The organism is Sphingomonas sp. (genome assembly GCF_019746015.1).
Classification (GTDB): domain Bacteria; phylum Pseudomonadota; class Alphaproteobacteria; order Sphingomonadales; family Sphingomonadaceae; genus Sphingomonas.
On the sequence record NZ_JAIESM010000009.1, the window covers coordinates 1 to 112,248 of the forward strand.

The 112,248-nt window shown below is 67.8% G+C and carries 107 protein-coding genes and 1 tRNA gene (1 of these 108 only partly in view); 54 read left to right on the forward strand and 54 right to left on the reverse strand.

Annotated features, from left to right (window positions below; translation table 11 throughout):
* From gspI to lon, 10 genes are all read right to left on the reverse strand, one after another.
* Window positions 1-390, reverse strand: a 390-nt coding sequence (gene gspI, locus K2Y03_RS01600; protein ID WP_294087730.1) for a type II secretion system minor pseudopilin GspI, incomplete at its 3' end; no start/stop codon positions are given.
* On the reverse strand, window positions 383-835 hold the full coding sequence (locus K2Y03_RS01605; RefSeq protein ID WP_294087731.1) for a GspH/FimT family pseudopilin: 453 nt from the start codon (window positions 833-835) through the stop codon (window positions 383-385). The genes gspI and K2Y03_RS01605, both read right to left, overlap by 8 nt.
* A 71-nt stretch (window positions 836-906) precedes the next feature.
* Window positions 907-1,374, reverse strand: coding sequence for a type II secretion system major pseudopilin GspG (gspG, locus tag K2Y03_RS01610; protein ID WP_294087732.1), 468 nt, complete (start codon window positions 1,372-1,374; stop codon window positions 907-909).
* A 9-nt stretch (window positions 1,375-1,383) separates the two neighbouring features.
* Window positions 1,384-2,607, reverse strand: a complete 1,224-nt coding sequence (gspF, locus tag K2Y03_RS01615; protein ID WP_294087733.1) for a type II secretion system inner membrane protein GspF — start codon at window positions 2,605-2,607, stop codon at window positions 1,384-1,386.
* Window positions 2,600-4,093: a type II secretion system ATPase GspE gene (gene gspE, locus K2Y03_RS01620; protein ID WP_294087862.1), complete on the reverse strand. Its 1,494-nt coding sequence runs from the start codon at window positions 4,091-4,093 to the stop codon at window positions 2,600-2,602. Before gspE ends, gspF begins: the two co-directional genes overlap by 8 nt.
* 17 nt (window positions 4,094-4,110) lie before the next feature.
* Window positions 4,111-6,339: a type II secretion system secretin GspD gene (gspD, locus tag K2Y03_RS01625; protein ID WP_294087734.1), complete on the reverse strand. Its 2,229-nt coding sequence runs from the start codon at window positions 6,337-6,339 to the stop codon at window positions 4,111-4,113.
* Entirely contained in the window at window positions 6,336-7,202 is an 867-nt protein-coding gene (locus tag K2Y03_RS01630) for a type II secretion system protein N (protein ID WP_294087735.1), read from the reverse strand. The genes gspD and K2Y03_RS01630 overlap by 4 nt, the downstream gene beginning before the upstream one ends.
* Before the next feature lie 142 nt (window positions 7,203-7,344).
* Window positions 7,345-7,419 (reverse strand) — tRNA-Val (locus K2Y03_RS01635).
* Window positions 7,420-7,528: 109 nt separating this feature from the next.
* Window positions 7,529-7,801, reverse strand: a complete 273-nt coding sequence (locus K2Y03_RS01640) for an HU family DNA-binding protein (protein WP_294087736.1) — start codon at window positions 7,799-7,801, stop codon at window positions 7,529-7,531.
* Between the two features lie 178 nt (window positions 7,802-7,979).
* Window positions 7,980-10,388, reverse strand: coding sequence for an endopeptidase La (gene lon, locus K2Y03_RS01645; protein WP_294087737.1), 2,409 nt, complete (start codon window positions 10,386-10,388; stop codon window positions 7,980-7,982).
* 100 nt (window positions 10,389-10,488) lie between these two features.
* Here lon and K2Y03_RS01650 point away from each other — a divergent pair, with 100 nt between their 5' ends.
* The 8 genes from K2Y03_RS01650 to K2Y03_RS01685 all read left to right on the forward strand — a co-directional run bounded on the left by K2Y03_RS01650 (window position 10,489) and on the right by K2Y03_RS01685 (window position 18,199).
* Complete coding sequence (locus K2Y03_RS01650; protein WP_294087738.1) at window positions 10,489-12,159, forward strand: M1 family metallopeptidase; 1,671 nt, start codon at window positions 10,489-10,491, stop codon at window positions 12,157-12,159.
* 61 nt (window positions 12,160-12,220) lie between these two features.
* Window positions 12,221-12,811 (forward strand): isoprenylcysteine carboxylmethyltransferase family protein, encoded by a 591-nt coding sequence (locus tag K2Y03_RS01655; protein ID WP_294087739.1) that lies wholly within the window; start codon window positions 12,221-12,223, stop codon window positions 12,809-12,811.
* 56 nt (window positions 12,812-12,867) lie between these two features.
* A complete protein-coding gene (locus K2Y03_RS01660; RefSeq protein WP_294087740.1) occupies window positions 12,868-13,503 on the forward strand; it encodes a phosphoribosylanthranilate isomerase in 636 nt (211 codons plus the stop codon).
* Entirely contained in the window at window positions 13,500-14,729 is a 1,230-nt protein-coding gene (trpB, locus tag K2Y03_RS01665; RefSeq protein WP_294087741.1) for a tryptophan synthase subunit beta, read from the forward strand. The genes K2Y03_RS01660 and trpB overlap by 4 nt, the downstream gene beginning before the upstream one ends.
* Window positions 14,726-15,214 carry a hypothetical protein gene (locus K2Y03_RS01670; RefSeq protein ID WP_294087742.1) on the forward strand — a complete coding sequence of 163 codons (489 nt, stop codon included), beginning with the start codon at window positions 14,726-14,728 and terminating at the stop codon, window positions 15,212-15,214. Before trpB ends, K2Y03_RS01670 begins: the two co-directional genes overlap by 4 nt.
* A complete protein-coding gene (gene trpA, locus K2Y03_RS01675) occupies window positions 15,211-15,999 on the forward strand; it encodes a tryptophan synthase subunit alpha (RefSeq protein WP_294087743.1) in 789 nt (262 codons plus the stop codon). Before K2Y03_RS01670 ends, trpA begins: the two co-directional genes overlap by 4 nt.
* A complete protein-coding gene (accD, locus tag K2Y03_RS01680; protein WP_294087744.1) occupies window positions 15,996-16,847 on the forward strand; it encodes an acetyl-CoA carboxylase, carboxyltransferase subunit beta in 852 nt (283 codons plus the stop codon). The genes trpA and accD overlap by 4 nt, the downstream gene beginning before the upstream one ends.
* A gap of 26 nt (window positions 16,848-16,873) precedes the next feature.
* On the forward strand, window positions 16,874-18,199 hold the full coding sequence (locus tag K2Y03_RS01685; RefSeq protein ID WP_294087745.1) for a bifunctional folylpolyglutamate synthase/dihydrofolate synthase: 1,326 nt from the start codon (window positions 16,874-16,876) through the stop codon (window positions 18,197-18,199).
* On the opposite strand, the gene K2Y03_RS01690 is transcribed toward K2Y03_RS01685, so the two are convergent.
* Window positions 18,196-19,500 carry an MFS transporter gene (locus tag K2Y03_RS01690; protein ID WP_294087746.1) on the reverse strand — a complete coding sequence of 435 codons (1,305 nt, stop codon included), beginning with the start codon at window positions 19,498-19,500 and terminating at the stop codon, window positions 18,196-18,198. The genes K2Y03_RS01685 and K2Y03_RS01690 overlap by 4 nt on opposite strands.
* 58 nt (window positions 19,501-19,558) lie before the next feature.
* Between K2Y03_RS01690 and K2Y03_RS01695 the strand changes: the two genes are divergently transcribed.
* A complete protein-coding gene (locus tag K2Y03_RS01695; RefSeq protein WP_294087747.1) occupies window positions 19,559-20,701 on the forward strand; it encodes an aromatic ring-hydroxylating dioxygenase subunit alpha in 1,143 nt (380 codons plus the stop codon).
* On the opposite strand, the gene K2Y03_RS01700 is transcribed toward K2Y03_RS01695, so the two are convergent.
* A complete protein-coding gene (locus tag K2Y03_RS01700) occupies window positions 20,698-21,144 on the reverse strand; it encodes a response regulator (protein ID WP_367114743.1) in 447 nt (148 codons plus the stop codon). The genes K2Y03_RS01695 and K2Y03_RS01700 overlap by 4 nt on opposite strands.
* Window positions 21,145-21,279: 135 nt before the next feature.
* On the opposite strand from K2Y03_RS01700, the gene K2Y03_RS01705 reads away from it, so the two are divergent.
* Window positions 21,280-22,392 (forward strand): pseudouridine synthase, encoded by a 1,113-nt coding sequence (locus tag K2Y03_RS01705; RefSeq protein ID WP_294087748.1) that lies wholly within the window; start codon window positions 21,280-21,282, stop codon window positions 22,390-22,392.
* Window positions 22,392-22,928: a 16S rRNA (guanine(966)-N(2))-methyltransferase RsmD gene (gene rsmD / locus K2Y03_RS01710; RefSeq protein ID WP_294087750.1), complete on the forward strand. Its 537-nt coding sequence runs from the start codon at window positions 22,392-22,394 to the stop codon at window positions 22,926-22,928. Before K2Y03_RS01705 ends, rsmD begins: the two co-directional genes overlap by 1 nt.
* A 5-nt stretch (window positions 22,929-22,933) precedes the next feature.
* Here rsmD and K2Y03_RS01715 read toward each other — a convergent pair whose 3' ends face one another.
* Window positions 22,934-24,577 (reverse strand): inorganic phosphate transporter, encoded by a 1,644-nt coding sequence (locus K2Y03_RS01715; protein ID WP_294087751.1) that lies wholly within the window; start codon window positions 24,575-24,577, stop codon window positions 22,934-22,936.
* Between the two features lie 103 nt (window positions 24,578-24,680).
* On the opposite strand from K2Y03_RS01715, the gene K2Y03_RS01720 reads away from it, so the two are divergent.
* Complete coding sequence (locus tag K2Y03_RS01720) at window positions 24,681-25,853, forward strand: glycosyltransferase (RefSeq protein WP_294087752.1); 1,173 nt, start codon at window positions 24,681-24,683, stop codon at window positions 25,851-25,853.
* A gap of 39 nt (window positions 25,854-25,892) precedes the next feature.
* Window positions 25,893-28,166, forward strand: coding sequence for an ATP-dependent helicase (locus tag K2Y03_RS01725; protein ID WP_294087753.1), 2,274 nt, complete (start codon window positions 25,893-25,895; stop codon window positions 28,164-28,166).
* Here the strand turns inward: K2Y03_RS01725 and K2Y03_RS01730 are convergent.
* A complete protein-coding gene (locus tag K2Y03_RS01730; protein WP_294087754.1) occupies window positions 28,163-28,501 on the reverse strand; it encodes a hypothetical protein in 339 nt (112 codons plus the stop codon). The two genes, K2Y03_RS01725 and K2Y03_RS01730, sit on opposite strands and share 4 nt — an antisense overlap.
* Window positions 28,502-28,595: 94 nt before the next feature.
* Here K2Y03_RS01730 and hpnI point away from each other — a divergent pair, with 94 nt between their 5' ends.
* Both hpnI and hpnK read left to right on the forward strand, forming a co-directional pair.
* Window positions 28,596-29,729, forward strand: coding sequence for a bacteriohopanetetrol glucosamine biosynthesis glycosyltransferase HpnI (gene hpnI / locus K2Y03_RS01735; protein WP_294087755.1), 1,134 nt, complete (start codon window positions 28,596-28,598; stop codon window positions 29,727-29,729).
* Window positions 29,726-30,559 (forward strand): hopanoid biosynthesis-associated protein HpnK, encoded by an 834-nt coding sequence (gene hpnK / locus K2Y03_RS01740; protein ID WP_294087756.1) that lies wholly within the window; start codon window positions 29,726-29,728, stop codon window positions 30,557-30,559. The genes hpnI and hpnK overlap by 4 nt, the downstream gene beginning before the upstream one ends.
* 134 nt (window positions 30,560-30,693) lie before the next feature.
* On the opposite strand, the gene K2Y03_RS01745 is transcribed toward hpnK, so the two are convergent.
* Window positions 30,694-32,391 (reverse strand): DUF885 domain-containing protein, encoded by a 1,698-nt coding sequence (locus K2Y03_RS01745; protein ID WP_294087757.1) that lies wholly within the window; start codon window positions 32,389-32,391, stop codon window positions 30,694-30,696.
* A 112-nt stretch (window positions 32,392-32,503) separates the two neighbouring features.
* Here K2Y03_RS01745 and K2Y03_RS01750 point away from each other — a divergent pair, with 112 nt between their 5' ends.
* Genes K2Y03_RS01750 through K2Y03_RS01760 form a run of 3 tightly spaced genes read left to right on the forward strand, consistent with a single transcriptional unit; the run spans window position 32,504 to window position 36,039 of the window.
* Entirely contained in the window at window positions 32,504-33,766 is a 1,263-nt protein-coding gene (locus K2Y03_RS01750; RefSeq protein WP_294087758.1) for an MFS transporter, read from the forward strand.
* Window positions 33,767-33,771: 5 nt separating this feature from the next.
* Complete coding sequence (gene cysK, locus K2Y03_RS01755; RefSeq protein WP_294087760.1) at window positions 33,772-34,692, forward strand: cysteine synthase A; 921 nt, start codon at window positions 33,772-33,774, stop codon at window positions 34,690-34,692.
* 57 nt (window positions 34,693-34,749) lie between these two features.
* Window positions 34,750-36,039: a cell wall hydrolase gene (locus K2Y03_RS01760; RefSeq protein ID WP_294087761.1), complete on the forward strand. Its 1,290-nt coding sequence runs from the start codon at window positions 34,750-34,752 to the stop codon at window positions 36,037-36,039.
* Between the two features lie 41 nt (window positions 36,040-36,080).
* Here K2Y03_RS01760 and K2Y03_RS01765 read toward each other — a convergent pair whose 3' ends face one another.
* The 4 genes from K2Y03_RS01765 to hisI are packed head-to-tail and all read right to left on the reverse strand — an operon-like array spanning window position 36,081 to window position 39,209.
* Window positions 36,081-37,883, reverse strand: coding sequence for an acyl-CoA dehydrogenase C-terminal domain-containing protein (locus K2Y03_RS01765; protein ID WP_294087762.1), 1,803 nt, complete (start codon window positions 37,881-37,883; stop codon window positions 36,081-36,083).
* Between the two features lie 4 nt (window positions 37,884-37,887).
* Window positions 37,888-38,307, reverse strand: a complete 420-nt coding sequence (locus K2Y03_RS01770) for a MerR family DNA-binding transcriptional regulator (protein ID WP_294087763.1) — start codon at window positions 38,305-38,307, stop codon at window positions 37,888-37,890.
* Window positions 38,308-38,358: 51 nt separating this feature from the next.
* Entirely contained in the window at window positions 38,359-38,859 is a 501-nt protein-coding gene (locus K2Y03_RS01775; RefSeq protein WP_294087764.1) for a hypothetical protein, read from the reverse strand.
* Complete coding sequence (gene hisI, locus K2Y03_RS01780; protein ID WP_294087765.1) at window positions 38,856-39,209, reverse strand: phosphoribosyl-AMP cyclohydrolase; 354 nt, start codon at window positions 39,207-39,209, stop codon at window positions 38,856-38,858. Before hisI ends, K2Y03_RS01775 begins: the two co-directional genes overlap by 4 nt.
* 127 nt (window positions 39,210-39,336) lie before the next feature.
* On the opposite strand from hisI, the gene purF reads away from it, so the two are divergent.
* Entirely contained in the window at window positions 39,337-40,797 is a 1,461-nt protein-coding gene (purF, locus tag K2Y03_RS01785; protein ID WP_294087766.1) for an amidophosphoribosyltransferase, read from the forward strand.
* 24 nt (window positions 40,798-40,821) lie between these two features.
* A complete protein-coding gene (locus tag K2Y03_RS01790; RefSeq protein ID WP_294087767.1) occupies window positions 40,822-41,535 on the forward strand; it encodes an SDR family NAD(P)-dependent oxidoreductase in 714 nt (237 codons plus the stop codon).
* Here K2Y03_RS01790 and K2Y03_RS01795 read toward each other — a convergent pair.
* The 4 genes from K2Y03_RS01795 to K2Y03_RS01810 all read right to left on the reverse strand — a co-directional run bounded on the left by K2Y03_RS01795 (window position 41,532) and on the right by K2Y03_RS01810 (window position 46,833).
* A complete protein-coding gene (locus K2Y03_RS01795) occupies window positions 41,532-42,911 on the reverse strand; it encodes a deoxyribodipyrimidine photo-lyase (protein ID WP_294087768.1) in 1,380 nt (459 codons plus the stop codon). The genes K2Y03_RS01790 and K2Y03_RS01795 overlap by 4 nt on opposite strands.
* Window positions 42,912-42,921: 10 nt before the next feature.
* Complete coding sequence (locus tag K2Y03_RS01800; RefSeq protein WP_294087769.1) at window positions 42,922-43,956, reverse strand: 2-oxoacid:ferredoxin oxidoreductase subunit beta; 1,035 nt, start codon at window positions 43,954-43,956, stop codon at window positions 42,922-42,924.
* A gap of 18 nt (window positions 43,957-43,974) precedes the next feature.
* On the reverse strand, window positions 43,975-45,843 hold the full coding sequence (locus tag K2Y03_RS01805) for a 2-oxoacid:acceptor oxidoreductase subunit alpha (RefSeq protein WP_294087770.1): 1,869 nt from the start codon (window positions 45,841-45,843) through the stop codon (window positions 43,975-43,977).
* Between the two features lie 69 nt (window positions 45,844-45,912).
* The gene (locus K2Y03_RS01810; protein ID WP_294087772.1) at window positions 45,913-46,833 is read right to left on the reverse strand and encodes a histone deacetylase; all 921 of its coding nucleotides are present in this window, start codon (window positions 46,831-46,833) and stop codon (window positions 45,913-45,915) included.
* Between the two features lie 62 nt (window positions 46,834-46,895).
* On the opposite strand from K2Y03_RS01810, the gene K2Y03_RS01815 reads away from it, so the two are divergent.
* On the forward strand, window positions 46,896-47,855 hold the full coding sequence (locus K2Y03_RS01815) for an alpha/beta hydrolase (RefSeq protein ID WP_294087773.1): 960 nt from the start codon (window positions 46,896-46,898) through the stop codon (window positions 47,853-47,855).
* Complete coding sequence (locus tag K2Y03_RS01820; RefSeq protein ID WP_294087774.1) at window positions 47,852-48,331, forward strand: RNA pyrophosphohydrolase; 480 nt, start codon at window positions 47,852-47,854, stop codon at window positions 48,329-48,331. Before K2Y03_RS01815 ends, K2Y03_RS01820 begins: the two co-directional genes overlap by 4 nt.
* A 9-nt stretch (window positions 48,332-48,340) precedes the next feature.
* Here the strand turns inward: K2Y03_RS01820 and K2Y03_RS01825 are convergent, their stop codons facing one another.
* Window positions 48,341-48,814, reverse strand: coding sequence for a DUF2269 domain-containing protein (locus K2Y03_RS01825; protein ID WP_294087775.1), 474 nt, complete (start codon window positions 48,812-48,814; stop codon window positions 48,341-48,343).
* 100 nt (window positions 48,815-48,914) lie between these two features.
* Here K2Y03_RS01825 and K2Y03_RS01830 point away from each other — a divergent pair, with 100 nt between their 5' ends.
* From K2Y03_RS01830 to K2Y03_RS01850, 5 genes are read left to right on the forward strand one after another with little or no spacing between them, the layout of a single operon-like run.
* A complete protein-coding gene (locus K2Y03_RS01830) occupies window positions 48,915-50,120 on the forward strand; it encodes a hydrolase (RefSeq protein ID WP_294087777.1) in 1,206 nt (401 codons plus the stop codon).
* Window positions 50,117-51,136 (forward strand): arginine N-succinyltransferase, encoded by a 1,020-nt coding sequence (locus K2Y03_RS01835; RefSeq protein WP_294087778.1) that lies wholly within the window; start codon window positions 50,117-50,119, stop codon window positions 51,134-51,136. Before K2Y03_RS01830 ends, K2Y03_RS01835 begins: the two co-directional genes overlap by 4 nt.
* Window positions 51,133-52,401 (forward strand): N-succinylarginine dihydrolase, encoded by a 1,269-nt coding sequence (locus tag K2Y03_RS01840; protein ID WP_294087867.1) that lies wholly within the window; start codon window positions 51,133-51,135, stop codon window positions 52,399-52,401. Before K2Y03_RS01835 ends, K2Y03_RS01840 begins: the two co-directional genes overlap by 4 nt.
* 53 nt (window positions 52,402-52,454) lie before the next feature.
* Window positions 52,455-52,658, forward strand: coding sequence for a hypothetical protein (locus K2Y03_RS01845; protein ID WP_294087779.1), 204 nt, complete (start codon window positions 52,455-52,457; stop codon window positions 52,656-52,658).
* A gap of 60 nt (window positions 52,659-52,718) precedes the next feature.
* Window positions 52,719-53,465: a 3'(2'),5'-bisphosphate nucleotidase CysQ gene (locus K2Y03_RS01850; RefSeq protein WP_294087868.1), complete on the forward strand. Its 747-nt coding sequence runs from the start codon at window positions 52,719-52,721 to the stop codon at window positions 53,463-53,465.
* A gap of 144 nt (window positions 53,466-53,609) precedes the next feature.
* Here the strand turns inward: K2Y03_RS01850 and K2Y03_RS01855 are convergent, their stop codons facing one another.
* From K2Y03_RS01855 to recR, 3 genes are read right to left on the reverse strand one after another with little or no spacing between them, the layout of a single operon-like run.
* On the reverse strand, window positions 53,610-54,731 hold the full coding sequence (locus K2Y03_RS01855; protein WP_294087780.1) for a glutathione S-transferase N-terminal domain-containing protein: 1,122 nt from the start codon (window positions 54,729-54,731) through the stop codon (window positions 53,610-53,612).
* 40 nt (window positions 54,732-54,771) lie between these two features.
* The gene (gene def / locus K2Y03_RS01860; protein WP_294087781.1) at window positions 54,772-55,296 is read right to left on the reverse strand and encodes a peptide deformylase; all 525 of its coding nucleotides are present in this window, start codon (window positions 55,294-55,296) and stop codon (window positions 54,772-54,774) included.
* 31 nt (window positions 55,297-55,327) lie between these two features.
* Window positions 55,328-55,921: a recombination mediator RecR gene (recR, locus tag K2Y03_RS01865; protein WP_294087782.1), complete on the reverse strand. Its 594-nt coding sequence runs from the start codon at window positions 55,919-55,921 to the stop codon at window positions 55,328-55,330.
* A gap of 53 nt (window positions 55,922-55,974) precedes the next feature.
* Here recR and fmt point away from each other — a divergent pair, with 53 nt between their 5' ends.
* Entirely contained in the window at window positions 55,975-56,877 is a 903-nt protein-coding gene (gene fmt / locus K2Y03_RS01870; protein WP_294087783.1) for a methionyl-tRNA formyltransferase, read from the forward strand.
* The gene (gene truA / locus K2Y03_RS01875) at window positions 56,874-57,626 is read left to right on the forward strand and encodes a tRNA pseudouridine(38-40) synthase TruA (RefSeq protein ID WP_294087784.1); all 753 of its coding nucleotides are present in this window, start codon (window positions 56,874-56,876) and stop codon (window positions 57,624-57,626) included. Before fmt ends, truA begins: the two co-directional genes overlap by 4 nt.
* 13 nt (window positions 57,627-57,639) lie before the next feature.
* Here truA and K2Y03_RS13135 read toward each other — a convergent pair whose 3' ends face one another.
* From K2Y03_RS13135 to K2Y03_RS01910, 6 genes are all read right to left on the reverse strand, one after another.
* On the reverse strand, window positions 57,640-60,213 hold the full coding sequence (locus tag K2Y03_RS13135) for an NAD(P)H-hydrate epimerase (protein ID WP_367114745.1): 2,574 nt from the start codon (window positions 60,211-60,213) through the stop codon (window positions 57,640-57,642).
* Window positions 60,210-60,608, reverse strand: coding sequence for a hypothetical protein (locus K2Y03_RS01890; RefSeq protein WP_294087785.1), 399 nt, complete (start codon window positions 60,606-60,608; stop codon window positions 60,210-60,212). The genes K2Y03_RS13135 and K2Y03_RS01890 overlap by 4 nt, the downstream gene beginning before the upstream one ends.
* 28 nt (window positions 60,609-60,636) lie before the next feature.
* The gene (locus K2Y03_RS01895; protein WP_294087786.1) at window positions 60,637-61,365 is read right to left on the reverse strand and encodes an N-formylglutamate amidohydrolase; all 729 of its coding nucleotides are present in this window, start codon (window positions 61,363-61,365) and stop codon (window positions 60,637-60,639) included.
* Window positions 61,366-61,541: 176 nt separating this feature from the next.
* Window positions 61,542-62,369 carry a 4-(cytidine 5'-diphospho)-2-C-methyl-D-erythritol kinase gene (locus tag K2Y03_RS01900; RefSeq protein ID WP_294087787.1) on the reverse strand — a complete coding sequence of 276 codons (828 nt, stop codon included), beginning with the start codon at window positions 62,367-62,369 and terminating at the stop codon, window positions 61,542-61,544.
* Complete coding sequence (locus K2Y03_RS01905) at window positions 62,369-63,973, reverse strand: tetratricopeptide repeat protein (RefSeq protein ID WP_294087788.1); 1,605 nt, start codon at window positions 63,971-63,973, stop codon at window positions 62,369-62,371. The genes K2Y03_RS01900 and K2Y03_RS01905 overlap by 1 nt, the downstream gene beginning before the upstream one ends.
* Entirely contained in the window at window positions 63,948-65,606 is a 1,659-nt protein-coding gene (locus K2Y03_RS01910) for an electron transfer flavoprotein-ubiquinone oxidoreductase (protein WP_294087789.1), read from the reverse strand. Before K2Y03_RS01910 ends, K2Y03_RS01905 begins: the two co-directional genes overlap by 26 nt.
* Window positions 65,607-65,727: 121 nt before the next feature.
* On the opposite strand from K2Y03_RS01910, the gene K2Y03_RS01915 reads away from it, so the two are divergent.
* From K2Y03_RS01915 to moaB, 3 genes are read left to right on the forward strand one after another with little or no spacing between them, the layout of a single operon-like run.
* Entirely contained in the window at window positions 65,728-66,471 is a 744-nt protein-coding gene (locus K2Y03_RS01915; RefSeq protein ID WP_294087790.1) for a uracil-DNA glycosylase family protein, read from the forward strand.
* Window positions 66,468-68,234, forward strand: coding sequence for a lytic transglycosylase domain-containing protein (locus tag K2Y03_RS01920; RefSeq protein ID WP_294087791.1), 1,767 nt, complete (start codon window positions 66,468-66,470; stop codon window positions 68,232-68,234). The genes K2Y03_RS01915 and K2Y03_RS01920 overlap by 4 nt, the downstream gene beginning before the upstream one ends.
* Window positions 68,224-68,751: a molybdenum cofactor biosynthesis protein B gene (gene moaB / locus K2Y03_RS01925; protein WP_294087792.1), complete on the forward strand. Its 528-nt coding sequence runs from the start codon at window positions 68,224-68,226 to the stop codon at window positions 68,749-68,751. The genes K2Y03_RS01920 and moaB overlap by 11 nt, the downstream gene beginning before the upstream one ends.
* A gap of 136 nt (window positions 68,752-68,887) precedes the next feature.
* Here moaB and K2Y03_RS01930 read toward each other — a convergent pair whose 3' ends face one another.
* A complete protein-coding gene (locus tag K2Y03_RS01930) occupies window positions 68,888-69,388 on the reverse strand; it encodes a YbjN domain-containing protein (protein ID WP_294087793.1) in 501 nt (166 codons plus the stop codon).
* A 127-nt stretch (window positions 69,389-69,515) separates the two neighbouring features.
* On the opposite strand from K2Y03_RS01930, the gene K2Y03_RS01935 reads away from it, so the two are divergent.
* Together K2Y03_RS01935 and K2Y03_RS01940 are read left to right on the forward strand one after the other, a co-directional pair.
* Window positions 69,516-70,589, forward strand: coding sequence for a PA0069 family radical SAM protein (locus tag K2Y03_RS01935; RefSeq protein ID WP_294087794.1), 1,074 nt, complete (start codon window positions 69,516-69,518; stop codon window positions 70,587-70,589).
* 87 nt (window positions 70,590-70,676) lie between these two features.
* Complete coding sequence (locus K2Y03_RS01940; protein WP_294087795.1) at window positions 70,677-72,017, forward strand: alginate export family protein; 1,341 nt, start codon at window positions 70,677-70,679, stop codon at window positions 72,015-72,017.
* Window positions 72,018-72,224: 207 nt separating this feature from the next.
* Here the strand turns inward: K2Y03_RS01940 and K2Y03_RS01945 are convergent, their stop codons facing one another.
* From K2Y03_RS01945 to K2Y03_RS01980, 8 genes are all read right to left on the reverse strand, one after another.
* Entirely contained in the window at window positions 72,225-73,811 is a 1,587-nt protein-coding gene (locus K2Y03_RS01945) for a long-chain fatty acid--CoA ligase (RefSeq protein WP_294087871.1), read from the reverse strand.
* 45 nt (window positions 73,812-73,856) lie between these two features.
* A complete protein-coding gene (gene dnaE, locus K2Y03_RS01950; protein ID WP_294087796.1) occupies window positions 73,857-77,357 on the reverse strand; it encodes a DNA polymerase III subunit alpha in 3,501 nt (1,166 codons plus the stop codon).
* 18 nt (window positions 77,358-77,375) lie between these two features.
* Window positions 77,376-78,026: a TMEM175 family protein gene (locus K2Y03_RS01955; protein WP_294087797.1), complete on the reverse strand. Its 651-nt coding sequence runs from the start codon at window positions 78,024-78,026 to the stop codon at window positions 77,376-77,378.
* 2 nt (window positions 78,027-78,028) lie between these two features.
* The gene (locus tag K2Y03_RS01960; protein WP_294087798.1) at window positions 78,029-78,508 is read right to left on the reverse strand and encodes a glutathione peroxidase; all 480 of its coding nucleotides are present in this window, start codon (window positions 78,506-78,508) and stop codon (window positions 78,029-78,031) included.
* Between the two features lie 11 nt (window positions 78,509-78,519).
* The gene (locus K2Y03_RS01965; RefSeq protein ID WP_294087799.1) at window positions 78,520-79,119 is read right to left on the reverse strand and encodes a GNAT family protein; all 600 of its coding nucleotides are present in this window, start codon (window positions 79,117-79,119) and stop codon (window positions 78,520-78,522) included.
* Window positions 79,116-79,484: a hypothetical protein gene (locus tag K2Y03_RS01970; RefSeq protein ID WP_294087800.1), complete on the reverse strand. Its 369-nt coding sequence runs from the start codon at window positions 79,482-79,484 to the stop codon at window positions 79,116-79,118. The genes K2Y03_RS01965 and K2Y03_RS01970 overlap by 4 nt, the downstream gene beginning before the upstream one ends.
* A gap of 76 nt (window positions 79,485-79,560) precedes the next feature.
* On the reverse strand, window positions 79,561-80,295 hold the full coding sequence (locus K2Y03_RS01975) for an ABC transporter ATP-binding protein (protein ID WP_294087801.1): 735 nt from the start codon (window positions 80,293-80,295) through the stop codon (window positions 79,561-79,563).
* Entirely contained in the window at window positions 80,288-81,538 is a 1,251-nt protein-coding gene (locus K2Y03_RS01980; protein ID WP_294087802.1) for a lipoprotein-releasing ABC transporter permease subunit, read from the reverse strand. Before K2Y03_RS01980 ends, K2Y03_RS01975 begins: the two co-directional genes overlap by 8 nt.
* 448 nt (window positions 81,539-81,986) lie before the next feature.
* Here K2Y03_RS01980 and K2Y03_RS01985 point away from each other — a divergent pair, with 448 nt between their 5' ends.
* Window positions 81,987-82,439: an Hsp20 family protein gene (locus K2Y03_RS01985; protein WP_294087803.1), complete on the forward strand. Its 453-nt coding sequence runs from the start codon at window positions 81,987-81,989 to the stop codon at window positions 82,437-82,439.
* Window positions 82,440-82,516: 77 nt separating this feature from the next.
* Here K2Y03_RS01985 and K2Y03_RS01990 read toward each other — a convergent pair whose 3' ends face one another.
* The 3 genes from K2Y03_RS01990 to K2Y03_RS02000 all read right to left on the reverse strand — a co-directional run bounded on the left by K2Y03_RS01990 (window position 82,517) and on the right by K2Y03_RS02000 (window position 84,881).
* Window positions 82,517-84,151: a CTP synthase gene (locus K2Y03_RS01990; RefSeq protein WP_294087804.1), complete on the reverse strand. Its 1,635-nt coding sequence runs from the start codon at window positions 84,149-84,151 to the stop codon at window positions 82,517-82,519.
* 89 nt (window positions 84,152-84,240) lie between these two features.
* The gene (secG, locus tag K2Y03_RS01995; protein WP_294087805.1) at window positions 84,241-84,675 is read right to left on the reverse strand and encodes a preprotein translocase subunit SecG; all 435 of its coding nucleotides are present in this window, start codon (window positions 84,673-84,675) and stop codon (window positions 84,241-84,243) included.
* Between the two features lie 77 nt (window positions 84,676-84,752).
* Window positions 84,753-84,881, reverse strand: a complete 129-nt coding sequence (locus K2Y03_RS02000) for a hypothetical protein (RefSeq protein WP_294087806.1) — start codon at window positions 84,879-84,881, stop codon at window positions 84,753-84,755.
* Here K2Y03_RS02000 and K2Y03_RS02005 point away from each other — a divergent pair.
* The 8 genes from K2Y03_RS02005 (at window position 84,874) to eda (ending at window position 92,125) form a co-directional block, all read left to right on the forward strand.
* Window positions 84,874-85,266: a MarR family transcriptional regulator gene (locus K2Y03_RS02005; RefSeq protein ID WP_367114747.1), complete on the forward strand. Its 393-nt coding sequence runs from the start codon at window positions 84,874-84,876 to the stop codon at window positions 85,264-85,266. The two genes, K2Y03_RS02000 and K2Y03_RS02005, sit on opposite strands and share 8 nt — an antisense overlap.
* A 127-nt stretch (window positions 85,267-85,393) precedes the next feature.
* Window positions 85,394-85,585, forward strand: coding sequence for a hypothetical protein (locus K2Y03_RS02010; protein ID WP_294087807.1), 192 nt, complete (start codon window positions 85,394-85,396; stop codon window positions 85,583-85,585).
* Window positions 85,582-86,505 carry an N-acetyl-gamma-glutamyl-phosphate reductase gene (argC, locus tag K2Y03_RS02015; RefSeq protein WP_294087808.1) on the forward strand — a complete coding sequence of 308 codons (924 nt, stop codon included), beginning with the start codon at window positions 85,582-85,584 and terminating at the stop codon, window positions 86,503-86,505. The genes K2Y03_RS02010 and argC overlap by 4 nt, the downstream gene beginning before the upstream one ends.
* A complete protein-coding gene (zwf, locus tag K2Y03_RS02020) occupies window positions 86,502-87,959 on the forward strand; it encodes a glucose-6-phosphate dehydrogenase (protein WP_294087809.1) in 1,458 nt (485 codons plus the stop codon). Before argC ends, zwf begins: the two co-directional genes overlap by 4 nt.
* 72 nt (window positions 87,960-88,031) lie before the next feature.
* Complete coding sequence (gene pgl, locus K2Y03_RS02025; RefSeq protein WP_294087810.1) at window positions 88,032-88,736, forward strand: 6-phosphogluconolactonase; 705 nt, start codon at window positions 88,032-88,034, stop codon at window positions 88,734-88,736.
* Complete coding sequence (gene edd, locus K2Y03_RS02030) at window positions 88,736-90,556, forward strand: phosphogluconate dehydratase (protein ID WP_294087811.1); 1,821 nt, start codon at window positions 88,736-88,738, stop codon at window positions 90,554-90,556. The genes pgl and edd overlap by 1 nt, the downstream gene beginning before the upstream one ends.
* A 4-nt stretch (window positions 90,557-90,560) precedes the next feature.
* Window positions 90,561-91,523, forward strand: a complete 963-nt coding sequence (glk, locus tag K2Y03_RS02035) for a glucokinase (protein WP_294087812.1) — start codon at window positions 90,561-90,563, stop codon at window positions 91,521-91,523.
* Window positions 91,523-92,125, forward strand: coding sequence for a bifunctional 4-hydroxy-2-oxoglutarate aldolase/2-dehydro-3-deoxy-phosphogluconate aldolase (gene eda, locus K2Y03_RS02040; protein ID WP_294087813.1), 603 nt, complete (start codon window positions 91,523-91,525; stop codon window positions 92,123-92,125). The genes glk and eda overlap by 1 nt, the downstream gene beginning before the upstream one ends.
* A gap of 130 nt (window positions 92,126-92,255) precedes the next feature.
* Here the strand turns inward: eda and mltG are convergent, their stop codons facing one another.
* From mltG to fabD, 5 genes are all read right to left on the reverse strand, one after another.
* Complete coding sequence (mltG, locus tag K2Y03_RS02045; RefSeq protein ID WP_294087814.1) at window positions 92,256-93,224, reverse strand: endolytic transglycosylase MltG; 969 nt, start codon at window positions 93,222-93,224, stop codon at window positions 92,256-92,258.
* A 24-nt stretch (window positions 93,225-93,248) separates the two neighbouring features.
* Window positions 93,249-94,508, reverse strand: coding sequence for a beta-ketoacyl-ACP synthase II (gene fabF / locus K2Y03_RS02050; protein ID WP_294087815.1), 1,260 nt, complete (start codon window positions 94,506-94,508; stop codon window positions 93,249-93,251).
* A 122-nt stretch (window positions 94,509-94,630) separates the two neighbouring features.
* Window positions 94,631-94,870, reverse strand: coding sequence for an acyl carrier protein (locus K2Y03_RS02055; RefSeq protein WP_294087816.1), 240 nt, complete (start codon window positions 94,868-94,870; stop codon window positions 94,631-94,633).
* 251 nt (window positions 94,871-95,121) lie between these two features.
* Complete coding sequence (gene fabG / locus K2Y03_RS02060; protein WP_294087817.1) at window positions 95,122-95,859, reverse strand: 3-oxoacyl-[acyl-carrier-protein] reductase; 738 nt, start codon at window positions 95,857-95,859, stop codon at window positions 95,122-95,124.
* Between the two features lie 11 nt (window positions 95,860-95,870).
* Complete coding sequence (fabD, locus tag K2Y03_RS02065; protein ID WP_294087819.1) at window positions 95,871-96,803, reverse strand: ACP S-malonyltransferase; 933 nt, start codon at window positions 96,801-96,803, stop codon at window positions 95,871-95,873.
* A 214-nt stretch (window positions 96,804-97,017) separates the two neighbouring features.
* Between fabD and rpsF the strand changes: the two genes are divergently transcribed.
* The 6 genes from rpsF to K2Y03_RS02095 all read left to right on the forward strand — a co-directional run bounded on the left by rpsF (window position 97,018) and on the right by K2Y03_RS02095 (window position 102,072).
* Window positions 97,018-97,416, forward strand: a complete 399-nt coding sequence (gene rpsF, locus K2Y03_RS02070; RefSeq protein WP_294087821.1) for a 30S ribosomal protein S6 — start codon at window positions 97,018-97,020, stop codon at window positions 97,414-97,416.
* A gap of 14 nt (window positions 97,417-97,430) precedes the next feature.
* On the forward strand, window positions 97,431-97,655 hold the full coding sequence (rpsR, locus tag K2Y03_RS02075; RefSeq protein WP_294087823.1) for a 30S ribosomal protein S18: 225 nt from the start codon (window positions 97,431-97,433) through the stop codon (window positions 97,653-97,655).
* A gap of 12 nt (window positions 97,656-97,667) precedes the next feature.
* A complete protein-coding gene (gene rplI, locus K2Y03_RS02080) occupies window positions 97,668-98,255 on the forward strand; it encodes a 50S ribosomal protein L9 (RefSeq protein WP_294087824.1) in 588 nt (195 codons plus the stop codon).
* 218 nt (window positions 98,256-98,473) lie between these two features.
* Window positions 98,474-98,890, forward strand: a complete 417-nt coding sequence (locus K2Y03_RS02085; protein WP_294087825.1) for a hypothetical protein — start codon at window positions 98,474-98,476, stop codon at window positions 98,888-98,890.
* A gap of 120 nt (window positions 98,891-99,010) precedes the next feature.
* The gene (gene gyrA, locus K2Y03_RS02090) at window positions 99,011-101,743 is read left to right on the forward strand and encodes a DNA gyrase subunit A (protein WP_294087826.1); all 2,733 of its coding nucleotides are present in this window, start codon (window positions 99,011-99,013) and stop codon (window positions 101,741-101,743) included.
* Entirely contained in the window at window positions 101,740-102,072 is a 333-nt protein-coding gene (locus K2Y03_RS02095; RefSeq protein WP_294087828.1) for a DUF952 domain-containing protein, read from the forward strand. Before gyrA ends, K2Y03_RS02095 begins: the two co-directional genes overlap by 4 nt.
* A 149-nt stretch (window positions 102,073-102,221) precedes the next feature.
* On the opposite strand, the gene K2Y03_RS02100 is transcribed toward K2Y03_RS02095, so the two are convergent.
* Complete coding sequence (locus tag K2Y03_RS02100) at window positions 102,222-102,854, reverse strand: lysoplasmalogenase family protein (protein WP_294087830.1); 633 nt, start codon at window positions 102,852-102,854, stop codon at window positions 102,222-102,224.
* A gap of 44 nt (window positions 102,855-102,898) precedes the next feature.
* On the opposite strand from K2Y03_RS02100, the gene K2Y03_RS02105 reads away from it, so the two are divergent.
* Window positions 102,899-105,343 carry a hypothetical protein gene (locus K2Y03_RS02105; RefSeq protein WP_294087831.1) on the forward strand — a complete coding sequence of 815 codons (2,445 nt, stop codon included), beginning with the start codon at window positions 102,899-102,901 and terminating at the stop codon, window positions 105,341-105,343.
* On the forward strand, window positions 105,340-106,647 hold the full coding sequence (gene trmFO / locus K2Y03_RS02110; protein WP_294087832.1) for a methylenetetrahydrofolate--tRNA-(uracil(54)-C(5))-methyltransferase (FADH(2)-oxidizing) TrmFO: 1,308 nt from the start codon (window positions 105,340-105,342) through the stop codon (window positions 106,645-106,647). Before K2Y03_RS02105 ends, trmFO begins: the two co-directional genes overlap by 4 nt.
* A gap of 102 nt (window positions 106,648-106,749) precedes the next feature.
* On the opposite strand, the gene K2Y03_RS02115 is transcribed toward trmFO, so the two are convergent.
* Both K2Y03_RS02115 and K2Y03_RS02120 read right to left on the reverse strand, forming a co-directional pair.
* Window positions 106,750-107,220, reverse strand: coding sequence for an EF-hand domain-containing protein (locus tag K2Y03_RS02115; protein WP_294087834.1), 471 nt, complete (start codon window positions 107,218-107,220; stop codon window positions 106,750-106,752).
* A 57-nt stretch (window positions 107,221-107,277) separates the two neighbouring features.
* Window positions 107,278-107,940 carry a hypothetical protein gene (locus K2Y03_RS02120; RefSeq protein WP_294087835.1) on the reverse strand — a complete coding sequence of 221 codons (663 nt, stop codon included), beginning with the start codon at window positions 107,938-107,940 and terminating at the stop codon, window positions 107,278-107,280.
* A gap of 123 nt (window positions 107,941-108,063) precedes the next feature.
* Between K2Y03_RS02120 and K2Y03_RS02125 the strand changes: the two genes are divergently transcribed.
* From K2Y03_RS02125 to K2Y03_RS02135, 3 genes are read left to right on the forward strand one after another with little or no spacing between them, the layout of a single operon-like run.
* Window positions 108,064-109,719: a TadE/TadG family type IV pilus assembly protein gene (locus K2Y03_RS02125; RefSeq protein ID WP_294087836.1), complete on the forward strand. Its 1,656-nt coding sequence runs from the start codon at window positions 108,064-108,066 to the stop codon at window positions 109,717-109,719.
* Window positions 109,716-110,315, forward strand: a complete 600-nt coding sequence (locus K2Y03_RS02130) for a TadE/TadG family type IV pilus assembly protein (protein ID WP_294087837.1) — start codon at window positions 109,716-109,718, stop codon at window positions 110,313-110,315. The genes K2Y03_RS02125 and K2Y03_RS02130 overlap by 4 nt, the downstream gene beginning before the upstream one ends.
* Window positions 110,306-110,950 (forward strand): pilus assembly protein, encoded by a 645-nt coding sequence (locus K2Y03_RS02135; RefSeq protein ID WP_294087838.1) that lies wholly within the window; start codon window positions 110,306-110,308, stop codon window positions 110,948-110,950. Before K2Y03_RS02130 ends, K2Y03_RS02135 begins: the two co-directional genes overlap by 10 nt.
* A 3-nt stretch (window positions 110,951-110,953) precedes the next feature.
* On the opposite strand, the gene K2Y03_RS02140 is transcribed toward K2Y03_RS02135, so the two are convergent.
* Window positions 110,954-112,248, reverse strand: the 3' portion of a protein-coding gene (locus K2Y03_RS02140) for a pyruvate dehydrogenase complex E1 component subunit beta (RefSeq protein ID WP_294087839.1). The gene runs 73 nt beyond the window's last position; only the last 1,295 of its 1,368 coding nucleotides appear in the window; its start codon lies off the right edge, out of view — the gene reads right to left on this strand; the stop codon is at window positions 110,954-110,956.

A 112,248-nucleotide genomic window follows, 5' to 3' on the forward strand; every position in this document is an offset into this window, starting at 1 on the left:
CGCGGCCCCTTGCGCGGGCGCCCGGGGTGGCACCGCCGGCGGGCGCACCGCGGTCAGCCGGCCGGCGACCGCGCCATCGGCGCCCAGCACCGTCACGTCGATGCGGAACGCGCCCTGGTCACCCAGCGGCTGCACCTGGCGTTTCCAGGCCCAGTTGCGGCCGCCATTGGTCTCCGTGCCGGCAGTTTCGCCGCGCGGCGGCACGCGCACGTCGGTAATGCTGTCAACGACGACATTGTGCGCCACCAGCTGCGCCAGCGCGGTATCGTCGAGCAGGGCGACGGTGCGGATCGCCTGCCCCTCCAGCCGGATCAGCGCGAGCGCGGCCAGGCTGAACACGACCAGCGCGACCATCACTTCCAGCAGGGTGAAGCCCGATGCCCTAGCCATTCACGGTTACCCGTCCGTCGCTGCCGATCGTCACGCGCGTGGTGATCGCATCACGGCGCAGATCGACCACCAGCGGCGCGCTGGCCAGCCCGGTTGAATCGAAGGTCACGCGCGCGCGGCCCGATGCATCGGCGAGCGCCGGCGCGACGCCGCCGGCCCAGCGGGCCTGAACCAGCGGGCGCTGGTCGATCGCTACCCAGCTGCCGCGCTCGCGCCGTTCAAAGCCATAGCCGTCGCGGCTCACCCACAGGCTGATCGAATGTCCCTCGACAATGGCCAGATCGTGCGCGGTGCGGGCGCGGGCGGCGAAACGCTCGGCCTCGTCGATCAGCCGGCCGCGCGGATCGGGCAGCGCCAGCACCACCAGCGCCGACATCAGCGCGATGATGGTGATGACGATCATCAGCTCGATCAGCGTGAAGCCCTGTTGGGCGGAACGCCCCAAGAGCGTGAAGCCCTGTTGGGCGGAACGCCCGGGAAGCGTGAAACCCCGCTGGTGTGGCGCGGCGGCCCGCATCATGGCTTCCGGCTGGCGTCCCAGCTGGTGATGTCGGCATTGTCGCCCTCGCCGCCATCCTGCCCATCGGCACCCTGGCTCCAGATGTCGACATCGCCATGCGCGCCGGGGAAGCGATAGCGATAATCATGCCCCCAGGGGTCCTGCGGCAGTTTCTTGATGTAGCCGCCACGCGGATAGCGCGCCGGGTCTGTGATGCCGGCGGGCGCCACCACCAGCGCACGTAACCCGTCCTGCGCGGCCGGATAGCTGCCCTGCTGCAGCTTGTAGAGGTCGAGCGCCTGTTCGATCGTGCCGATGTCGGCGCGCGCCTTCTGCACCTTGCTCTGCTCGCCCAGCGACAGCACGTTGAAGGCCACGATCGTCGCCAGCAGGCCGATGATCAGGATGACCACCATCAGCTCGACCAGAGTGAAGCCGGCCTCGCGGCGCCGGCGGCGGTGGTTGGCGGGTTCAGGCGGTGACATGGCGTTTCCTCATTGGCCGGCAAGCGTGTTGAGCTGCAGGATGGGCAGCAGAATGGCGAGCACGATCGTTGCCACCACGCCGCCCATCAGCACGATGATCGCGGGTTCCAGCAGCGACAGCGCGGTGGCGGTGAAGCGGTCGAACTCGCGCTCCAGATAGTCGGCGGCGCGCTCCAGCATTTCATCCAGCCGCCCCGCCGCCTCGCCCGATGCGGCAAGATAGGTGAGCAGCGGCGGAAACACCCCCGAACGGCGCATCGCGGCGGACAGGCTGCCACCCTGGCGGATGGCGTCGGTAATCTCGTCGCTGGCCTGGCGCAGGCGGGCATTGTGGATGGTGCCGGTGGTGAGCGCCATCCCCTCCAGCAGCGGCAGCCGGCTGGCCACCATTGTGGACAGCGTGCGCGCCATCCGCGCCGCATGCAGATCGCGCAGCAACCGGCCGATGAACGGGGTGCGCAGCAATATACTGTCAAAGGCCAGCTTGATCGCCGGCTGGCGCAGCGCAAAACGCGCCGCGACGCCCGCCAGCACCAGCGCGATGATCACCGCCCACCAGTAACCGGCAAGAAAGGCGGAAATCGCAATCACCACCCGGGTGAGCAGCGGCAATTGCTGGCCAACGGTATCGAACTGTTCCACCACCTGCGGCACGACGAAGATCATCAGCGCCGCCACCACGCCCATCGCCACCAGCGCGAGCACACTGGGATAGGCCAGCGCCGTCACCAGCTTGGCGCGGATTTCGGCCTGCCGCTCCAGCAGCGTGGACAGCCGTTCCAGGATGGTCGGCAGCGAGCCGGCGCTCTCCCCGGCAGAGACCATCGCGACATAGAGCGGCGGAAAGCTTTTGGGCTCGCGCGCCATGGCTTCGGCCAGCCGCCGCCCTTCCACCACGCCCGATTGCACGCGGCCGACAATCGCCTGCACATGCGGCTGCTCGGTCTGGCGGGTGATGGTGCGCAGGCTTTCCTCCAGCGGGCTGACCTGCGCGAGCGTGGCCAGCTGGCGGGTGAAGAGCGTCAGCTGCTGCCCGCTCATCCGGCCGCGGCCGATGCGGGAGAGCAGCGAGGGCGTGCGCTTTTCCAGCGGCGGCCGGCCCGGCTCCACCCGCACGACGAACAGCCGCCGTGCATCGAGCAGGTCGCGCGCCGCCTGCTGGCTGTCGGCACGGATGGCGCCGCGCTTTTCGCGGCCCTGCGTGTCGATCGCCAGATAGTCGAACTCAGGCATCGGCCATATCGACGCGCGATACGCGCACCGCTTCCTCAGGCGTGGTCAGCCCGGCTTGCACCAGCGCACGTGCGGCGCTGCTCAGGGTCTGGCTGTGGAGGAAGGCGTGGCGGGCAATGGCGGCCTCGTCGGCGCCATCGTTGATCAGCCGGCGGATCGTGTCATCCACCCGCACCGCCTCGAACACGCCGATCCGGCCGCGATAGCCGGTCTGGCCGCACTGGTCGCACCCCTGCGGCTCATAGATGGTGGTGCCGACGTCGATGCCCAGCAGCGCGGCAACCGGCGCAGAGGCGGGCACCGCGCGGCGGCATTCGCGGCACAGCCGGCGCACCAGCCGCTGCGCAATCACCCCGCGCAGGGTGGAGGCGAGCAGGAACGGCTCGATCTTCATGTCACGCAGCCGGGTGATCGCGCCGACCGCGTCGTTGGTGTGGACGGTCGACAGCACCAGATGCCCGGTGAGCGAGGCCTGCACCGCGATCTCCGCCGTCTCGCGGTCGCGGATTTCGCCCACCATCACCACATCGGGATCCTGCCGCAGGATGGCGCGCAGGCCGGCAGCGAAGGTCAGGCCGACCTTGGGGTTGACCTGGGTCTGCCCCACGCCCTCCACCGCATATTCGACCGGGTCTTCCACCGTCAGGATGTTGCGCGTGCCATCGTTCAGCAGCCGGAGCGCGGCATAGAGCGTGGTCGTCTTGCCCGAGCCGGTCGGCCCGGTCACCAGCACGATGCCATTGGGTTCGGAAATCGCCGAACGCAGCATGGTGTTGATCGCCGGGTTCATGCCCAGCGCGTCCAGGTCAATGCCGGCATTGTCCTTGTCGAGAATGCGCAGCACCACGCGCTCGCCCGCCCGGCTCGGCAGGGTGGAGACGCGCACGTCAAGCGCCTTGCCAGCGAGCGACAGGCCCATGCGGCCATCCTGCGGCAAGCGGCGTTCGGCAATGTCCAGCCTGGCCATCACCTTCACCCGGCTGACGATGACCGGGGCGACATGGGCGGGCATTCTGAGCGTCTCGCGCAGCACGCCATCGATGCGCATCCGCACCACCAGCCCCGATTCATAGGGCTCGATATGAATGTCGGACACGCCACTGCGCGCGGCATCGGCGATGATGCCGTTGATCAGCCGGATCGCCGGCGCGTCATCGGCAGTGTCGAGCAGGTCTTCGGCCGTGGGCAGGTTGCCGGCGATCAGGTCCAGCTCGTCGCCCAGCCCCAGCGACCCGGCGGCGGCCGCTGCTGCCTGCCCGTCCATCGCATAATGGTCTGACAGCAGCCGGTCGAACGCCTCCGCCGTCAGCCGCCGCACGGTGAAGCGCTGCTGAAGGTGGCGGCGCAGCTCGATCAGCACTGTCGGGTCGCTGCCGTTCCGGAACGCCACCACGGGTGCGCCGGCATCGTCCTCTTCCACCACCACCCCGAACCGCCGGGCAAAGCCATAGGGCACCGCCGGCAGCCGGGCCGCTTCGTGGAGCATCTCGTGGACACCGGAATTCACTTTGGCGGTGTCTCCTGCTGCTTTGCACCCTGCCCCGCCTGCGGCATCACAGGCAGCGCGATGCGGGGGTCTTCGATGCTGCCCGGCTTGCCCGGCGCCGGCAGTGGCGGCTCCGCGTTCAGATAGTCGCGCACCAGCTGGTCGATGCTGGGTTCGGTGTTGGGATTGTTAAGCCCCTGTTGGACACGGACATAGCCATAGCGCTGCTCGGCCAGCCGCCGCGAATCCTCTGCCGTGCGCAGGATGGTGGGGCGGATGAAGATGATGAGGTTGGTCTTCGTCCGCGTTTTCGCGCGCGAGCGGAACAGCAGGCCCAGACCCGGAATGTCGCCCAGGAACGGCACCCGCTCCAGCGTGCGCCGCTCGTTATCGTCGAGCAGGCCGCCGATCACCGCGATCTGGCCGTCGTCCACGGTCAGCGTCGTTTCCACCTCGCGCTTGTTGAGGATGAGGTCGCTATTGTCCTGAGACACCGGCCCCGCGATCGAGCTGACCTGCTGGCGTAGGAACAGCTTGATGGTGCCCGACGAATTGACCTGCGGCCGCACTTCCAGCTGGATGCCGACATTTTCGCGCTGCACGGTGCGGAAGGCATTGTCGAAATTCTGGCTGAGCGCCTGGCCGGTGGTGATCGGCACTTCCTGACCCACCAGGATGCGCGCCGGCAGATTGTCCAGCGTCACCACATGCGGCGCCTGCAGCAGGTTCGACGTGGTGTCGCTTTTCACCGCGTTGATGATGCCGGCGAACACGCCGTCGCGCCCGATGCGTGTCGCAAAGCCGCCAAAACCGCCCGAGGCGCCCAGAATCTGCCCGATCGCGCTTTGCGCCAGCTGGTCGCTGATCGCGTTGTTGGTCGTGGTGACGGTGGTGTTGCCGTTGACCACGGTGGTGGTGCGGTTGAGCTGGCGCGCGCCCACCGCGCCGGCGATGCTGAGCAGATTGGGCGCCGAATTCTGGAAGGTGGTGGAGGCAATGGGAATGCCCGAGCCGCCCAGCGAGCCAACCAGGAATTGCAGGCCCAGCCGGTTCGCCGTCTGGTCAGAAACTTCGGCGACAATCGCTTCGACCAGCACCTGCTCGCGCCGGGTGTCGAGCTGGCGCACCACTTCGGCCAGCTGGCGCTGCACTTCGGCCGGTGCGGCCACGACGATGGCGTTGGCGCCGACAAAGCGGGTGACGACGGCAGCGGTGCGCCCGCCCTCCGCCACGATGGCCGGCTGGGCATTGGGGTTCGCGCCCCCGCCGCCTCCCTGTTGCCCCGGAAATTGCTGCGCCTGGGGTGGCACGATGTTGCGCGCATTGGCGGCGGAGCCCGAGCCGCCAAAGCTGCTATTGCCCTGCTGCGAAAGCTGCGTCTGCTGCGGCAAAGTGGGCTGCTGGCCGACCAGCTGCTGCAGCACCGGCAGCAATTGCTCGGCATCGGCATTTTGCAGGAACAGCACCTTCACCTCGGTGCCGAGCGAGGCGCGCTTGTCGAGATCGGCGGCAACCTCTGCCAGCCGGGCAACCGTGGCCGCATCACCGCGCAAGGCGACCGCGTTGGAGCTTTGCACCGGCACCACCGACACGCTCTGACCGCTCGCATTGGCGCCGTTATTCTGCACCAGCGCCTGCAGCGCGGTGGCGATTTCGCGCGCGCCGGCATTTTTCAGCGCAACCACCTTGGTGGAGGCGCTGTCGGTATCGATCTGGCGCAGCACTTCGCGGATGCGGCGGACATTGTCGGCAAAGTCGACGATCACGATCGAATTGCCGCCGCGATTGGAGGTCAGCGCGCCCTGCGGGCTGATCAACGCGCGCACCGTTTCGGTCGCGGTGGTCGCATCGATCGCATGCAGCCGCACCACTTCGGTGACCAGGCTGTTGCGGTCCGCACGCGCCACACCGCCCACGCGGCTGGGTTGCGTGGCGGCGCCATCCACCGGCTGGACGCGAAAGGCGCCATTGGCCGTCGGCACCGCGACCAGCCCGTTTGCGCGCAAGGTGGACAGGAACACCTCGAAATATTCAGAGCGTGACAGGGGCCGGTCGGTGACCACCGTCACCTTGCCCTGCACGCGCGCGTCGATGATGAAGGTGCGCCCCGTCACCTTTGCCGCATCGGCAATGAAGGCGCGGATATCGGCGTCGCGCACGTTGAGCGTCGTCTGCGCCGCGATCGGCGCGGCCATCTGGCCCACGCCCGCCAGCCACAAGGCGGCAAGAGGAACCAGCCGCTTCATTGCGCGTCCACGGCAATGACCAGCGGCAGCAGCTCGGCACCGCGTTCCACCGTCAGCGAAATGGCGCCGCCCTTGGCCAGCTGGCCGCTCAGCGCATCGAAATCGCCCGGGCTGCTGACCGGCCGTCCGGCAATCTGTGTCACGATATCCCCCTCTTTCAATCCTACCTGCCGGAACGCCGCACCCGATCCCTGCGGCCGCACCACCAGCCCCGTAACACGCCCATTGTCGATGCGGGGGATGAAACCGATCTCGCTGCGCAGCTTCTGCAGCGTCATCCCGATCCGCCCTGACGCTCCGGGCATCATGCCGCCCGTTGCCGCCCCCGGCGGCGGGGCCGTCGCCACGCCCGGCATCGCCCCCGGCATGCCGGCGGGCGATGCGGCATTGGTGCCGCCGGCGGACTGATCGATGAACAGGTCCTCGTCCGCGCCGTTGCGCGTCAGCGTGACATGGTCGAAGGTAACCGCCTTCAGTACCACGCCGGGCATCACTTCCTCGCCCACGGCATAGCTTTTCTGCACCCCATCCTCGCCCGCGATGATTGCGCCGCCCCGCCCGCTTGCCTCGTTCAGGCGGATGCCGAACAACGTCAGCTTCAGCGCGGTAACCTGTGCCGGGGCCTGCGGCGCCGGGGCCTGCAGGCGGAAGAACGGATCGAAATCCCCCAGCAGCGCCGCCGACGCCGGCGCGCCCGGTGCCGCATTGCCCAACGGCGCCAGCGGCGTGGCCAGCGCCCAGGCCAGCCGCGCCAGCTGCCATGCCAACAGAGCCAGCAGCAGCCATTGCATGGCCGCAACCAGCGCATTGGCGGGAAGCCGGACGGCCACCCCGCGCATCCAGGCTGCAAAACTGTGCAGCATTGCCCCTTGTTCCCCAGGCCCGGGAAAGCGGGCCATGGGCGCGCTGTTACCATCGCGCAGTGGCGATGAGAAGTTGCGTCGGCATGGGCGGAGGCAATAAAAAACCCGGGAGCGCCCGTAAGCGACCCCGGGTTTCTGGTGATGGTGGGCGCGGCAAGGATTGAACTTGCGACCCCTGCGGTGTGAACACAGTGCTCTACCACTGAGCTACGCGCCCGGACCTCGATAATCCGGATGTGCCGGGGGTTGCCCGGCGAACAGAAGCGCCCCTCTAAGCGGGCGGCAAAGGCTTGTCCAGCCCCGGCCGTCCGCTTTGTCGCACAAGATTAGTTGACCGAGTCTTTCAGTCCCTTGCCCGGCTTGAACTTGGGCTGCGACGACGCCTTGATCGGCATCGGCTCACGCGTGCGCGGATTGCGGCCGACCGAAGCCTTGCGCTTGCTCACCGAAAAGGTGCCAAAGCCCACCAGCCGCACCGCATCGCCTTTGGCCAGCGCGGCCGAAATCGCGCCGAACACCGCTTCCACCGCCTTGCCCGCTTCCGCCTTGGTCAGACCAGAAAGATCGGCAACCTCGCCAATCAGCTCCTGCTTGTTCATTCCCCTAATCCCCCGATGATCTGTGCTTTTTGTCGATCCAGCCGCGCGGCGATTGAGTCGCACGGCTGCCGGCCGACAAATAAGGCGGAACGTCCAAAGTCTGTCAAAAGAAATTCATCATTGGCGCGGGACGGCCGGCACATTTAAGTGCCTGAGACGGCGTTGGACGCGGTTCCCCTCAGTGGGGAACCGCGCCCTGCGACGTGATCCCCGGCGGCGGCACCGCGGCCAGTTCGTCCGCCTCGCTCCAGTCGATCGCGACCAGTGGCTGGGTGAGCGCGAGGTTCAATGCCTCGTCCGCATGGCGAATCGGCACGATTTCCAGCCCTTCCAGAATGTTGGCGGGCAGCTCGGCCAGGTCCTTGCGGTTTTCCTCGGGGATCAGCACCGTCTTGATGCCGCCGCGCAGCGCCGCCAGCAGCTTTTCCTTCAGACCCCCGATCGGCAGCACCCGGCCACGCAGCGTGACTTCGCCCGTCATCGCCACGTCGCGCCGCACCGGCACACCGGTCAGCGTCGAGACGATCGAGGTAACGAGGCCGATGCCGGCCGACGGGCCATCCTTCGGCACCGCGCCTTCGGGCAGGTGGATGTGCAGGTCTTTGCGCGCAAAGATGCTGGGCTTGATGCCATAGGCCGGCGCGCGCGCCTTGACGAAGCTGAGCGCGGCCTCGACCGATTCCTTCATCACCTCGCCCAGCTTGCCGGTGGTCTTGATGCCGCCCTTGCCGGCCACGGTCACGCTTTCGATGGTCAGCAATTCGCCACCCACCTCGGTCCAGGCAAGCCCCGTCACGGCGCCGATCTGATGCTCTTCCTCGCTCATGCCGAAGCGGAACTTCTGCACCCCGGCATAATCAGCCAGATTGTCGGGCGTGATGACGACCTGCTCGGCCTTGCCCTCCAGAATGCGGCGCAGCGCCTTGCGGGCGAGCTTGGCAATCTCGCGCTCCAGCGTGCGCACGCCCGCCTCGCGCGTGTAATAGCGGATCAGCGCGCGCAGCCCTTCGTTGGTGAGCGTGAACTCGCCCTCCTTCAGCCCGTGCGCCTCCACCTGCTTGGCGATCAGGTGGCGCTCGGCGATCTCGACCTTCTCATCCTCGGTATAGCCTTCCAGCCGGATGATCTCCATGCGGTCGAGCAAAGGCTGCGGCAGGTTGAGCGTGTTCGCGGTGCACACGAACATCACGTCGGACAGGTCGATATCGATTTCCAGATAATGGTCCTGGAACTTGTTGTTCTGTTCCGGGTCCAGCACTTCGAGCAGGGCAGAGGCCGGATCGCCGCGGAAATCCTGGCCCAGCTTGTCGATCTCGTCGAGCAGGAACAGCGGGTTGGAACTGCCCGCCTTGCGCAGGTTCGACACGATCTTGCCGGGCAGCGAGCCGATATAGGTGCGCCGGTGGCCGCGGATTTCGGCCTCGTCGCGCACGCCGCCCAGCGACTGGCGGACGAATTCGCGCCCCGTCGCCTTGGCGATCGACTTGCCAAGGCTGGTCTTGCCGACGCCCGGCGGGCCGACCAGGCACAGGATCGGGCCTTTCAGCTTGTTGGTGCGCGCCTGCACCGCCAGATATTCGACGATCCGGTCCTTCACCTTTTCCAGCGCATAATGATCCTGGTCCAGGATCGCCTGCGCCGCCGCAATGTCGCGCTTCAGCTTCGATTTCTTGCCCCAGGGCAGGCCCAGCAGCACGTCGAGATAATTGCGCACGACGGTCGCCTCCGCCGACATCGGCGCCATCGTCTTCAGCTTCTTCAGCTCGCTCTGCGCCTTGCCGCGCGCTTCCTTCGACAGTTTCAGCGTGGCGATCTTGTGGGTCAGCTCGGCAACTTCGTCGCCCTCGCCCTCCTCGCCCTCATTGCCCAGCTCGCGCTGGATCGCCTTCAGCTGTTCGTTGAGGTAATATTCGCGCTGGGTCTTCTCCATCTGGCGCTTCACGCGGCTGCGGATCTTCTTTTCCACCTGCAGCACGCCCAGTTCGCCCTCCATGAAGGCAAACACCATTTCCAGCCGCTTCTGGGGATCGCGCTCCATCAGCAGCGCCTGCTTGTCGGCCACCTTCACCTGAATGTTGGCGGCCACCGAATCGGCAAGGCGCGACGGATCGTCGATCTCGGCCAGCTGCACCGTGGTTTCGGCGGGCAGCTTGCGGTTGAGCCGCGCGTAATTTTCGAACTGGTCGACCACCGAGCGCATCAGCCCGGCGGTCTCGCGGTTCTGCTCGGTGGTGTCGTCGCCCGCTTCGGCCTCGATCAGCTCGACCTCGGCGACCAGATGGCCGCGATCATCCTGCATCTGCGCCAGCCGCGCGCGCTGCTTGCCTTCCACCAGCACCCGCACGGTGCCATCGGGCAGCTTCAGCAGCTGGAGCACATGCGCGGTGACGCCGATATCGTACAGGTCCTCGCGGCCGGGATCGTCCTCGGCCGGGTCGAGCTGGGCGACCAGGAAAATCTCCTTGGTCTCGCCCATCGCGGCTTCCAGCGCGGCGACGGACTTGTCGCGGCCGACGAACAACGGCACGATCATGTGCGGAAAAACGACGATGTCGCGCAGCGGCAATACGGGATAAACGGTCTTCATGCGATCTCCGGCGGCGCCGATCCGGCGCGTAACTTTCCATCTATATGGGACGGAAACAGCACGCATCAATCGGCTTTGGCTACTGGCTGCCGCAAGCCTGTTGACAATTGGTGCATCCCCACCGCCCGCACCGCCCAAGGGCCTGCCGCCGCTGACCAAGCAGACCGAGCGTTCGGGCGGACCGGTCGACCCCGACCAGGCCAAGCTGCAGTTCGACCATGCCGACCTGTCGCTGGAAGTGTTTCCGGAGAAACAGGCGATCAGCGGCCGCGCGGTGCTGAGCTTCACCGCGCGCGCGCCGCTCGACCGGCTGGTGCTGGACCTTGACCGCAACCTGCCGGTGCGCGGCGTTGCGATCAACGGCCAGACGCTGAAACCGGGCGCGTGGAGCAATCCCGAAGGGCGGCTGACCATCACCCTGCCGCGCGCGGCCGCCGCCGGCGAGCAGGTGAACGCGCGGATCGACTATGCCGGCACGCCGCATGTCGCGGTCAACCCGCCCTGGGACGACGGCTTTGTATGGACGCGCACCCGCGACGGCAAACCCTGGGTGGCGACGACGGCGGAAGGCTATGGCTGCGACCTGTTCTGGCCGTGCCTGGACTTTCCCAAGGGAGAGCCCCGGCTGGTCGACCTGCGCATCACCGTGCCGCGCGGGCTGGTGGCGCCGGGCAATGGCGTGCTGATCGATACCGAAAAGCTGTCGGGCGGGCGCAGCCGCTGGCACTGGCGGGTGAAACAGCCCAACAGCTATGGCATCGCCATCAATGCGGGGCCGTACCAGCTGATCACCGCGCCGTACCGAAGCCGCTATGGCAATTCGGTGCCGATGCAGCTGTGGCATCTGGCCGGCAACCGCGCCAAGGCCGAGGCACTGTTCGCCGAATTCGCGCCCGCGCTGGACTTCATGGAAAGCGTGATCGGCCCCTATCCCTTTGGCGACGAGAAAGTGGGCGTGGTCGAAGCGCCGCACCTGGGCATGGAGCACCAGACGATCAACGCCTATGGCAATGGCTATGGCAAGTCGATCGACGGGTTCGACCAGATTTTCCAGCACGAGCTGAGCCATGAATGGTTCGGCAACCAGCTGACCGCGGCCGACTGGGACGATTACTGGCTGCACGAGGGGTTCGCCCAGTACATGCAGCCGCTCTATGGCCGCTGGCGCGAGGGCGAGGCGCGCTATGCCGCGATGATGTCTGCCATCCGGGGGCGGATCGAGAACCGCGCGCCGATGGTCTCCGGCCAGAGCCGCACCGAGGAAGAGGTTTACGAGATCAAGAATGGCGGCCCCGGCCCCGACATTTACTACAAGGGCGCCTGGGTGCTGCACACGCTGCGCTGGCTGATCGGCGACGACGCGTTTTTCGAGAGCACGACGCGGCTGGTCTATGGCCGGCCCGATCCGCGCCCGGGCAATTTCCAGCCGCGCTATGCCACGACCGCCGAGTTCCAGCAGATCGTCGCCAGGACGGCGGGGCGCGATCTGGGCTGGTTCTTCGACGCCTATCTGCGCCGCGCCGCGCTGCCCGAGCTGGTGATGACACGGCGCGGCGGGCAGATGACGCTGGAATGGGTCGCCGGCGGCCCCTTCCCCATGCCGGTGGAGGTCGAGCTGGACGGCAAGGTGAACCGCATCGAGATGCCGGGCGGCCGCGCGACGCTGGCCGTGCCCGACGCCGCCCATGTCGTGCTCGACCCCGCCGCGCGCATCCTGCGCCGCTCCGAAGCGGTCGAGCGCTTCCAGGCATGGCAGCGCGACCCCCGCTGAGCCGGGTTGCGCAGACGCTGCATTATCTGTATTACTTCAGTATAACAGCTGGAGCGCAGCCATGATCTCGATGCCGGTCGGATTGCCGGGGCTGCTCGCCTTTGGGCTGGGCCTCGCCCTGTTCCTCATCGCGCTGCTCGCCGCCCGCCAGCGGGCGACCGTGCCGGCGGTCAGCGGCGGCAAGCGCGATGCGCGGTCAATTCCCTGGATCATCCTGCAGGGCGTGGGCATTTTCATCGCCGGCTTCGGCCCGATAAACCGCACGCTCGATTTCTGGTCTGCCCGCGCACTGATCGACGGCGCGGTGGTGTTGCTGCTGATGCTGGCGGCGGTGGCGCTGTTCCACTGGTCGTCGCGCGCGATGGGACGCAACTGGGCGCTGGTTGCCCGCACGCGCGGCGACGGCACGCTTGTCACCACCGGCCCCTTCGCCCTGGTGCGCAACCCCATCTATGTCGCGCTCGCGCTGTTCATGCTGGCCATGGCCATCGCCTATGGCCATTTTTTGCAACTTGTGCTGGCCGTCCCCGTTTACGGTTTTGCCACCTATATGCGGGTGATGAGCGAGGAGCGCGTGCTGCACGCCACGTTCGGCGCCGCCTATGACGCGTATCGCGCGCGGGTGAAGCGCTTCGTGCCGGGGCTGTTCTAGCCAGGCGCTCAACCCCGGCCCTTCCGCTGGCGGCCACGCGCGCCTATGTGGCGGCGATGCCCGTGCAGGTAAAGATTTGCGGCCTGTCGACGCCGGAGACGCTGGATGCGGCGATCGGCGGCGGGGTCGCGCATGTCGGGCTGATGTTCTATCCGCCCTCCCCGCGCCATCTGGAGGTTGCGCAGGCGGCCGCGCTCGCCGCGCGCATTCCGGGCCATGTCGGCCGGGTGGGCGTGTTCGTCGATCCCGATGACGCGCTGGTCGATGCGGCAATTGCCGCCGCCGGGCTCGATACGCTGCAGGTTCACCGCGCCACGCCCGCGCGGCTGGCGGCATTGCGGGCGCGCACGGGCCGGCGGATATGGGCAGCGGTCGCGGTGCGCCAGCGTGCCGATCTGGCGGCGGCGGCGGACCATGCCGGGGCCGCCGACCTGATCCTTTATGATGCCAAGACGCCCGATGGCGCGCTGCCCGGCGGCATGGGGGTGCGGTTCGACTGGGAGCTGCTGCGCGGTTTCCGCTCGCCGCTGCCCTGGGCACTGTCTGGCGGGTTGACGGCTGAAGTGCTGCCGGTGGCGGTCGCCCAGTCGGGCGCGCGGCTGGTCGATGTCTCCTCCGGCGTCGAAACCGCGCCGGGCATCAAGGATGTGGACAAGATCGCCGCATTCCTTAAAGCCGCGCAGCAGTTATGAACGCACCCAATTCCTTCCGGGCACAGCCCGATGAGCGCGGCCATTTCGGCGATTATGGCGGCCGTTATGTCGCCGAAACGCTGATGCCGCTGATCCTGGAGCTGGACCGTGCCTATCGCGCGGCGCAGGCCGACCCGAGCTTTGCCGCCGAGTTCGACGATCTGCTGGAACATTATGTCGGCCGCCCGAGCCCGCTCTATTTCGCCGAGCGGCTGACCGAGGAACTGCGCAAGGGTGCGCCCGAGGGCATGGGCGCGCAAATCTGGTTCAAGCGCGACGAGCTCAATCACACCGGCGCGCACAAGATCAACAATTGCATCGGCCAGATCCTGCTCGCCCGCCGCATGGGCAAGACGCGGATCATCGCGGAGACGGGCGCGGGCCAGCACGGCGTGGCCACCGCCACCGTCTGCGCACGCTTTGGCCTGCCCTGCGTCATCTATATGGGCGCGCGCGATATCGAGCGGCAGCAGCCCAATGTGTTCCGCATGAAGCTGCTCGGCGCCGAAGTCCGCCCGGTGACGAGCGGTGCGGCGACGCTGAAAGACGCGATGAATGAGGGGCTGCGCGACTGGGTCGCGAACGTCCACGATACCTTTTACATCATCGGCACGGCGGCAGGCCCGCACCCTTACCCCGAGCTGGTGCGCGATTTTCAAAGCGTGATCGGGCGCGAGGCGCGCGCGCAGATGCTCGCCCGCACCGGCCGCCTGCCCGATCTGCTGGTGGCGGCAATCGGGGGCGGATCGAACGCGATCGGCCTGTTCCACCCCTTCCTGGACGATGCCGGCGTGAAAATGCTCGGTGTCGAGGCGGCCGGGCACGGGCTCGACAAGCAGCATGCCGCCAGCCTGGCCGGCGGCGCGCCGGGTATTCTGCACGGCAACAAGACCTATCTGCTGCAGGACGAGGACGGCCAGATTACCGAGGCGCATTCGATCTCGGCCGGGCTCGATTATCCCGGCATCGGGCCGGAACATGCGTGGCTGAAGGATATCGGCCGCGTCGATTACACCAGCGCCACCGATGGCGAGGCGCTGGACGCCTTCCAGCTGCTCTGCCGCACCGAAGGGATCATCCCCGCGCTGGAGCCTTCGCATGCCATCGCGGCGGTTGCCAAGATCGCCCCGACGATGCGCGACGACCAGATCATCCTCGCCAACCTGTGCGGGCGCGGTGACAAGGACATCTTCACCGTTGCCGAGGCGTTGGGGACGGCGCTGTGAGCGACTCGTTGAGATTCCGTGTGATTACAGCAGCCGTCGTTGCGGCACTAACCGTTTTCTGTGTCTGGTTTGCAACTCAGCTTCTAAATCTCTCATCAAGTGCGCCGGCTTATAACGTCCTCGCCGCTATTTTTTTAGCTGCAAGCATCTGGACCTTTGTCGTCAACCAAATGAAATTAAAGTTGCCCCGTGAGTATGCTCGCGATGCCCTCAAGAGTCGCACTTTAATCTTAACTTTAGGCTTGTTTTTATCACTCGCTATGATCTGGGCGATTGGTAGATCTGCGGTCGAGTGGGCGATTGAGCCAGATATTTCCGATCTTGGCCCCTGTGGGCGATTCACATTGGATTTATGTGGCACGACAGACTTGAATTCAGAACGAAGAGACTTGGCTATGAAACTAGTTGATCGAATTGCAGCCGCTTCTTTTCTGACAGCTCCGATAAGCCTTGCCGTTCCAAGGGTGCGTAGTTGGTTTCAATGACCCGCCTCGCCACCGCTTTCCCCGCCGACCGGGCTGCACTCGTCACCTTCGTGACGGCGGGCGATGGCCCCACTCCTGCGATCCTCGATGCGCTCGTCGAAGGCGGCGCCGACGTGATCGAACTCGGCATGCCGTTCACCGATCCGATGGCCGATGGCCCCGCCATCCAGGCGGCGAACCTGCGCAGCCTCGCCGCCGGCACGACCACGGCCGACATCCTGGCGATCGCCGCCGGTTTCCGCGCGCGCCACCCCCATGTGCCGCTGGTGCTGATGGGCTATGCCAACCCGATGCTGCGGCGCGGGGGCGACTGGTTCGCGCATACGGCTGCGAAGGCAGGCGTCGATGGCGTGATCTGCGTCGATCTGCCGCCCGAGGAGGATGAACTCGCCCCCGCGCTTGCCGCGCACGGCCTGGCCTTCATCCGCCTCGCCACCCCAACTACCGACGCGGCCCGGCTGCCCGCCGTGCTGAACGGGGCGAGCGGCTTTCTCTATTATGTCTCGGTCGCCGGCATCACCGGGCTGCAACAGGCGGCACAAGCCAGCATCGAGGAGGCGGTTGCCCGGCTGAAAAGCCAGACCGACCTGCCCGTTGCGGTCGGCTTTGGCGTGCGCACGCCCGAACAGGCCGAGGCGATTGCCCGCGTGGCCGATGGCGTGGTGGTCGGCTCCGCCCTGGTCGAGCTGGTCGCCGCGCATGGTGCCGATGCGGCCGAACCCGTGCGCGCCTTCACCGCCGCGCTTGCGCAAGCCGTCCACAACGCGCAAAGGGATGGCGCATGAGCTGGCTGTCGAGCGTCCGCAACGCGCTGTCCCTGGTTTCCAAGCGCGAAACCCCCGACAATCTCTGGCACAAGTGCAAGGGATGCGGGCAGATGGTGTTCACCAAGGAACTGGCCGACAATCTCCATGTCTGCCCGCATTGCCAGCACCATGAGCGGATCGGCCCGAAGGAACGCTTCGCGCAGCTGTTCGATGCCGGATCGATGCAGCAGCTGCCGGCGCCGAAGGTGACCGAGGACCCGCTGAAGTTCCGCGACTCGAAGCGTTATGCCGACCGGCTGCGCGCCGCCCGCGCCGCCACCAATGAAAGCGACGCGCTGGTCAATGCGCGCGGGCTGATCGGCGGTTATCGCGCGGTGGTGGGCGTGCAGGATTTCGCCTTCATGGGCGGATCGATGGGCCTGGCCGTGGGCGAGGCGTTCGTCGCCGGCGTGGAAGCCGCGATTGCCGACAAGGCGCCCTATATCATCTTCACCGCATCGGGCGGCGCGCGCATGCAGGAAGGCATATTGAGCCTGATGCAGATGCCGCGCTCGACCGTGGCGATCCAGATGCTGCACGATGCCGGCCTGCCCTATATCGTGGTGCTGACCGATCCCACCTCGGGCGGGGTGATGGCGGCCTATGCGATGCTGGGCGATGTGCAGATTGCAGAGCCCGGCGCGACGCTGGCCTTTACCGGGCGCCGCGTGATCGAGAACACGATCCGCGAAAAGCTGCCCGACGATTTCCAGACGTCGGAATATCTGCTGGCGCACGGCATGATCGACATGATCACCCCGCGCCGCGAGCTGCCGGAAACGCTGGCAAGGCTGATCGGCTATCTCTGCGCGAAGCAGGCGGCCTAGCGCCGCGCGCCACGCCGCCCCGCACCATGCCGGACCACGCCCGTTCCACCTCGCCCGCGGTGCAGGCCCAGCTTGACCGGCTGTGGGCGCTTTCCCCCGGCGCCGACATTTTGGGGCTGGACCGCATCGAGCGGCTGCTCGCGCGGCTGGGCGACCCGCAGCATCGGCTGCCGCCGGTGTTCCACGTCGCCGGGACCAATGGCAAGGGGTCGACCTGCGCGTTTCTGCGCGCCGCGCTGGAGGCGGCCGGCCACCGCGTGCATGCCTATACCAGCCCGCATCTGGTGCGCTTCAACGAACGCATCCGCATTGCCGGGCAGCTGATCGGCGATGATGCGCTGGCGCCGCTGCTGGCTGAGGTGCTGGACGCCGGCGGCGATATTGGCGCGAGCTTTTTCGAGGTGACGACGGCGGCGGCCTTCCTGGCCTTTGCGCGCAACCCGGCCGATGCCTGCATCATCGAGGTCGGGCTGGGCGGGCGGCTGGACGCGACCAATGTGATCGCGGCACCGCTCGCCACCGGCATCGCGCAGCTGGGCCTCGACCATCAGCAGTTTCTGGGCGACACCGTCGCGGCGATCGCGGCGGAAAAGGCCGGCATCGCCCGCGCAGCGGTGCCGCTGGTGACGATGGATTATCCGCCCGAAATTGTCGCGGTGGTGGCGGGCGTCGCCGCCCGCGCCGGCGGGGCGGTGATGGCGATGGGGCGTGACTGGTCCGTCTCGGCCGATGAGGGCGCGGTGACCTATGCCGATGCGCAAGGGTCGCTCACCCTGCCGCTGCCGCGCCTGCCCGGCGCGCATCAGGCGCAGAATCTGGGGCTGGCGGTGGCGATGCTGCGGCATCAGCAGCCGCTCAATGTGCCGGAGCACGCGCTGGCGGCGGCGGCGCTGGGCGCGACCTGGCCCGCGCGGATGCAGCGGCTGGATCGCGGGCCGCTCCTCGCGCTGCTGCCGGCGGGAAGCGCGCTGTGGCTGGATGGCGGGCATAATCCGGCGGCGGCCGCGGCGATCAGCCTCGCCGCGCGGGCCGAGGCGCGCGAACGGCCGCTTCACCTGGTGCTGGGCATGCTGGCGAACAAGGATGCGCCGGGGCTGCTTGCCGCCTTTGCACCCGTCGCGCGCGCGCTCCACGCGGTGCCGGTGGCCGATCATGCCTGTCACCCGCCCGAGGAACTGGCCGCGGCCGCGCGTCAGGCCGGCGTCGCGGCGGCGGCCCACGCCACCGTCGCCGATGCACTCCGCGCGATCAGCGCCGGCGCCGATCCGGCCGCGCCGCCCGCCGTACTGATTCTGGGCTCGCTCTATCTGGCGGGCGAAGTGCTCGCCGAAAACGGGATGTTGCCGGATTAATCCGGCTTGTCCGGGTCCACGCCCGCAATCCCCATCGAGCGGTCCACCAGCCCGGTTCTGCTCATCCACCAGAACAGCAGCACGCCCGGCAGCGCCGCGACCGTCGTCAGCAGATAGAAATTCACATAGCCCATCGCGTCGATCAGCGCGCCGGCGGTGGTGCCGGTCAGCAGCCGGCCGAAGATGCTCGCCGCCGCCGAGATCAGCGCATATTGCGACGCGGTGAAGCGCACATCGGTGAGCGCGGAGAAATAGGCGACCACGCACACCCCGCCGATGCCGCTGGCGAAATTCTCGAACCCGATCGCGGCGGCCATGCCCAGATTGCTGTGCCCGGCGAGAGCAAGCCCGGCAAAGCTCAGATTGGTGAGCATCATCAGCACCAGCGACAGCAGCACCGACCGCTTCATCCCCAGCCGCGCATAGAGCACGCCGCCGACGAAGATGCCGACCAGAAAGGCCAGAAAACCGATCCACACATCGTAAAAGGCGATCTCGTCATTGGTGAATTTCAGATCGTCGAACAACAGGCGGAAGGTGAGGTTGGCAAGCGTGTCGCCCACCTTGTGGATGAGGATGAAGGCAAGGATCAGCATCGCGCCGGGCCGCTCCAGAAACTGGCGGAGCGGTTCGATCACCGCTGCCCCCACCCCGCGCGGGCCGGTGCGCGCGGCGGGGCGGTGCCGTTCGGGCTCACCCAGCAGCAACCCGGCGACCATCGCCGGCAGCGCGAACACCGCGCACAGCAGATAGGCATTGTGCCACCCGGCCCGCGCCGCGACATAAAGCGCCAGCGCTCCCGCCCCCGCCGAGCCCAGCCGCCAGCCATATTGCGACATGCCCGCACCCACGCCCAGCTGATGTGGCGCGAGCACTTCGATGCGATAGGCGTCGATCACAATGTCAAAGGTGGCGCCCGCGATGCCGACCATGATTGCGGCGATCACAGTGGGCCAGATATCGGCCTTGTCCGGCTGCACCAGTGCCAGGTTGGTGACTGCAGCCATCACCAGCACGCCGGCCACGATCAGCCAGGACAGCCGCTGCCCCATCGCGCCGATCACCGGCAGGCGGACGCCATCGACAACCCACGCCCACAGCCATTTGAGATTGTAGACCAGAAAGGCCAGGCTGAACGCGGTGACGGTTTTCTTGTCGATGCCATCCTGCGCCAGCCGCGTGGTGAGCGTCGCGCCGATCATCGCATAGGGAAAGCCCGACGAAATGCCGAGCGCGAGGGCGGCAAGCGGTGCCTTGTCGAAATAGGGCTTCACCCCTGCCCACAGCCCCTCTTCGCGCAACGCTTGCTCCCTTCACCAATCGGCGCAACACTAGCGGGAAAACGAGAGAGGGAAAGCCATGAACGTCCATGCACCGCAGGGGCTGAAGCCCACCCCCGGCCAGCTGGCGCTGGCGCAGGCGCTGGCGGCGGGGGGAACGCGGGCCACCGCCGGCATCTGCCATGTCGCGGCTGACGCCTATGTGAGCGAGGCGCGCCATGCGGCGGAACAGGCGCGGATCTTTGCCCGCGTGCCGCTGGTCATTGCGCCCTCGGCCCTGCTGCCGGCGGCCAATATGGCAGTGCCGCATGACGGGTTCGGCAAGCCGCTGCTCGTCACCCGCGATGCCGGTGGCACGGCGCATGTGTTCCTGAACGTATGCCGGCACCGGGGAACCCGGCTGGTGGAGGGGACCGAGCCCGTCTGTGCGCGGCGGCTGGTCTGCCCTTATCATGCGTGGAGCTATCGCCTTGATGGCGCGCTCGCCGCGCTGCCCCGGCCGGAGACCTTCCCGGGCCTCGACAAGGGCGATTTCGGCCTGAAGCGCCTGCCCACGGTGGAGGCGGGCGGGCTGATCTGGTTCGCGTTTGACGAGGGCGCCGATTTTGCCGAGCCGCTGGCGCTGGGGGCCGATTTCGACGCCTTTGCGCTCGCCGACCAGCATCTGTTCCGCCGCCGCACCCACCGCGTGCAGGCCAACTGGAAACTCATCATGGACGCGTTTCTGGAGAGCTATCACGTCCAGCGGCTGCATTCGGAGACGATCGGCAAATTCTTCAAGGACGGCGTCACCACCGGCGACTCAATCGGCGTGCATCAGCGCTCTGCCGTGGGGCGCGAGGCCGACCTGATCGCGGCGGCGCAGGGCGACTGGGGCCAGCTGCGCGCGGCGATCACCTATACCTATCAGCTGTTTCCCGGCACGGTGCTGATCGTCAGCCCCGATTACATCAACCTGATGGTGATGATGCCGCAGTCAGCGGGCGAGGTGCTGGTGGAGGATTTCATGCTGATCCCCGCCCCGCCCGAAAGCGACAAGGCACGCGACCATTGGGAACGCAGCTGGGCGCTGCTCGACGGGCGCGTCTTCGCGGCGGAGGATTTCCGCGCTGCCGAACTGGGCCAGCAGGGGTTGAGCGCGGGCGCGATCGACCAGATTACGCTCGGCACGCTGGAAACCGGCATCCGCCGCTTTCACGACATGGTCGAAGCCCGGCTTTAGGGGCAGGCCCCAGGCTCGAACAGGGTCAAGCCGCGCGGCATCCGCTGGGGCCGGTCGCCCTTTGAAACCTGTTCGATGACGCCGATCGCAGCGAGCAGGTCGCGCTGGCGATAGGGCTTGGCCAGCCAGCCATCGGCCACGTCCTGTGCTTCGGGCGGGCATTTGGTCGTCACGAACAATGTGCGCGCCTGCCGCGCCCGGGCCGCGCGTGCCACCTCCAGCCCGGTGCCATCGGCCAGGCAGATATCGGCCACCACCAGATCGATCGTCGCGCCGCTTTCGATGAGCGCGACGGCGCTGGCCGCGGTGTCGGTGGTGGCAACCACGCCATAGCCTTCATGGCTCAGCAGATGTTGCGTATCGAACGCGGTGACCGGCTCATCCTCCACGATCAGCACGCGCTGCAGCACCGGCTTCTTTCTGGCGAACAACATCGAACCCATGGCCTCCCTGCCGGGCATTACCCGCGCCCATCCGCCCAAGATGGGAAGTGATTGTGGCCAATCCAGAGGCAATGTTGGTGATAAATGTGGCAATGAGGCTGGGCACCGCCCCCGGCTTCGCGCTATGCGCACGCGATGGCAGACCCCACGCCTTCCGAAGACGGCCGATCCGGCCAGCGCATTGCCAAGCTGCTCGCCCGCGCCGGCATCGCCTCGCGCCGCGAGATCGAGCGGATGATTGCCGAGGGGCGCGTGGCGCTGAACGGCACCGCGCTCACCACGCCGGCCATGGTGCTGCCCTCGCTCGCCGGGGTGACGGTGGATGGCCAGCCGGTCGCGGCCCCGGCGCCGGCGCGGCTGTTCCTCTATCACAAGCCCAACGGGCTGCTGGTCACCGAGCGTGATCCCAAGGGGCGGCGCACCATTTTCGATGCGCTGCCCGACGATCTGCCCCGGCTGATGCCGGTCGGGCGGCTCGACCTCAATACCGAGGGGCTGCTGCTGCTCACCACCGATGGCGAGCTCAAGCGCCAGCTGGAGCTGCCGGCAACCGGCGTCGAGCGGGCTTATCGCGCGCGCGCCTATGGCCAGGTCAGCCAGGCCCAGCTTGAGGAACTGATCGAGGGGGTGGAGATCGAGGGCGTGCGCTATGGCTCGATCAACGCCAATCTCGAACGGCGCACCGGTGCGAATGTGTGGATCGAGATGATCCTGACCGAGGGCAAGAACCGCGAAGTACGCCGCGTGCTGGAGCATCTGGGCCTGCGCGTCTCGCGGCTGATCCGCACGCGCTATGGCCCGTTCCTGCTCGGCGATCTGGCGCCGGGAGAGATCGGCGAGGTGCGCCAGCATGACGTGATCGGCTTTCGCCGCGATCCGCGCCGCCCCGCCGCCGAACCGCCAGCACTGAAACCCGCCGGCCGCCAGAGCCGCCGCGCCGCCCCCCGGCCGCTGGGCGAGGCGCCGGTCGCGCCGGAACCCAAGCGCGCGCCGCCCAAGCCGCGCGCCCGAACCGATGAAACGCCGTCGGCGGGCACGGCGAAGCCCCGGGTGCGGCTGTCACCCCGCCCCGCCAATGGCGATGCCCCCGCGTCAAAGCGCGCGCCCGCGAAACCCGGCCGGCCGACCCGCCATGCCCGCCCGGCCGATGGCGACGCGCCCGCAAAGCTCGGCCGCGCACAGCGCCCCGCCAGCAATCGTCGCCGTCGCCCGGGCGATGCGCGACCGTCGCGTCCGCGGGGCAAGTAATGCGGGTGATTGCCGGCACCTGGCGCGGGCGCCCGCTCGCCGCGCCCAAGGGCGATACCACCCGCCCCACCGCTGATCGCACGCGCGAGGCGCTGTTCTCCATGCTCACCAGCCGCCTTGGCAGTTTTGAGGGGCTGGCGGTGGGCGATTTCTTCGCCGGTTCAGGCGCGCTCGGGATCGAGGCGCTGTCGCGGGGCGCGGCATCCTGCCTGTTCGTCGAGCAGGACCGGGCCGCCCTCGATACGCTGCGTGCCAATCTCACGCGGCTGGGCGCGACGGGCGATGTGCGCGGCGTCTCGGTCATGGCGCTCGGCCCGGCGCCGGCACCGCTCGACCTGATCCTGATGGACCCGCCCTATCGTTCCGGCGCGGGTGCCGTCGCGCTCGACAAGCTGGCGCGGCTGGGCTGGGTGAGCGCGGGCAGCTGGATCAGCATCGAGACCGCCGCCGATGAAGAGGTTCAGGTTGCCGGCTTCACCGCCGACGCCACCCGCACCCATGGCAAGGCGCGGCTCACCCTGCTGCGCGCGGGCTGAGCGGCTCAGGCGGTGCCGATGGCGCGCGCCACCGTCAGGAACAGCCAGTAAAGCCCGCCCGACAGCGCAATCGTCGCCGGCAGGGTCATCACCCAGGCCAGCACCATGTTGCGGATGGTGCGCGCCTGCAGCCCGGCGCCATTGGCCACCGAGGCGCCGGCCACGCCGCTCGACAGGATATGCGTGGTCGACACCGGCAGGCCGAAACGCTCGGCCAGCGTAATCGTCATCGCCGTCACCAGCTCGGCCACCGCGCCCATGCCATAGGTAAGGTGCGACTTGCCGATGCGCTCGCCCACCGTCACCACGATGCGCTTCCACCCCACCATGGTGCCCAGCCCCAGCGCGATCGCGACCGCCACCTTCACCCACATCGGGATATAGCGGGTCGCCCCTTCCAGGCCGTGCTGATAATCGGTGATCGCGGTCTTTTCCGTCTCGGTGAACTTCGCGTTGGGCGCCTTCAGCGCCAGCTTTGACGCATCAAGCGCCAGATACATATCGGTGCGCACGCTCTGTATGGTGCCGGGCGACAGCTTCGCCATCGTGCCGGCGGTGCGCAGCGCGCGCGCGGTTTCGCGCGACACCGTGGCAAGTGCTGCCTGAATTTCAGCACCTTCCGCCGATTTGGTCTTCAACGCGCTAGCCAGCTGGTCGCGCGCGCTGGCCAGCGGCAGGCGGACATCGCCACCATGCGCGGCAAAGGCGCCGGCAGCCGCTTCCGCCTGCGCCACCAGCTTGGGCGTCTGCGCATCGTCCAGCGTGCGGTTGAGCGCATAGGCGGTCGGCGCGCAGCCAATCAGGATCAGCATGATCAGCCCCATGCCCTTCTGCCCGTCATTGCTGCCATGGGTGAAGGAAACGGCGGTGCAGGTGAAGATCAGCAGCGCGCGGATGCCGGTGGGCGGCGGCGCCTCCCCTTCCGGCGCGCGATAGAGCGCGGGATTGCGCAGCAGCGCGCGCATCGCCAGCAGCAGCAGGATCGCGCCGAAAAAGCCGATCATCGGGCTGACCAGCAGCGCCGACAGCACCTTTTGCGCCTGGCTCCAGTCCACGCCACTGGTGCCGCTGGTGCCGCCGGCGATGATCTGGTTGGCGAAACCCACGCCCAGGATGGAGCCGATCAGTGCATGGCTCGACGAATTGGGGAGGCCGACATACCAGGTCGCGACGTTCCACAGCACTGCCGCCAGCAGCAGCGCAAAGATCATGGCGAACCCGGCATTGCTGCCCACGTTCAGGATCAGCTCGACCGGCAGCAGCGTGATGATCGAATAGGCCACCGCCCCGCTGGAGAACATAACCCCCAGGAAATTGAACAGGCCCGACCAGAATACTGCCAGCGGCGCCGGCATTGCATGGGTGTAGATGACCGTCGCCACCGCATTGGCGGTGTCGTGAAAGCCGTTCACGAATTCAAAGCCCAAGGCGATGAGCAGCGCGACGACCAGAAACGCGATCACCGCGCCGCCCATCTGCTCACCCACCGACTGCGTATCGCCCAGCACCGAGAGCAGCGCATAGGCAAAGCCGCCCACCAGAGTGCCCAGGAAAAGCCAGCGGGCGAGGCCGGGCACGGGGCGGTCAAGCTGCGGCCCGCGGGGCGGCGGCGCGGCTGCCTTTGCCGCTGCTGTCGAACTGAAAGACATGAACCCCCCGTTGCGACGCCGATATGTCAACGCCGTTACAGTCGGCGCACCTTCTGGCACGCAGGGCGGGTTGCGGGCAAGCGGCGCTTCACAGCCGGCGCGCTTGCGCTATGAAGCGCGCGTGTCCGGCGCCCCTCCCCCACCGCTCAAGGTGCTTACGTTCCTGAACAGCTTTCACCCCGGCGGGGTGGAGCGGGTGGCTTTGCGCATGAATGCGCAGTGGCGGGCGATGGGCATTTCAGCGCCGGTCTATATCGGCCGCGACGAGGGCAGCGCGCGCGATGCGGCCGCGGGCGCCGATGTGCGCATCATCCCCGGCGATCCGTCCGCGGCGCGCGCGCAGGGCATCCGCTGGATGGTGCGGCACCTGCCCGGCATCGTGCGGGCGGAGGCCCCCGACATCCTGTTCTGCGCCGGCAACACTTATACGGCGGTGGCAGCGGCGGTGAAGCTGGCGCTGGGCCGCGCCTGCCCGCCGGTGCTGGTGAAGATCAGCAACGATCTGGAACGGCGCGACATGGGGCCGTTGCTGCGGCTTGGCTATCACCGCTGGGTGGCGCTGCAGGGGCAGCTGCTCGACCATTTCATCGCAATGGCGCCGGCGATGGTGCCCGAGATGGAGGCACGGCTGGGCGTGCCCGCCGCGCGGATCAGCGTGGTGAACGATCCGGTGCTGCGCGCGGAAGAACTCGCCGCGCTGGCCACGCTGCGGCAGCGGGCGCCGCACCACGCCGGCGGCCGACGCTTCCTGGCGATCGGCCGGCTTGCCCCGCAGAAGAATTTTCCGCTGCTGCTCGAGGCTTTTGCGAAAATGGCGGCAGCGGAAGACCGGCTGAAGCTGCTCGGCGACGGGCCGGAGCGCGACATGCTGCAGGCGCGGGCCGCCGCGCTGGGCATTGCCGACCGGCTGTCGATGCCGGGTCATGTCGGCGATCTGAAGCCATGGCTCGCCGATGCCGACATCTTCGTCATGTCCTCCGATTATGAGGGCGTGCCGGCCGTGGTGATCGAGGCGATTGCCGCGCAGCTGGCGATGGTCGTCACCGATTGCAGCGTGTCGATGCGCGACCTGCTGGGCCAGGGGCGGTTCGGCGCGCTCGTGCCGGTGCGCGATGCGGCGGCGCTGGCGGCGGCTATGGGGGCGGCACCGCGCGGCCAGCCCGATCCCGCCGCCGCCACCGACCATGCCCGGCAGTTCACGCTGGAGGCAGGCGCCGATGCCTATCTGGCGGTGATGCGACAGCTGGTCGCCGCCCGCGCCGCCCGTGCGCGATAGGGCATTGCCCGGCGCGGCGCTGTTCCCTAGGTGTTCACCATGACTGCCGCCCCGCCCGCCCCGGCCGATGCGCCCTATCTCGCCAGGCTGAACCCCGAGCAGCGCGACGCGGTGCTGACCACCGACGGCCCGGTGCTGGTGCTGGCGGGGGCCGGCACGGGCAAGACCGCCGCGCTCACTGCCCGGCTGGCCCATCTGATCTACACCCGCAAGGCATGGCCAAGCGAGATCCTGGCGGTCACCTTCACCAACAAGGCCGCGCGCGAGATGCGCGAACGCGTCGGCCGGCTGGTGGGCGATGCGGTGGAGGGCATGCCGTGGCTGGGCACCTTTCACGCGATCGGCGCCAAGATGCTGCGCCGCCATGCCGAGCTGGTCGGGCTGCAGAGCAATTTCACCATCCTGGACACCGACGACCAGCTGCGCGTGCTGAAGCAGCTGATCATCGCGGCCGAGATTGACGAGAAACGCTGGCCCGCGCGCCAGCTGGCCGGGCTGATCGACGGGTGGAAGAACAAGGGCCTGTCCCCCGCCGATCTGGACGCGGGCGATGCCGAGGCCTTCGCCAATGGTCGCGGGCAACAGCTTTATGCCGATTATCAGGCGCGCCTGCTCGCGCTGAACGCCTGCGACTTTGGCGACCTGCTGCTGCACATGCTCGTCATCCTGCGGCGCGACCGCGACGTGCAGGCGCAGTATCAGGACCGGTTCCGCTACATCATGGTGGACGAGTATCAGGACACCAACACCGTCCAGTATCTCTGGCTGCGGCTGCTCGCCCAGTCGCGCCGCAACATCTGCTGCGTGGGTGATGACGACCAGTCCATCTATTCATGGCGCGGCGCGCAGGTAGAAAACATCCTGAAATTCGAGCGCGATTTTCCCGGCGCCAAGATCATCCGCCTGGAACAGAATTACCGCTCCACCCCGCATATTCTGGCCGCCGCGTCTGGCGTGATTGCGCATAATGCCGGCCGGCTGGGCAAGACGCTTTGGACGGCCGAGGGCAGCGGCGAAAAGCTGCGCGTGATCGGCGTGTGGGATGGCCCCGAAGAGGCGCGCCGCGTGGGTGAGGAGATCGAGGCGGCACAGCGATCAGGCGAGTCGCTCGACGACATCGCCATTCTCGTGCGCGCGCAGCACCAGACCCGCGAGTTCGAGGATCGCTTCATCGCAATCGGCCTCAACTACCGGATCACCGGCGGCATGCGCTTTTACGAGCGCGCCGAAATCCGCGACGCGCTCGCCTATCTGCGCATCGTGCATCAGAGCGCGGACGATCTGGCGTTCGAACGCATCGTCAACACCCCCAAGCGCGGGCTGGGCGACAAGGCGCTGGCGAAAATCCACCAGCTTGCCCGCGCGACCGGCATGCCGCTGACGGTCGCCGCCGCGCGCATTCTGGACAGCGACGAGCTGACCCCGCAGGCGCGACGGTCGCTGGGCAATTTCGTGGGCGATCTGGCGCGATGGCGAGCAATGGCGAGCGATATCGGCCATGTCGACCTCGCCCGCCAGATCCTGGACGAATCGGGCTATACCGCGATGCTGCAGGCGGAAAAATCGGTCGAGGCGGCCGGGCGGCTGGAGAATCTGAGCGAATTGCTTCGCGCGATGGAGGAATATGAAACGCTGGGCGCGTTCCTGGAGCATGTGTCGCTGGTGATGGACAATGACGCGGCACTGGGCGAGCCCAAGGTGACGATCATGACGATCCACGCGGCCAAGGGGCTGGAGTTCGGCACCGTGTTTCTGGCCGGGTGGGAGGAAGGCGTGTTCCCCTCGCAACGCGCGCTGGACGAGGGCGGCACGGCGAGCCTGGAGGAGGAACGCCGGCTGGCCTATGTTGCCATCACCCGCGCGCGGCGCCGCGCGGTGATCCTGCACGCGGCCAACCGCCGCATCTATGGCCAGTGGACATCGAGCATCCCCAGCCGCTTCGTCGGCGAGCTGCCCGCCGAGCATATCGATACCGAGACCACGATGATGGGCGGCGAGAGCCTGTGGCGCGCCAACTGGTCGGTCCATGCCGATCCCTTTGCCGACCGCGCACGCGGCGAGACGCGCGGGCCGGGCTGGCAGCGGGCCAGCACCAGCTTCGTGCGCGAACCACCGCGCATCCTGGAGGCGCGCGCGCTCGCAGTCAGCATCGGCAACAAGGGGCGCAGCGACCTGTCGGTCGGCATGCGCGTGTTCCACCAGAAATTCGGCTATGGCCTGATCGCCGAGATCGAGGGCAACAAGCTGGAGATCGATTTCGAGCAGGCCGGCCGCAAGCGCGTGATGGACAGTTTCGTGTCGCTGGCCGGTTAGGTGCGGTCCACCGCCAGCAAGGTGGTGCCCTGATAGCGTTCGGCCGCGGGGTCGAAACCCTCAACCGGATAAAAGGGCCGCTCGATCCGGGTGATCGCGCCGAGGCCCGACAGGCGATAGGTGCCGATCTTCAGCTCGCGCGGCGGCTTGCCGTCCCGGTCCAGCGCGACCGCGTCCAGGTGCAGCTCGTCATGGCGGGTGTAGAGGATGTGCGGCGCCATCGTCACCACGCCCCGGTTATAGGTCGCGGTGATGCAATGGCGCTTAACGATCGCCTCAAGGATGATCGGCACCGGGCCGGTGGGCACGCTGCTATTGGGGTCGTTGTCGCTCACAGGCCTTCATTAGCGTTGCGCCGCAGCGCGGCAAAGAGGGGGCATGCCCCTGCCCCGCTTTGACAGGAACGGCAAGCGCCGATAGCTGGACGGCGTGATTTGGGTCGGCATTTTTGCAAGCGCGCTGGCGCTGTTGGGCGCATGCCTGGTGCTGCTGGCGGCAGTGGCGGTGTGGCGCTTTGGGCGCAGCCTGTCGGAGCCGGTGGCAGCGCCGGCCGAAGCGGTGACGCTGCTGAAGCCGCTGCACGGCGACGAGCCGCGCCTGGTCGACAATCTGGCCACCTTCCTCGACCAGCAATGGGCAGCGCCCATCCAGCTGGTGGCAGGGGTGCAGCGCGCGGACGACCCCGCCATCGCCGCCGTCGCCAAATTGAAACAGGCGCGCCCCGATGCGGCGATCACGCTGGTTTCGAACGCCGCGCGGCACGGCGCCAATGCCAAGATCGGCAATCTGGTGAATATGAGTGTCGCCATCCGCCACCGGCTGGTGGTGCTGAGCGACAGCGACATGGTCGCGCCGCCGGATTATCTAACGCGCGTGGTGGCGGCGCTGGCCCGGCCGGGGGTGGGCGCGGTAAGCTGTACCTATGCCGGGCGCGGCGATGCCGGTTTCTGGTCGCGATTCGGCGCGGCGGGGCTCAGCTATCATTTCCTGCCCAGCGTGTTGCTGAGCGTCATGCTGGGTGCGGGCGATGCGTGCATGGGCTCGACCATCGCGATGCGGCGCGAGACGCTGGACCGGATCGGCGGGTTCGACCGGTTCGCCGACATTCTGGCCGATGATTATGCGATCGGCGCGGCCTTGCGCGAGGCGGGGATGACGATCGCGGTCGCGCCCGTCATCGTCACCCATGGCTCGATGGAGGCGAGCTTTGGCGAGCTGTGGCGGCACGAGCTGCGCTGGCTGGCGACGGTGCGCGACCTGAAACCGGCCGGTCATCTGGGCGCCACCCTGCTCCACCCGCTGCCGATGGCGCTGGTGGCGGCGGCGCTGGCGCCCGCGCCACTCGGCATCGGCGCGCTGGTTGCGGTGCTGGGCGCACGGCTGGCGAACGCGATGCTGGTCGACCGGGTCGTTGGCCGCTCGACCGCGCCGCTCTGGCTGCTGCCGGCGCGCGACCTGATGAGCTTTGCGGTGCATGTGACCAGCTTCTTCGTCCGCCGGGTGGACTGGCGCGGCGAGCGGCTGGCGATGCGTGAGGCCGGCCGGATCGAGGCGCAGGCGTGAAGCAGCTGATCGTCACCTCCGACGATTTCGGCGCGGCGTGGGAAGTCAACGAAGCCGTCGAGCGCGCGCACCGCGACGGCATCCTGACCTGTGCCAGCCTGATGGTGACGGGGGCGGCCGCCGTCGATGCCGTGGACCGTGCCCGCCGCCTGCCCGGCCTGGGCGTGGGGCTGCACCTGGTGCTGGTGGAGGGGCGCCCCGCGCTGCCGCCCGAGCGCGTGCCCGATCTGGTGACGGCGGACGGGCTGTTCCGCACCGACATGGCGAAAAGCGGCGCCGCGATGTTCTTCCTGCCGCATGTCCGCCGCCAGCTGCGCGCCGAGATTACCGCCCAGTTCGAGGCGTTCGCCCAGACCGGGCTGCCGCTGGACCATGTCAACGCGCACAAGCATTTCCACCTGCACCCGACCATTGCCGGCATGGTGATCAAGATCGGCCGGCATTTCGGGCTGAAGGCGATGCGCGCGCCGGTGGAACCGGTGGGCGTGCTGGCCCGGGTCGAACCGAGCCGGCACGACGCGGTGATGCGGCTGGCCGATGGCTGGGCGCGGCTGCTGCGCCGGCGCTTGCGGCGGCATGGCATCACCGTGCCCGATCAGGTGTTCGGCCTGACCTGGAGCGGCGCGATGACGGCCGAACGCCTGCGCGCGCTGATCCCCGCGCTGCCCGATGGCGTGACCGAAATCTATGCCCACCCGGCGATGACCGATGATCACCCGGGCCATTACCCCGGCTATCGCTATGCGGCCGAATTTGCCGCACTTGTCGATACCGGCGTGATCGCGGCTGCTCGGTCAGCCGCGCCCCTGGTGCGCTTCGCGGATCTCTAAACGCTGCCCTGAAAACCCTTGATCCCCGTTCGTGTCGAGCGAAGTCGAGACACGCATGTAAGGCGATAACGCGCCTCATCGCGTCCCTCGACTGGGCTCGGGACGAACGGGTTGAATCGGGACGCCCGCCCCGCTCACCCGAACGGCTTGGGCGTGGCCTCCTTCATCATTGCCTGGCGCACCAGCGGCACCGGCGGGCCGCCAAAGCCCAGGAAGCTGTCGTGAAACGATTTCCACGCCTTGTCCCCGCCGCGCGTCGCCGTCCAGTCTTGCCGCAGCTTCAGGATCATCAGCTTGCCGAGCGTGTAGTTGAGATAGCCGGGATCATAGGTGCCGCGCGCCGCCTGTTGCTTGGCGGTGCCTTCGTCCTGGAAGCATTGCTCACGGAACAGCTTTTCCATGTCGGCCTGGGTGCCGCCCATGCCGTGCAGGCGGATGGCGGAGATGAAGCGGCAGTCCCGCAGCAGGGCGTTGCTCAGCTGGCCGATATGCGTTTCCGGGTCGCCGTCGTTCAGCCCGGCGTCCCACATCATCTGCTCGGTATAATGCGCCCAGCCTTCGGCATAGGCATAGCCGACGAACAGCCGCCCCACGATCGACTTCACCCGGTTGGCGTGCAGGAACTGCAGGAAATGCCCGGGGAACACTTCGTGGACCGAGGTGAACAGCAGGTCGAGCTTGCCCGGAATGAAGCCCAGCTGCACCGGCTTTGGCCAGCTGGGGTCGGGCGGCGAGATGTAATAGACCGACGGAATGCCCTTATCGAACGGCCCGGGCGGATCGATATAGGCCGAATTCTGCCGGTTATAGGGCGGGCTTTCCTCCACCAGCGCCTGTTCGGTGCCGGGGATGGTGACCAGATCCTTGCGCTCGATGAACGCGCGCAGCATCGGCAGCTGGCGCCGCGCCTCCGCCACCGGGCCGCCCTCGGGCTTGTTCGCGTTCATCTTGGCGATGCATTCGGGCACGGTCTTGCCGGGTGCGAACTGGCCGCACGCGGCGCGCAGCTGGTCCTGATTTTTCTTCAGGTCCGCCTCGCCCAGCTTCAGCAGCTCGGGCAGGGGCATGTCGACCGCCTCGGTCGCGGCGAGCATCCGCTGGAAACGCTCGGCGCCCAGCGCGAAATCCTGCGTCGCGGTCGGCCACTGGCTTTCGATCCAGGCGGCAATGTCCGCCATTGCCTTGGCCGCATCGCCCGACACCTGCTTGAACTCGGCCTGGAGCGCAGCATCTTTCACATCGGCAAAGGCCTCGCGCGCGCCGCCGGCGTAGAATTCGGCAAAGCCCTTGAACGCATTGACGCCGTAAGTGACGAAGCTGGCCGGCAGCGGCGTCTTCAGATTGGCGCGGATATTCGCGGCGGCCGCCGGCACATTCTTGAAAAAAGCGATCATCGCCTTCATCCGCACCGCCTTGTCGGCATAGGGGCGCGCGATATAGACATTGGGGTCAAGCCCCGAGACATAATAGGCCGGGTTGCGGTGCGGCTGATCGGCATCCGTCAGCCAGAACAGCCGCCCTTCGGCGACCTTCACCAGATAGTCGCGCTCGAACGCGTCGTCGGCCGACAGCGTGGACTTGTCGAACTTGCGCGCCGCGGCGATCGTCTCGCGCAGGAAATCGGCCTGGCGCTTCAGCCCGGCCTCGCTCCAGTCCGGCATCTTGCCGTCAAATTCATGCTTGCCCTGATAGACGGCATAGGCCGGGTCGAGCGCGAACAGCTTGTCGATGAAGCCGTCGCGAAAGCCGGACCAGCTGGCCTGCGGCGCCGATCCACCGCCGCCGCACGCCGCCAGCGCCAGCAGCAGCGCGGCCGATATCCCCATGCGCATTCAGTCTCTCCCCGTCCTTGTTGGCACCATCACTAGCGCTGCGGGGCGGTCAAGAAAAGCTTGGCGCGACGGCGCTTGCCCCGGCCCCCATCCGCCGCCTAGAGCAGGCGCGATGAACGAGCAGCATCCTCTGCGCATCCATAATTACCGCGCCTATTGGATTGCCCGGTTCACCACCACGATTGCGGTCACCTCGCTCACGCTGGTGCTGGGCTGGCAGGTTTATGGCCTGGCGCGGCAGAGCATGGAAATCCATGACGCCGCCTTTCTGCTCGGCATGATCGGCGCGGTGCAGTTTTTGCCGCTGTTCGTGCTGACGCCCATTGTCGGCCTGGTCGCCGACAGTTTCGACCGCCGCTGGATCGCGCGGGGGACGACAACCCTGCTGATGGTGACGGCCGCCTTTCTCGCCTGGCTGAGCATGGCCGGCGCGATGAGCCTGACGGCGCTGTTCGGCGCGGCCATCGTGCTGGGGGTGACGCGGGCCTTTGCCGGCCCAGCCTATTCCGCGCTCGCCCCCAATCTGGTGCCGCGCGAAAGCCTGCCCACCGCAATCGCGCTCAGTTCGATCGCGTGGCAGGTCGGCACGATTGCGGGGCCGAGCCTCGGTGGCGCGCTGCTCGTGGTCAGCGCGCAGACCGCCTATGGCACGGCGGCCGCGCTGATGGCCGTGGCGCTGGTCGCGGTGTTCCTGATCGGGGCGGTGCCGCAGCCCCCTGCACAGGCAGACCGGCGGCCGCTCGCCCGCATTGCCGATGGCTTTGCCTATGTGCGCGGCAACCGGCTGGTGCTGGCAACGATCACGCTTGATCTGTTCGCGGTGCTGCTGGCGGGCGCGACGGCGCTGCTGCCGGTTTATGCGCGCGACATCCTGCATGTGGGGCCGACCGGTCTCGGGCTGCTGTCTTCGGGCATGGGCATCGGCGCGGCGGCAATGGCGCTGCTCTTCTCGGTAAGGCCGCTGCGCCATGATGTCGGCAACAAGATGCTGCTCTCGGTCATCATCTTCGGCGCGGCGATCCTGTGCTTCGGCCTGTCGCGCTCGCTGTGGCTGAGCGTTGGCGCGCTCATCGTGGCGGGGGCGGCGGATATGGTTTCGGTCTATATCCGCCAGTCGCTCATTCAGCTGCACACGCCGGACGCGATGCGCGGCCGTGTGGGCGCGGTGTCGCAGCTCACCATTTCGGCGTCGAACGAGCTGGGCGAGTTCGAGTCGGGCATTGCCGCCTGGCTGCTCGGCCCGGTGGGCGCGGTGGTGGCGGGTGGCGTCGCCGCGATTGCGATCACGCTGGCTTGGGCGCGCCTCTTTCCCGAGCTCAGGCTTGCAAAGACGTTCGATCCCCCCGAAAACCCCCAGACCCAGCCAGCGGAGTAGCCAGCATGAAGGCCCGGACCATCCTAGACACCATCGGCAACACCCCGCACATCCGCCTGCAGCGGCTGTTCGGCGACGCGGAAGTGTGGATCAAGTCCGAGCGCAGCAATCCCGGCGGCTCGATCAAGGACCGGATCGCGCTGTCGATGATCGAGGCGGCGGAGGCGAGCGGCGCGCTGCAACCCGGCGGCACCATCATCGAGCCGACCAGCGGCAATACCGGCGTCGGCCTGGCCATGGTGGCGGCCGTGAAGGGCTATAAGCTGGTGCTGGTGATGCCGGAGAGCATGTCGGTCGAGCGGCGCCGGCTGATGCTGGCCTATGGCGCGCGCTTCGACCTGACACCGCGCGAAAAGGGCATGAAGGGCGCGATCGAACGCGCGGTGCAGCTGGTCGCGCAGACGCCGGGCGCGTGGATGCCGCAGCAGTTCGAAAATCCTGCGAACATCGCTGTGCATGTGCGTACGACCGCTCAGGAAATTCTGGCGGACTTCGCCGATGCGCCGGTCGATGTAGTGGTCACCGGTGTCGGCACCGGCGGCCACATTACCGGCACGGCACAGGAGCTGAAACGGCATTGGCCTGCGCTCAAAGTCTATGCAGTGGAGCCCGAACTTTCGCCGGTGATTTCCGGCGGGCAGCCGGCGCCACACCCCATTCAGGGCATCGGCGCGGGCTTCATTCCCGCCAATCTGCACATGGACGTGATCGACGGCGTGATTCCCGTCGATGCGGGCCAGGCCAAGGAGATGGCCCGCCGCGCCGCGCGCGAAGAGGGCATGCTGGTGGGGATCAGCTCGGGCGCGACGCTGGCCGCAATCGCCGCCAAGCTTCCCGATCTGGCGTCGGGCAGCCGCGTGCTGGGCTTCAACTATGACACGGGCGAGCGCTATCTTTCGGTGCCCGACTTCCTGCCTGAGGCCTGAGGCGGGGCGTTTCCCCGGTCGCTTTGGCGCGTGAAATCGGTTAAGGGCCGCCGTCCCATGCTGATGTCCGCCTCTTCACCGCCGCCCCCCGAACCGGCCGCGCGACCGCCGCGCACGCTGGGCATGGTGCTGGCCGGCTGCGCGCTGGCAGCGGTCGCGGTGCCGGCGGCGCTGGTGACGATGGTGAAGCCAGTGCCGCAGAAAGCAGCTCCCGGCGCTGCCAATCGCCCCGCCGGCCAGCCCGACGCGCCGCCCAAGGTGGAACCCCTCACCTATCGCGCGCTCAGCCCCAATGATGCGGTGGCGTTCAACGCGAAAATCCCCTTCTCCACCGCGCCCAACCCGCCGGCGCGCCCCTTCCTGGGGCCGGAGCAGGGCGATTCGCTGGCCCGCGCGGTTGACTGCATGGCGGCGGCCGTCCTCTACGAAGCGGGTGACGATACCGTCGGGCAGCGGGCGGTGGCGCAGGTCGTCATCAACCGTGTGCGCCACCCCGCCTTCCCCAAATCGATCTGCGGCGTGGTGTTCGAAGGGGCGGAACGGCCCACCGGCTGCCAGTTCACCTTCACCTGCGATGGCGCGCTGCTGCGCCACCGGTTCAGCGATGCGGCATGGGCGCGCGCGCGGCTGGTGGCGGTGGCAGCACTTTCTGGCGCGGTGTTCAAGCCGGTCGGCCACGCCACGCATTATCACACCAACTGGGTGGTCCCCTACTGGAGCGGCACGCTCGACAAGATCACCGCGGTCGGCACGCATCTGTTCTTCCGCTGGAGCGGCTGGTGGGGCACGCCGCCCGCCTTCACCCGCCAGGTGAGCCGCGACGAGCCGGTGATTGCACAGCTTGCCGCGCTCTCACCCGCGCATCAGGCGCTGCCGGGCAGCGACCCCGCGCTTGCCGGCCTGCCGCTGCTGCCCGGCAACCAGCGCACCCCGGCGCCGCTTGCCGACCATCCGGACAATTTCATCGTCTCGCTCGGCAAGGATTACCCGGCCGAGGCGCTGCCGGCGCTGGCCATGGCCAGCTGCGGCGAGCGGGCCTATTGCAAGTTCATGAGCTGGGCCGACGGCAAACCCGCGCCCGACGGCCTGCCGCTTACCACCAGCGAGATTGGCCGGATGGCGTTCAGCTATCTGCGCGACAAGTCACGCGGGTTTGAGAAAGCCCTGTGGAACTGCCAATTCTATCAGCGGCCAGATCCGGGTCAGTGCATGAAGCTGCAGTTGCTGGCCGAACCGGTGACCGGGCTGATGGCCAAGCGACCCGAGCTGATCGGGCCGAAGCCCGAGCTGCTGGCCCCCAAGCCCGAACTGGTGCAGCCCGCCACCCCGGCCGCGCCGCACCCCTGAAGCAAAGGGGCGGCAGGACCAGCCCGCCACCCCGCTGAACCTCAGGCCGCCTCGAACATGCGCGGTTCGAGCGCCATCACCGCATCGCCGCCGCTTTCGATCTTGCGGCGCAGCGTCATCGTTTCGGGCAGGATGCGCTCGGCGAAATAGCGCGCAGTGGCGAGCTTCGCGTTCAGATAGTCGGCATCGCCCTCACCCGCAGCGAGCAGCGCATGGGCGGCGGTCTTCATCCGCAGCCACATCAGCCCCAGTGCGACCACACCCATCATGTGCATATAGGGGTGCGCGCCGGCGCCGACATGGTTGGGGTTCTGGAAGCCCTTCTGCATGAACCAGATCGTCGCCGCCTGCAGGTCGGCCAGTGCCGCCTCCAGCGCGGCGGCGAAATCGGCGGTGGCGGTATCGGCCTTGGCCGCTGCGATTTCCTCGCCCACGATCCGGAACAGCGTCTGCACCGCGCGGCCGCCATTCTGGGCGAGCTTGCGGCCGACCAGGTCCATCGCCTGAACGCCGTTGGTGCCTTCATAGATCATGGCGATGCGGGCATCGCGGACATATTGCTCCATGCCCCATTCGGCGATGTAGCCATGGCCGCCATAGACCTGCTGCGCGTTGGTGGCGATGTCATAGCCCTTGTCGGTGCCATAGCCCTTGATGACCGGGGTGAGCAGGCCGATCAGGTCGTCGGCGAGCTGGCGCTCCTCCTCGCTCGGCGCGAAATGGGTCAGGTCAACCTGCAGCGCGCCCCACAGGCACAGTGCGCGCAGCCCCTCGATCACGGCCTTCGCGTCCATCAGCATGCGGCGGACATCGGGGTGAACGAACAGCGAGTCGGCCTTTTCGCCCGGCTCGGCCGCGCCGGTCAGCGCGCGGCCCTGGCGGCGGTCCTGCGCATATTGCACGGCGTTCTGGAACGCGGTCTCTGCCACGCCCAGCCCCTGCAGCCCCACGCCCAGCCGCGCGGCATTCATCATGATGAACATCGCGGCCAGGCCCTTCATCTCCTCGCCGACCAGCCAGCCGGTCGCGCCGTCATAATTCATCACGCAGGTCGAATTGCCGTGAATGCCCATCTTGTGCTCGATCGAGCCGCACGACAGCGTGTTGCGCGCGCCCAGCGAGCCGTCGTCGTTGACCAGGAACTTGGGCACCACGAACAGCGAGATGCCCTTGGTCGAATCCGGTGCACCGGGCGTCTTTGCCAATACCAGATGGATGATGTTGTCGGTCAGGTCATGCTCGCCCGAGGAAATGAAGATCTTGGTGCCGGTGATCGACCAGCTGCCATCGGCATTGGGTTCGGCCTTGGTCTTGATCAGGCCCAGATCGGTGCCGCATTGCGGCTCGGTCAGGTTCATGGTGCCGCCCCATTCACCCGACACCATCTTGGGCACGTACTTCGCCTTCTGCTCGGCGCTGCCCTTCACCAGCAGCGCGGCAATCGCGCCATGGGTCAGCCCGGGATACATGGCAAAGGCCATGTTGGCCGAGATCATATACTCCTCGAACGCGGTGGAGACGACGTGCGGCATCGCCTGGCCGCCAAATTCCTCCGGCGCGGCGAGCGTCGACCAGCCGGATTCGACAAAGGCCTTGTACGCCTCCTTGAAGCCCTTGGGCGTGGTGACGCTGCCATCGGCGTGGCGCGTGCACCCTTCCTGATCGCCCGACTGGTTGATCGGGAACAGCACCTCGGCAACGAATTTGCCGCCTTCTTCCAGAATGGCGGTCACCACGTCCGGGGTCGCGTTCTGGAAGCCGGGCAGATTGGCGAAACGATCAAGCCCGACGACATGATCGAGCACGAAGCGCGTATCGCGGACCGGGGGCGTATATTTCGGCATGGGATCAATCCTTTGTCGGTTCGATGTAGGCGATGAAATCAGTCAGTTCGGCGATTGCTGCATCAATATCACGCTTCTGGCTTTCGAGCAGCGCGATCCTGTCCTGGCAGCGGGCAATGGTGGCGGAGCGTTGCGTGGCGCGGCCGTCGCCCAGGTCGTAAAGGTCGAGCAGCTCGCGGATCTCGGCCAGGCTGAAGCCCACCCGCTTGCCGCGCAGAATCCAGGCCAGCCGCGCGCGATCCCGGTGCGAATAGATGCGCACGGTGCCGCGCCGCTCCGGCGCGATCAGCCCTTCATCCTCGTAAAAGCGCAGCGCCCGGGCGGTAACGCCAAACTCCGCGCACAGGTCTGAAATCGAAAAAGCCTCACGCTCTGGGCATGGCGCGATCGGCGCATGGGCGGCGATGGCAGGCAGGGCGGGCATGGCCGCGCGATAGCTTACGTTTACGTTAGCGTCAAGCCGTGGGAGGCTCAATTACCCCGCCTGACAGAGCAGTTTACCTTTTGCATCGCGCAGCGACGCCGCCTCCGCCGCCGTATCGCTCTGCCGTTCGACATCGAGCGCGGCAATTGAGGCGCGGCGACTGCACAGCCGCTGGCAGGCATCCGGCACCTGCCCCGGAAAGACGATGCGGTCGCCCTCGAACCGGGCATCGACCGCGCAGCCCGGCGCTTCGTCAAAGCTGAAGCGCAGGGTTTCGCCCGAGCGGGTGAGCTTTGCCTGCCCGCTGCACGACTGGTTGTCGCCATAATCGATGGTGACACCGGCCGACCAAGCGGTGGCACTGGGCACGATGCACAGCTGGTCCGTGCCGCGGGAATAAAGTCCGGTAATGTCCACGCTTTTGGGATCGGCGATGACGCCGGCGGCAATCGCCGCGCTTTCCAGATCGTCGGTCGCGCGGCCGTTGTTGCTCTGCGTGCCCTGCCCCGAACAGCCGGCGAGCAGCACCAGCGCGAAGACGGCCGCCCTCAAACCCGCACCAGCTCGCCGTTTTCGATCCGGCGGTAGAAACAGCTTGCCGCGCCGGTGTGGCAGGCGGGGCCGGCCGGATCGCAGATCAGCCACAGCGCATCCTGATCGCAATCGACGCGGATTTCGGCGACGCGCAGCACATGGCCGGATGTCTCGCCCTTCTTCCACAAGCGCGCCCGGCTGCGCGACCAGAACACCGCCTCGCCCTGTCTCAGAGTCTCGGCCAGCGCCTCGGCATTCATGTGCGCGACCATCAGCAGCCTGCCGTCGCGATCGGTGGCAACGGCCGTTACCAGCCCGCTCGCGTCATAGCGGGGATCAAGGTCAAGGCCGGTTTCGCGCGGGTCCATGGCGCCCTTCTAGTCCGCCCGCAGGCTTTGCGCCAAGCCGCCACCCGAATTTGATGACAAACAGGCGACAAAGCCCCCGGCACCCCCTATATGCCCGGCCGACACAGGCGAACCCGGGCGGGAATCGATGCTGACGACCAATCCATTTGACGACGACAAGCTGCGCGAGGAGTGCGGCATTTTCGGCGTCTCCGGCGGGGATGAGGATGCCGCCGCGCTGGTGGCGCTGGGCCTGCACGCGCTCCAGCACCGCGGGCAGGAAGCGGCCGGCATCACCAGCTGGGATGGGCGGGAATTCCACACCCACCGCGCGATGGGCCATGTCGCCGGCAATTTCGACCGCGACGACGTGATCCGTGCGCTGCCCGGTGCGGCCGCCTGTGGCCATGTCCGCTATTCCACCACTGGCGAGACGGCGCTGCGCAATGTGCAGCCGCTTTATGCAGAGCTTGCCTCGGGCGGCTTTGCGATTGCGCATAATGGCAATATTTCCAATGCGATGCGGCTGCGGCGTGAACTGGTGCGGCGGGGCTCCATCTTCCAGTCGACCAGCGACACTGAAACCATCATCCATCTGGTCGCGACCAGCAATTACCGCACCTTGCTGGACAAGTTCATCGACGCGCTGAAGCAGGTCGAGGGCGCCTATTCGCTGATCGTGATGACGCCGGAAGGGATGATTGCCTGCCGCGATCCGCTCGGCATCCGCCCGCTGGTGATGGGGCGGCTGGCCGGCGCGATCATCTTCGCGTCGGAAACGGTGGCGCTCGACGTGGTCGGCGCCGACTTCGTCCGCGCGATTGAGCCGGGCGAGCTGGTGATCGTGCAGGGGCAGGAGCTGCGCTCGATCCATCCCTTTGCCCCGCAACGGGCGCGCCCCTGTATCTTCGAGCATGTCTATTTCTCGCGCCCCGATTCGATTGTCGACGGGTCGAGCGTCTATTCGGTGCGCAAAGCAATCGGTGCGCAGCTGGCGGTCGAAGCGCCGGTCGAGGCCGATCTGGTCATTCCCGTGCCCGATTCGGGCGTGCCGGCAGCCATCGGCTATGCCCAGCAATCGGGCATTCCGTTCGAACTGGGCATCATCCGCTCGCACTATATCGGCCGCACTTTCATCCAGCCGGGTGACAAGGTGCGCCATCTGGGCGTGAAGCTGAAGCACAATGCCAACCGCGCGCTGATCGCGGGCAAGCGCGTGGTGCTGATCGACGATTCGATCGTGCGCGGCACCACCTCGCTCAAGATCGTGACGATGATGCGCGAGGCGGGCGCCGCCGCCGTCCATATGCGCATTGCCAGCCCGCCGACGCGGCACAGCTGCTTCTATGGTGTCGATACGCCCGAGCGCGCGAAACTGCTCGCCGCCAAGCTCGACGTCGACGGCATGACCGACTTCATCCATGCCGACAGCCTGGCCTTCATTTCGATCGACGGGCTTTACAAGGCACTGGGCGAGCATGGCCGCAATGCCGGGGCACCCAGCCATTGCGACGCCTGCTTCACCGGCGACTATCCCACCCGCCTGACCGACCAGGACGAGGCGGAAACGGTTGACCAATTCGCCCTGCTCGCCGAACGCGTGACCTGAACCTTTCCAAGCGAGATATCTGACGTGACTGACAAAGCTTTGGCCGGCCGCCTTGCGCTGGTGACGGGGGCAAGCCGGGGAATCGGCGCGGAAACGGCCAAGGCGCTGGCCCGTGCCGGCGCCCATGTCGTGCTGACCGCGCGCACCGCCGGCGGGCTGGAAGAGGTGGAGGACGCGATCTTCGCCGAGGGTGGCGCGGCCACCATCGCGCCCGTCGATTTCAACGAGCCCGAGGCCGCGGCACGGCTGGCAACTGCACTTGCCAGCCGATGGGACAAGCTCGATATTCTGGTGCTGAACGCGGCGACTTTGGGCACGCTGGGCGCAGTGCCCGCCATCGACCCCAAGGAACTGGCGCGAGTGCTGACTCTGAACGTCAGCGCGCAGGCGGCGCTCATCGCGGCGTTCGACCCGATGCTGCGCCGCGCCGCCGCCGCCCGGGTGATCGGCCTCACCTCCAGCGTCGCGCGCAGCCCGCGTGCCTATTGGGGCGAATATGGCGCGTCAAAGGCCGCGTTCGAGGTGCTGCTGGCCGCCTATGGCCAGGAAATGGTGAACATCTCCAAGGTCCGCACCGCCATCATCGACCCCGGCGCCACCCGCACCAAGATGCGCGCGCGCGCCTATCCGGGTGAAGACCCCGCCTCGGTCAAGCCGCCCGAAGTCGTCGGCGCGCGCATCGCCCAGCTGCTGATCGAAGATTTCGAACCCGGCCATTTCGAGCGCGTCGAGGGTTAATCCCGCGCCGGCTGGATCGTGGCGAGCGCCGCCAGCGCCCGTGCCCGCGCGGCGCGATGCTCGATCAGCGGCGCCGGATAGTTACGCGGGCGCAGGCCGAAGCTTTCGGGGTCGTGGATCGCCGGCTGTGGCAGGTCGGCCAGTTCGGGCACCCAGCGGCGGATATAGCCGGCGGCATCGAATTTTTCGGACTGGCTGAGCGGCGCCATGATCCGCACGAACATGTTCGAATCAACGCCCGTGCCCGCCACCCATTGCCAGTTGACCGCGTTCGACGCGTAATCGGCATCGACCAGCGTATCCCAGAACCAGCTTTCACCCTGGCGCCAGTCGATCAGCAGATGCTTGATGAGAAAGCTCGCCGCGATCATCCGCACGCGGTTGTGCATCCACCCCGTCGCCCAGAGCTGTCGCATGCCGGCATCGACGATCGGATAGCCGGTTTCGCCCCGCTGCCAGGCCTTCAGATCGGCCTCGGCCGCAGCCCCCTCACGCCAGGGAAAGGCGTCGAACGCCGGCCGGGCGTTGCGCGCACCATAATCGGGGAATTGCAGGATGATATTCTGGGCATAATCGCGCCAGCCAAGCTCGCCCAGGAATTTGGCCACGCTGCCGCCCGCCGCCATCACCTGATGCCAGATGGTGGCCGGCGACACCTCGCCGAAATGGAGATGCGGGGACAGGAACGAGGTTGCATCGACCGAGGGATTGTTGCGCCCCTCGCCATAGCCTGCTGCCAGCGCGGCGAACGCATGCAGCCGGTCGCGCGCGCCGCCCTCGCCCGGCCGCCACATCGCCGCCATGCCGCCTGACCAGTCGGGCGCGCTCGGCCGCAGCTGCCAGCTGTCGAGCGGTTCGCTCTCGGGCCAGCGCGCGGGCGGCGGCAGCTGCTCGGGCGCCGCGCGGGGCCGGGCGGGCGGCATGCTGGCCAGCACCGCCCGCCAGAAGGGGGTGTAGATCTTGTACGGGCCGCCGCTGCCGCTGGTGATCGATCCCGGCGGGGCCAGATAATTGCCGTCATGGCAGACCAGGTCGAGCGCCTTTGCCACCGCCTTGTCGGCATTGCGCCACCATGGTTCGTAATGGCGGATGGCATGCACCCGGCGCGCGCCAAGCTCTGCAGCAAGCGCGGGGAGGACGACGTCGCACCGCCCCCGCCGCAGGATGAGGCGCGACCCCAGCGCGCGCAACGACGCATCAAGCGACGCCAGGCTGTGGTGCAGCCACCAGCGTGAGGCCGCGCCCATGCGGCGGTGCCGGGGCGTTTCATCGTCCAGGATATAGACCGGCACCACCTGCCCCTCGGCGGCCGCCGCGAGCAGTGCCGCCTGATCGCTGACCCGAAGGTCGCGACGGAACCAGACGATGCTGGTCATCGCCCGCGCGTCAGCCGTCGCGTGGCTGGTCCACCGTCCAGGTTTCGCCTTTGGCGACCAGCTTTTGCAGATCGGGCTTCTTGCCTTCGGCTGCGCTGCGGTTCTGGGCGATCACCGCTTCCTCGAAAGTCGGGCGGGGATCGTCGTACAAAATGCCCAGCGCCATCGGGAAGTCGCCAAAGGGCAGCTCGACCAGCATGTGCGCCACCGTGCGGTTGGTGACGTCATGCACGATGACGCCCGCCGCCTGCCAGTCCCCATCGGTCACATCGACGACGACCGGGGTCAGCGTGTTGTGATCGATGGCAATGCCCTTGGTACCACCGGCGAACAGCATCGGCTTGCCATGTTCCAGCCACAGCTGGTGGCCGGGTGCCTGATCCTTGGCGGTGAAAGCTGAGAAAACTTCGTCATTATAGACGATACAATTCTGGAAAATCTCCACAAAGGCTGCGCCCTTGTGCGCATAGGCGGCCTTCAGCACGGTCGGCAGGTTCTTGTGCACATCGATGCCGCGCGCGACGAACCGCGCGCCGGAGCCGAGCGCAAAGGCGCAGGGCTTGGCCGGCCGGTCGACCGAGCCATAGGGAGTCGAGGGGCTCTTCGTCCCCTCCCGGCTGGTGGGCGAATATTGCCCCTTGGTCAGGCCATAAATCTCGTTGTTGAACAGCAGGATCTGGCAGTTCAGGTTACGCCGGAGCAGGTGCATCGTGTGGTTGCCGCCGATTGACAGCGCATCGCCATCGCCGGTGATGATCCACACATCGAGTTCGGGATTGGCGAGCTTCACCCCCGTCGCCACCGCCGGCGCGCGGCCGTGGATGGTGTGGAAGCCATAGGTTTCCATATAATAAGGGAAGCGCGACGAGCAGCCGATGCCGCTGACGAACACGGTGTTTTCCGGCCGCGCGCCAATCTCGGGCATGGTGCGCTGCACTGCCTTCAGAATCGCATAGTCGCCGCAGCCGGGGCACCAGCGGACTTCCTGATCGGATTCCCAGTCCTTTATCGTCGTGGTCCGCGCGATGGGGGTCATGTCGTTCATGATTGTCTTCCTTGACGATCAGGCGAGCGCCGCGTCGATCGCGGCTTCGATTTCGGCAATGCGGAACGGCTGGCCGCTCACCTTGTTGAGCGGCTTGGCGTCGACCAGAAACTGGTCGCGCAGCACCGTCTTCAGCTGGCCGGTGTTCATTTCCGGCACGATGATCTTGTCATAGCGCTTGAGCAGGTCGCCCAGATTGGCGGGCATCGGCCAGATGTGGCGCAGATGGATATGCGCGACATCCTGCCCGCGCCGGCGCGCGCGGCGCACCGCCTGGTGGATGGGGCCGAAGGTCGATCCCCAGCCGACAATCGCCAGCTTGCCGCTGTCCTCGCCCAGCTCGACCTGCTGGTCGGGCACGCGCACGCCCAGCACCTTGCTCTGGCGCAGGTCGGTCATCGCCTGGTGATTGGCGGGCGAATAATCGATGTTGCCGGTGTCGACCGCCTTTTCGATGCCGCCGATGCGGTGGAGCAGCCCCGGCGTGCCCGGCTTCACCCAGGGTCGGGCGAGCTTTTCATCGCGGCCATAGGGTTTGAACCCGCCCTCGGGCGCGTGGTCCATGAACTCCACCGGGAAGGGGGCGTAGGCCGACATGTCGGGCACGCGCCACGGCTCGGCCGCATTGGCGATATAGCCGTCGGTCAGCAGGATGACCGGCGTCATATATTCCGTCGCGATCCGCACCGCCTCGATCGCGCAGTCGAACGCGTCGGCGGGGCTGCGCGCGGCGATCACCGGCATCGGCGCGTCGCCGTTGCGGCCATAGACCGCCTGATACAGGTCGGACTGTTCGGTCTTGGTGGGCAGGCCGGTTGACGGGCCGCCGCGCTGTGAATTGACGATGACCAGCGGCAGCTCGGTCATGATTGCCAGGCCCATCGCTTCGCCCTTCAGCGCGATGCCGGGGCCCGAGGACGACGTGACGCCCAGCTGCCCGGCGTAGGAAGCACCGATCGCGGCGCAGATCGCGGCAATCTCATCCTCGGCCTGGAAGGTGGTGACGCGATATTCCTTCAGCCGCGACAGATGGTGGAGGATGGCCGACGCCGGCGTGATCGGATAGCCGCCGAAGAACATGTCGAGCCCGGCGAGCTGCGCACCCGCGACCAGCCCCAGCGACACCGCCTCCGCACCCGTTACCGTGCGATAGAGCCCGGCTTCCGCCGGCGCCGGCGCGAGGTGATATTGCTTCATCGGGCCGGCGAGTTCGGCCGTCTCGCCATAGGCATGGCCGGCATTCAGCGCGGCAATGTTCGCATCGGCCAGCACCGGCTTCTTGGCGAATTTTTCCTTCAGCCAGTTGACCAGCGGCGCGCGATCACGGTCGAACATCCACAGCGCCAGCCCCAGCGTCCACATGTTCTTGCAGCGCAGCGCTTCCTTGTTGCCCAGGCCAAAGGGCTTCACCGCGTCGAGCGTCAGCTGCGAGATGTTGAGCGTCATCAGCTGCCAGTCGGCCAGGCTGCCGTCGGTCAGCGGGTTGGCGGCATATTTCGCCTTGGCCAGGTTGCGCTCGGTAAACTCGCCTTCATCGGCAATGATCAGGCCGCCGGCACGCAGCTGATCGACATTCACCTTCAGCGCCGCCGGGTTCATCGCCACCAGTACATCGGGCTGGTCGCCGGCGGTGTCGATCTCGGTCGAACCGAAATTGATCTGGAAGGCGGACACGCCGAACAGCGTGCCCTGCGGCGCGCGGATCTCGGCCGGAAAGTCCGGGAAGGTCGCCAGATCATTGCCCGACAGCGCCGTGGAAAGCGTGAACTGCCCCCCGGTCAGCTGCATCCCGTCGCCCGAATCCCCGGCAAAGCGCACCACCACCGAATCCGATGGCGGGGTTGCGGGCGTTTCGGGGGGAAGAAGATCGTGGGTGGCGGTTGCCATTGTCATGTTCCTGCAAACTTTGTCGCGCGCCCCTCTAGAGCGGGATTGCGGCGGCCCCAAGGTAGAAAATCATCGATCCACGTAAAGTGGCGATTTTGCGTAGGCCGTGCCCAGCGTCAAAATGGTCGCGGCATGGCGGTGTGCGACGGCCATCGCATCGTCGCCATAGCCGCCGCCCAGCGTCGCCGCGAGCGCGATGCCGCTTCCTTGCGCCAGCGCCGCCACGAATCGATCCCGCGCCGCCAGCCCTTCCAGGGACAGGTTCAGCCGGCCGAGCCTGTCATCCGCATGCGGATCGACGCCGGCCTGATACAGGATGAGATCGGGCGCCATTTCCGCCACCAGTGGCGGCAGTGTCTCGGCAAGGGCAGCGAGATAATCGTCATCCCCCACCCCGTCGGGCAGCGCGACATCGCGGGTCGAGCGCGCCTTGCGCACCGGGAAGTTCCGCTCGGCATGGATCGAATAGGTGGCAATATCTGCCCGGCCGGCGGTCAGCGCCGCACTCCCGTCACCCTGATGCACGTCGCAATCGACGATCAGCACGCGCTGCGCCGCGCCCTCCTCGACGAGACGCACGGCCGCGATGGCGAGATCGTTGAACACGCAGAAGCCGGCGCCGCTGTCGTGCAGGGCATGGTGGCTGCCGCCCGCGCAATTGGCGGCAAAGCCCCGCTCCAGCGCGATGAGTGCGGCGTGATGCGTCCCGCCGGCGACACGGGCAGCGCGGCGGGCAATGGCCGGGGTGACCGCAAAGCCGATCCGCCGTTCCTTCTCGCGCGGCACCTGCGCGGACAACACTTCGGCAACATAGCCGGGGTCGTGCACTGCCTCCAGCCAGTGGCGCGGCATCGGCTCGGGCGCGACCCAGTCGATCGCGGCACCGGTGCCGAGCAGCAGGTCACGCACCAGCGCATTCTTGTTCCACTGATAGCCCGACCGTGCGGGGGCCGGGGCGACATAATCGGGGTGATGGACGACCGCGAACATCGCCATTAGGTACTGCGCCAGACCGCGCGCTCCAAGCCGTGCCGGAACCAGGAGAGAAGATCGTGACCGACGCCACCCCTTACGTCCGCCCGGACGTTGCGCAGTTTCTGGCCTTTCTCAACGGCATGCCCGGCCCGCGCACGCACGAGCTGGAACCGGCAGCGGCGCGCGGCACCTACACGGCAATGAAGGACATTGCCGATCCGCCGGTGGGCGAGCTTGCCGTGATCAAGGATCTGGCCATTCCGGGGCCAGCGGGCACCATCCCTGCCCGGCTGTTCGATGCGCGGGCAGAGCGCGCGGCCGGGCCGGCGATGGTGTTCTTCCATGGCGGCGGCTTCGTGATCGGCGACCTGGACACGCATGCAAGCTTCTGCGCAGAGGCCGCGCGCATGCTCGACCTGCCGGTGATCGCGGTCGATTACCGGCTGGCGCCCGAAAATCCCTGGCCCGCCGCGCCCGATGATTGCGAGGCGGCGGCGCGCTGGGTCGCGGGCAGCCCGGAAGCGCTGGGGCGGCAGGTGACGGGTGTCGTCACCTGTGGCGACAGTGCGGGCGGCGCGCTGTGCATCATCACCACCATGGCGCTGCGTGATCAGCCGGCGGCAGTGCCGGTGCTGGCGCAGTTCCCGATCTATCCGGTGGTCGATGTCTCTGCCAACTATGCCTCTTATCAGGCATTTGGCGACGGCTTCCTGCTGACCAAGCCGACCATGACCTGGTTCGATGGCCATTATCGCCCGGACATGACGCACTGGCGCGGTGCGGCGCTGACCGGGGCGCACCATTGCATGCCGCCCACGCTGGTGATGACGGCGGGGCTCGACCCGCTGCGCGATCAGGGCCGCGCCTATGCCGCCGCACTGATCGCCGAAGGCGTGCCGACCGCGTATCGCGAGGCCGTGGGCAACATCCACGGCCTGATCACGCTGCGCAAGGCGATCCCCTCGGCACAGAATGACGTCGATCAGGCGCTTGCGGCGTTGAAGCTGATCCTCGCAGAGGCGCAGGCCCGGCGATGAGCGCCGACGCCCTGCCTTATCGCCCGTGCGTGGGCATATTGGTGATGAACAACGCAGGCGACGTGTTTGTCGGCCAGCGGATGGACCAGGCGGTGGAGGCATGGCAGCCACCCCAAGGCGGGATCGATCCCGGCGAGGAACCGCTGGCGGCGGCACTGCGCGAACTGGGTGAGGAGACAGGCATCGCGCCCGACAAGGTCACGCTGATCGCCGCGACGGGGCATGAACTCCATTACGACCTGCCGCCCGAGCTTGCCGGCCGGGTGTGGCAGGGCAAGTGGCGCGGCCAGCGCCAGCGCTGGTTCCTGTTCCGCTTTCTGGGGGCTGATGCCGATGTGAACATCGCGACCGAGCATCAGGAATTTCGCGCCTGGCAATGGGTGCCGGCGCGCCAGATTGCCGAGTTGGCCGTCGACTTCAAGAAACAGCTCTATCGTGACGTGCTGGCGGCGTTTGACGATCACCTGCCGCGATAAAGCGCGCCCTCAATAGGGCTTGGCGATCATCAGCCACACCGCCGCCACCAAAGGCGCTGTGCCGATCAGGCCCCAGATGATCCAGGTGCGGCTGTCGCGGCGATAGCGATCGGGTATCTCGCCGCCATCGGCAAAGCCGCGCGCATCGCGCGCCTGGCGGATCTGCACCGGCACCAGGATCGCCAGCCAGATCATGCCGCCCGCCACGAACATCACCTGCCCCCAGATCAGCCAGGCCGGCTCGAACGGGTTGATCTCCGCCAGCCACGCCATCCAGTAACCGCCGGCAATGGTCAGGATCACGCCCCAGAAGGTCAGGCTCCAGTCGGTGATCGTCACCAGCCGCTGCGAAAAGGCGACGATGCGCGCGTCGCCGGTGCGGTCTGCAAAGAATTTCCAGATGGCGGTCGCGGTGATGTTGCCCATCAGCATCACCACCCCGGTGATGTGCACGAACTTCGCGATCGCATAGACGGTGTCCACGCGCGCCAGTTGAGCCGATTGTGCCGGCCAATGCAATCGGGCGCCGGCATTGGGAGGGGGGTGGAGCCGCGCCCGCGAACCGGCTAGGGCCTGCATTGTCATGGCCTTGACCGCATCCGAATCCGCCCTGATCGACCAAGCGCGCGCCGCACCCATGCTGGAGCGTGTTGAACGCTGGGCGGCGGTGAATTCCGGCACGCGCAACCTGGCCGGGGTGAAGGCGATGGCCGCACTGCTGGCCGATGCTTTCGCCGCCCTGCCCGGCACGGTCGAACTGGTGCCGCCGGCGCCAGTTGACGCGGTAAGCGCCGACGGCACCACCGCCGCGCTCGACCATGGCGACCATCTGCTCGTCACCGTGCGGCCGACAGCGCCCGTCCAGCTGCTGTTGACCGGGCATATGGACACGGTGTTCCCGGCCGATCATCCCTTCCAGCAGACCCGCTGGCTGGAGGATGGCGTGCTGAACGGCCCCGGCGTTGCCGACATGAAGGGCGGCATCGCGCTGATGCTGGCCGCGCTGCAGGCGGTGGAAGCAAGCCCGGTCGCCCACGGCATCGGCTATCAGGTGCTGATCAATTCGGATGAGGAAACCGGCTCGCTTTCCTCGGCCGCGCTGATCGCGGCGGCGGCAAAGGGCAAGGCAGCGGCGCTCACCTATGAACCCGCCTTGCCCGATGGCACGCTGGCCGGCGCGCGTGGCGGCACCGGCAATTTCTCGATCATCGTGAACGGCCGCAGCGCGCATGCCGGGCGCAACCCCGAAGAGGGCCGCAACGCGCTGGTCGCCGCTGCTGATCTCGCCGTGCGGCTGGCGGCGGCGAAGGCGCCGGGGCTGTCGGTGAACCCGGCGCGGATCGAGGGCGGCGGGCCGAACAATGTGGTGCCGGAGCTTGCCATATTGCGCGTCAATTTCCGCCCGCGCGGGCCGGAACAGGTGGCACTGGCGCAGGCCGCGCTTGACGAGGCGATTGCGGCGGTCGTGCGGCTGCATGACGTCAGCATCCATTGCCATGGCGGCTTCAACCGCCCGCCCAAGCCCATCGATCCCGGCGCCGAGCGGCTGTTCCAGCTGGTGCGCGCGGCGGGCAGCGATCTGGGCCTTGGCATTGCCTGGCGCGATACCGGCGGGGTGTGCGACGGCAACAACATCGCCGCCTGTGGCGTGCCCGTGGTCGACACCATGGGCGCGCGCGGCGGCGCCATCCATTCCGCCGACGAGTTCCTGATCGTGGAAAGCCTGGCCGAACGTGCGGCACTGTCCGCCCTCACCATTTCCCGCATTGCCCAGAAAGGTGGTTTGTGAGCTTTCGCATCCGCGCCGCGACGCACGACGATCTGCGCCATCTCTATGAAATGGCCAAGCTGACCGGCGGCGGCTTCACCAACCTGCCGCCGGACCGGGCAGCTTTGCGCGCCAAGCTTGATCGCAGCGAGAAGGCGTTCACCACCCAGACCGCCGGCGCCAAGGCCGATGAGCTGTTCGTGCTGATCCTGGAAAACGCAGCAACGGGCGAGGTGCGCGGCACCTGCCAGATCTTCACCCATGTCGGCCAGAGCCACCCTTTCTACAGCTATCGCATCGGCACCATCACCCAGCACAGCACCCAGCTGAACCGCACTTTCCGCGCCGAGCTGCTGACGCTGACCACCGATCTTGAGGGGTGCAGCGAGGTGGGCGGGCTGTTCCTCCACCCCGGCGAGCGCGCCGGTGGGCTGGGCATGCTGCTAGCGCGCAGCCGCTATCTGTTCATCGCGCGCAACCGCACCCGCTTTGCCGACCGCATCCTGGCCGAGCTGCGCGGGGTGATCGACGAGGCGGGCGGTTCTCCCTTCTGGGACGGGCTGGCCGGCCGCTTCTTCGGCATGAACTTTCAGGATGCCGACCAGTTCAACGCCACCCATGGCCACCAGTTCATTGCCGACCTGTTCCCCAAGCACCCGATCTACATCGCCATGCTGTCCGAAGGGGCGCGCTCGGTGATCGGCATTCCCCACCCCTCGGGCCGCGCGGCGATGCGGATGCTGGAGAGCGAAGGCTTTGCGCATGAGCAGTATATCGACATTTTCGACGGCGGCCCGACGATGACCGCGCGCACCGACCAGGTCCGCTCGATCCGCGATGCGGTGGTGGCGCCGGTGGTGGCGGTGGAAAGCGGCGACGGTGGCGAGGCGCTGGTCGCAGCCGGCACGCTCGCCGATTTCCGCTGCGGCTATGGCCGGGTGCGCGCGGTGCCGGGGGGCGTCGCGCTGGACCCGGCGACCGCCGCCCTGCTCAACGTCGCCCCCGGCGACGCCGTCATCCATGTGGGCCGCGCCTGATGCTGACCGAGATCAATTTCGACGGGCTGATCGGCCCCAGCCATAATTATGCGGGGATGAGCCCGGGCAATCTGGCCTCCACCCGCAACGCCGGCAACACCGCCCATCCCCGCGCCGCCGCGCTGCAGGGCATTGCCAAGATGCGCGCCAATCTGGCGCTGGGGCTGGCGCAGGGCATCCTGCTGCCCCATGCCCGGCCGGACCACCCCTGGCTGGCCTCCCTCGCCACCGACTATGCCAGCGCGCCGCCGCATCTTCAGGCGCAGGCGATCTCGGCCTCCGCGATGTGGGCCGCGAATGCCGCGACCGTCTCTCCGGCGCCGGACACGGCGGACGGCAAATGCCATCTGAGCGTCGCCAATCTCGTCACCATGCCGCACCGCAGCCATGAGGCGCCCCAGACGCTGGCCCAGCTGAAACTGGCCTTTGCCGACCCGGCATTTGCCGTGCATCCCCCCGTTCCCGCCCCGTTCGGAGACGAGGGCGCGGCAAACCATATGCGGCTTGCCGAGCATCATGGGGCAGTTGGACTAGAGCTATTCGTTTACACCCAAAACGGTCTTCGATACCCGGCCAGGCAGCACCGGACGGCGTCGGAGGCGATTGCACGCCGTCATAAGTTGTCGCCGGATAACGTTGTTTTTATTGAGCAATTGCCGGAAGCGATTGCGGCGGGGGCGTTCCACAATGACGTGGTGGCCGTCGCGAACGAGACGGTGCTGTTCACCCACCAGCGCGCCTTTGTCGACCAGAACCGCGTTTACGAGACCATTCGCGCCAAATTCCCCGCGCTTCAGGTCGTCGAAGTGCCCGATGACGCGGTCAGCCTGGACGATGCGGTCAAAAGCTATCTGTTCAACGCGCAGCTCGTCACTCTGCCCGCCGGTGGCATGGCACTGATCCTGCCGCAGGAGGCTGAGGATCATCCGCGCGTGTGGCCATGGCTGCAGGAAATGGTCGCCGGCAACGGCCCGATCCGCCATCTGGAAGTGGTGAATGTGCGCGAATCGATGGCGAATGGCGGCGGCCCCGCCTGCCTCAGGCTGCGCGTGGTGGCAGACCCGGCCACGGTCGATCCGCGCTTTCTGGTCGATGCGGCAAAGCTCGATGCGCTCGCCGCGCTGGTCGAGGCGCATTGGCCAGAGGCGATCCGGCCCGAGGATCTGGGCGACGCCCAGCTGATCCGCCGGATCGAGGCGGCGCACGCCGCGCTGCTCGACCTGCTCGACCTGTCGGATTCATTGACAGTTAACCATAGCCGTTAAAGCGAAACCCACGCAAATCCGCCATTGGCCCGGTGCTTGCTTAACTTTCTGGCATGTTCACGCGCATTGCCCGACTGTTCACCATCAAGTCGAAGTTCGAGGCCTTTCTGGTCATCTATGGCCTCAGCCTGGGCGCGGTGGAGCGCGGCATCCACTATCTGTCGCAATATCCCGGCGTTGGCGGCTGGCTGTTGTTCGCGGTCTGCCCGATCGCGGTGGTGATGGCCGGCGGGCGCCTGCTCGACACGGTGGAGTGAGCGCGGCGGACCTCGCTTTCGCCGTGATTTTATGACAGTTTGCCGCTCGTGCTGATCGATATGCTTCAGGCCGATGCCGTGCTGGCCCGCACGATTGCGCAGGAGGCCGCCGCGCTGCTGCGCGATCTGCACCAGGGGTGCGACGGTGGGCATGATGGCAAGGCGCTGGGCCGCCGGGCCGATGCCGAGGCCAATGCGCTGATCCTGGCGCGGCTCCACGCCGCGCGGCCGGGCGATTTCATCCTGTCGGAGGAATCGACCGACGACCCGGCACGCTGCGGTGCGGAGCGGGTGTGGATTGTCGATCCGCTGGACGGCACCAGCGGCTTCTGCCGCGCCTCGGCCGATTATGCGGTGCATATCGGGCTCGCCGTGGCGGGCGTGCCGCGCGCGGGCGCAGTTGCACTGCCGGCAACGGGCCAGGTTTTTTCCAGCGACGCGCCGCCCGCGCTGCCCCCGCCGCATGGCGGCCGGCCGCGTATCGTGGTGAGCGACAGCCGCCCGCCGCGCGTGGCGGAACTGGTCGCCGCCGCACTGGATGCCGAATTGCTGCCGATGGGATCAGCGGGCGTTAAGGCAATGGCGGTGCTGCTGGGCAAGGCCGACATCTATCTGCACGCCGGCGGCCAATATGAGTGGGACAATTGCGCCCCGGCCGCGGTCGCGCTGTCGGCGGGTCTGCACGCCTCCCGCATCGATGGGCGGGCGCTGGTTTACAACTGCGCCGATCCGCTGCTGCCCGATCTGCTGATCTGCCGCGCGGAATGGGCGGCGGCCGTGCTGCGCGCGGTGGCGGTGGCGGGCTGAGCGCTGCTCAGAGCCGTTCTTGATCTGATTTGAACACCGTTCGTGTCGAGTGAAGTCGAGACACGTGACCCGGGCGCCGCGCACGCCATCACGTCCCTCGACTTCGCTCGGGACAAACGAATTCGGGGTTGAGGACGGCAAAAGCTAGGAGGCAGGCCCCCACACTTCCAGATTGTTCACCCGCTCCACCCGGCGCGGCAGCGTGAGCGTGGCGAGCGCGCCCAGCCCGGCCTGATCCAGCACCGCCTGCGCCGCCGGCGTCAGCGCCGCCTGCAACCGCTGGAGCAGCCAGAAGCGATAGGGCATCACCAAGGTTTCGATCTGGTGGCCGCGCCACGCGAACGCCGCCTTGCCAATGGCGCGCGCGCCGGGATTGGGCAGGCCGTTGGTGCCCGGCTCCAGCCCAGGATGCTCGGCCAGCCACCGCGCGGCGAAATCGACATGCGCGGCAAGCTCGGGCAGAAAATCCTCCGCCACAAAGGCGAGCAAGGCGGCGAGCGTGTCGGGCACGGCATCACCCGCGATCAGTGTCTCGTCCGGATAGCCGCCCAGCTGCGCCTGGGGGGACTGCATCCGCTCCACCCAGCGCCAGACGTGGAAGGCGCGGCGCTTCATCTCGGCGGCGGGATATGGATCGCGCCCCAGATGCGGATAGAGCGGGCCGATCAGCGCATAATCGCCCAGCGTCGGCCGCCCGCCCAGCAGATAGGGGTAATGCGCCAGATGCGCGTCAAGCCGGGCGAGGAAGTCGTGATAGCTCGCCTGGATCGCCGGCGCGGTCTCAGCCGACACGCCGAAGCCGTCGCGCGCCTTGCGCATGCGGCCGCTGGCATTGGCGAACACCGCATCGCCCGCCTCTGCCGGCGCGCCGGGGAACAGCCCGCCCAGAAAATCGGCGCGCAGAAAGGCAAGATTTTCCGCATCATAATCCCAGCGATAATGCATCGCCGGGCGCAGCAGCCCCTCTCCCCCAAACAGTTCGAACACATGCGCAATCGCGCGGTGCACCGGGGTTTCGGGATAGGCGGAGCGCCGCGCGGCGCCGCTCGCCTCGACATGGTCGATGATCGCCACGCCATCCTGCACCAGCGTGCCGTCGCTCAGCTGCAGCACCGGAATGATCCAGCGCCCCACCGCCTGGGTGACCGACGGCCAGGCCGGATCGGCGGGGATCGTCTCCTCGAAATCATAATGTTGTTTCAGGAGATAGCTGCGCGCCCGGGCGGTGTAGAGCGAGCCGGGCATGCCGAAGAGTTTGGCGGTCATGCGCGCACCCTGCCCCGCCGCCGGGGCGGTGCGCAAGCGCTCAGGCAGCGGCCTTGCGCGCCTTGGCCAGTTTTTTCAGCACCATCTCGCGCTTCAGCCGCGACAGATGGTCGATGAAGATGATGCCCTCCAGATGGTCCATCTCATGCTGAAGGCAGGTGGCGAGCAGCCCGGTCAGCTCCTCGTCATGCGCCACGCCGTCCTCGTCCAGCCAGCGCGCGCGGCAGCTGGCGGGGCGTTCGACATCGGCAAACTGGTCGGGCACCGACAGGCAGCCTTCGGTATAGACGGACTGTTCCGGCGCCTTTTCAACGATTTCGGGGTTGATGAACACGCGCGGGGCACGCACCGGCTTGCCGTCTTCCCCCTCTTCCTGAAGGTCGATCACCAGCACGCGCTGCGGCACGCCGATCTGGATGGCGGCAAGGCCGATGCCGCGCGCGGCATACATCGAATCGAACATGTCGGTGATCAGCGCGCGCGTCTCGTCGGTCACGTCCGCGACCGGCGTGGAAATGGTGCGCAGGCGCGGATCGGGAATCTCGATGATCGGAAGCACGGCCATGACGCTCAGCTAGGATCGGTTGCCGCGAACGTCAAGCGACCGGGCGGCGCGCGCGCAGCGCCTGGGCGAGCGTGCCTTCGTCCAGATAGTCCAGCTCGCCCCCCACCGGCAGGCCGTGCGCCAGCTGGGTGACGCGCACCGGAAAGCGGGCGATGCGGTCGGCGATGTAGTGCGCCGTCGTCTGCCCCTCCAAGGTGGCGTTCATCGCCAGCACCACCTCGTCCACGCCGCCCGCCTCGATCCGGCGGACGAGCGCGTCGATCGACAGATCCTCGGGCCGCACGCCGTCCAGCGCCGACAGCCGCCCGCCCAGCACATGGAAGCGCCCGGGGAACAGCCGGGTGCGATCCAGCGCCCACAGGTCCGCCACTTCCTCCACCACGCACAGCGCGCGCGTGTCCCGCCGGGGGTCTGCGCACACGCCGCACGGGTCGCCGGTGTCGACATTGCCGCAGATCGAACAATGCGTCAGCCGGTCGGCCACCGCCGCAAGGGCGGCCAGCAGCGGCTCCAGCGCCGTCTCGCGTTTTTTCAGCAGATGCAGCACCGCGCGCCGCGCCGAACGCGGCCCCAGCCCCGGCAACCGGGCCAGTGCTTGGGTGAGGGCTTCGATCTCCGGCGACATCGCCACGACATAAGGGCTTGCGCCCGCCCCTGCCAAGCGCTTGAGAGCAGGCGATGCGCATTGTCTTCATGGGAACGCCCGATTTCGCGGTGCCGGTGCTCGCCGCACTTGCCGAGGCGGGGCACGAGATCATCGCCTGCTATTCGCAGCCGGCGCGACCGGCGGGGCGCGGCAAGGCGCTGCAACCCACCCCGGTCGCGCGCGCGGCCGAGCAGCTGGGCGTTGCCGTGCACACCCCGCTCACGCTGCGCGACGCGGCGGAACAGGCGCGGTTCGCGGCACTTGGCGCCGATGTCGCGGTGGTGGCGGCCTATGGCCTCATCCTGCCGCGCGCGGTGCTGGCGGCGCCCCGGCTGGCCTGCATGAACGTCCACGCCTCGCTGCTGCCGCGCTGGCGTGGCGCGGCGCCCGTGCAGCGCGCGATCCTGGCCGGCGATGATGAGACCGGCGTGTGCATCATGCAGATGGAAGCCGGGCTCGACACCGGGCCGGTGCGGCTGGCGGTGCGCACCGGGGTCGCCGGCAAGACCGCCGGCGCGCTGATGGCGGAGCTGGGGGCAATGGGCGCCGCGGCGATGGTGCGGGTGCTGGCCGATGTCGACGCCCATCCGGCGGTCGCGCAGCCCGACCAGGGCATCACCTATGCCGCCAAGATCGACAAGGCAGAGGCGCGGATCGACTGGCACCAGGGCGCCGACGCGATCGAGCGGCAGGTGCGCGCCTTCAACCCCGCGCCGGGCGCGTGGTTTTCGGTCGGCGAAGAGCGGGTGAAACTGCTCGCGGCAGACGTGGTGCCGGGGGGCGGCGCGCCGGGCACCGTGCTCGACGACGCGCTCACCATCGCCACCGGCGCCGGCGCGATCCGGCCGATCCTGGTGCAGCGCGCCGGCCGGGCGGCGATGACCCCGGCCGAGCTGCTGCGCGGCTTTGCCCTGCCGCCGGGCACGCGGCTGTGACCCGCTTTGCGCTGACGGTCGAATATGATGGCCGCCCGTTCATGGGGTGGCAGCGCCAGCCGCATGGCCCCAGCGTTCAGGAAGCGATCGAGAACGCGATTGCCCGCATCGCGCATGAAGTGGCGACCGTCCATGCCGCCGGGCGCACCGATGCCGGGGTGCATGCGCTGGCGATGCGCGCGCATGTCGATCTGGCGCGGCCGATCACGCCGTTTCGCCTGATGGAGGGGTTGAACGCGCTGCTGCGCCCGGCGCCGGTTGCCATTCTGGCGTGCGTCGTGGTGCCGGATGACTGGCACGCGCGGTTCAGCTGCCTGGGGCGGCGCTATGAATATCGCATCGTCAACCGCCGCGCGCCGCTGACCTTTGAGCGGGGTCTGGCCTGGCGGGTGCCGGTGCCGCTCGACGTGGCGGCGATGGCGGAAGCGGCACGGCGGCTGGCCGGCCGGCACGACTTCACCACCTTCCGCTCCGCGCATTGCCAGGCGGAAAGCCCGGTGCGCACGCTCGACCGGCTGGAGGTGGTGCGCGAGGGCGAGGTGGTGCGCATCCATGCCGCTGCGCGCTCCTTCCTCCACCATCAGGTGCGCTCGATGACCGGGTGCCTGGCGCTGGTCGGCCAGGGCAAATGGACGCCGGACGACATCGCCGCCGCGCTTGCCGCGCGCGACCGGGCGGCACTCGGCCTCAACGCCCCGCCCGATGGCCTGTTCTTCGTCGGCGCCGACTATCCCGACGCTGAAAAATAGGGACTGTCCCCATTTATCGGCGCACGAGGCGCGCGGCGAGTTCGACATGGGTGGACCAGCGGAACTGGCCGACCGGCTGCACCCAGTCGAGCGCATAGCCGTTTTCGCAAAGTATCTTCACATCGCGCGCAAAGCTGCTGGGATTACACGAAACATAGGCAATCACCGGCACCGATGACTGCGCCAGCGTCGCTGCCTGTTCGCGCGCGCCGGCGCGGGGCGGATCGAGCAGCACGGCGGCGAACCGGTCCAGCTCCTCGCGCTGAAGCGGACGACGATAGAGATCCCGATGCTCCGCCACCACCGGCCGCTGCGCCCGCCCGGCCGCCGCCTTCAGCGCCAGCACCGCATCGCGCGCCGCCTCCGCCGCATAGACGCGCGTGCCAAGCGACAGCGCAAAGGTGCCCAGCCCCGCAAACAGATCGGCAACCACGCCCTTTGCCGCCAGCACCTCGCCCAGCGCCTCCTGCGCAGCCGCAAGCAGCGCCGCCTCCCCCTCCAGCGTCGGCTGCAGGAACGCGTCGTGCGGCAGCGGCACGGCAACGCCACCCAGCGTGATGGTCGCCCCGACCGGCTCCCACCGCACCTCCGGCCCCAGCCCGGTGTCGAGCGACAGCCGGGCAAGGCCGTGCGCCCCGGCAAAGTCGGTCAGCGCCTGGGTGCTGGCCAGATCGTCGGCGCTGACACCGTGGAGCAGCAGGTCGATGCCCTGATCGGCGCGCGTCATCACCACGTCCGCCCGGCGGCGCGGCGGCAGCAAGGTGCCGAGCAGGCGGCGGAGCGGCGCGATGAGGGCGGCGAGATCGGGCGCCAGCACCGGGCATTGCTTCAGGTCGACGAGGCGGTGGCTGCCACGCTCGCTATATCCCAACACGACGCCGCCGCGCCGCTCGGCATGGAGCCGCGCGCGCCGCCGGCTGGCGGGTGGGGAGAGAATCGCCGGCCGCACGGTGGCAGTCAGCCCCTGCGCCGCCAGCGCGCCCAGCACCCGGTCGCGCACGAAATCAGCATAGGCCGCGTCGTTCAGGTGCTGAAGGTCACAGCCGCCGCAGCCGGGGAAATGGCGGCACGGCGGCGCCTGGTGCGCGGGGCCGGGCACGATGCTGCCATCGGCCAGCACCCGGTCGCCCGGCGCGGCGAGCGGGACATGGCGGCCATCCGCCGTCACGCCCTCGCCCCGCGCGGCGACGCGGACAATCTCTGCCCCCTCCCCGCTCATGCGGCCCCCCCGCGCGGCCGACAGCGCGCGCGCCAGATCGTCGGCAATGAACGCCGCGCCCAGCCGCCGCGCCGCCTGATTGTGGAGCCAGACGCCGGCCGCCGCCGCTGCGACCGGATCGACCGCCGCCGCCAGTTGCGCGGCGATCGCGCCGGCCAGCACGTCTCCGGTGCCGGCAGTGGAGAGCCAGGGCGAACCGGCGCCGACGCGCACCGCGCCACCCGGCGCCGCGATCACCGTGTCGGCGCCCTTGAACACGATGGTGGCGCGGGCGGCAGCAGCGGCGTGGCGCGCGGCGTCGATCTTGCTGCCGGCAGGCGTGCCGAACAGCGCGGCGAACTCGCCGGCATGCGGGGTCAGCACCACCGGCGCGGTGCGCGCGGCAAGCTCGGCCGGCGTGACCAGATGGAGCGCGTCGCCATCGATCAGCAGCGGGTGCGCCGTGGCAAGTGCCGCCGCCAGCCGGGCGCGCGCCGCTTCGTCAAGGCCCAGCCCCGGCCCCACCACCAGCGCGCCGATACGGGGGTCGGCCAGTGCGTCCTCAGCCCAAGCGCGCCGGACGAGTGCCGCCGGCCCCGCGCCGCTGCCCCCCAGCAGCAGCGCATAGCCCGCGCCCGCCCGCAGCGCCGCCTCCGCCGCCAGCGTCGCGGCGCCCGGCATCGCGCCGGCAATCACCGCCACCATGCCGCGCGCATATTTGTGCGCCGCAGGTCCCGGCGCGGCGAGCGCTGGCGGGGCGAGCACCGCAGCATCACTGTCCGCCGCAATGCCGATATCGACCACGCGCACTGCGCCGCACGCTTCTGCGCCCGGCTGGAGCAGATGCGCGGGCTTCAGCGCCCCCAGCGCCAGCGTCAGGTCGAACATCGGCACGGGCGACAGCAGCGCCCCGTCATCGCTCGCCACGCCGCTGGGCAGGTCGACCGCGATGCGATAGCGCGCCGCCGCCGCCAGCATCGCCAGCGGTGTGCTGAGCGCCGTGTCGAGCGGGCGGGCAAGGCCGGTGCCGAACAGCGCATCGACCAGCACCGGCGCGGCCGCTGCGGTGGCGATGGGCTCCACCGGCCCGGTCCAGCCGGCGCGGGCGGCGCGGGCAGCGTCGCTCACCGGGTCGGCGCTTGCTGCCACGCGCACATCGCGCCCCGCCGCCGCCAGCAACTGCGCGGCGACATAGCCATCGCCGCCATTATTGCCCGGGCCGCACAGGATCAGCACCGGCGCCGTCGTCAGCCGCTGCACCCAGGCGGCAATGCCGGCGCCGGCGCGCGCCATCAGGCCGCTCACGCTGGTGCCGGCCGCGATGGCCCGGTCCTCGGCGGCGCGCATCGCCGCCGCCGTCAGCAGCGGCAGCCCATCGAGTGACGTCATGAAGCCGGCTTGGCAGCCTTTACCGTTGCCGGCAAGCGATAGCGGTCACCGCCCAGCGCGACCTCGATCTGGTCCTGGCCGACGATAGTGACCTTGGCCGGTTCGGCGCCGTCGGCGGCAATCACGCCGCGCCCGTCGCTGGTCACCAGCAGCCGGTGAAAGCCGCCATCGGGGTGGCTGATGGTCAGCAACAGGCCCTGTTTCGCGCTGATCCGGTCGAGCGTGCACACCCGCGCGAAACTGGCCGAACCGGCGCGGGCGCACAGGATGCGCCCCTCGTCATCGGCGGCGGCGCCCTGCTGTGCCTCGGCCTTGGCGAGCGAGCCTGACGGCGCATCGGCCGTGCCACAGGCGGCAAGCAGCAGGATCGGCACGATCGGGAACAGATGTCGCATGGAGGAGACATACGCTGCCCGCACCCCCTCACGCCAGTTGCGTAACCATATTTTCCAGCAGCTTGGCCAGGATTTCGGCCCAGCGTGAGACAGCGGCCGGGCTGGCAATCTCGTTGTTGCGCAGCTCGACCGAGAAGCTGGCAATGCCGTTGCCCTCACCATGCCGGTTGAGCGTCGCGTTCAGGAGGCGGCCGGAATAGGGCTGATTGTCACCCGTCTCGAAACCGGCGGCGCGCAGCCCGTCAATCGCCAGCCGCGCCGCGCGCACATCGCGGTTGTAGAGGATGCCGACCGGCCAGGGGCGCGGATCGCCGCCCGTCTCCAGCGCGGGGGTGAAGCTGTGGATGGCGACCAGCAGCCGGGGCCGGTGCCGCGCGATCGCCGCTGCCACCCCGGCATGATAGGGGGCATGGAACGCCGCGATGCGCGCCAGCCGGTCGGCCCCCGCATTGCCGGGAATGGCATGGCCGTCGCTGGCGAGCGGGATCAGGCCGGGATGGTCCGCCTGCCGGTGCAAGTCGATCACCAGGCGGGAGACCTGCCCCAGCACCGCCGGCGCGCCCAGCCGCGCGGCCAGCGCCTCGGTCAGCGCGGCGGCGCCCAGATCAACCGCGATATGCCTGTCGAGCAGCGCGGGCGCGATGCCCAGGTCGATGCCCGCCGGCACGCTGTTCACCGCATGGTCGCAGATCAGCAGCACCGGGCCCTGCCCGGCGATCAGCCTTGGCCCGATGGGGCCGGCGAAGGGCGGTGACACGGCCACCGCCCTTTACGCCTTGATGATGCCCGGGGTGCGGGGACCACCAACGGACGGGCCGCGCGAGGCGACGGATCCGCTCGACAACCGGCTACGCAAGACCGATGCCAGACCCCTAAATAGCTGATTCGGAGCGGCAAGGCGCGGGGCAATTCCCGGCGCGGGACGGCAAACTGTCACGCCAGTGCCGATTCGAGACACCACCAGCCCGGCTGCGCCGCCCGGATGCTGGCGGCGCCCGCCCGGCGCGCGGCAACGCTGTCGAACAGCGCGAAACAGGTGGCGCCGGAGCCCGACATCCGCGCCAGCACCACCCCGGGCAGCGCGGCAAGGGCGGCCAGCACATCGTCGATGCCGGGCGCCAGCGCGCGCGCGGGCGGCTCCAGATCGTTGCGCCCGGCCCGGGCGGCGGCGAGCGCGTCGCCCTGCGCCAGCGGCCCGCGATCCACCCCGTCCCAAGCCTTGAACACCGCCGCCGTCGATACCGCGACGCCCGGATTGACCAGCAGCACCGGCACGGCCGTAACACCCGCAATCGGCACCAGCTGCTCGCCCTTGCCGGTGCCGATCGCGGTGCGGCCGAGCAGGCAGGCGGGCACATCCGCGCCCAGCCTCTCGGCAATCGCAAACAGGCGCGGGTCGTCCACCGCCACCCCGCTCAGCCGGGCAAGCGCGCGCAGCGTCGCCGCTGCGTCGGCCGATCCGCCGCCAATGCCGCTCGCCACCGGCAGATGCTTGTCGAGCGTGATCGCCCAGCCCTGCCCGGTGGCGAATACCGCCTCGAACGCGTCGCGCGCGCGGGTGACGAGATTGTCATCGCCCGCCAGCAGCGCGGCGAACGGCCCGGTCATCGCAAAGCCGTTGGCAGGGGCGGGCGCCACCGAAACGCGGTCGCCATCCTCCAGAAACGCGAACAGCGTTTCCAGATCGTGATAGCCATCGGCGCGGCGGCGGCGGACGTGCAGCGCCAGGTTGATCTTGGCCGGGGCGGTTTCGGTCAGCATCAGTTGGCGCCCGGGCCGCCGTCCAGCTTGGCGGCGATCCGGGTGGAATCGCGGCCCTCGGCCACGATGGCGGCCGCCTGCCATGCATAGCGCGCCTCGAACCGGCGGCCGAGCGACCAGTAGACATCGCCCAGATGCTCGTTGATGATCGCATTGTCGGGCGAAGCCATTGCCGCGCGTTCCATCAGCGGCAGCGCGCGCGCCGCGTCCCCACCCAGAAAATAGGCCCAGGCCAGCGAATCGAGGATCGAGGGGCTGTCCGGCTTCAGTGCCACCGCGCGTTCCAGCATCGCCCGCGCCGCGCGCATGTCGCCGCCATGTTCCAGCCGGGCATAGCCCAGATAGTTGAGCGCAATCGGCTGATCGGGCGCCAGTTCCACCGCGCGTTCGAGCAGCGGCTCCGCCTCGCGCCAGCGCCCGGCGCGTTCCAGCGCGCCGCCCTGTTGCAGATAAAGCGCCCAGCTCGCCGCGCGGCCGGCGCGGGTGATTGCCCGGGCATAGGCATCGGCCGCCTCGCCCTCGCGCCCGGCCTTGGCGAGCAGATCGCCCAGCCGCTGCGCATCCTCGGCATCGCCCTGTGCCCCGCCGGCGGCGGCCATGGCAATCGCCAGTGCCTCGTCCAGCCGCCCGGCATCGTCGAGCAGGTCGATCCGCCGCGCGCGTGCCTCGGCCGCATAGGGGCCGTCACCTGCCACCCGGTCGAGCGCGGCGAGCGCCGGCGCGAACGCCCCTTGCGCGCCCAGCGTCTGCGCCAGCAGCAGCCGCGCGGGATCGTTGCCCGGCTCCACCATCAGCGCGGCGCGCGCCACCACCACGCCCAGCGGCCCGGCGCGTGCCGCCTCCAGATCCTCCGCCAGCCGCGCCATCAACCGTGCGAGGCCAAAGGACAGGCCCAGCTTTGCCGGCGCTGCGTCCGAGCCGGCCCCGGCAACATCGCTGCCGACCAGTTCATCGGCCGCCGTACGCTTGCCCTGCGCCACCAGCAGCCGCGCCGCCGCCAGGCGCAGGTCGAACCCCTGCCCCCCCGGCGATTGCGCGCGCAGCACGGCGAGCCCCGCCTCGCTGCGCCCGCGCGCGATGTCGATCAGTGCCGCCGCCTCCAGCGCATAGCGGCGGCCAAGGCCATCGCCCGGCGTCTTCATCAGCGCGGCCGAGGCACCTTCGGGATCACTCTCATAGGTAATCCACGCACGCAGCGGCGCGACTAGAAAGCCCAGCGGCCCGGCGGTCATCCGGGTGAGCGCCGCCTGCGCCGCCACCCGGTCACCCCGGCGCGCCGCGGCAGCCAGCGCGATCAGGGCAGTGTCGGCCGGCGCGACGCCTGCCTTTTCCAGCACTGCTGCGGCCCGCAGCGCCAGTGTCTCGTCCCCCGCTTCCAGCGCGGCGCGATAGGCGCGAATGGCGATCACGGCGCTGTCCGGCTGGCTGGCGAGCGCCTGTGCATAGCCGGCCGCCGCCGCCGCATCCGCCCCGTCCGCATCGGCGGCGCGCGCGCGGACATAGGCGGCCAGATCGCGCGGTCCATCGGCCAGCGCCGGCGTCGCCAGCGTGGTTGCGATCAGCGCGAGCGCGAGGTGGCTACATGTTCGGGTAATTGGGGCCACCGCCACCCTCCGGCACCACCCAGTTGATGTTCTGCGTCGGGTCTTTGATGTCGCACGTCTTGCAGTGGACGCAGTTCTGCGCGTTGATAACGAAGCGCGGCTCGCCGGTGTCCTGCCCGACAATCTCGTACACGCCGGCCGGGCAGTAACGCTGCGCCGGCTCATCGAACATCGGCAGGTCATAGGAGACCGGGATCGCCGGGTCCTTCAGCTGCAGATGAACCGGCTGGTCCTCCTCATGATTGGTGTTGGAGAGGAAGACGGACGACAGCCGGTCGAAGGTCAGCACGCCATCGGGCTTGGGATAATCCGGCTTCTTGACCAGATCCTGCCGCCACAGCCCTTCATGGTCTGGGTGGTGGTGCATGGTGAAGGGCAGGCGCACGCCCAGATATTCCAGCCACATGTTGACGCCGGCCAGTGCGGTGCCCAGGAAATCGCCGAAGCGCTTCACCAGCGGCACGACGTTGCGCACCAGCCGCAGCTCCTTTTCCACCCAGCTGTTCTGATAGGCGGTCACATAATCGTGCAGCTCGTCGCCGGCGCGCTGTGCGGCGATGGCATCGACGGCGGCCTCGGCGGCCATCATCGCGCTCTTCATCGCGGTGTGGGTGCCCTTGATGCGCGGCACGTTCAGGAAGCCGGCCGAACAGCCGATAAGCGCGCCGCCCGGGAACACCAGCCTGGGCACCGATTGCCAGCCGCCATCGTTGATCGCGCGCGCGCCATAGGAGACGCGCTTGCCGCCCTTCAGGATGGCGGCAATGGCCGGGTGCGTCTTCCACCGCTGCATTTCCTGAAACGGTGAGACATGCGGATTGGTGTAGTTGAGCCAGGTGACGAAGCCGAGCGCGACCTGGCCATTGGCCTGGTGATAGAGAAAGCCGCCGCCGTTCGACCCGGTTTCGCTGAGCGGCCAGCCCTGGGTGTGGATCACCCGCCCCGGCGCGTGCAGCGCGGGGTCGATATCCCACAGTTCCTTGATCCCGATTCCATAGACTTGGGGGTCGCTGTTCGCGCGCAGATTGAACTTTGCCGCCAGCTGCTTGGTCAGGTGGCCACGCGCCCCTTCGGCAAAGAAGGTGTATTTGGCGTGCAGTTCGAGGCCCGGCTGATAATCGCCCTTGCGCGTGCCGTCGCGCGCCACGCCCATGTCGCCGGTGGCAACGCCGCGAACGCCGCCGGCATCGTCATACAGGATTTCGGCTGCCGCAAAGCCGGGGAAGATTTCCACGCCCAGGTTTTCCGCCTCGCCCGCCAGCCACCGGCACAGGCTGCCCAGGCTGCCGGTATAGGTGCCGTGGTTGTTCATGAACGGCGGCAACAGGATGTGCGGCATCTCGATCTTCGAACGCGCGCCCAGCACCCAGTGCTGATTGTCGTTCACCGGCACTTCCGCCAGCGGGCAGCCGCGCGTCCGCCAGTCGGGGATCAGCTCGTCCAGCGCCTTGGGGTCGATGACCGCGCCCGACAGGATGTGCGCGCCGACTTCGGAACCTTTCTCGATGACGCACACCGACAGGTCGAGTTCCTTTTCGGCGGCCGCCTGTTTCAGCCGGATCGCCGCACTCAGCCCCGCCGGGCCCGCCCCCACGATCACCACGTCATAGGGCATCGACTCGCGTTCGCTCATCACTCTCTCCGCCATCACTTTTTCGGCTGTCCCGCCACTCGTCGCGCCGGGACCACTGACTGTCCGCTTGGGCGTGCCCAATTATTGACCCGGCCGTCAACCTCGGACTCTAGTCTGACCGATGGGGCTTGAACAGAAAATCGATCCGGCGCTGGCCGCCAGCATGCTCGACTGGTGGCGGCTGGCCGGCGTCGACACGCTGGTGGACGAGGGGCCGCGCAACTGGCTGGAGGCGCCGGCGGCCCCGGTTCGCACCCCGGCGGCGCGGGTGCAGACCACCCCCGCCGCCCCGGCCGCGCTACCCGAAATGCTGCCGGACACGCTCGATGCCTTCATCGCCTGGCGGCTGGGCGACGCAGCGCCAGAGGCCGGCTGGCCCGGCGCGCGCGTGGCGCCGCTGGGGATGGCGGGGGCCGCGCTGATGGTCGTCATCGACTGCCCCGAGCGTGACGATGCCGAGCAGCTGCTGGGCGGCGCGGCGGGCCAGCTGTTCGACCGGATGATGGCGGCAATCGGCCGCACCCGCGCCGATCTGTATCTCGCCAGCATGGCGGCGGTGGCGCCGGCGTCAGGGCGGATGCCCGCGTCCGCCGACCCGCGCTTTGCCACGCTGCTGCGCCACCATGTCGCGCTGGTCGCCCCGCGCCGGCTGCTGGTGATGGGCAATGCGGCGAGCCGTGCCCTGCTGGGGATGGACGCCCTTCAGGCGCGCGGGACTTTACGCGCCATTAACCATATCGGCGGAGAAATGACGGTGGCCCCGCAGGCAGTTGTGACCTTTTCGCCGCGCTTCCTGCTGGAGCGGCCCGCCGCCAAGGCGGAGGCGTGGAAGGACCTGCAATTGCTGAACGGAGGCTGGGCATGAAGGCATTGCTGGCAATCGCGGCAGTCGCCGGCCTGGTGCCCGCCGCCGCCCTCGCCCGCGATGGCGAGGCCCGCAGCACCAGCGCCGCCGCCCAGCGCGAGGCATCCGCCGGCATCCTGACCACTGACCAGCGCACCGCCTATGCCGGCATCTTCGCCAGCATCCGCGCAGGCAAATGGGTGGAAGCGCGGCTGCAGCTGGCCAGCATGGAGCGCGGGCCGCTGCACAGCGTGGCGCTGGCCGAGATTCTGGCCGGCAAGGGCTCGCCGCGCGCCACCGCCGAAGACCTGGCCAAATTGCTCGCCGATGCGCCGGAGCTGCCCCAGGCCGAACAGATTGCCCGGCTGGCCCGCGCGCGCGGCGCCGAGACTGTGCCCGAGCTGCCCTATGTCCGCGCGCTTTCCTGGCAGCGCGGCGCGCCCGTGCGCCGCCGCGCGCAGGCGGTGCGCAGCGACGTGATCGCCGCCGACCTCGCCGCCAGGATGCAGCCGCTGGTGAAGGAAGACCGCGCCGCCGAAGCACAGGCGCTGCTGGAGGCGACGCCCGGCCTCTCGCCTGAGGCGACCACCGAATGGCAGAGCCGTGTCGCCTGGATCTATTATCTGACCGGCGACCTCGCCAATGCGCGCGCGATGGCGGCAAAGGCCGTGGCCGGCAGCGGCGACTGGGCAGTGCAGGGCGAATGGATCACCGGGCTCGCCGCATGGCGCGCGCATGATTATGCCGAGTCGGAGGCCGCCTTTTCGCGCGCCGCCGCCCGCACCGGCGATGTCGAGCTGCGTTCGGCCGCGCTCTTCTGGGGGGCGCGGGCCGACATGGCCGGCGGCAAGCCCGAACGTGTCGAGACCAAGCTGAAAAGCGCGGCGCAATATGACGAAACTTTCTATGGCCTGCTCGCGCGCCAGTCGCTGGGGCTGGTGGCGTCGGCAGAGACTGCGCGCGGTGCCGCCGCCGACTGGTCGCTGCTGACAAAGCGCGCCAATATCCGCGCCGCCGCCGCGCTCATCGAAATCGGCGAGGAAAAGCTGGCCGACGATCTGATCCGCCATCAGGCACGGATCGGCGATGTCGCCGAATTTCCCGCGCTTGTCCGGCTGGCGGGCGCGCTGGACCGGCCGGCGCTGCAATTCTGGCTGGCGCACAATGCCCCGGCCGGTGCCCAGGCGCCCACCGATGGCCGCTATCCCCTGCCCAGCTGGACGCCCGATGGCGGCTGGCGCGTCGACAAGGCGCTGGTCTTTGCCCATGCGCTGCAGGAATCGTCGTTTCGCGTCGATGTGGTTAGCCCGGCCGGCGCCTATGGCCTGATGCAGCTGCGCCCGGCGGCAGCGGCAGACATTGCCCGCGGGCGCGGCATCCGCACCGATCGCGCCGCGCTCACCCGGCCGCAGACCAATATCGAGATCGGCCAGAGCTATCTGGAGCTGCTGCGTGACCGGCCCGAGACTGGCGGCCTGCTGCCCAAGGTGATTGCCGCCTATAATGCCGGGCCGACGCCGGTGGAGGCATGGAACGCGCAGGTGCACGACGGTGGCGACCCGCTGCTCTATATCGAGAGCATCCCCTATTGGGAAACGCGCGGCTATGTGGTGACGGTGCTGCGCAATTACTGGATTTATGAGCGCGCAAGCGGCCGCACCGCCTCCCCCAGCCGTGCCGCGCTCGCGCAGGGGCTGTGGCCGCGTTTTCCGGGCATGGGCGGCGCCGCGGCCGTGCGGATGACCGACAGCAAGCGCCCGGTCGAGACCGCCAGTGCCGATTGACCCGGCGCTGACCTTCATTCCCGTCCGCATTGCCGTGCTCACCGTGTCGGACACGCGCGGGCCGGCGGACGACCGTTCCGGCGACACGCTGGTCGCGCGGCTGACCGAGGCGGGGCACCAGCTGGCCGACCGCGCGATCGAGAAGGATGACGTCGCCGCCATCACCCGGCGCCTCACCGGCTGGATCGACGACCCGGCCATCGACTGCGTCATCTCCACCGGTGGCACCGGCGTTACCGGGCGCGACGTGACGCCCGAAGCGCTGGAACAGGTCGCCGAAAAGATGATTCCCGGCTTTGGCGAGCTGTTCCGCTGGCTGAGCTATCAGAGCATCGGCACTTCGACGGTCCAGTCCCGCGCCTGTGCGGGTGTGGCGCGCGGCACCTATCTGTTCGCGCTACCCGGCTCGACCGGCGCGGTGAAGGACGGGTGGGACGGCATTCTGCGCGACCAGCTCGACAGCCGCCACCGCCCCTGCAACTTCGTCGAGCTGATGCCGCGCCTGACCGAGCGGTAAAGCCGGACCCGCCGCCTCAAAATCCGTTCGTCCCGAGCGCAGTCGAGGGACGCCGTGGCGCGCGCTGCGCCAGCACCCCGTGTCTCGACGGGCTCGACACGAACGGTGTTTTTTGGGCCCACCGGCCGCCCGAGCGCTATTTCTTGGCGCCGCCGGTCTTCGCCGCGTTGCGCTTTTCTTCCAGGAACTTGTTCAGTTCGGCATCCATCGCCGCATACCAGTCGATCACGTCGGCGAAATTTTCCTTGGTCAGCTTGCCCGCCACGCTGAAATCCAGCCACTCGACGAGATTGCCTTGCTTGTCGAGCGAAACCCGCAGGAAACGTCGATTATGATTCCATTCGTTGGCCAGTGCGGGGGTGAACAGCGGCTCCGCCTTCCACCAACTGGTAAACTGCAACGCAACGCACTTGCCCGCTTCGCAGTTGTCCAAATTAACCGAGAAACCCTGGCCATTCACAGCGCTATCAATGTATTTTTCACCGTTCGGATAAGTCTTTATCTCGGCCTTGTAGCCCGCATCGCGCAACGCGGCAGCCACCAATTCGGCATTAGAAAGGTCGAGCAGAACTGGATCTGCAGCATCGGCGCGCATCGGCGCACATAGGCTTGCAAACATCAGTGCAATAGCGATCATTACTCTCAACATTGGCACCCCCCGACAATTGGTTCCTAAAAACGATAGCCTGTTAACCAGCACAGATTGATTCGCCCAGCCCCGTATTGCTGTTTTTTGTTGTCCAAAGCCTGCTATGCTGTCCGGCATGGCACAACGCCCCCGGCCCGTGCGCGGCGCGACCGAGAACCCGCTCAGCAGCCGCTTCAACCTGCCCGCACGCGCGGCCGATGGCGACTGGCTCGACGCGCGCGAGGCGGTGGACGGCGCCCCGCCCCGCCTGCGCACCAGCGTGACGGTGGAGCATCCGCGCACCATCATCACCCGCAACCAGTCGCCGGACATTCCGTTCGACCGCTCGATCAATCCCTATCGCGGCTGCGAACATGGCTGCATCTATTGTTTCGCGCGGCCCAGCCATGCGTTCCACGACCTGTCGCCGGGGCTGGATTTTGAATCGAAGCTGTTCGCGAAGCCCGATGCCGCCACGCTGCTGCGCGCTGAGCTTGGCAAGCGCGGCTATGCCTGCGCCCCGATTGCGCTGGGCACCAATACCGACCCCTATCAGCCGATCGAGCGCGACTGGCGGATTACGCGCGCGGTGCTGGAGGTGCTGGCCGCCTGCCGCCACCCCTTCACCATCACCACCAAATCCGACCGGGTGCTGCGTGATCTGGACCTGATCGCACCGATGGCGGCGGACGGCCTGGCGGCGGTTGCGCTGTCCATCACCACGCTCGACGCGAAAACTGCGATGACGCTGGAGCCGCGCGCGCCGACGCCGCAGCGTCGGTTGGCGGCGGTGCGCGCGCTTGCCGAGGCGGGCGTGCCAACCTATGTCTCCATCGCGCCCGTCATCCCGGCGATCACCGACCATGAGCTGGAGGCGATCCTGTCGGCGGCGGCCGGGGCGGGAGCGCGCGGCGCCTTCTACCTGCCGGTGCGGCTGCCTTGGGAGGTGGCGCCGCTGTTCAAGGCGTGGCTGGCCGAGCATTTTCCTGATCGCGCGGGCAAGGTGATGGCGATCATCCAGTCGCTGCGCGACGGGCGGGACAATGACCCCGACTTCTTCAGCCGGATGCGCGGTAGCGGCGCCTGGGCCGGGCTGCTGCGCACGCGCTTTGGCATTGCCTGCCGCAAGCTGGGGCTGGGCAATGCGCGGATTACGCTTCGAACCGATCTGTTCCGCCCGCCCGCCGGGCCGCAGGGCGAGCTGTTCTGAACAGCTGCAACAAAAAAGTCACAAATTACGGCCACATGGCGCTCGTAGGCAGCGGCACCATGCGGCGCGCCAGCGGGGGCCGGGATCATGCGGGCGCTGATCATCATTGCCGCCCTGGCCTGGTCCGCGCCGGCACTGGGCCAGATGGCCCCGGCGCCACCCGAAAAATTCGATCTGTCGCTCGCCATCCGCCTGCGCCACGAATCGATCACCGGCCAGACGCGCGCCAACCTCCCGGCGAGCGAGGAATCGACGCAGACGCGCGCGCTGCTGCTCGCCACCTATCGCACCCGGCATTTCACCATCGGCGCCGAGCTGATCGACAGCCGCGCCTTTGCCGTGCCCACGCCCACCGCGATCAGCACCAACGAAGTCAATGCGCTGGAGCCGCTGCAGGCCTGGGTCGCCTATGATTTTGGCGCGAAGGGCAAATGGCACGGCCGGGTCAGCCTGGGCCGGATGACGCTCGACTTCGCCTCGCGCCGGCTGCTGGCGCGTGACGATTATCGCAACACGCTCACCAGCCATACCGGCATCAAGCTCGACCTGATCGCCCCGTTCGATCTGGAAGGCACCTTTTTCTACGTGCTGCCCAACCACCGCCTGCCGGAGGACCCGGCCGGCATCCGCGCCAACCGCATCGTGTTCGACGAACAGGGGTTCGAAACGCGGATGTGGGGCGGGCGGCTGTTCCGCCACCGCCTGCTGGGGCGCACCGGCGCGGAAGCGACATTCCTGCGCTTTGAAGAGCGCGACAGCCCCATCCAGATCACCCGCGACCGGCATCTGTCGAACATCGAGTTGCGGCTGGTCGCGCCGCCCGCCGCCGGCATGGTCGATTTCGAAACCGAGGTCATCCGCCAGACCGGCAGCATTGCCCCCAGCTTCGCGCCGACGCCCGCGCGGCTGCCGGTGGAATCGTGGTTCGTCCATGGCCGGGTGGGTTACAGCTTCGCGGGCCGCTGGCACGGCCGCGTGTCGGTGGAGGCGGATTATGCCAGCGGCAACCGTGCCGGCAGCGCAAGCTATGGCCGCTTCGATTCGCTGTTCGGCCAGCGGCGCGGCGACTTCGCGCCGGCAGGGTTGATGAGTGCGATACTCCGCTCCAACCTGATCGACATCGGCCCCCGCATCGAGCTGCAGCCGGCCAAGTGGCTGGACGGCTTTGTCGAGATCAAGAAGATGTGGCTCGCCTCCGCGACGGACGGTTTTGCCTCAAGCGGCGTGGTCGATGCGACCGGCGCCTCGGGCCGCGATGCGGGTTGGATGGTGGATGGCCGGGTGCGGCTGTGGCTGGTGCCCAAGAACCTGCGGCTCGACGTTGAAGGCACGTGGATCGCCAAGGGGCGGTTCCTGCGCACCGCCCCCAACCGCACGAGCGACGCCGATACCGGCTTCCTCTCGCTCAACCTCAACCTGTTTCTGTAGCCGGACGGCTCTTTGCCCCCGTTCGTCCTGAGCGCAGTCGTGGGATTCGGAATTGAACGGGCTAGGTTCTATCGTGGTTCGGGATCAAACCGATCCGTCGCCCCGGCCTTGAGCCGGGGCCAGGCTGCCTTGCGACAACCAAGGAAGAAGCCAAGCCCCGGCTCGGGGGCCGGGGCGACGGAAATCCTATTCCGGCCGCAACCAGCCCTAAGCCGCTGTCGCCAGGCGATAATCCCGATATTGCTCGCGCAGTTCGGTCTTCAATATCTTGCCCGTCGCGGTGTGGGGCAGCGCATCGACGAACAGGATTTCGTCGGGCAGCCACCATTTGGCGACATGCTGGGCGAGATGCGCGGTGATCTCGGCCGGGGTCGGCTCGGCGCCCGGCTTCTTCACCACCAGCAGCAGCGGCCGCTCATCCCATTTGGGGTGATAGACGCCGATTGCCGCCGCCTCGGCAACGCCCGCGCAGCCGACGGCGGCATTTTCCAGCTCGACCGAGGAAATCCACTCGCCGCCCGATTTGATCACATCCTTGGCGCGGTCGGTGATCTGCATCGTGCCATCGGGGTGGATGACGGCGACGTCGCCGGTATCGAACCAGCCATCGGCGTCGATCCCATCCGCCGCCGCCTTGAAATAGCGCTTCACCACCCACGGCCCGCGAATCTGCAGCCGGCCGGACGAGGTGCCGTCGCGCGGCTGCTCGGCGCCGTCATCGGTGACCACGCGCAGCTCGACGCCGAACGGGATCTGCCCCTGCTTGGTCACCCGGTCGAGCTTTTGTTCCAGCGACATCTCGTCCCAGTCCGGCGGCGGCGAGCCGGCGGTGCCGATGGGCGAGGTTTCGGTCATCCCCCACAGATGCTTCACCTCCACGCCCATGCCCATGATCCGCTCGATCATCGCGCGCGGTGCCGCCGAGCCGCCGATGGTGACCAGCTTCAGGTGGCGCGGCGGCTCCCCGCCGGCATCCATATATTGGAACATGCCGAGCCACACCGTCGGCACACCGGCTGAATGGGTGACGCGTTCCTGGTTCATCAGCCGGCACAGCACGGCCGGATCGTTGACCTGGGCATAGACCATTTTCGAACCCGCCATCGGCGCCGCGAACGGCAGGCCCCAGGCCGCGGCATGGAACATCGGCACGATCGGCAGGCAGCTGGCCCGGCTCGACAGTTCGAACACCATGGGCGAGACTTCGCACATCGCGTGGATCACCGTGGAGCGATGCTCGTACAGCACGCCCTTCGGGTTGCCGGTGGTGCCGCTGGTATAGCACAGCATGCACGGCGCCCGCTCCGGCCCTTCGGCCCAGCGATAATTGCCGTCCTGCGCCGCGATCAGCGCGTCGAAGCTGCCATCGTCGAAGCAGACATAATGCTCGATCGTCGTCCATTGCGACTTGAGCCGGTCGATGATCGGCTGGAACAGCTTGTCATAGAACAGCACCCGGTCCTCGGCGTGATTGGCGATATAGACCAGCTGCTCGTCGAACAGGCGCGGGTTGATGGTGTGGATCACCCCGCCCATGCCGATGGCGCCATACCAGGCGATCAGGTGGTGGCCATGGTTCATGGCGAGCGTGGCGATGCGGTCGCCGGGCTTCATCCCCAGTTTTTCCAGCGCCTGGGCCAGCCGGCGGGCGTCGCGGGCAATGCCGGCCCAGTTGGTGCGCGTTTCGCGGCCATCGGCCCAGTGCGTCACCACCTCGCGCGCGGCATGTTCACGCTCGGCATGGTCGAGCAGCCTTGGCACCCGAAGTTCGAAATCCTGCATCCCGCCCAGCATCGTCATCCTCTCCAATAAATGGCGCCGGGCGTTCTGCCCTGGCGATTATTGCGCGAGTGCCAGGCGGCCCGCCGGGGCGGGCGCCAGCACCACATCGCGCACAGCTTGCAATTTCTCAATGCGCCCCGCAAGCTCTGCGTCGAGCAGGAAATCGCGGCCCAGCACCAGCGTCGCCGTGCCGCCGGGAATGGCGGCGGCCAGCCGCACCTCGCCCCGCCCGCCGCGCGCCTGCGCCAGCAGCGATGCCGCCGCCGCCACGCCCTCTGCCGCGTCGATGGTGATGTCGAGCAGCATGCGCGTCTCGCTTGCCATCCCGTCGAACGGCTGCAGCCGCTTCACCGTCACCCGGGGCGCCTCGTCATCATTGCGCCGGTCTAGTTCCACCGTCGCCAGGCCGCAGCCACCGGTGCGCGCGGCCTCCTCCAGCGTGGCGGCGGTGCCATCGTCGAAGCAGGTGGCGGCGAACTGCCCGCTCGGGTCCGACAGCGTCGCCATCAGATAGCGCCGCCCCTTGGCCGAGGTGCGCCAGCGCGCTTCGCCCACCAGCACCGCCATCGTCGTGGTCGCCCGCCCCTCGGGCGGAATGTGGATTTCGCCCAGCCGCGCAAACAGCGTGGCGCCGCCGGTGAACATCTTGAACCGGTCCACCGGGTGCGCGGAAAAATAGAAGCCGAACGCTTCCTTTTCCTGCTCCATCCGGTCGGCCATGGTCCAGCGCGCCGACAGCGGCAGCTTGATCGTCTCGCCCGCCACTTCGGCGCTGCCGAACAGCCCCCCCTGCCCGCTCTGGCGCTGGTCCTGCACGCGGCCTGCCACCGCCAGCAGCGTTTCCGCCACCGCGAACACGCCTGCCCGGTTGGGCTCGATGGCGTCAAACGCGCCGGCGGCGGCCAGCGTTTCCAGCTGCCGCTTGTTGAGCAGGCGCGGATCGACCCGGGTCGCCAGCGCGTCGAGCGAGGCAAAGGCGCCGCCGCTCTCCCGCTCGGCGACCAGCCGCTCCATTGCCCCCTCGCCCACCGATTTGAGCGCGGCGAGCGCATAGCGCACCGCCAGCCCGTCATCGGTCACCTCGACCGTGAATTCGGCCGCAGAGCGGTTGATGTCCGGCGGCAGGATGGCCACGCCCAGCCGGCGCATGTCATCGACGAACACGGCGAGCTTGTCGGTCAGCGCCATGTCGAAACACATTGAAGCGGCAAAGAATTCATGCGGGTAATGCGCCTTCAGCCACGCCGTCTGATAGGCGAGCAGGGCATAGGCGGCGGCGTGCGACTTGTTGAAGCCATAGCCGGCGAACTTGTCGATCAAGTCGAACAGCTCGTTGGCCTTGGGCGCCGGAATGCCGTTCACGTCGGCACAGCCCTTCACGAAAATCGCGCGCTGGGCGTCCATCTCCGCCTTGATCTTCTTGCCCATCGCGCGTCGCAGCATGTCGGCGCCGCCCAGGCTGTAGCCAGCGAGCACCTGCGCGGCCTGCATCACCTGTTCCTGATAGACGAAAATGCCATAGGTTTCGGCGAGGATGGGTTCCAGCAGCGGGTGCGGATAGTCGATCGGCTCGGTGCCGTTCTTGCGGCGGCCAAAGCTCGGGATATTGTCCATCGGCCCCGGGCGGTAGAGCGAGACGAGCGCGATGATGTCGCCGAAGTTCGACGGCCGCACGGCAGAGAGCGTGCGCCGCATCCCTTCGGATTCGAGCTGGAACACCCCCACCGTGTCCCCACGCTGGAGCAGGCGGTAAACCTCCTCGTCATCCCAGCCGAGCGCATCGAGATCGACCGCAATGCCGCGCGCGGCGAGCATGTCGACCGCCTTTTTAAGCACCGACAGCGTCTTCAGCCCCAGAAAGTCGAACTTAACCAGCCCCGCCCCTTCGACATATTTCATGTCGAACTGGGTGACCGGCATGTCCGACCGCGGATCGCGGTAGAGCGGAATGAGCTGGGCGAGCGGCCGGTCGCCGATCACCACGCCGGCGGCATGGGTGGAGCTGTGGCGCGGCAACCCTTCCAGCTGGCGGGCGAGATCGAGCAGGTGGCGCACGCCGGGATCGGCGCGATATTCGGCCGCCAGCTCGCTCACCCCGTTCAGCGCGCGTTCCAGCGTCCACGGGTCGGTCGGGTGGTTGGGCACCAGCTTGGCCAGCCGGTCGACCTGGCCATAGCTCATCTGCAGCACGCGGCCGGTATCCTTCAGCACCGCGCGCGCCTTCAGCCGGCCGAAGGTGATGATCTGGGCAACATGGTCGGCGCCATATTTGCCCTGCACATAGCGGATCACTTCCTCGCGCCGGGTTTCGCAGAAGTCGATGTCGAAGTCGGGCATCGACACGCGCTCGGGGTTCAAAAACCGCTCGAACAGCAGCCCCAGCTTCATCGGGTCGAGATCGGTGATGGTCAGCGCCCAGGCAACGACCGATCCCGCCCCGGAACCGCGCCCCGGCCCCACCGGAATATCCTGTTCCTTTGCCCATTGGATGAAATCGGCAACGATCAGGAAATAGCCGGGAAAGCCCATCGAGATGATGACGTCCAGCTCATAGTCCAGCCGGGTGCGATAGGGCGCGCTCCAGTCCTCCTCACCGGCCGCCACGGGCCAGTCGCGCCCTTCGAGCACGGCGATGCGGGCCAGGCGCTTTTCCAGCCCGTCGCGCGCGCGGTCACGCAGCAGGGCGGCCTCCCCCTCCCGGTCGCCGGCAAGGCTGGGCAGAATGGGCTTGCGCGCCGGCGCTGCCACCGCACAGCGCTGCGCGATGACCAGGCTGTTGTCGATCGCCTCGGGCAGATCGGCGAACAGCGCGCGCATCGTCTCGGCGGGCTTGATCCACGCATCGGGCGAAGTGCGCGGCCGCTCGTCGCTTTCGATATAGGTCGCGTGCGCGATGCACAGCATGGCGTCATGCGCAGCACTGAAATCCTGCTCGGCAAAGCAGCTCGGGTTGGTGGCGACCAGCGGCAGGCCGCGATCATAGGCAAGATCGATGAGCGCGGCTTCGGCGCGGGTCTCGACCGGATCGTTCCGCCGCGCGAGTTCGACATAGAGCCGGTCGGGGAACAGGCGCTCCAGCGCCTCGACATAACGCAGCGCCCGCTCCGGCTGATCCTCCGCCAGCAGCCGGGCGATGCCGCCCTCGCCCCCGGCGGTGAGCGCAATCAGGCCGTCGCAGCGGCCGGCAAGCGCCGACAGCGGCACATGCGGCGCCTGCTCCGCCGGGCGATCAAGATGCGCGGCGGAGACCAGATGGCACAGGTTCAGATAGCCGCGCTCATCCTGGGCATAGAGCGCCAGCCAGTCGATGACCGCCGCCCCCTCCGGTTGATCGGGCCGCGCGACCGCCAGCATCGTGCCGATGATCGGCTGCACCCCGGCCCCGCGCGCCGCATCCGAATAGGCCATCGCGCCATAAAGCCCGTTGCGATCGGTGATTGCGGCCGCCGGAAAGCCCAGCGCCTGCGCCTGCTTGGCAATCGCCTTGGGCTCGATTGCTCCGTCGAGCATCGTGAACGACGAAAAGATGCGAAGGGGCACGAAACCGGAATGGGGCATGGCGCCACTATGGGCACCTCAACCGATTCGGGAAAGCCAGCGGGGCAGCACGACCCGCGCAAAAACCACGAAGGGCAAGGCGACCGCCAGAATGAACGGCCCCACATTTTCGATGGGAATGACGGTCGCCGGCGCGAGGATAAGCGGCATGGAGGCGGCGGCCACCACGCGACGGATGCGAAACCGCCGATCGACATCGTCGCGCATGATCCCCGGCCGGAACGCGGCATAGCTCCACATCGCCCAGTTCAGCAGTCCGACGCCGCACATCAGCAGCACATAGGCCTGAAACGGCGCACGCGTGCCGCCCGGTGCATAGAAGATGTGCACCACCGCCGGTATGAGCGCGATCAGGCAGAGCAGCGCCAGCGTAAACATCGTCAGCACCTGATCGACCCGACGCACGCGGGCGAACAGATCGCGGTGCTGCAGCCAGAACGCCGCCGACAATGCGAAGCTGATGACATAAGCAATGATCTGACGGCCACCATCAGCCAGCAATGCGCCCAGCGACGCAGCACCGAAGGGGAGCTTCACCTCGATCGCCGCCAGCGTCGTGGCAATGGCGAACACCCCGTCGGATAGCATCAGCAGCCGGTCATAGGCATGGCGCTCAAGATGCGCCTGAAGGGGTTCCGCGCTGCTCAGCGATTCAGGCTCGCCGGCCATCGTCAGAGCAGCGCCTCTATGTCCGCCTCAATCGTGGCGGGCGTCGTCTGCGGGCCATAGCGGCGGATCGTCTTGCCGTCGCGCCCGACCAGGAATTTGGTGAAGTTCCACTTGATGCCGCGCGTTCCCATCAGCCCGGGCGCGTCGTTCTTCAGCCGCTCGAACAGCGGGTCGGCACCGGCGCCGTTGACGTCGATCTTCGCAAACAGCGGGAAGGTCACGTCGTAAGTGACTGTGCAGAAATTGGCGATTTCCGCCGCATCCCCCGGCTCCTGCGCGCCGAACTGGTTGCAGGGGAAGGCCAGCACCGCAAAGCCGCGATCCTTGAACTTGCGGTACAGCGCCTCAAGCCCTTCATATTGCGGGGTGAAGCCGCATTTGGAGGCGGTGTTGACGATCAGCAGCACCTGACCCGCATAGGCGGACAGATCAACGGGCTGGCCGCCGCTGCCCTTGACCGTGAAATCGGTGATCGCCGCCATCCTTGTCCCCCTCAATCATATCGCGCGAGCAGGTGGCGCAGATTCTGCTGCACTCCCGGCCATTCGCTGGCGATGATCGAATAAACCACCATGTCGCGCACCCGTCCATCGGGCATGATCTGGTGGCTGCGCAGCACCCCGTCGCGCTTGGCGCCCAGCCGCTCGATCGCGGCCTGGCTGCGGCGGTTGAACCAGTCGGTGCGCAGCTGCACGACGTTGCAGCCCATCACCTCGAACGCATGCGCCAGCAGCAGCAGCTTGGCCTCGGTGTTGATGCCGCTGCGCTGGACCGAGCGGGCATAGAAAGTGCCGCCGATCTCCAGCCGCTTGTGCGGCGCGCTCATCCGCATCAGCCGGGTGCAGCCGACAATCTCGCCCGCCGGGGTTTCGACCGTAAACGGCATGGCGCGGCCATAATCACGCTCCTTCAGCATCGCCGCAACCGCCGCCGGCGGATCGGCAAAGGTGGCGACATTGGCAAAGAACAGCGCGGTCAGCCCACCATCGGCGGCCGCGCGCCCCAGCGCCGGCGCATCCTCCACCCGCAGCGGGCGCAGCGTGACATGACGCCCGGTAAGCGTCGGCGTTTCGGTCCAGCAATCCTTAATCATAATGGTACCGATCCGATAAACTGCGCCAGCCGCTGGGCTTCCCTTGCGGTGAGGTCGGTTGGCAAGGCAATTTCGACAGCAAAGTCGGGCCGCAGGAAAAAGCGATGCTTAGTAACTGTCTGACTATCTTCCACAACCATCTCGCTCGGCTGTTCCCAAACCGTTCCGATTTGTGCAGGCCCATCGCTTGCGCGCCCGCCGGCCCGGCGCTCATCCTCAATCAGCACGTTGCGGACGTGCTGGTAACGTCGCTCTAAAAACCTGGCGATTTCTGCCCGGCTGGCACCAGCCTGATGCAGGGCTCTGATCTTGTCTGAAATGGTGAGCTTGCCACTGACGATCTGCTCCATTTTCTCGCGTTCCATGTTGAGTCTCCTTGTCGCGACGCGAATCATTTCCCGCCGCCAGCAACGATATGCAACATGACTGACTAACTGTCAACTAGGTTGTTTCTAGCCTCCCGTCGTGCAGCCGCACCACCCGGTCCATCCGGGCGGCCAGCCGCTCGTTATGCGTCGCGATCAGCGCGGCGCTGCCCTGTTCACGCACCAGCCGGAGCAGCTCGGCCAGCACGATGTCCGCCGTGCCCTCGTCCAGATTGCCGGTCGGCTCGTCGGCCAGCACCAGCGCCGGCCGGTTGGCGAGCGCGCGGGCCACGGCCACGCGCTGCTGCTCGCCGCCGGAAAGCTGGCTGGGCCGGTGGGTCAGCCGGTGCCCCAGCCCCAGCGAGCCGAGCAGGCTGCGCGCCCGCTCGCGCGCGGCGCCCTCGTCGCTGCCATGGATCAGCTGCGGCAGGATGACATTTTCCTCCGCGCTGAAATCGGGGAGCAGATGGTGGAACTGATAGACAAAGCCCAGCCGGTCGCGGCGCATCATCGTGCGGCCATGGCTGTCGAGCTGTGCCGCCTCCACCCCGGCAATGCGGATGGACCCGCCAAAGCCGCCCTCCAGCAGCCCGACTGCCTGCAGCAGCGTCGACTTGCCCGAGCCTGACGGTCCGAGCAGCCCGACAATCTCGCCTGGCGCAATGGCCAGGTCGACCCCGCGCAGCACCTCGATCGTCACGTCGCCCTGGGTGAAGCTGCGCGTCAGCCCCGTCGTCCCCAGCACCGGCGCCACGCCGTCGGACCCGGCAGCGGCGGGGCGGCCGTGCACCGCTTCGTTTGCCTCACTCATAGCGCAGCACCTGCACCGGATCGGTATTGGCCGCCTTGAACGCGGGGTAGAGCGTGGCGAGGAAGCTGAACAGCAGCGCCATCACCGCAATCGCCACCACTTCCACCGGATTGGGCTTGGACGGCAGCTCGGTCAGGAAGCGGATCTGCGGGTCCCACAGATTCTGGCCGGTCACCAGCTGGATGAAGTTCACCACATCCTGCCGGAAGAACAGGAACACGAAGCCCAGCGCCAGCCCCGCCACCATGCCCAGCGCGCCGATGGTGGTGCCCACCGTCATGAACACGCGCATCAGGCCGCCACGCGTGGCGCCCATCGTGCGCAGGATGGCGATGTCGCGCGTCTTTGCCCGCACCAGCATGATCAGCGAGGACAGGATGTTGAACACCGCCACGATGATGATGATCGACAGCACGGTGAACATCGCCACCCGCTCCACCTCCAGCGCCTGGAACAGCTGGGCGTTGAGCTGGCGCCAGTCACGCAGCACCGCGCGGCTGCCCAGCTTGCCGGCGAGCGGCGCCAGGATCGAGTCGACCCGGTCGGGATTGGTCGTCTCCAGCTCGATCACGCCCACCGTGTCGCCCATCATCAGCAGCGTCTGCGCATCTTCCAGCGGCATCAGCACGAAGGCCTTGTCATAATCATAGACCCCCACCTCGAACACCGCGCCCACTGTGTAGGAAACGATGCGCGGCACCGTACCGAAGGGGGTCACCTGGCCCTGCGGGCTGATCAGCGCGATGCTGGTGCCCACCTGCGCGCCCAGCGCCTCCGCCAGGCGCGAGCCGATGGCGATGCGGTTGCTGCCCGGCGTGATGCTTTCGAGCGAGCCGGACAGCACCCCCTGGCGGATGGTGGGGTTGCCGCGCAGATCGGCCTGGCGCAGCCCGCGCACCAGCACTGCCTCCACCCGGCCGCTGGCGCTGGACATCAGCGGTTGCTCGATCAGCGGCGTGGCGGAGGTTACGCCCGGCGTGCGCTGCGCCTCGGCCATCAGCGCGCGCCAGTCGGGCAGCTGGCCATTATAGCCCTGGATCAGCGCATGGCCGTTGACGCCCACGATCTTGTCGAACAATTCGGCGCGAAAGCCGTTCATCACGCTCATCACGATGACCAGCGCCGCCACCCCCAGCATCACCGCGGCCAGGCTGATGCCGGCGACCAGGAAGATGAACGCCTCGCCCTTGCCGGGAAGCAGATAGCGGCGCGCGATCATCCGCTCATAGCGCGACAGGAACATGGCGGACTCCGCGAACAGGGCAACCGGGTGGGGCTTGCCCCGCGTCCTAAGGCGCCCCGGCGCGACTGGCAACCAAGGGTGATTGTTGCCGGTGTGCAACATGGCTGCAGCAATCGTCGGCACAAGCGCGCTTAGGCGATGACAAAGCGCCGCGCCCGACCTAGCGTCCACTTCACTGAACAAAGGCAATTGGCCTGGTTCGGGGAGGTTGGCTCTGGCGAGAGGGACTAGCCGGGCCGATCGAAATGGGGGCTGACGAGCGTTCGTCACGCAGGCACCCGGGCTGGAAACGGTCCGGGCGTTTGCCGTTTTCCGCGCCCCTACCCCGGTCTTGAACTTTCATCGGCCGAACCCAGATTCCACCCCGTCACGGCGCCAATCGGGCCGCGACGCCGGGCCGCGCATCATGGCGGGCCCTGCAGAACCATTGCTCTTTTGGAGGATGAAAATGCGTGGAGTTGACCTGACCCCCTATCGCCGTTCGGCGATCGGCTTCGACCGGCTGTTCGACATGCTGGAAGCCAGCGCCCGCCAGGCGCAGACCGAGAATTACCCGCCCTTCAACCTCGAACGGCTGAGCGAGAATCACTACCGCATCACCATTGCGGTGGCCGGTTTCTCGAGCGCCGAGATCGAGATTACCGCGCAGCAGAACCTGCTCCTGGTGAAGGGCAAGAAGGAAGATGCCGCCCCCACCGGTGCCTTCCTGCACCTGGGCATTGCCGCGCGCAGCTTCGAGCGGCGCTTCGAGCTGGCCGATTTCGTCCGCGTCGAGGAGGCCCGGCTGGCCGACGGCCTGCTGACCATCGACCTGATCCGCGAAGTGCCCGAGGCGATGAAGCCCAAGACGGTGGAGATCAAGACCGGCGCACCGGCGGTGGTGGAAACCCAGCCGGCGTAAACATCACCCGCCAGAAACGCGAAGCGCCCGGGTTTGTCGCCCGGGCGCTTATCGCTCGTCGGGGCGTTCGGTGCCCCCTAAACCAACCGGCTCTGCCGCACCGCCGCTTCGATGAAGCTCTTGAACAAGGGATGCGGGTCGAACGGCTTCGACTTCAGCTCGGGGTGATATTGGACGCCCACGAACCAGGGATGGTCCGGCCGCTCGACGATTTCGGGCAGCATCCCGTCGGGCGACATGCCGGCGAAGACCAGCCCGCCCTGCTCCAGCCGGTCACGATAGCCGGTGTTCACTTCCCAGCGGTGGCGGTGGCGTTCGCTGATCTCGGTCGCGCCATAGATTGACGAGACGACGCTGTTGCCATCGAGCCGGGCCGGATAGGCGCCCAGCCGCATCGTGCCGCCCAGATCGCCGCCCGCCTCGCGCTTTTCCACGCCTTCGGGCGTCATCCATTCGGTGATGATGCCCACCACCGGCTCCTCGGTCGGGCCGAATTCGGTGGAGGAGGCCTGGGCGATGCCGCTCAGGTTGCGTGCTCCTTCGATGCACGCCATCTGCATGCCGAAGCAGATGCCGAAAAAGGGCACGCGCCGTTCGCGGGCGAAGCGGATGCTGGCGATCTTGCCTTCCGCGCCGCGCTCACCGAACGCGCCGGGCACCAGAATGGCGTGCATCGGCTCCAGCTTTGCCGCGATGTCGCTGTGCGGCCCCTCGAACAGTTCGGCGTCGATCCACTGAATGTCCACCTTCACCCGGTTGGCGATGCCGCCATGAACCAGTGCCTCGTTCAGCGACTTATAGGCGTCGGGCAGGCCCACATATTTGCCGACCACGCCGATGGTGACGGTGCCTTCGGGATTTTCCAGCCGCTCGACGATATCGCGCCAGCGCGACAGGTCCGGCTCTTCGCGCGCATCCAGCCCGAAGGCGTTGAGCACGGCATGGTCCAGCCCCTCGGCATGATATTGCAGCGGCACCGCATAGATGGAGGGCGCATCGAGCGCGGGAATCACCGCATCCTTGGGCACGTTGCAAAACTGGGCGATCTTGGCGCGCTCACCCTCGGGCAGCGGGCGTTCGGCGCGGCACACGAGCACATCGGGCTGCACGCCGAGCGAGGCCAGCTCGCGCACGCTGTGCTGCGTCGGCTTGGTCTTCAGCTCGCCGGCGGCGGCGATGAACGGCACCAGCGTGACATGGATGCTGATCGAGCCGCCACGCCCCAGATCGTTGCGCAGCTGGCGGATCGCCTCGATGAAAGGCAGCGATTCGATGTCGCCCACCGTGCCGCCGATTTCGCACAGCACGAAATCCAGATCGTCGGTATCGGCGCGCGCGAACGCCTTGATCGCGTCGGTCACGTGCGGGATGACCTGCACGGTCGCGCCCAGATAATCGCCGCGCCGTTCCCGCTCGATGATCGTCTTGTAGATGCGGCCCGAGGTCACATTGTCCGACTGGCGGCTGGCAACCCCGGTGAAGCGTTCATAATGGCCAAGATCGAGGTCGGTCTCGGCGCCGTCGTCGGTCACATAGACTTCGCCATGCTGATAGGGCGACATCGTGCCGGGATCGACGTTCAGATAGGGGTCGAACTTGCGGATGCGCACGCGATAGCCGCGCGCCTGCAGCAATGCCGCCAGGCTTGCCGCCATAAGACCCTTGCCGAGCGAGGAAACCACGCCGCCGGTGATGAAGATGAACCGCGCCATGGGAGAAAACGCCTAGCGGTGAACGCGGCGCCGGGGCAAGCGCCCGACTCAACCGCGCCCTGGAAAAATTTTCGGGCTGAGGAAGGGCGTCAGCGCTCGAGCGGGACCGAGCCATTGGCCGGCGGCGGCGGTGCCTTGGCGGCCGCCGCGCCATTGGCGGCCTCGGCAGCCAGCTGCGCGGCCGATTTCTGCGTGCCGAAATTGGCCGCCGGTGCGCCACCCAGCGCGCCCGCGCCACCGCGCGGCGCGGCGGGCGCGCTGCGCTGGGCCGCGGTCGGCACCTGCACCCGCGAGGCGTTGCGCGTCGCCGCCAGCACCGCCAGCAGGATCGACAGGCCGATGAACAGCACCGCCAGGATCGACGTCGTGCGGGTGAGGAAGTCGGCCGCGCCGCGTGCAGACATCAGCCCCGTCGGGCTGCCGCCCATGCCCAGGCCGCCCCCTTCGGACCGCTGCATCAGGATCACCCCGACCATAGCCGCGGCGACCAGCGCCTGAACAACGAGCAAAAACGTAAAGATCATGCAGCCTGACTTCAGATTGGAGGAGCCACCTTGGCGGCGGCGTGTGGAGGCGCACATAGGCGAGCCGCCCGCGCTGATCAACCGGCCGCTTCATCCGGCCGAATAGGATCGGAAGCGAAATAATTTTCGGCAGCCATGCAACCTTTGCCGCGCGCCCGCGTTTGGCCGATGGTTGTGTCAGTAAAAAGATTGGTCGCGATGAACATCGTCCAGGTACCTTTCCGCCCCGATTGGCAACCGCTTGGCGGCGCGTTGCTCAACTGGAAAACCTCGCTGATCGACTATGTGCGATCGGGCGAGCCGGACCTTACCAACCGGCAGATGGCGCTGCTGATGATCGTCTATCTGGAACCGGGGCCGCACACGGTGCGCGGCCTGGCCAAGGCGCTCAACGTTTCCAAGCCGGTGATCACACGCGCCTTGAACAGGCTTGCCGGCCTCGGCTATCTGCGTCGTCAACTTGACGAACGCGACCGCCGCAACATCCATGTTGTGCGGACCGCCGAAGGGGCAGCTTTTCTTGAAGATTTCGGGCAATTCATCGGCGACTCCTACGCCGGCACACCAGCATCCAAACGGACCGGCGCGTAGCTTTTTCCTGACCGGTCCGTCGCGGCCGCTTGACCCGAAAACCAACGCGGTACGCCGCGATCTGGCCGATGTCCGCCTCGCCGAATACGTATTCGCCCCGCATTATGCCGCACCGCTGCCTATGGTGGTGGCACGGGCCACGCCGCTGAAGGCAGGGCCGGCGGACAATGCGGAGATCGTGGCCATGCTGGCGCCCGGCGACATCATCGAAGTGCTGGACCTGGCGCACGGCCAGGCCTGGGGCAAGGCGCCGGGCCACGGCCTTGCCGGCTATGCCGCGCGCGCAGACCTTGAACCGGTCGTGCCGGAACGGCCGTGATCCACCTGTTCATCGACGGTGCCGCCGGCACTACCGGCCTTGAGATTCGCGAACGCCTCGCCGGCCGCGCCGACATTGCCCAGATCATGCTCGACGATGCCGAACGGCGCGATCCCGCCCGGCGCGCAGCCGCACTGAACGATGCCGACATCGCCATTCTGTGCCTGCCCGACGATGCCGCGCGCGAGGCGGTGGCGATGGTCGCCGGCGGCACCACGCGCATCATCGACGCCTCCACCGCCCACCGCGTCGCCCCGGGCTGGGCGTATGGCATGGCCGAGCTCGATCCCGGCCAGACGGCAGCAATCGCGGCGGCGCGCCATGTCAGCAACCCGGGCTGCTATCCGACCGGCTTTCTGGCGCTGGTACGCCCGCTGGTGGTGGCCGGGCTGGTGCCGGCCGACTGGCCGCTCAGCGTCAACGCCGTCTCGGGCTATTCGGGCGGCGGCAAGGCAATGATCGCCGATTTCGAAAGCGGCACCGAGGCCACCGCGCTGCGCGGCTATGCCACCAGCCTGGCGCACAAGCATGTGCCCGAGATGCAGCACCATGGCGGCCTCGCCCATCCGCCAATCTTCGCGCCGGCGGTTGCGCGCACCTATCGCGGCATGGTCGTCGAAGTGCCGCTGCCGCTCCACGCCCTGCCCGGCCGGCCGGCGCTGAGCGCGATCCGGGATGCGCTGGCGAACGCCTATCGCGACAGCCGCCTGATCACCGTCGCGCCGGAGGAGGATCTGATCCGGATCGAGGAAAATGCCGGCACCGACCGGCTGACGCTGCGCGTGTGCGGCAATGCGACAGCGGGTCAGGCGCGGCTGATCGCCACGCTCGACAATCTGGGCAAGGGGGCAGCGGGCGCGGCGGTGCAGAACCTCAACATCATGGCCGGGCTCGATCCGGTGGCGGGCCTCAGGCTTTGAGCGCGGCCGCCAAGCTGCTGCTGTTCGGCGCCACCGGCGATCTGGCGCAGCGCATGCTGCTGCCGTCGCTTTACGGCCTGCACGCCGACGGCCTGTTGCCGCCGACGCTGGCCATCACCGGCACCGCGCGATCCGAGCATGACGATGCCAGCTATCGCAGCTTTGCCGGCGACGCGCTGAGCACCTTCCTGACCGATGATCGCCGGAGTGACGGGCAGATCGCCCGCTTTCTCGACCGGCTCGCCTACCAGCCGCTCGACGCGAGCCGGCCCGACGGGTTCGGCCCGCTGGCGCAGAAAGTGGGCGGTTGCGAAGAGGGGCTTGCCATCTTCCTGTCGACCGCGCCGTCGCTGTTCCGGCCGACCATCCAGGGGCTAAGCGCGGCGGGGCTTGCCTGTGCCGATGTACGCATCGGGCTGGAAAAGCCGCTGGGCACCGACCTTGCCAGCAGCCGCGAGATCAACGACGCTGTGGCGGAGGTTTTCCCCGAGGAGCGCACCTTCCGCATCGACCATTATCTGGGCAAGGAAACGGTGCAGAACATCCTCGCGCTGCGCTTCGGCAATGCGCTGTTCGAGCCGGTGTGGAGCGCGCGCGGGATCGACCATGTCCAGATCACCGTCGCCGAGACCGTGGGGCTGGAAGGGCGCGCGGGCTATTATGACGGCTCGGGCGCGTTGCGTGACATGGTGCAGAACCACATGCTCCAGCTGCTCGCGCTGATCGCGATGGAGCCCCCTGCCCGCTTTGACGGCACCGCCATCCGCGATGAAAAGGTGAAGGTGCTGCGCTCGCTGCGCCCGATGTCGATTGCCGAGGTGCCGCATCTGACCGTGACCGGCCAATATGGCGCGGGCGCCGTGAACGGCGCGATCGTGAAGGGCTATGCCGAGGAACTGGGCGCGGCCTCTGCCACCGAAACCTTCGTCGCCATCAAGGCGCATGTCGACAATTGGCGCTGGCAGGGCGTGCCCTTCTACCTGCGCACCGGCAAGCGGCTGCCCCAGCGGCATTCCGAAATCGTCATCCAGTTCAAGCCGGTGCCGCATTCGATCTTTGCGGCGCGCGGCGGCCGGCTGGAGCCGAACCGGCTGGTCATCCGGCTTCAGCCGCAGGAGCATGTCCGCCTGCTGGTGATGGCCAAGGAGCCGGGGCTGGACCGCGAGGGCGTGCGCCTGCGCGAAGTGCCGCTCGACCTGTCGCTCGACACCGAATTTGCCGGCACCCGTCGGCGCATTGCCTATGAACGGCTGCTGCTCGACCTGATCGAGGGCGACCCGACGCTGTTCGTCCGCCGCGACGAGGTGGAGGCGCAGTGGCAGTGGATCGACGCGATCCGCGCCGGCTGGGCCGCGAACGGCATGGCGCCGCGCCCCTATGCGGCGGGCAGCTGGGGGCCGTCGGCCGCGATTGCGCTCACCGAGCGCGACGGGGTTACGTGGCGCGACGAATAGCCATTGGCCGCTGACCAAGGCATGAAGGCAGCGCCGGATCGGCACGGACAAAAAAGGAAAGCGGGTGCGCAGATGACCGAGATCGAATGGTGGGATTACGACACCCGGGACGAAATGGCCAAAGCGGTGGCGGGCGATGCCGCCTTCATCATCGAATCGGCAATCGACGCGCGCGGTGCCGCCGTCATCGCGCTGCCCGGCGGCAAAACGCCGCTGCCCATCTATGACAAGCTGGCCCAGGCCAAGCTCGACTGGAAGCGGGTGACCATCCTGCCCACCGACGACCGGCTGGTGCCGATGGGCGATGCGCTGTCCAACGTCACCACCATTGCCAAGACCTTCATGGCCAAGGGGGCGCGCGTGCTGCCCATCACCAGCGAAGCCGCCACCGATTATAAGGCTGCCGGCCGCGCTGCCGATGCCCGGCTGCAGGATGTGCACTGGCCGCTCGACCTGTGCGTTCTGGGCGTGGGCGAGGATGGCCATACCGCCTCCATTTTCCCCGGCCCCGATTATGACGAGGCCGTGGCCGGCCCGCGCCAGCGCCGCGCGGTGGGCGTGATGCCCGAGCCGCTGCCGCCCGAAGCACCGGTGGCGCGCGTTACGCTCACGGCCCACGCCATTGGCGCCAGCCGCGCGCTGATGCTGGCGGTGACCGGCGACGCCAAGCGCGCGGTGATCGAGGCGGCTATCAAGCAAGGTCCCGCCAGCCCCTATCCCATCGGGCGGGTGCTCGCCGATGTCGAGCTGCCCGTCGACATCCACTGGAGTGCCTGATGCGTCTTGACGCCACCATTGCCGCCGTCACCGACCGGGTGATCGAACGATCGCGCCCCACCCGCCAGGCCTATCTGGCGCTGATCGAGCGTGAACGCGACCAGGGCATCGGCCGCCCCCGGCTGGGCTGTGCCAATCTCGCCCATGGCTATGCCGGCACCGAGGAAGACCGCGACACGATGCGCGCGGGCGGCGCGATGAACATCGGCATCGTGACCGCCTATAACGACATGCTGTCGGCGCACGCGCCCTATTACCGATACCCCGAACAGCTGAAGGTCTTCGCGCGCGAGGCCGGCGCCACCGCGCAGGTGGCGGGCGGCGTGCCGGCGATGTGCGACGGCGTGACCCAGGGCTTTGCCGGCATGGAACTGTCGCTGTTCAGCCGCGACACCATCGCGCTGTCCACTGCCGTCGCGCTTAGCCACGCCATGTTCGAAGGGGCGGTGCTGCTGGGCATTTGCGACAAGATCGTGCCGGGCATGCTGATGGGCGCGCTGCGCTTTGGCCATCTGCCGACCATCCTGATCCCCGGCGGGCCCATGCCCTCCGGCCTGCCCAACCGCGAAAAGGCCAAGGTGCGCGAGGCCTTTGCCGAGGGGCGCGCGAGCAAGGACGAGCTGCTCGACGCCGAAATCGCGGCCTATCATTCCAAGGGCACCTGCACCTTTTACGGCACCGCCAACAGCAACCAGATGATGATGGAGTTCATGGGGCTCCATGTGCCCGGCGCCGCGTTCGTCAATCCCGGCACCAAGCTGCGGCAGGAATTGACGCGCGCGGCGATCCACCGGGTGGCGCAGATCGGCTGGGCGGGGCAGGATTATCGCCCGCTGGGGCGCTGCGTGGACGAAAAAGCCATCGTCAACGCTGCGATCGGCCTGCTCGCCACCGGCGGCTCGACCAACCATCTCATCCATCTGCCGGCGATTGCGATGGCGGCCGGCATCCGCATCGACTGGGACGATTTCGACCGGCTGTCGCGCGCGGTGCCGCTGCTGGCGCGGGTCTATCCCAATGGCGCGGCGGACGTGAACCAGTTCGAAGCGGCAGGCGGCCTGGGCTTCGTGATCCGCGAGCTGCTGGGCGCGGGGCTGCTCCACCGCGACCTGCTGACCGTAAGCGGCGACGATCTGTCCGCCTATGCGCAGAAACCCGTGCTGGCCGACGACCGGCTGGCCTGGGCAGACCCCGGCGCCAGCGGCGACGAGACGATCGTGCGCCCGGCCGGCAACCCCTTCTCGCCCGAGGGAGGCTTCCGCATCCTGACCGGCAATCTGGGCCGCGCCTGCATCAAGGTCTCCGCCGTCGAGCGCGACCGCTGGGTGATCGAGGCGCCGGCGCGCGTGTTCGAAGATCAGGCGCAGGTGCAGGCCGCGTTCAAGGCCGGCGAGCTGGACCGTGACGTGGTCGTCGTCGTCCGCTTTCAGGGGCCGCGCGCCAACGGCATGCCCGAACTGCACAAGCTCACCCCGCCGCTTGGCGTGCTGCAGAACCGGGGGCACCGGGTGGCACTGGTGACGGACGGGCGCATGTCCGGCGCGTCGGGCAAGGTACCGTGCGCAATCCATGCCAGCCCGGAGGCACTGGGCGGCGGGCCGCTCGCGCGGCTGCGCGATGGCGATGTGGTGCGCGTCGATGCGGAGAGCGGCGTGCTCGAAGCGCTGGTCGATTCCGCCGACTGGGCCGCGCGCACGCCCGTAGAGGCGCCCGCCTCCCCCGATGGCTGCGGGCGCGAGCTGTTCGCGCTGTTCCGCCAACATGCGAACGAGGCGGAGCTGGGCGGATCGCCGCTGCTCGCCACGATGCCGGGGCTCTGAGCCGGTGCGGCTGGTCGCGGTTGATATCGGCGGCACCCATGCCCGCTTTGCGCTCGCCGAAGTGGCAGACGGGCGGGTCGCGTCGCTGGGCGACCCGCTGACGCTGAAGACCGCCGATTTCGCCAGCCTGCAGACCGCGTGGGAAGCCTTTGCCGCCAGCGCCGGCCCGCTGCCCCGCGCCGCCGCGATCGCCATTGCCTCCCCCGTGGGTGGCGAGCTGATCAAGCTCACCAACAATCCCTGGATCATCCGCCCCGCGCTGATCGGCGAGCGTCTGCATGTCGACCGGCACGTGCTGATCAACGATTTCGGCGCGGTCGCCCATGCCGCCGCGCAGCTCGACGCGGGTGATTTCATCCATCTGGCCGGCCCCGATGCGCCGCTGCCGGCGCGCGGCAGCATCACCGTGTGCGGCCCCGGTACCGGGCTTGGCGTCGCGCAGATCCTGCGCACCGGCCATGGCTATCACGTGATCGAGACCGAGGGCGGCCATGTCGACTTCGCCCCGCTCGACACGGTGGAGGATGCGCTGCTCAAGCGGCTGCGCACCGCCTATACCCGTGTCTCGGCCGAGCGCATCTGCTCCGGCCCCGGCATCATCGCCATCTATGAAAGCCTGGCCGCGATCGAGGGGCGCGCGGTGCCAAGGCTGGACGACAAGGCGATCTGGGCAATGGCGCTGGAGGGGAGCGACAGCCTGGCGCTCGCCGCGCTCGACCGCTTCTGCCTCAGCCTCGGCGCGGTGGCGGGCGATCTGGCGCTGGCGCAGGGGGCCAAGGGCGTGGTGGTCGCCGGCGGGCTGGGCCTGCGCCTGAAGGACCATCTGACACGGTCGGGCTTTGCCGAGCGGTTTGCCGCCAAGGGGCGCTTCCGCGCGCTGATGGAGGCGATACCGGTCAAGCTCATCACTCACCCGCAGCCCGGCCTGTTCGGCGCCGCGGCCGCCTTTGCCCAGGAGCATGGCTGATGTCGATCGAGGCGATCATGCGCGCCGCCCCCGTCATTCCCGTGCTGGTGATCGAGGATGCCGGCGCCGCCGGCCCGCTCGCCCGGGTGCTGGTCGACGCGGGGCTGACCGTGCTCGAAGTCACGCTGCGCACGCCCGCCGCGCTCGACGCGATTGCCGAGATGAAGCGCGTGCCCGGCGCGATTGTCGGCGCGGGCACGGTGGTGAACCATGACCAGTTCGACGCGGCAATGGCAGCCGGCGCCGAGTTCATCGTCTCCCCCGGGCTGACCGAACGGCTGGCAGAGCCGATCATCGCCAGCGGCGTGCCCTTTCTGCCCGGCGTCGCCACGGCGGGAGACATTATGCGCGGGCTCGACCTTGGCCTGACCCATTTCAAATTCTTCCCCGCCGAAGCCACCGGCGGGCTGAAGTCGCTGAAGGCGCTCGCCGCCCCCTTCTTCCAGGCCAAGTTTTGTCCGACCGGCGGCATCACCGCCGCCACCGCGCCGGAGTGGCTGGCGTTCGATCCCGTGCTCTGCGTGGGCGGCAGCTGGATGACCGCCGGCTCCACCGACGAGGTGCGCGACAAGGCCCGGGCAGCGGCAGCCTTCGCGCGATAGGGCTGCGCCCCTCCTCCTCCCCTTCAGGGGAGGAGGTCGGGAGGTGGGGCCTCGATGCAAGGCTCTGCGTCGTTGGAGAGGCCCCACCCCAACCCCTCCCCTGAAGGGGAGGGGCTAGGGAAGCCCCAGCCTACATCTCGCCGCGGGCGCGGCGGAGCGCATACCATTTCTGCACATTGGCATTGTGCTGATCGAGCGTGTCGGCGAACACGTGGCCGCCGGTGCCGTCTGCCACGAAATAGAGCGCGTTGGACTGTTCGGGGTCGAGCACCGCGTCGATGCTGGCGCGGCCCGGGTTGCAGATCGGGCCCGCCGGCAGCCCGGTCATCGCATAGGTGTTGTAGCCGTTCTTCGCGTGCAATTCAGAGCGCAGGATGCGCCGCCCGAGCGGCCTGCCCCGGGTGATGGGGTAAATGGTCGTGGGGTCCGCCTGCAGCATCATGCTGCGTTTCAGCCGGTTGGAATAAACCGCCGCCACCAGCCGCCGCTCGCTGGGCTTGCCGGTTTCCTTCTCCACGATGGAGGCCAGGATCAGTGCCTCGCGCGGGCTGCTCACCGCGATGCCCGGCTTGCGCGCCTCCCAGGCGCGGGCAAGGTAGAGCAGCATGGCGTTCTGCATCCGGTCCAGCACCTGCTGCCGGGTGTCGCCGCGCTGGAAGCTATAGCTGTCGGGCAGCACCGTGCCCTCCACCGGCACGGCGACCGGGCCGGTCAGTTCCTTGGCCGCCATCAGCCGGTCCCGCACCAGCACAGAGGGCAGGCCTTCGGGGATGGTGACGAAGCGTTGCAGCGTCTTGCCGCCCTGCAGCAGCTTCAGGATGTCGGCCGCGCTGAGGCGCGCCGGGATGCGATATTCGCCCGCCTTCACCGGCGCCGACGCGCCGAACAGCCGCGCAAACAGCTTGAAGCGCGCGGCCGAGCGGATCGCGCCCGCCTTTTCCAGCCGCTCCGCCGTCTGCGCGAGCGAGGCGCCCTCGGCCACCTGAAAGCTGGTGTTGCGATTGAGCGGCCCGCGCCCGCCCCAGTCCTGGAACGCAAGCATCGCCGCCCCCAGCACCGCCAGCAGCGCGATCAGGCCGAAACATCCCAGTCTGCGCATCGCACTCCCCGCCGGTTGCAGGCGTTAAACCGCGACCATCACCAGGCTGGCATTTGTACCACCAAAGCCGAAGGAATTGTTAAGCACCGCCTTAACCTTACGCTGCTTGGCCTGGTGAGGCACCAGATCGACGCCCACGCAGTTTTCGCTGGGGTTGTCGAGGTTCAACGTCGGCGGCACCACCTGATCGCGCATCGCCAGAATGCAGAAGATGCTTTCCACCGCGCCCGCGCCGCCCAGCAGATGGCCGATCGCGGATTTGGTGGAGCTCATCGACAGCGTGCCGATGGCATTGCCGAACAGCCGGCGCACCGCGCCCAGCTCCAGCTCGTCACCCAGCGGGGTGGAGGTGCCGTGCGCGTTGATATAGTCGATGTCGCCCAGGCTGAGGCCCGATTTGCGCACCGCCATTTCCATCGAGCGATAGGCGCCTGACCCTTCCGGGTGCGGCGCGGTGACGTGATAGGCATCGCCCGACAGGCCATAGCCCACCACTTCGGCATAGATTTTCGCGCCGCGCCGCTTGGCCCGCTCATATTCTTCCAGCACGACGACACCCGCGCCCTCGCCCATCACAAAGCCGTCGCGGTCGCGGTCATAGGGGCGGCTGGCGCGTTCGGGGCTGTCGTTGAAGCCGGTCGACAGCGCGCGCGCCTGGGCGAAGCCGGCAATGCCGATCGGGCAGATCGCCCCTTCCGCGCCGCCCGCCAGCATGACATCGGCATCGTCCATCGCGATCATCCGCGCCGCGTCGCCGATCGAATGCGCGCCGGTCGAGCACGCCGTCACCACCGCATGGTTCGGCCCCATCAGGCCATATTTGATCGACACCTGGCCGGAGATGAGGTTGATCAGCCGGCCATGCACGAAATGCGGCGACACGCGGCGCGGCCCCTTGTGCTCGAGCACCAGCGACTCGCTTTCGATGCCGGGCAGGCCGCCAATGCCGGAACCGATCGAACAGCCCGCGCGCAGCCGTTCAGCCTCGCTCATTCCGGTCAGCCCGGCATCCTCCAGCGCCTGGCCGGCGGCATCGATGCCATAGACGATGAACGGATCGACCTGCCGCTGCACCTTGTGGTCCACGCGCTTGCCGGCATCGAAACCCCAGTCATGCTCCTTGGGCTTCACCTCGCACGCGATGCGGCAGGCATAATCGGTGGCATCGAAGCGGGTGATGGTGCCGGCGCCCGAGCGCGCGGCGATCAGGTTCGCCCAGCAGGTCTCCACATCGGCGCCCAGTGGCGTGACAAGCCCCAGTCCGGTGACGACAACGCGACGCATGGCCCAAACTCTCCTAAAAAACGCAGCGGCTCCCCGCCCCGGTTTCGGGGGGCGGGAAGCCGCTTTCATCGTCATCGGCTCCTGAAAGGAGCCATGGCGCCGGGGGCGAACCCCAAACTGGCTTACGCGCCCTGATGCTCGTCGATATAGGTGATCGCATCCTTCACGGTGCTGATCTTCTCGGCGGCATCATCGGGGATTTCGACGCCGAATTCTTCCTCGAACGCCATGACCAGCTCGACGATGTCGAGGCTGTCCGCGCCCAGATCATCAATGAAGCTCGCATCCTCGGTCACCTTCTCGGCTTCGACGCCCAGGTGCTCGACGACGATCTTTTTCACGCGATCGGCGGTCTCGCTCATGCTTTTCCATCCCTCTTCGGTTACGGGGTTCCTGTTCCCTTTCGCACCTAGAACGGCCTTACCGTGCTGGCAAGGGGGCGCGCGCCGGCAGTCCGGTTAGAGTCTGATCCGAAATTCGCGAAAGCGCGAATTTCGAGGCGGCACCGGCCCGCTCCCCCGCCCGGCCGCCCACAAGCGTACCCTGAATGGGCGGCCGGGCGGGGGAGCGGGCCGGTGCCGATCTATCCGAAACCGAGTTTCGGATCAGACACTTACAGCATCGCCATGCCGCCGTTCACGTGCAGCGTCTGCCCGGTGACATAGCCGGCCTCGCGGCTGGCGAGATAGACGACGGCGGCGGCAACGTCGCTCCCCTCGCCCAGCGCGCCGGCGGGAATGCGGCCGAGCAGTGCCGCCTTCTGCGCCTCGGGCAGCACATCGGTCATTGCCGAGCGGATAAAGCCCGGCGCCACGCAGTTGACGGTGATGCCGCGCGAGCCCAGCTCCTGCGCCAGCGCCTTCGACATCGCCGTCAGCCCGCCCTTCGACGCGGCATAATTGGCCTGGCCGGGATTGCCCGTTGCCCCCACGACCGAGGTGATCGAGATGATCCGGCCGAAGCGGGCCTTCATCATCGGCTTGGCGGCCGCGCGGGCCAGGCGGAACGCGGCCTCCAGGTTGATGCGGATCACCTGGTCCCATTCCTCGTCCTTCATCCGCATCACCAGATTGTCGCGGGTGACGCCGGCATTGTTGACGAGGGTGTCGAGCTTGCCGAGCGACTCGACCGCGCGCGGCACCAGCGCGTCGACCGCGGCGGCATCGCCCAGATCGCAAGCCAGGGTGACATGGTCGCCGCCCAGTTCGGCAGCAAAGGCGGCCAGCTTTTCCGCATTGGAGCCCGACAGCGCCAGCCGGCAGCCGCGCGCCGCCAGCCCCTTTGCAATCGCCGAGCCGATGCCGCCCGAAGCGCCGGTCACCAGCGCGGTCATGCCGTTCAGATCAAACATCATTCCCTCCGTTACAGCGCCTTGGCGAACGCTTCGATCTCGGCCATCGATACCAGGCTCAGCGGCTCGGCATCGACGGTGCGCTTCACCATCGGCGCCAGCACCTTGGCGCCCAGTTCGACGAATTGCTGAACGCCCGCCTCGGCCATCGCCAGCACCGATTCGCGCCAGCGGACCATGCCCGTCACCTGCTCGACCAGCCGGGCGCGAATCTCGCCCGGGTCGGTGACCGGGGCGGCCAGCACATTGGCATAGACCGGCACCACCGGCGGCAGCACCGTTGCCTTGGCAAGCGCATCGGCCATTGCCTCGGCCGCCGGCTGCATCAGCGCGCAGTGGAACGGCGCCGACACCGGCAGCAGCATGCCCTTCTTCGCGCCGAAATCGCGGGCCATCGCCACCGCGCGCTCGATCGCGCCACGATGGCCCGAAAGCACCACCTGCCCGGTCGCATTGTCATTGGCGATGGCGCACACCTCGCCGTCGGCGGCCGCATCGGCAATTGCCTGCGCCTGTTCCAGCGTCGCGCCGAGCAGCGCCGCCATCGCACCGACGCCCACCGGCACGGCCGACTGCATCGCCTGCCCGCGCAGCTTCAGCAGCCGCGCGGTGGTGGCCAGGTCCAGCGCACCCGCCGCGCACAAGGCGGCATATTCGCCCAGCGAGTGCCCTGCGACAAAGGCGGCATGATCGGACAGGCGCACGCCGCCCTCGCGCTCCAGCACGCGCAGCGTGGCCACGGCATTGGCCATGATCGCCGGCTGCGCGTTCTCGGTCAGCGTCAGCGCGTCGTCCGGCCCGTCCGCCATCAGCCGGGTCAGGTTCTGGCCGATCGCGTCGTCAACTTCCTGAAACACCTCGCGCGCCACCGCGCTGGCGCCGGCGAGCGCCACGCCCATGCCGACCGACTGGCTTCCCTGGCCGGGAAAAACGAACGCGCGCATCACACTCTCCATGAACTTACTGACGCCAGTTTTGTGTGGGCGGCCGTAGAAACGGCGGCCCGGCTTGGCAAGCGCTCTTGCTTTTCGCGCCGTTTCGCGTATCTGGCCCGCTTCGCCCGGGGGCAACCGCCGGGTGAATACTGCATGGACGACAGCCGGAGGGGCCTTCGCATGGGGCGAAAGGTCAGCGATCGGCCAAGATGAAGGACAAGACATGGCCCTGTACGAGCATGTGTTCCTTGCGCGCCAGGATCTGGCACAGGCGCAGGTGGACGCACTGGCCGAAATGGCCACCAAGATCGTTGAGGACAATGCGGGCAAGGTCGTGAAGACCGAGACCTGGGGCCTGCGCAGCCTGGCCTACAAGATCGCCAAGAACCGCAAGGCGCATTACGTGATGCTCGAGCTGGATGCGCCCGCCGGCGTGGTCGCCGAGCTGGAGCGCCAGGTCCAGATCAACGAAGACATCATCCGCTACATGACCGTGAAGGTCGATGCGCTCGAAGCCGGCCCGTCGGTGATGATGCGCAAGGGCGAGCGCGATGGCCGCCGCCGCGACCGCGAAGGTGGCGACCGCCCGCGCCGCGACCGCGACGGCTTTGACGGCGAATAAGGAGGATATCACCCATGGCACGCCCCTTTTTCCGCCGCCGCAAGAGCTGCCCCTTCTCCGCGAAGGACGCGCCGCGCATCGATTACAAGGACGTCCGTCTGCTCCAGGGCTTCGTGTCGGAGCGCGGCAAGATCGTCCCCTCGCGCATCACCTCGGTGAGCGCCAAGCGTCAGCGCGAACTCGCCCAGGCGATCAAGCGCGCCCGTCATCTGGGCCTTCTGCCCTATATCGTTAAGTAAGGAGCTGCTGAGATGGATGTGATCCTGCTGGAGCGCGTCGAGAAACTCGGCGGCATTGGCGATGTGGTGAAGGTGAAGGACGGGTTCGCCCGCAACTTCCTGCTCCCCCGCAAGAAGGCACTGCGCGCGAACGAGGCCAATCGTCGCGTGTTCGAGGCCAATCGTGAGCGGATCGTGGCCGAAAACGCCGCCCGCCGCGCCGACGCCGAGAAGGACGCCAAGGCGATCGAGGGCACCACGCTGACGCTCATCCGCCAGTCGTCGAACACCGGCCAGCTGTACGGCTCGGTCGCGGTGCGCGACCTGGTCGAGGCGTTCGAGGCGCTGGGCCAGAAGGTCGGCAAGGCACAGATCGTGCTCGACCGCCCGATCAAGACCATCGGCCTGCACGACGTGAAGGTGGCGCTCCACCCCGAAGTGCCGGTGATGATCAAGGTCAACGTCGCCCGCTCGCCGGAAGAGGCCGAAATGCAGGCCGCCGGCGTCGACGTGATGGCGGCCGTGTTCGAGGAAGGCCGCGACCAGACCGGCTTCACCGAAGACCGCGATCCCAATCTGGAGCCCGGCGAAATCGTCGCGGAAACCCCGGCCGAGGGCTGATCGCCCTACGCGCCGAACAGATTGCGAAGAAAGGGGCCGCCCGGCACATGCCGGCGCGGCTCTTTTCTTGTGCGCCATGCGCCGGAAATGCGTTCAGCGCCTTCAAAAAACTTAACAAAACGTAACCGCGCAGCCATTGCGCTGCACAGGTGGCAGGCGCAGCATAGGCTGGCGGCGCTGCATCCCGCCGCGCAGATGCATTTGCGAAAGGGAATGTGATGGCACGAATGATGATCGCATCGATGCTGGCCGGCGCGGCCGCACTCGCGCTGACTACCCCGGCAGCGGCGCAGACGACAACGGCCGCCAAGCCGGCCGCCGCAACCGGCGCCGCAAAACCGGCCAAGGCGGCAAAACCGGCCGCTGCAAAACCGGAAAGCCCGGCCAAGCCGGCAGCGGCGGCGAAGCCTGCGGCCGCGCCCAAACCGGTCTCGGCGGGGCCGGTGGTGCCAGCGGCGACCAAACCCGCCCCCAAGCCGGCGGCCAAACCCGCTGCAAAACCGGCGGCTGCCAAACCCGCGCCCGGCACCGTGAACGGCAACAAGGTGACCACCACCACCAAGACCGGCAAGACCGTGACCTATGACTGCGCCAAGGCCGGCAACCAGACCAAGACCGCCTGCAAGGGTCGCTGAAAAGGGCCGCTGAAATTTGATCACCCGGACATGCCGCCCCGTGCCAAACGGGGTGGCATCGCCGCGCTCTATCGGCTAGGAAAAGTCACCTTTCCGTCACAAAGCCTTTGAGAGCGCCCCTTGACCGACGAGACACTGCTCGCCGACCCTTCAGACATTACCCCGATCTCGATCGTCGACGAGATGCGATCGAGCTATCTGAGCTATGCGATGAGCGTCATCGTCGCGCGCGCGCTGCCCGATGTGCGCGACGGGTTGAAGCCGGTGCACCGCCGCATTTTGTGGAGCTGCCACGAATCCGGCTATGTCCACAACAAGCCCTATCGCAAATGCGCGCGCATCACCGGCGACACGATGGGCAAATACCATCCGCACGGCAACCAGGCGATCTATGACGCGCTGGCGCGGCTGGCGCAGGACTGGTCGATGCGGCTGCCACTGATCGACGGCCAGGGCAATTTCGGCTCGATGGACCCCGATCCGCCGGCGGCCGAACGCTATACCGAGGCGCGGCTGGCCAAGGTCGCGGGTGCCCTGCTCACCGATATCGAGAAGGACACGGTCGACTTCCAGCCCAATTATGACGGGTCGGAACATGAGCCGACAGTGCTGCCGGCGCGCTTCCCCAATCTGCTGGTCAATGGCGCGGGCGGCATTGCGGTCGGCATGGCGACCAACATTCCGCCGCACAATCTGGGCGAGGTGATCGACGCGTGCCTCGCCTGGATCGACGGGGCGATGGCGGGTGATGCCCCGCTGTCGGACGAGGCGCTGATGCAGATCGTTCCGGGGCCGGACTTTCCCACGGGCGCGATCATTCTGGGCCGCGCCGGCTGCCGCGCCGCCTATCAGACCGGGCGCGGCTCGATCATCGTGCGCTCCCGCCATGTGATCGAGGAAGCGCGCGGCGAGAAGCGCGCGATCATCCTCACCGAAATTCCCTTCCAGCAGGGCAAGAACGCGCTGGTCGAGAAAATCGCGGAGGCCGTGAAGGACAAACGCATCGAGGGCGTCAGCGACATTCGCGACGAATCGAACCGCGAAGGCGTGCGCATCGTCATCGAGCTGAAGCGCGACGCGACGCCCGAGGTGGTGCTCAACCAGCTGTGGCGCCACACGCCCGCGCAGTCCAGCTTCCCCGCCAACATGCTGGCGATCCGGGGCGGCCGGCCCGAACTGCTGACGCTGCGCGACATCATCGACGCGTTCGTGAAGTTCCGCGAGGAAGTGATCACCCGCCGCTCCAAGTTCGAGCTGGCCAAGGCCCGCGAGCGCGCCCACATCCTGCTCGGGCTCGTCATCGCGGTCACCAATCTGGACGAGGTGGTGCGCATCATCCGCGGCTCGGCCAGCCCGGCGGAGGCGCGCGCGGCGCTGATTGCCCGCGACTGGCCGATCGGCGAGATCCTGCCCTATATCCGCCTCGTTGAGGCGGTGGACACCGAAGTCCATGGCGAGAGCTATCGCCTGTCCGAAGAGCAGGTGCGCGCCATTCTCGACCTGCGCCTGCACCGGCTGACCGCGCTGGGGCGCGACGAGATCGGCGACGAGCTGAAGACGCTGGCCGCCTCCATCGCGGAACTGCTGGCGATCCTGGCCGACCGCGCCAAGCTCTATGCGGTGATGCGCGAGGAACTGGTCGAGGTGCGCGAGGGCTTTGCCTCGCCGCGCCGCACCGAAATCGCCGCCGCTGCCGAGGGGATCGAGGACGAGGACCTGATCGAGCGCGAGGCGATGGTCGTGACGGTCACGCTGCAGGGCTATATCAAGCGCACCAGCCTGGACGCGTTCCGTGCCCAGAAGCGCGGCGGCAAGGGCCGCGCCGGCATGGCGACCAAGGATGAGGATGCGGTGACCAACCTGTTCGTCACCAGCACCCACACGCCGGTTCTGTTCTTCTCCACCCACGGCAAGGTCTATCGCCTGAAAGTGTGGCGCCTGCCGGAAGGTGGCCCGGCCACGCGCGGGCGGCCGATGGTGAACCTGTTGCCGCTGGCCGACGGCGAGACGATTTCCACCGTGCTGCCGCTGCCCGAGGATGAGGGCGAATGGGGCGGGCTGCACGTGATGTTTGCAACCGCCCGGGGCAGCGTGCGCCGCAACAGCATGGACGCGTTCACTAACGTGCCCGGCAACGGCAAGATCGCCATGAAGTTCGAGGGTGAGGATGAGGGCGACCGGCTGATCGGCGTGGCGTTGCTCGATGCCGGCGACGATGTGCTGCTCGCCACCCGCCAGGGCAAGGCGATCCGCTTCCCCGCCGACGATGTGCGCGAGTTCCAGAGCCGCGCGTCGACCGGCGTGCGCGGTATTTCGCTGAAAGATGGCGACGAGGTGATCTCGCTCTCCACCCTCCACCGCGTCGGCGTGCGCGATCAGGAGGAGCGCGAGGATTATCTGCGCCACGCCGCGTGGAAGGGCGCCGATCCCGACGGCCAGCGCCAGCCGCGCGTGATGGACGAGGCGCGCTTTGCCGAGCTGGCGGCAAAGGAGCAGTTCGTGCTGACCGTGTGCGCCAATGGCTATGGCAAGCTGTCCTCGGCCTATGATTATCGCCGCACCGGGCGCGGTGGCCAGGGCATCACCAATATCGACAATATCGCCCGCAACGGCGCGGTGGTGGCGAGCTTCCCGGCCACGCGCGAGGACCAGCTGATGCTGGTGACCGACCAGGCCAAGATGATCCGCATGCCGCTCGCCTCGCTGCGCGTCATCGGGCGCGGATCGGCGGGCGTGCGGCTGTTCGATGTCGATGCCGACGAGCATGTCGTCTCCGCTGCCCGGATCGAGGAACAGGATGAGGGCGACGGCGCGGATGAGGGCACGGGCGAAGAGGGCACGGCGGAGGCATGATCGCCTATAAGGTGCTGACCGCCGATCAATGGGCGGCGTTTGCGGCGGCGGGTGAATTTGCCGGCGCGCCCATCGACCTGGCCGATGGCTATGTTCACCTCTCCACCGCCGAGCAGCTGACCGAGACGGTGGACAAGCATTTCGCCGGGCAGACCGGGCTGTGGGTCGCCGCCATCGACCTTTCCCTGCTGGGGGAGGCGGTGAAGTGGGAGCCGTCGCGCGGCGGCGCGCTGTTCCCGCACGTCTATGCCGTGCTGCCGATGGACGCGGTCGCGGCCGCCATGCCGCTCGACCGCGATGCCGCCGGGCAGGTGGTGCTGCCGGGTTAGCGCCGAACGCCGATCCTCCCCGTTCACGGGGAGGGGGACCATTTGCGGCACGCAAATGGTGGAGGGGGTGGCGATGCCGCGCGGTAGCGCCCCATGCCCCTGCCCCCTCCGTCGCGCTGCGCGCGCCACCTCCCCATGAATGGGGAGGATCAGCGGGCCAGATACCGCACCGCGCCCCAGGCAATCATCGCCTGCCCGCCGAAATAGAGCGGCCACACCAGCAGGCCCGGAATCGCCGAGCCGCTCAGCACGCCCAGCCGCGCGAACAGCAGCAGGTCGCTCGCCACGAACGCCACCGCGCCCAGCCCCACCCAGTAACGCGGGAAGGCGCTGGCCCAGGCGGTGGCCGCCATCGTCCCCAGCCCGGCGGCATAAAGCGCAATGCCCCAGGAGAGCAGCCCCGCCGGCGCCAGCGCCCAGCCGGAAAAGGCCACCGCCGGCACCATCAGCCACACCAGCACGCGCTGGCTGGGGGTTAGGGTTGGTCGCGGATAGCGCAGATAAAGCGCCGCCGCCGCGACATGCCCGGCCAGGAACGCCAGCGCCCCCGGCACCAGCCCGGCCGCCTCGATCAGCACATCGCCCAGCGCGCCCAGCGCCAGCACCGCCGCCAGCCACCAGCCATGCGCACCGCGCGCACGGGCCGCCGCCCAAAGCGCGAGCAGGCCCACCCCCGCCCCCTTCCACACGGTAAGCAGCGGCCCCGCCGGCATCACCCGGTCCGCCACGAAATAGCTGGCGCCCGCCAGCAGCGCCGCCATCAGGATCAACCCACGCGCCATGCGCCCCATGCCTTCCCCCCACGCTGTCAAACCAGTTGCCGGCAATGGGCGATCCCGCCATGGGTAGCAAGCAAGACGCAGCGGGAGTGATTGTTGCAGTGAGCCTATTCGCAACGCTCAAACAGGCGCGCACCGAAGAAGATGTTAAAGACGCCTATATCAAGGCGCTGGGCCTGAAATCCTATTTCAAGGGGCTGGTCGATATCCAGACCGAGGAAATCTGGTTCGAGGCCAAGGATGCGCCGACACCGTCTATCGTCATGTTCGGGCAATTGCTCGTCTATGTCCGCGCGGCGCGGAAGCGCGGCGAGCCGATCCCCGCCTTCCTTGCCGTCATCGACCGGGAAAAGGCGGCGATCATGCCGACCGAAAAAGCGCTGGCGCTGCTCGACGACAAGACGATTGTCTGGCCGAAGTCCGGATCACAGGCGGGCAAAGAACTAGCCGCCCAGATCGCGCCTTATGTGCAGGCGCATATCGTTGAATATGCAATCGCGCACGACGAAACCGCGTTCATCAAGGCGGTGAAGGACGCGATCCGCGAACGCCGGATCATCCGGACGCCAATCACCCCCGACAATCTGCGGCAGGTGTTCGACCGCTGGGTCGATATGGTCGGCAGCGAATTGGGGACGGTCAACCCCGCCGATTATGCCGTGCTGTTCTTCGCCGACATCATGCACGACGGTCAGCACGAGGCGATGAACAACCTGCCCGCACGGCTGCTGATGACCGCGGCAGGCCCGACCTTCCTGCTCAACGGGCAGGTATATGAACTGGCGAGCAAGCGCGGTTACGACAATTTCTGGGCGATCTATCACCGCCCGCCCGAACAGCAGCACCGCCATTATCTGCTCGAACGGCGCGACAGCCTGCTCCCGGTCGATGAACAGAAGTTCAAGGGCGCTTATTACACGCCGCTCCATATCGTCGACAAAGCCTATGACCAGCTGCGCGCCACGCTGGGGGAGAATTGGCAGGACCGCTATCTGGTGTGGGACATGTGCGCGGGCGTCGGCAATCTGGAGGCCAAGCACAGCAATCTGCGCAACGTTTTCATGTCTACGCTCGACCAGGCTGACGTGACGATCATGAAGTCGAACCCGGCCTTCGCCGGGGCGGAGATTTTTCAGTACGACTATCTCAACGACGACATCACCGATTTCGGCGAGATCGATTACAGCCTGTCGAACAAGGTGCCGATGGCGCTTCGGCAGGCGATAGCCGATGCGCGCGAGGGGAAGAAGGGCGCGAAGCCGATTCTGGTGCTGATCAATCCGCCTTATGCGGAGAGTGGGTCGGGGATTAACAAGGGTGACGAGAACAAAATCGGCGTTGAGAAAACACGCATTAACAATGTTATGCGCGAGATGAATCTCGGCTACGCGAGCAAGGAGTTGTTCGTGCAGTTTCTGATTCGGATTCGTCAGGAGTTACCTAACGCGACGCTGGCGATGTTCAGCACTCTCAAATATGTGAACGCGCCAAATTTCGAGCCGTTTCGCGGAATTTGGCAGGCGAAGTATCTCGACGGGTTCGTGGTGCACAGTCGCGTGTTTGATGGCCTGAAAGGCGATTTTCCCATCGGTTTCTTGATTTGGGATCAAGACCAGGGTCAGCCGCTTGGCGACATTGATACTATCGCGCTCAATCGGAGTGGCGAGGCCGTCAGCCAGAAGTCGTTCCTTGTCCGCAATGCCGACGCCTTCTTGAACGCTTGGATTACGGCGCCAGTTGCGCGCGGCGCATTCACAATTCCTCTTGCCAATGCGCTCACACCGTCTGGCAACCCTCGAATGAAGCGCTCCTGCGCTGGTAGCGTCGGCTATCTCTTTGCAGGAAATAACGACCTCCAGAATGCGTCGACGGGTACCTGTCTTACCTCATCAATCTACACCGGGCGCAACGGTGGTGGTTCGTGGCTAAACGAAGACAACCTCTGGCAAGCCGCCATCGTCTTCAGCGTCCGTCGCCTGATCAAACCGACCTGGCTCAACGATCGCGACCAGTTCCTGCAACCTTCGCAACCACTGACAGACGAGTTCAAATCCGACTGCCTTGTCTGGATGCTGTTCAACGGCAGCAATCTGACCGCCGGGGCCGATGGCCTCCACTGGAACGACCGCGACTGGTCGCTCACCAACCACTTCGTCCCCTTCACGGAAGGCCAGGTCGGCGCGAAGGGACGGTTCGAGAGCGACTTCATGGTCCGCTACATGAAGGGCATGGCCTTCTCGCCCGAAGCACAGGCAGTGCTCGATGAAGGCCGCAAGCTGTGGACGCGCTTCCACGCCACCCAATTCCCGCGCAAGATCAGGGACGAATACAAGCTCGGTCGCCCAGACGCTGGCTGGTACCAAATCCGCCGCGCGCTGGAAGCCTATGGCGACACCGAACTGACCGATTTTGACCCATTTAAAGCTGCTTACGCGGCGCTGACGGAAAAGCTGCGGCCCATGGTTTTCCAACTTGGTTTCCTACCCCAATGACACCACAAATCCACATCATCGGCGGCGGGCTGGCGGGGTCGGAGGCGGCGTGGCAACTCGCCGAATCCGGTATCCACGTAACGCTCCACGAAATGCGCGGCGGCGGGCATTCAACGCCGGCGCACCAGGGCGCCGACCTCGCCGAACTGGTCTGCTCGAACAGCTTCCGCTCGGATGATGCTGAGAGCAATGCCGTCGGCCTGCTCCACGCCGAAATGCGCGCGCTCGGCTCGCTCATCATGCGCGAGGGCGATGTCCACCGCGTGCCCGCCGGCTCGGCGCTGGCGGTCGACCGCGACGGGTTTTCGGCCGGGGTGACGGCGGCGCTCAGCGCCCACCCCAATATCACCATCGTGCGCGAGCGGGTGGACGTGCTGCCCGCCGGCCCCGCCATCATCGCCACCGGCCCGCTGACCGCGCCGGCGCTCGCCGACAGCATTGCCGAGGCGACCGGCGCCGACGCGCTCGCCTTTTTCGACGCGATTGCCCCCATCGTCCATTTCGACACCATCGACATGGAGGTGGCCTGGTTCCAGTCCCGCTGGGGCAAGGGCGGCGGGCGCGACTATATCAACTGCCCGCTGACGAAGGACCAGTATCTGGCCTTTCACGCCGGCCTGATGGCGGGCGAAAAGACCGAGTTCAAAGAATGGGAGAATGTGCCCTATTTCGACGGCTGCATGCCGATCGAGGTGATGGCCGAACGCGGCGTCGACACGCTGCGCTATGGCCCGATGAAGGGCGTGGGGCTGGACGATCCGAAAACCGGGCGCTGGCCCTATGCCGTCGTCCAGCTGCGGCAGGACAATGCCAGCGGCACCCTGTGGAACATGGTCGGCTTTCAGACCAAGCTGAAACATGCCGAGCAGGTGCGGCTGTTCCGCACCATTCCCGGGCTGGAGCGCGCCGAGTTCGCGCGGCTGGGCGGGCTGCACCGCAACACCTTCATTAAATCGCCCGCCCTGCTCGATGCAACGCTGCGGCTGAAGGCGCGGCCGAATTTGCGCTTTGCCGGGCAGATCACGGGGTGCGAGGGCTATGTGGAAAGTGCCGCGATCGGCCTGCTCGCCGGGCGGTTCGCCGCGGCCGAGCTGCTTGGGCGCACGCTGGCGCCGCCGCCGCCCGAAACCGCGCTGGGCGCGCTGCTCGGCCACATCACCGGCGGCGCCGAGGTTGAAACCTATCAGCCGATGAACGTGAATTTCGGCCTTTTCCCGCCGATCACCGTGAAGAGCAAAAAGGCCGACCGCAAGCTGCTCTACACCGCCCGGGCGCGCGAAGCGCTGCAGGGGTGGATGGGATGATGGTGACGGCACCAGCCCGCTCCCCCACCCCGCCTCCCAACGGCAGTATTCTATGGGAGGCGGGGTGGGGGAGCGGGCTGGTGCCGCCTCAGCAAAAAATCCCTAATTTTCTTCGCCATCACCCGCGCGCGGTGGCGGGCAGGCGCAGCGGGGCGTGGCGCGCCGCTTGGGCGCGGTGGTGGCGAATTCCGCCGGGGTCAGCGAGCCGTCGCGGTTGGCATCCGCCCCGTCAAAGCGCTTGGTCGTGCGCACCACCCATTCGTCGAAGCTCAGCACCCCGTCGCCATTGGTATCGAGCTTGGCAAAGGCCTTGCGGCGGGGGGTGAGCAGCTCGGCGCGGGTGATGCGGCCATCCTCATCCTTGTCATAGCGGCCGAAGCGGCGCTGCTCGCGGGTTTTGGGGTCAGCCTCGGGCACGGTGTCGGGCAGCGGCTCCTGCGCGGCGGGCGCACCCGGTGCGGGCGCCGCCGCCAGCAGCGCGGGCCGCTCATTCTGCGCGCGGCTGGTGAACCACAATGTGCCCATCGCCGCCAACAGCAACGCCGCCACTGCCCCCGCCAGGTAACGCCACATCCGCGATTCTCCACCCGCTCGGCGCCAGCCTAGCAGCGCGGCGAAAGTCGTGGAAGATCAACGACCCGTCAGCTTATAGAGCAGCATCCGCGCGATCCGCCGCGGGGCGCCGCGCGCCTCGTCCGGCCGGGCCAGATCGCGCGCGGCAAGCGCTGCCACCATTCCCAGCGCCCGCAGCCGGCGCGGCCAGCGCGGGCGCAGCGCCCCGCCCAGCAGGGGCGCAGCCAGCGCCGCCGCGCGCGCCGCCTCACTCCCTGTGCTGTGCCGGGCCAGATCGGCGAGCGCCCAGCCCTGCCCCGCCGCCGCCAGCGGCACCGTGCCCCCGCCCAGCGCCGCGCCCGCCAGCGTGAACAGCCGCCCGCGCCCCTCGGCATAGGCCAGCATCCCGCCCTCGCTCAGCGGATCGGGGTTGAGCAGCACGTCCCACCCGTCGATCATCGTGGCGAGCGCGGCGCCGCTCACCCCGCGCGGCAACAGCTCGGCCGCGATCAGCGCCAGCAGCGGCTGATCGGGCGCCGGGGTACGGTCCAGCCGCTCCAGCGCCTCGAACCACCAGGTCAGCCGCAGCTCGCGCAGATTGGGGTCGCGGCCGGCCTGAACGCTTGCCGCCAGCGCATCGTCCAGCGCCCACAGCGCCGCCAGCGCGCCCCGGTCCCGCGCGGCTGCATAAGCGAGCGACAGCATACGCTCGGGGTCGCGCGGTTCGACCGGCCCGCTCATGCCCGCACGTCCGCTGCCGATAAGGCCAGCGTTAACCATGAGTGATTACGTGATCGCAATGGCTCGCAGCGCAAGAGCAGGACCAAAGGCTTTTTACGGTTGAAGGGCACCAGAGGCGGCATGATGGCTGGAAACGATCAGCGCAAGCCCCTGCTCAGCAGGTTGGCAGCGGATATTCGCGGCAATACGCTTGCCATCATGGCGGCCGCGATGGTGCCGCTGGCCGGGCTGGTCGGCGGCGGCATCGACATGAGCCGCATGTACATGACCAAGACGCGCCTTCAGCATGCCTGCGACGCGGGTGCGCTGGCCGGGCGCCGCGCGATGGGCGGCGGCACCTGGAGCCAGAACAACAATTATGCGGGCACCATCGCCAATCAGTTCTTCGACGGCAATTTTCCCAACGGCTCCTATGGCACGACCGGGCTGACGCGCAGCTTCAGCGAGCGCACCGGCACCGTCTCGGGCACGGCATCGGCCACCGTGCCGATGACGCTGATGCGCGTGCTGGGGCAGACGACGCAGACCATCACGGTCGTCTGCGGCAGCCAGATGCGCCTGCCCAACACCGACGTGATGTTCGTGCTCGATACCACCGGGTCGATGGGGCAGACGCCCTCGGGCGACAGCCAGACCAAGATGGCAAGCCTCAAGGTTGCGGTGAAGTGCTTCTACGAAATCCTCGCGCGCCAGAACACGAACGCCAACTGTGCCGTGACCACGCCCGGCGGCGGGCTGGGCAGCCAGGTGCAGGTGCGCTTCGGCTTTGTCCCTTATGCTACCAACGTCAATGTCGGCCGACTGCTGCAGAATGGCTGGATGGCGGACAGCTGGAATTACCAAACGCGCGTCGCCAACCGCAGCAACGGGAATTTTGTCAACTGGACCTATCGTCAGGCCCCGATCAACGTCAGCGGGCTGAAGGCCGGCGGCAGCAACTGGAACAACAGCATCACGGCGCCAACGGGCAGTACCGGCACCAACGCCACCATCACCTGGGACGGCTGCATCGAAGAGCGACAGACCGTGCGGACCACGGATTTTGATCCGCTGCCCGCCGGCGCCAAGGACTTGGACATCGACACATTGCCCAATGCCGCGGATGCGACGACCCAATGGGGCCCGGTGCTGCCGGGGCTGATCTACACGCGCTGGTCCGGCTGCTGCTACACCACGGCGAACGTCACCACGACATCGAACCTCGCCAACTACAGCTATTATGCGTGCCCAGAACCGGCGCGAAAGCTGCAGTCATGGCCCGTGGTCAGCGACTTCGAAGCCTATGTCGATTCGCTTCAGCCCGAAGGCAATACTTATCACGACATCGGGCTGTTGTGGGGCGCACGACTGATGTCGGCAACGGGCCTGTTCGCTTCTGAAAACGCCCTCACGCCATCTGGTGGCGAAATCGAACGGCACATGCTGTTCATGACCGACGGCGACCCCTGCACTGATCCGTTCAACTATACCGCCTATGGCGTGAACTGGTACGATCGGCGCCAGACCGACGCCAACAGCGAGCCGACGGGCGGTTGCACCAGCACGGGCACCATGACCGAGCAGGTCAACCTGCGCACCGAGGCGCTGTGCACGGCCATCAAAAACAAGAACATCACCCTGTGGGTGATCACCTTTGGCAGCCTGGATTCGACCACGGTGACGCGGATGACCAACTGCGCATCGCCGGGCCGCTATTACAATGCCAGCAACGCGGCTACGCTGCAGACGGCCTTTGCCTCCATCGCCAGCCAGATTTCGCAGCTTCGGGTGACGCTATGACGCGAACGCTCGTCGACAACGAACGCGGGGCGACCATCGTCGAATTCGGCTTTGTCGCGCCGGTGTTCATGCTGGCGCTGGTCGGCATCTTCGATGTCAGCCATTCGCTCTACCTGCGCGCGGTGCTGCAGGGCATCGTGCAGAAGGTCGGCCGCGATTCAGGTCTGGAAACCAACACCACCCAGACGGCGCGCGACACGCTGGACGCACGGGTGCGCGCGCAGATCATTCCGCTGGCCAATAACGCCACCGTTGACATCACCCGCCGCTTCTATCGCACCTTCACCGATGCAGCGAATGCCCGGCCGGAACCATGGACCGACACCAACAGCAATGGCCGTTGCGACAACGGCGAGTCCTATACCGACAATAACAGCAACTCGATGTGGGATGCCGATGGCAGCGATGGCGGCCAGGGCGGTGCGAAGGACAAGGCGGTCTATACCGTGACGGTCACCTACCGCCCGGTCTTTCCGCTGTGGCGCTTTATGGGCTGGTCCAACTCCACCCAGGTGTCGGCAACCACCATCCTCGCCAACCAGCCTTATGGCGACCAGGCGGTCTATGCCACCCCAAGGGTACGTCAATGCACCTGATCCAGTATCCTGCCCGGCTGTTCCGCCGCCTGTTGGCCGCGCGCGATGGCGTGGCGATGGTGGAGCTTGCCTTCTCGCTGCCGATCCTGATGCTGATGGCGCTGACCGGGTCAGAGCTTTGCAACTTCATCACCGTGCGGATGCGGATCAGCCAGCTTGCACTCCATCTGGCAGACAATTCGTCGCGCATCGGCAGCGGCGATCTGCTTGCTGCCAAGCAGATTACCGAAACCGACATCAACGACCTGTTGACGGGCGCCGGCCTGCAGGCGGGCGGGCTCGACCTGTACAATCGCGGCCGCGTGGTCGTCTCCAGCGTCGAGCGCAACGACAGCGGCAACGGCAATGTCTACAAGATCGGCTGGCGGCGGTGCCGCGGCACGGGCACCTACACCTCTCAATACAACAACGGCGTGGTCAGCAACAACGGCGTCGGCAAATCAGGCAACGAAGTGATCGCCCTGCCTGACAATCCGGCGATGTATATCGAAGTCTATTACCGGTACCGCCCGCTGGTTGGCACATCGTTCGCGCCGCAGATCGACATCGTCGAAACCGCATCGATGGTGGTGCGCGACCGGCGAGACCTGACGCGCATCTACAACCCGGACAATGTGACCGCTTCCAGCTGCTGACGTTCAGCCGCGATAGCAGACCTTCTTCACCGCCGCGATGACGCGGGCGGCGTCGATCAGCGCCAGCTTTTCAAGGTTGGCGGCATAGGGCAGCGGCACATCCTCGTCCGTCACGCGCAGGACGGGGGCGTCGAGATCGTCGAACCCCTCCTCCATCGCAATCGCCATCAATTCGCTGGCGATCGAACAGGTCGGCCAGCCTTCCTCCACCACCACCATGCGGTTGGTGCGGGCAAGGCTGGCGAGCACGGTCTGCTTGTCGAGCGGGCGCAGCGTGCGCAGGTCGATCACCTCGGCATCGATCCCCTCGCCCGCCAGCGCCTCGGCCGCTTCCAGCGCGATGCCGACGCCGATCGAATAGCTGACCACCGTCACGTCGCGCCCCGGCCGCACGATCCGCGCCTTGCCGATGGGCAGCACATGGTCGTCGAGCTTGGGCACATCGAAGCTGCGGCCATAGAGCAGCTCATTCTCCAGGAACACGACCGGGTCCTCGCTGCGGATTGCGGCCTTCATCAGCCCCTTGGCATCGGCCGCGTCATAGGGCGCGATCACGATCAGGCCGGGGACGCTCGCATACCATGGCCCGTAATTCTGGCTGTGCTGCGCGGCCACGCGGCTCGCCGCGCCATTGGGGCCGCGGAACACGATGGGGCAGCGCATCTGCCCGCCCGACATGTAATTGGTCTTGGCCGCCGAATTGACGATATGGTCGATCGCCTGCATCGCGAAGTTGAAGGTCATGAACTCGACGATGGGGCGAAGGCCACCCATCGCCGCGCCCGTGCCGACGCCGGCAAAGCCATATTCGGTGATCGGCGTGTCGATCACGCGCCTGTCGCCGAATTCGTCGAGCAGGCCCTGCGTCACCTTGTACGCGCCCTGATATTGCGCGACTTCCTCACCCATCACGAACACGCGGGGGTCGCGGCGCATTTCCTCGGCCATCGCATCACGCAGCGCCTCGCGGACGGTGGTGCGCACCATTTCGGTGCCGGTGGGAATGGCGGGATCGGCAGCGGCAGTCGCGGGGCGCGGCGCGACCGGCGCAGGCTGCGGGGCGGGTGCAGGCGCCGGGGCTGGCGCGGTGGCAGCGGGAGCGGGAGCCGGCGCCGGCGCGGCCGCCTCGCCATCCCCGGCCATCCGCGCGATAACCGTGCCGACCTTCACATTGTCGGTCCCTTCCGCGACCAGGATTTCGGCAATCACGCCTTCGTCGACCGCCTCAAACTCCATCGTCGCCTTGTCGGTTTCGATCTCGGCGAGGATATCGCCCGACTTCACGCTGTCGCCCGCCT

What these genes read in the sequence shown, in the direction of transcription:
- hisI (WP_294087765.1), bottom strand. Translation starts at nt 39,209, where the DNA reads ATGGACCCGCGCGAAACCGGCCTTGACCTTGATCCCCGCTATGACGCG.
- K2Y03_RS01985 (WP_294087803.1), top strand. Translation starts at nt 81,987, where the DNA reads ATGCGTGGAGTTGACCTGACCCCCTATCGCCGTTCGGCGATCGGCTTC.
- gspD (WP_294087734.1), bottom strand. Translation starts at nt 6,339, where the DNA reads ATGAAGCGGCTGGTTCCTCTTGCCGCCTTGTGGCTGGCGGGCGTGGGC.
- recR (WP_294087782.1), bottom strand. Translation starts at nt 55,921, where the DNA reads ATGTCGCCGGAGATCGAAGCCCTCACCCAAGCACTGGCCCGGTTGCCG.
- K2Y03_RS01855 (WP_294087780.1), bottom strand. Translation starts at nt 54,731, where the DNA reads ATGACCGCCAAACTCTTCGGCATGCCCGGCTCGCTCTACACCGCCCGG.
- K2Y03_RS01945 (WP_294087871.1), bottom strand. Translation starts at nt 73,811, where the DNA reads ATGCTGGGCGGGATGCAGGATTTCGAACTTCGGGTGCCAAGGCTGCTC.
- purF (WP_294087766.1), top strand. Translation starts at nt 39,337, where the DNA reads ATGCTGACGACCAATCCATTTGACGACGACAAGCTGCGCGAGGAGTGC.
- K2Y03_RS01850 (WP_294087868.1), top strand. Translation starts at nt 52,719, where the DNA reads ATGCTTCAGGCCGATGCCGTGCTGGCCCGCACGATTGCGCAGGAGGCC.
- lon (WP_294087737.1), bottom strand. Translation starts at nt 10,388, where the DNA reads ATGAAGACCGTTTATCCCGTATTGCCGCTGCGCGACATCGTCGTTTTT.
- K2Y03_RS01810 (WP_294087772.1), bottom strand. Translation starts at nt 46,833, where the DNA reads ATGTTCGCGGTCGTCCATCACCCCGATTATGTCGCCCCGGCCCCCGCA.
- K2Y03_RS02130 (WP_294087837.1), top strand. Translation starts at nt 109,716, where the DNA reads ATGACGCGAACGCTCGTCGACAACGAACGCGGGGCGACCATCGTCGAA.
- K2Y03_RS01915 (WP_294087790.1), top strand. Translation starts at nt 65,728, where the DNA reads ATGGGGCTTGAACAGAAAATCGATCCGGCGCTGGCCGCCAGCATGCTC.
- fmt (WP_294087783.1), top strand. Translation starts at nt 55,975, where the DNA reads ATGCGCATTGTCTTCATGGGAACGCCCGATTTCGCGGTGCCGGTGCTC.
- fabF (WP_294087815.1), bottom strand. Translation starts at nt 94,508, where the DNA reads ATGCGTCGCGTTGTCGTCACCGGACTGGGGCTTGTCACGCCACTGGGC.
- K2Y03_RS01935 (WP_294087794.1), top strand. Translation starts at nt 69,516, where the DNA reads ATGGCACAACGCCCCCGGCCCGTGCGCGGCGCGACCGAGAACCCGCTC.
- K2Y03_RS13135 (WP_367114745.1), bottom strand. Translation starts at nt 60,213, where the DNA reads ATGACGTCACTCGATGGGCTGCCGCTGCTGACGGCGGCGGCGATGCGC.
- K2Y03_RS01890 (WP_294087785.1), bottom strand. Translation starts at nt 60,608, where the DNA reads ATGCGACATCTGTTCCCGATCGTGCCGATCCTGCTGCTTGCCGCCTGT.
- fabG (WP_294087817.1), bottom strand. Translation starts at nt 95,859, where the DNA reads ATGTTTGATCTGAACGGCATGACCGCGCTGGTGACCGGCGCTTCGGGC.
- K2Y03_RS01960 (WP_294087798.1), bottom strand. Translation starts at nt 78,508, where the DNA reads ATGGCGGCGATCACCGATTTCACGGTCAAGGGCAGCGGCGGCCAGCCC.
- rplI (WP_294087824.1), top strand. Translation starts at nt 97,668, where the DNA reads ATGGATGTGATCCTGCTGGAGCGCGTCGAGAAACTCGGCGGCATTGGC.
- K2Y03_RS02135 (WP_294087838.1), top strand. Translation starts at nt 110,306, where the DNA reads ATGCACCTGATCCAGTATCCTGCCCGGCTGTTCCGCCGCCTGTTGGCC.
- rpsF (WP_294087821.1), top strand. Translation starts at nt 97,018, where the DNA reads ATGGCCCTGTACGAGCATGTGTTCCTTGCGCGCCAGGATCTGGCACAG.
- K2Y03_RS01955 (WP_294087797.1), bottom strand. Translation starts at nt 78,026, where the DNA reads ATGGCCGGCGAGCCTGAATCGCTGAGCAGCGCGGAACCCCTTCAGGCG.
- K2Y03_RS02120 (WP_294087835.1), bottom strand. Translation starts at nt 107,940, where the DNA reads ATGAGCGGGCCGGTCGAACCGCGCGACCCCGAGCGTATGCTGTCGCTC.
- K2Y03_RS01715 (WP_294087751.1), bottom strand. Translation starts at nt 24,577, where the DNA reads ATGTCTTTCAGTTCGACAGCAGCGGCAAAGGCAGCCGCGCCGCCGCCC.
- K2Y03_RS01845 (WP_294087779.1), top strand. Translation starts at nt 52,455, where the DNA reads ATGTTCACGCGCATTGCCCGACTGTTCACCATCAAGTCGAAGTTCGAG.
- mltG (WP_294087814.1), bottom strand. Translation starts at nt 93,224, where the DNA reads ATGCGCAGACTGGGATGTTTCGGCCTGATCGCGCTGCTGGCGGTGCTG.
- K2Y03_RS02115 (WP_294087834.1), bottom strand. Translation starts at nt 107,220, where the DNA reads ATGTGGCGTTACCTGGCGGGGGCAGTGGCGGCGTTGCTGTTGGCGGCG.
- rsmD (WP_294087750.1), top strand. Translation starts at nt 22,392, where the DNA reads ATGCGGGTGATTGCCGGCACCTGGCGCGGGCGCCCGCTCGCCGCGCCC.
- K2Y03_RS02085 (WP_294087825.1), top strand. Translation starts at nt 98,474, where the DNA reads ATGGCACGAATGATGATCGCATCGATGCTGGCCGGCGCGGCCGCACTC.
- K2Y03_RS01920 (WP_294087791.1), top strand. Translation starts at nt 66,468, where the DNA reads ATGAAGGCATTGCTGGCAATCGCGGCAGTCGCCGGCCTGGTGCCCGCC.
- accD (WP_294087744.1), top strand. Translation starts at nt 15,996, where the DNA reads ATGAGCTGGCTGTCGAGCGTCCGCAACGCGCTGTCCCTGGTTTCCAAG.
- gspF (WP_294087733.1), bottom strand. Translation starts at nt 2,607, where the DNA reads ATGCCTGAGTTCGACTATCTGGCGATCGACACGCAGGGCCGCGAAAAG.
- eda (WP_294087813.1), top strand. Translation starts at nt 91,523, where the DNA reads ATGTCGATCGAGGCGATCATGCGCGCCGCCCCCGTCATTCCCGTGCTG.
- edd (WP_294087811.1), top strand. Translation starts at nt 88,736, where the DNA reads ATGCGTCTTGACGCCACCATTGCCGCCGTCACCGACCGGGTGATCGAA.
- K2Y03_RS01970 (WP_294087800.1), bottom strand. Translation starts at nt 79,484, where the DNA reads ATGGAACGCGAGAAAATGGAGCAGATCGTCAGTGGCAAGCTCACCATT.
- K2Y03_RS01745 (WP_294087757.1), bottom strand. Translation starts at nt 32,391, where the DNA reads ATGCGCATGGGGATATCGGCCGCGCTGCTGCTGGCGCTGGCGGCGTGC.
- K2Y03_RS02055 (WP_294087816.1), bottom strand. Translation starts at nt 94,870, where the DNA reads ATGAGCGAGACCGCCGATCGCGTGAAAAAGATCGTCGTCGAGCACCTG.
- K2Y03_RS01760 (WP_294087761.1), top strand. Translation starts at nt 34,750, where the DNA reads ATGCTGATGTCCGCCTCTTCACCGCCGCCCCCCGAACCGGCCGCGCGA.
- K2Y03_RS01830 (WP_294087777.1), top strand. Translation starts at nt 48,915, where the DNA reads ATGGCCTTGACCGCATCCGAATCCGCCCTGATCGACCAAGCGCGCGCC.
- K2Y03_RS02125 (WP_294087836.1), top strand. Translation starts at nt 108,064, where the DNA reads ATGGCTGGAAACGATCAGCGCAAGCCCCTGCTCAGCAGGTTGGCAGCG.
- gspE (WP_294087862.1), bottom strand. Translation starts at nt 4,093, where the DNA reads ATGCTCCACGAAGCGGCCCGGCTGCCGGCGGTGCCCTATGGCTTTGCC.
- K2Y03_RS01800 (WP_294087769.1), bottom strand. Translation starts at nt 43,956, where the DNA reads ATGAACGACATGACCCCCATCGCGCGGACCACGACGATAAAGGACTGG.
- K2Y03_RS01990 (WP_294087804.1), bottom strand. Translation starts at nt 84,151, where the DNA reads ATGGCGCGGTTCATCTTCATCACCGGCGGCGTGGTTTCCTCGCTCGGC.
- cysK (WP_294087760.1), top strand. Translation starts at nt 33,772, where the DNA reads ATGAAGGCCCGGACCATCCTAGACACCATCGGCAACACCCCGCACATC.
- K2Y03_RS01980 (WP_294087802.1), bottom strand. Translation starts at nt 81,538, where the DNA reads ATGTTCCTGTCGCGCTATGAGCGGATGATCGCGCGCCGCTATCTGCTT.
- dnaE (WP_294087796.1), bottom strand. Translation starts at nt 77,357, where the DNA reads ATGCCCCATTCCGGTTTCGTGCCCCTTCGCATCTTTTCGTCGTTCACG.
- K2Y03_RS02100 (WP_294087830.1), bottom strand. Translation starts at nt 102,854, where the DNA reads ATGGCGCGTGGGTTGATCCTGATGGCGGCGCTGCTGGCGGGCGCCAGC.
- trpB (WP_294087741.1), top strand. Translation starts at nt 13,500, where the DNA reads ATGAACGCACCCAATTCCTTCCGGGCACAGCCCGATGAGCGCGGCCAT.
- K2Y03_RS01695 (WP_294087747.1), top strand. Translation starts at nt 19,559, where the DNA reads ATGAACGTCCATGCACCGCAGGGGCTGAAGCCCACCCCCGGCCAGCTG.
- K2Y03_RS02095 (WP_294087828.1), top strand. Translation starts at nt 101,740, where the DNA reads ATGATCGCCTATAAGGTGCTGACCGCCGATCAATGGGCGGCGTTTGCG.
- def (WP_294087781.1), bottom strand. Translation starts at nt 55,296, where the DNA reads ATGGCCGTGCTTCCGATCATCGAGATTCCCGATCCGCGCCTGCGCACC.
- K2Y03_RS01655 (WP_294087739.1), top strand. Translation starts at nt 12,221, where the DNA reads ATGATCTCGATGCCGGTCGGATTGCCGGGGCTGCTCGCCTTTGGGCTG.
- K2Y03_RS01795 (WP_294087768.1), bottom strand. Translation starts at nt 42,911, where the DNA reads ATGACCAGCATCGTCTGGTTCCGTCGCGACCTTCGGGTCAGCGATCAG.
- trpA (WP_294087743.1), top strand. Translation starts at nt 15,211, where the DNA reads ATGACCCGCCTCGCCACCGCTTTCCCCGCCGACCGGGCTGCACTCGTC.
- K2Y03_RS01700 (WP_367114743.1), bottom strand. Translation starts at nt 21,144, where the DNA reads ATGGGTTCGATGTTGTTCGCCAGAAAGAAGCCGGTGCTGCAGCGCGTG.
- K2Y03_RS01725 (WP_294087753.1), top strand. Translation starts at nt 25,893, where the DNA reads ATGACTGCCGCCCCGCCCGCCCCGGCCGATGCGCCCTATCTCGCCAGG.
- K2Y03_RS01805 (WP_294087770.1), bottom strand. Translation starts at nt 45,843, where the DNA reads ATGGCAACCGCCACCCACGATCTTCTTCCCCCCGAAACGCCCGCAACC.
- K2Y03_RS01940 (WP_294087795.1), top strand. Translation starts at nt 70,677, where the DNA reads ATGCGGGCGCTGATCATCATTGCCGCCCTGGCCTGGTCCGCGCCGGCA.
- K2Y03_RS02005 (WP_367114747.1), top strand. Translation starts at nt 84,874, where the DNA reads ATGAACATCGTCCAGGTACCTTTCCGCCCCGATTGGCAACCGCTTGGC.
- K2Y03_RS01770 (WP_294087763.1), bottom strand. Translation starts at nt 38,307, where the DNA reads ATGCCCGCCCTGCCTGCCATCGCCGCCCATGCGCCGATCGCGCCATGC.
- trmFO (WP_294087832.1), top strand. Translation starts at nt 105,340, where the DNA reads ATGACACCACAAATCCACATCATCGGCGGCGGGCTGGCGGGGTCGGAG.
- gspG (WP_294087732.1), bottom strand. Translation starts at nt 1,374, where the DNA reads ATGTCACCGCCTGAACCCGCCAACCACCGCCGCCGGCGCCGCGAGGCC.
- K2Y03_RS01975 (WP_294087801.1), bottom strand. Translation starts at nt 80,295, where the DNA reads ATGAGTGAGGCAAACGAAGCGGTGCACGGCCGCCCCGCCGCTGCCGGG.
- K2Y03_RS02000 (WP_294087806.1), bottom strand. Translation starts at nt 84,881, where the DNA reads ATGTTCATCGCGACCAATCTTTTTACTGACACAACCATCGGCCAAACG.
- K2Y03_RS01910 (WP_294087789.1), bottom strand. Translation starts at nt 65,606, where the DNA reads ATGAGCGAACGCGAGTCGATGCCCTATGACGTGGTGATCGTGGGGGCG.
- K2Y03_RS01685 (WP_294087745.1), top strand. Translation starts at nt 16,874, where the DNA reads ATGCCGGACCACGCCCGTTCCACCTCGCCCGCGGTGCAGGCCCAGCTT.
- secG (WP_294087805.1), bottom strand. Translation starts at nt 84,675, where the DNA reads ATGATCTTTACGTTTTTGCTCGTTGTTCAGGCGCTGGTCGCCGCGGCT.
- fabD (WP_294087819.1), bottom strand. Translation starts at nt 96,803, where the DNA reads ATGCGCGCGTTCGTTTTTCCCGGCCAGGGAAGCCAGTCGGTCGGCATG.
- K2Y03_RS01820 (WP_294087774.1), top strand. Translation starts at nt 47,852, where the DNA reads ATGAGCGCCGACGCCCTGCCTTATCGCCCGTGCGTGGGCATATTGGTG.
- K2Y03_RS01630 (WP_294087735.1), bottom strand. Translation starts at nt 7,202, where the DNA reads ATGCTGCACAGTTTTGCAGCCTGGATGCGCGGGGTGGCCGTCCGGCTT.
- K2Y03_RS01930 (WP_294087793.1), bottom strand. Translation starts at nt 69,388, where the DNA reads ATGATCGCTATTGCACTGATGTTTGCAAGCCTATGTGCGCCGATGCGC.
- rpsR (WP_294087823.1), top strand. Translation starts at nt 97,431, where the DNA reads ATGGCACGCCCCTTTTTCCGCCGCCGCAAGAGCTGCCCCTTCTCCGCG.
- pgl (WP_294087810.1), top strand. Translation starts at nt 88,032, where the DNA reads ATGACCGAGATCGAATGGTGGGATTACGACACCCGGGACGAAATGGCC.
- K2Y03_RS01660 (WP_294087740.1), top strand. Translation starts at nt 12,868, where the DNA reads ATGCCCGTGCAGGTAAAGATTTGCGGCCTGTCGACGCCGGAGACGCTG.
- K2Y03_RS01705 (WP_294087748.1), top strand. Translation starts at nt 21,280, where the DNA reads ATGGCAGACCCCACGCCTTCCGAAGACGGCCGATCCGGCCAGCGCATT.
- K2Y03_RS01765 (WP_294087762.1), bottom strand. Translation starts at nt 37,883, where the DNA reads ATGCCGAAATATACGCCCCCGGTCCGCGATACGCGCTTCGTGCTCGAT.
- K2Y03_RS01965 (WP_294087799.1), bottom strand. Translation starts at nt 79,119, where the DNA reads ATGATTAAGGATTGCTGGACCGAAACGCCGACGCTTACCGGGCGTCAT.
- K2Y03_RS02105 (WP_294087831.1), top strand. Translation starts at nt 102,899, where the DNA reads ATGGGCGATCCCGCCATGGGTAGCAAGCAAGACGCAGCGGGAGTGATT.
- K2Y03_RS01750 (WP_294087758.1), top strand. Translation starts at nt 32,504, where the DNA reads ATGAACGAGCAGCATCCTCTGCGCATCCATAATTACCGCGCCTATTGG.
- K2Y03_RS01900 (WP_294087787.1), bottom strand. Translation starts at nt 62,369, where the DNA reads ATGCTGACCGAAACCGCCCCGGCCAAGATCAACCTGGCGCTGCACGTC.
- K2Y03_RS01640 (WP_294087736.1), bottom strand. Translation starts at nt 7,801, where the DNA reads ATGAACAAGCAGGAGCTGATTGGCGAGGTTGCCGATCTTTCTGGTCTG.